Consider the following 113,642-nt stretch of genomic DNA (forward strand, 5'->3'; position numbering starts at 1 on the left):
CGGATCGATACCGATACGGTTTTATCTCCTGATGCGAATCGCTATCTCATGGTGGTGCTGAATACGCAGAGCCAGGGTATGACCTTGACCGGCGTAAACGCGATTAGCGCCCCTGCGCAGATGGCTCCGGAAGCGATCGACCTGGAGGGGGAAGGGGAACAGCTATCGACAAGCGAAGCGCAGTGGCACTGGGCGCACCCGCAGCCATTGAGCGCGGTCAGCTTCTTGCTGAATGGCGACGGCGTTCTGCCCGTGGAGATCGCGTGGCGAAGTACGGAAAAAGACACATGGCACCCCCTGAAAAAAGAGGTTCTTTACCGCCTGGAGGGCAAAACGTCTGCGCCGGTTTCGCTTAACGGAGAGCGGGTCCAGGCGGTAAAAATCACGACGCTGAATGCGCGTCTGCCTGAATACCTTCCGAACGTCATAGGGCATCGCGACCGCGTTGATCTGGTGTTTAACGCGCAGGGGAAAGCACCGTACGTGCTCGCCTGGGGAAACGGGGCGGCAAAACCAGCAAACCTGGAACCTGACATGCTGATCCCCGCCGACCTGCGCAAAACCTATGATATGGCGAATCTGCCGCAGGCCGATATTGTGGATGATGTCGCGTTGGGCGGTGAGGCGCGTTTGACCGCCACTTCTGCGGGCGAGCAGGAGAGCCGGATGAACGCGCTGCTGGTGTGGAGCGTGCTGATTGTGGGCGTGTTCCTGCTGGCGCTCATGGCCTGGCGCATCTGGCGAGAGACGCAGCGTAAAGCATAAAAAAAGGCCCGCATGTGCGGGCCTTCTTCGTAAACCGTGCCGATTACAGGCTGGATACGTTCTCAGACAGGTATTTTGCTACGCCGTCTGGGGAAGCAGCCATACCTTCTTTACCTTTTTCCCACTGAGCCGGGCACACTTCGCCGTGCTCTTCGTGGAACTGCAGCGCGTCAACCATGCGCAGCATTTCGTCGATGTTACGACCCAGCGGCAGATCGTTAACAACCTGGTGACGAACGATGCCGTTTGCGTCGATCAGGAAAGAACCGCGCAGTGCAACGCCAGCGTCCGGATGTTCGATACCGTAAGCCTGCTGGATTTCGCGTTTGATGTCCGCAACCATTGCGTATTTCACCGCACCGATGCCGCCTTTGTCGACAGGGGTGTTACGCCATGCGTTGTGTACAAATTCAGAGTCGAAGGAGACGCCAACCACTTCCACGCCACGCTTCTGGAATTCTTCATAACGTTTGTCGAAGGCGATCAGCTCAGACGGGCAAACGAAGGTGAAGTCCATTGGCCAGAAGAACAGAACGGTCGCTTTACCATTGGTGTGCTGTTTGAAGTTGAAGTTTTCAACGATTTCACCGTTGCCCAGAACTGCTGCAGCTGTAAAATCCGGAGCCGGACGAGTTACCAGAACCATATGATTCTCCTGTAGATACTAAGGTTATTTGGAACGCAACGCGAGCCAGTATAGAGAGTGTTCATGGATAAGACAAAGAGGTGGTGACAATCGTTCCGCCAGCTTTTACCTATCAATGTAAATCTGTCACAGCTGTTTGTTTTTCGCTTGCGCCATCATGCGCGGATAGAACTGCCAGAATTGCGTCTCCAGCGCGTCATAGTGTGCATCCAGGTCATACCAGGAGTCACGCAGCGCATCCAGACGCGGCCGGCGGCTGGCCATGCCATTCAGGACGTTCTGGATAAAAGCCATCTCACCATAGCGCTCCAGCCAGCGTTCTGACCACAAATAGTTGTTCAGATTGACAAAGCGCGGCGGTGAGTCGGGCAAAATGACCGACACCTGTGCATGGGCGTAGCGCACAAACTCTGGCAACGGTAGCGACGGGGAGAGCTGTTCCCAGTGGCGAGACAGGAAATGGTCCCACATCACATCCAGCGTGATCGGCGCAACGCGGCGAGTCTCAGGGCGGAACCACGCTTTGGCTTCCGTGACCTCGGGCAGGTTATCGGTGATGACATCAATGCGGCGGTGCATAAAGATGCCGTCGACAACCTCAGGGGAATAGTCTTCTGCAGGGTTGCCGCGCACGAAATCGGCCAGCAAATTGCCGGAAAGGGAGCTGTCAGCGAGGTGAGCGAGATGCAGGTGAGCGAGAAAATTCATGCGTTTTATTTGTCCGGGGGCGGCTAATTGTTGCAGCAAAAGGGTGTGAGCACTAGACTATGCCGCCTGTTTTTAAGTCACGAGTATACGTCATGCGCGTCGCCGATTTCTCCTTTGAACTACCTGAATCCCTGATTGCTCACTATCCCATGCCTGAGCGCAGCAGCTGTCGCTTACTGTCGCTGGATGGGCCAACGGGCGAGCTGACGCACGGTACTTTCACCGATTTGCTCGACAAGCTCAACCCTGGCGATCTGCTGGTCTTTAACAACACCCGCGTGATCCCGGCGCGTCTGTTTGGCCGTAAGGCCAGCGGCGGCAAGATTGAAGTGCTGGTCGAACGTATGCTCGATGATAAACGTATTCTGGCACATATTCGCGCCTCTAAAGCGCCGAAGCCGGGCGCAGAACTGCTGCTGGGCGATGACGAGAGCATTAAAGCGACCATGACCGCGCGTCACGACGCGCTGTTTGAGGTGGAATTCCAGGACGAGCGCACGGTCCTCGATATCCTTAACGCCATCGGCCATATGCCGCTGCCGCCGTATATTGAACGCCCGGACGAAGAGGCCGATCGCGAGCTGTACCAGACCGTCTACAGCCAGAAACCTGGCGCGGTCGCGGCGCCGACGGCGGGCCTGCACTTTGATGAACCGCTGCTGGAAAAACTGCGCGCGAAGGGCGTTGAGATGGCGTTCGTGACGCTGCACGTCGGCGCGGGTACGTTCCAGCCGGTGCGCGTAGACAGCATTGAAGACCACATCATGCACTCTGAGTATGCCGAAGTGCCTCAGGAGGTGGTGGACGCGGTGCTGGCGGCGAAAGCGCGCGGAAACCGCGTGGTTGCGGTAGGCACGACTTCAGTCCGTTCGCTGGAGAGCGCTGCACAGGCCGCGAAAACGGGTCTCATCGAGCCGTTCTTTGGCGATACGCAGATCTTTATCTACCCGGGCTACCAGTACAAAGTCATTGATGCGCTGGTGACCAACTTCCATCTGCCTGAATCGACGCTGATTATGCTGGTTTCCGCGTTTGCGGGTTATCAGCATACGATGAATGCTTACAAGTCTGCGGTAGAACAAAAATATCGCTTTTTTAGCTACGGGGACGCGATGTTTATCACGTACAATCCGCAGGCTTTGAATGAGCGTGTCGGGGAATAAGTCCGCGGCACCGTATGACAACGTTGGACTGTTTTTCTGACGTCGGAGAAAAAATGAAATTTGAACTCGATACCACCGATGGCCGCGCGCGTCGCGGTCGTCTGGTGTTTGATCGCGGCGTGGTGGAAACCCCCGCGTTTATGCCTGTGGGTACGTACGGCACCGTAAAAGGGATGACGCCGGAAGAAGTTGAAGCCACTGGCGCACAAATTATCCTCGGTAACACCTTCCACCTGTGGCTGCGCCCGGGTCAGGAGATCATGAAGCTGCACGGTGACCTGCACGACTTCATGCAGTGGAAAGGCCCAATCCTGACCGATTCCGGCGGTTTCCAGGTTTTCAGCCTGGGGGATATCCGCAAGATCACCGAGCAGGGCGTTCACTTCCGTAACCCGATCAACGGCGATCCGATTTTCCTCGATCCAGAAAAGTCGATGGAGATTCAGTACGATCTCGGTTCTGACATCGTGATGATCTTCGACGAATGTACGCCATACCCGGCTGACTGGGACTACGCGAAACGCTCTATGGAGATGTCTCTGCGTTGGGCGAAGCGTAGCCGCGACCGTTTTGACTCCCTGCAGAACAAAAATGCGCTGTTCGGCATTATCCAGGGCAGCGTTTACGAAGATTTACGCGATATCTCCGTTAAAGGTCTGGTAGAGATAGGTTTTGATGGCTACGCTGTCGGCGGTTTGGCTGTGGGTGAGCCGAAGGAAGATATGCACCGCATTCTGGAGCATGTCTGCCCGCAAATCCCGGCGGATAAACCACGATACCTGATGGGGGTGGGTAAACCAGAAGATCTGGTGGAAGGCGTACGTCGCGGCATCGATATGTTCGACTGCGTCATGCCAACCCGTAACGCACGTAACGGTCATCTGTTCGTGACTGACGGCGTGGTGAAAATCCGTAACGCGAAGCATAAGAGTGACACCAGCCCGCTCGATTCCGAGTGCGATTGCTATACCTGTCGCAATTATTCCCGCGCGTATCTGCATCATCTCGATCGTTGCAACGAGATTTTGGGCGCGCGTCTCAATACCATTCATAATCTTCGTTATTATCAGCGCTTAATGGCTGGTTTACGTAAGGCTATCGAAGAGGGTAAATTAGAGAGCTTCGTGACCGATTTCTACCAACGTCAGGGGCGGGATGTTCCACCGTTGAACGTTGATTAATTTTAATAATGAGGGAATTTGAATGAGCTTTTTTATTTCTGATGCGGTAGCGGCAACAGGTGCTCCGGCGCAGGGCAGCCCGATGTCTCTGATCCTGATGCTGGTTGTGTTCGGTCTGATCTTCTACTTCATGATCCTCCGCCCACAGCAGAAGCGTACCAAAGAGCACAAAAAGCTGATGGACTCCATCGCGAAAGGCGATGAAGTGCTGACCAACGGTGGTCTGGTCGGTCGCGTAACCAAAGTGGCTGAAAGTGGCTACATTGCAATCGCCCTGAACGACACCACTGAAGTGGTTATCAAACGTGACTTCGTAGCTGCCGTTCTGCCGAAAGGCACCATGAAGGCGCTGTAATCCCAACTTTTCCCAAAGGGAACTGCCGTGTTAAACCGTTATCCTTTGTGGAAGTACATCATGCTGGTCGTCGTGATTCTCGTCGGCCTGCTGTACGCGCTTCCCAACCTGTATGGTGAGGATCCGGCCGTTCAAATCACTGGCGCGCGCGGTGTCGCCGCCAGTGAGCAAACGCTGATCCAGGTCCAGAAAACGTTACAAGAAGAAAAAATTACCGCTAAGTCTGTGGCTCTGGAAGAGGGTGCAATTCTTGCTCGCTTCGACACCACCGACACGCAGCTCCGCGCTCGCGAAGCGCTGATGGGCGTGCTGGGTGACAAATATGTCGTGGCGCTTAACCTTGCTCCTGCAACCCCGCGTTGGCTGGCTGCGCTGAACGCAGAGCCGATGAAACTGGGTCTTGACCTGCGTGGTGGTGTTCACTTCCTGATGGAAGTGGATATGGATACCGCGCTCGGCAAGCTGCAGGAACAGAATATCGACAGCCTGCGCAGCGATCTGCGCGACAAAGGCATCCCTTACACTACCGTGCGTAAAGAAGATAACTACGGTATGAGCATCACGTTCCGCGACAGTGCGGCGCGCGATCAGGCTGTAGATTACCTGACCCAACGTCACCGTGACCTGGTCATCACCTCTCAGGGCAGCAACCAGCTGCGCGCGGTGATGACCGATGCGCGTCTGAAAGAAGCGCGTGAATATGCCGTTCAGCAGAACATCAACATTCTGCGTAACCGTGTAAACCAACTGGGCGTGGCTGAGCCGCTGGTACAGCGTCAGGGTGCTGACCGTATCGTGGTTGAACTGCCGGGTATTCAGGACACTGCGCGTGCGAAAGAGATTCTGGGTGCGACCGCAACGCTGGAATTCCGTCTGGTTAACTCTAACGTCGATCAGTCCGCTGCCGCAGCAGGCCGTATTCCGGGTGACTCCGAAGTGAAACAGACCCGCGAAGGTCAGCCCGTTGTGCTGTACAAACGCGTCATTCTGACTGGTGACCATATTACCGACTCCACTTCCAGCCAGGACGAATACAACCAGCCGCAGGTTAACATCTCGCTGGATAGCGCGGGTGGTAACATCATGTCTAACTTCACCAAGGACAACATCGGTAAACCGATGGCCACCCTGTTCGTGGAGTACAAAGACAGCGGTAAGAAAGATGCGAACGGTCGTGCAGTGCTGGTGAAAGAGGAAGAGGTGATTAACATCGCCAATATCCAGTCTCGTCTGGGTAACAGCTTCCGTATTACCGGTATTAGCAACCCGAACGAAGCGCGTCAGCTCTCTCTGCTGCTGCGTGCCGGTGCGCTGATTGCGCCAATTCAGATTGTTGAAGAACGTACCATTGGTCCAACGCTGGGGATGCAGAACATCCAACAGGGTCTGGAAGCGTGTCTGGCCGGTCTGGTGGTCTCTATCCTCTTCATGATCTTCTTCTATAAGAAGTTTGGTCTGATTGCGACCAGTGCGCTGGTCGCCAACCTGGTGCTGATCATCGGCATTATGTCCCTGCTGCCAGGGGCGACGCTGACCATGCCGGGGATTGCGGGTATCGTTCTGACCCTTGCGGTGGCGGTCGACGCCAACGTACTGATTAACGAACGTATCAAAGAAGAGTTGAGCAACGGTCGCTCTGTTCAGCAGGCGATTGACGAAGGTTATAAAGGCGCGTTCAGCTCTATTTTCGATGCGAACGTAACAACACTGATTAAGGTTCTTATCCTGTATGCAGTGGGTACTGGCGCGATCAAAGGCTTTGCGATTACTACCGGTATCGGTGTCGCAACGTCAATGTTTACCGCTATTGTCGGCACCCGTGCCATCGTGAACCTGCTGTACGGCGGCAAGCGCGTCAAAAAGCTGTCTATCTGAGGAGTGCGTTGTGGCACAGGAATATACTGTTGAACAATTGAACCATGGCCGTAAAGTCTGGGACTTTATGCGCTGGGACTACTGGGCCTTCGGCATTTCAGGTTTACTGCTGATTCTGTCCATCGTCGTTATGGGCGTGAAAGGCTTTAACTGGGGTCTGGATTTCACCGGTGGTACGGTTATCGAGATCTCCCTGGAAAAACCGGTCGATATGGACCAGATGCGTCTGTCTCTGCAGAAAGCCGGCTTTGAAGAGCCGCTGCTGCAGAACTTCGGCAGCAGCCGTGACATCATGGTGCGTATGCCGCCGGTACACGATGCTAACGGCAGCCAGGAGCTAGGCAGCAAGGTTGTTAACGTGATTAACGAAACAACCAGCCAGAACGCGGCGGTCAAGCGTATTGAGTTTGTCGGCCCGAGCGTGGGTGCGGACCTGGCGCAGACCGGTGCAATGGCGCTGCTGGTGGCGCTGATCTCCATCCTGGTGTACGTCGGTTTCCGCTTCGAGTGGCGACTGGCGGCCGGGGTGGTTATCGCCCTGGCGCACGACGTGGTGATCACCATGGGGGTTCTGTCGCTGTTCCACATTGAGGTTGACCTGACCATCGTGGCATCTCTGATGTCCGTTATCGGTTACTCACTGAACGACAGTATCGTGGTATCTGACCGTATCCGTGAAAACTTCCGTAAGATCCGTCGCGGTACGCCGTACGAAATCTTTAACGTGTCGTTGACCCAGACGCTGCACCGTACCCTGATCACCTCCGGTACCACTTTGATGGTGATCCTGATGCTGTTCCTGTTCGGTGGCCCGGTACTGGAAGGCTTCTCGCTGACCATGCTGATTGGTGTCTCCATCGGTACGGCGTCGTCTATCTACGTCGCATCCGCACTGGCATTGAAACTCGGCATGAAGCGCGAGCACCTGCTCCAGCAGAAGGTTGAGAAAGAAGGGGCGGATCAGCCGTCCATTCTGCCGTAAGGCGTCGAATAGCGTGTTATCGAAATCCCGGTCGGTTGACCGGGATTTTTTTTATCTGCTCCTGACAAACACTCCTGACAAACACTCCTGACAGTATGCTGTCAGGAGCCCTGTCGTAGACTCTTTTCGAACCCAAACAACAGTCAGGAGGATGTATGAAAAGTGTGATTAACTGGTTTGAAATTCCCGTGGTAGATATGGATCGCGCCATCAAATTTTATGAGCCAGTCATGCAGGTCCAGCTGAGACGTGAGAAAATGGACATGGCAGAGCTCGCGGTATTCCCGCATGACGATCCGGCCACCGGCGGCGCGCTGGCAAAATTTGAGGGCGTTTCGCCGTCGCAGCAGGGCGCTATTATCTATCTGCATACGGATAACCTGACGGCTACGCTCGATCGCATTGCCTCCGCGGGCGGCGAGTGCGTGTTTGGCCCGCTGGAACTGCCGGATGGTATTGGCACCATTGCTTTGTTTATCGACAGCGAAGGTAACCGCGTCGGCCTCCATCAACCTGCCTGAGAGCGTAATACGATATGACCCGACGCGCTGACCGTTTGTTTCAGATTGTGCAAATCCTGCGGGGCAGGCGTCTGACGACGGCAGCGCATCTGGCGGACAGGCTTGGCGTCTCCGAGCGCACGGTCTACCGCGATATCCGCGATCTGTCGCTCTCCGGCGTGCCGGTGGAAGGCGAAGCGGGAAGCGGATACCGGCTGATGTCGGGTTTTGATCTGCCGCCTCTGATGCTGACAAATAAGGAGTCTGAGGCGCTGATCGTCGCAATTCGCCTGCTCAAGACCTGGGGAGGAGAATCGCTGTCGCGCGAGCTGGAGTCGGCCCAGGAGAAAGTGCTGGCGATCCTGCCTGAGGAGAGTCGTCGAAAGGCGGAGCAGACGCGGATTTATGCCCCGGATTTCTGCATGCAAAGCCACTCCCGCAGCGATTTTGACATGATTCATCAGGCAATTTCCGCCCAGCACGTGCTGGCGTTGCATTACCGTGATGAAGCCGGGCAGCTTTCAAAGCGTGAGGTTCAGCCGCTGGGCTTGTTCTTCTGGGGAGAGCGTTGGCTGCTGGCGGCGTGGTGTGAACGGCGCGATGACTATCGCTGTTTCCGACTCGACAGATGTCTCAATATCGTGCAGACGGAGAGACGGTTTAGCGAAAGTGCGGACAGGTCTCTGGCGGATTTTTTGCGCAAGGTTAAGCAATAAAAAGCCAGCTCTTGAGCTGGCTTTTTTGCCCGGCGGCGAGGTAAAAGCAAAACGGCAACGTATGTTGCCGTTTTTAGTATTTGTTCCCTCTCCCTGTGGGAGAGGGGCAGGGTGAGGGCATCAGCCCGCACAGTCCCGCACGGGTTAGAAGTTGTAACCCACGACCAGGTAGCCACCCCATCCGGTAGAACGAACGCTGAAATCGCCGTTGCCGAAGTTCAGGCTGGCATCGTCGTTCCACTGACCACCGTTGTGCCAGTAACGCGCAACCACGGAATAGTGCCAGTGATCGTAGTTCAGCGCCAGGATGTGGCTGGACGCGATAGAATCATTGGTACGTGCTTTCTTACCGTTCAGATCGCGGAAGTCGTTATCGCCCAGGTCTGAGCCCCAGTCAAAGTTGGTGAAGCCGATATAGCTCAGGTTGCCGCCCCACAGCTGAGTGATTGGCACAAAGTATTTCACTTTGAAACGGTAGCCGTCCCACTCGTTTTCGTTTGCCGCACCGTAGTTCTGCCACTGGTACTTAGCATAAACGTTCAGGGACAGGCTCATTGGCAGGCCAGTATCGATGTCCGTACCCAGACCCATGTACCAGGTGCTCTGACGACCGGACTTGTTGCGGCCCATATCGTAGATGTAGTTGTTTGCGAAGTACCACTCTTTGAACGGACCAAAGCTCAGATCGGTACCGGTCAGCTTGTCGATAGAGAAGCGTGGTTCGATTTCCATAAACAGCGGAGAACCGTGGTTCCAGATACCTTTTGCATCGGTGTTACCGCCGAAGAAGACCGGAGCATCCATGTAGCCGTAGAAATCAAACCAGTCTTTCTTGGCAAATGCTTCGTATTCCAGGTAGGTGTCGTTGCGGATCTGTGGTCCGAAACGGGTGTGATAGCTACCAACCACGTTAACGCTCTGGTGCCACCAGTCGGAGAGATATTGTGGTTTGTCGTTTTCCGCTGCGTTAACAGTGAAAGAGGAGGACAGTGCCAGCACGGCGCCAGCTGCGAGTAATGTTTTTTTCATAATCATGCCACTGATTGAAATTCCCTTCCGGGAGTGAAAAATGCGCGAATTGCGTTTCTAAATATTTCGTGTTTCTGCGGAGCCTATTATAGGAATCCTTGCTCACAAAAATATGTGTTGTTTCACATATCTATCACACGCGTAATCGATTGCGTTCACGTTTGCGTACTTTAAACGGCCGGGATTGTAGCGGCAATCATTTATGTTGCCAATCCATACGAAATGTAAATGTTAGCGGAGTGACATTTCACTCCGCTCAGAAGGAAGGGTTTACTGCGCGGCGGGTTGGATGTCGTGAATGCGGATAAAGCCTAACTGTTCTGGCGTAAGGCCGCTTAACTGCAGCGGAATATCCACATCACTGGGCGCTAAAACGCTGGCCGGGGCGGTGAAGAGCTGGTTCTTCACGTTCACTTCCTGGTAATTCTCCGTCGTGCCCTGGATCTGTCCCCACTCAACGGTGCCGCTAAAAGCGGGCAGCGGATCGTTGGATTCTCCCTGAATGCGCAATGTTGCGCGCGTACCATCTGCATTCGCTGCCACATTGACCAGCGACATTTTCAGCGTGCCAATCTGGCTATTCAGCCGCGCAGGTGTGTTCGCGCCAGGCAGCAGGTATACCCCGCTGCTGGATTTGGCGTTCAGCGCGTTTTGCTGGGTGATCTTCACCGTTTCTTTGTTCAGTTTGTCCATCGCCGTATTAAGTGTATTCACACTCTGTTTCATCTGACGGACTTCGGTTTGCTGTGCACAGGCACTGAGGGTGAAGAGGCTCCCCACCAGTAAAATTCTCAGGTAACGTCTTGTCATAGCGTTTATTTCCTTGAAATAACGGATCTCCCTAATGGTAGCCAGCAACGTGCCGTCAGACATAGATCCTTTGTCTCAAAAAGCTCTTCCTTTGTTGTCAGGCCAGATCAGGGTAAAATGAAACTCAGTTAACCGGATAACAGGGATACCGTATGCATTGCCCATTCTGCTCCGCTGTGGATACCAAAGTCATCGACTCGCGTCTTGTAGGCGAAGGGTCATCCGTACGCCGTCGTCGGCAGTGTCTGGTGTGCAACGAGCGTTTTACGACCTTTGAGGTTGCTGAGCTGGTAATGCCGCGCGTGGTAAAAAGTAACGATGTGCGCGAGCCGTTTAACGAAGAGAAGCTGCGTAGCGGGATGCTGAAGGCCCTGGAAAAACGTCCCGTCAGCGCGGATGACGTCGAAATGGCGTTAAACCACATAAAATCTTATCTTCGTGGTCTGGGCGAGCGCGAGGTGCCAAGCAAGATGATCGGCAACCTGGTGATGGAGCAGCTGAAAAAGCTCGATAAGGTCGCCTATATCCGCTTCGCCTCTGTCTACCGCAGTTTCGAAGATATCAAAGAGTTTGGCGAAGAGATCGCCCGCTTACAGGATTAAGCTCATGCAGGATGAGATTTACATGGCGCGAGCCATGAAGCTGGCGCAGCGCGGGCGTTTTACTACCCATCCCAATCCGAACGTCGGGTGCGTGATCGTTAAAGATGGCGAGATCGTGGGGGAGGGGTTCCACTATCGTGCCGGCGAGCCGCACGCCGAGGTCCATGCGTTGCGGATGGCAGGTGAGAAGGCACGCGGTGCCACCGCCTACGTAACGCTGGAGCCCTGCAGCCACCACGGGCGTACCCCACCGTGCTGCGACGCGCTGATTGCTGCGGGGGTTTCCCGCGTGGTGGCATCGATGCAGGATCCGAATCCGCAGGTTGCCGGACGCGGTCTGTATCGCCTGCAGCAGGAAGGCATTGACGTCAGTCATGGGCTGATGATGCAGGACGCCGAAGCGATCAACAAAGGCTTTCTGAAGCGCATGCGCACCGGGTTCCCGTATATCCAGCTTAAGCTGGGCGCCTCGCTGGACGGTCGTACGGCGATGGCAAACGGTGAAAGCCAGTGGATCACCTCGCCCCAGGCAAGGCGCGATGTGCAACGTCTTCGCGCGCAAAGCCATGCTATCCTCACCAGCAGTGAAACCGTTCTGGCTGACGATCCGGCTATGACCGTGCGCTGGGACGAACTGAATGCCGATACTCAGGCGCTTTACCCGCAGGAGAACCTGCGTCAGCCGCTGCGTATTGTCATTGATAGCCAGAACCGCATAACGCCGGAACATCGCATCGTGCAGCAGCCGGGTGAAACCTGGATTGCCCGTACCAAAGAAGATACGCGCGAATGGCCAGAGGGCGTGCGTAGCATTATGGTACCTGAGCACAACGGTCGCCTCGACTTAGTGGTGCTGATGATGCTGCTCGGCAAGCAGCAGGTGAACAGCATCTGGGTAGAAGCGGGACCCACGCTCGCGGGTGCGCTGTTGCAGGCCGGGCTGGTGGATGAACTGATTGTATACGTTGCGCCTAAACTGTTAGGCCACGACGCGCGCGGCCTGTTTGTGCTGCCTGGCCTTGAAAAACTGGCCGACGCACCGCAACTCACATTCAGCGAGATTCGTCCTGTAGGCCCGGATGTCTGCCTCCATTTAACGACAGCGTAATTGCTCCTGAAATAGGGAAGCAGTGCGCAAAGTATTATGATAAAATCCGCCCCCCTGCGGGGCCAAATGAACCCGTAAAGGAAGAGTATGAACATTATTGAAGCTGCTGTAGCTACCCCGGACGCTCGCGTCGCCATCACCATTGCGCGTTTCAACAACTTCATCAACGACAGCCTGCTGGAAGGTGCGATTGACGCCCTGAAACGTATCGGTCAGGTGAAAGATGAGAACATTACCGTTGTTTGGGTTCCAGGCGCTTACGAGCTGCCACTGGCAGCGGGCGCGCTGGCGAAAACCGGTAAATACGACGCGGTGATCGCGCTGGGTACTGTTATTCGTGGCGGCACTGCGCACTTCGAATACGTTGCGGGCGGTGCAAGCAATGGTCTGGCACACGTTGCGCAGGATGCTGAAATTCCTGTCGCGTTCGGCGTGCTGACCACCGAAAGTATTGAACAAGCCATCGAACGTGCTGGCACCAAAGCCGGTAACAAAGGTGCAGAAGCTGCACTGACCGCGCTTGAAATGATCAATGTATTGAAAGCCATCAAGGCCTGATTTTTTTGTAAGGGGAATTCCGTGAAACCTGCTGCTCGTCGCCGCGCCCGTGAATGTGCCGTTCAGGCACTTTACTCCTGGCAGTTGTCCCACAACGACATCGCCGATGTTGAGTACCAGTTCCTGTCAGAACAGGACGTGAAAGACGTCGATGTTCTGTACTTCCGTGAACTGCTGTCGGGAGTGGCGACTAATAGCGCGTATCTCGATGGTCTGATGAAGCCATACCTGTCCCGTCTGCTCGAAGAGCTGGGTCAGGTGGAAAAAGCAGTGTTGCGTATCGCGCTGTTTGAGCTGTCTAAACGTGATGATGTGCCGTACAAAGTGGCCATCAACGAAGCGATCGAACTGGCAAAAACCTTCGGCGCTGAAGACAGCCACAAATTTGTTAACGGCGTTCTTGATAAAGCTGCACCTGCGATCCGTCCCCACAAAAAGTGATCCGCAAACCGGAGTCCTGCATTGCCTGACAGGCAGTGCGGCTCCGGTTTTTTCTTTTATTTGCTGAGGCATAACGTATGGCATGCGGCGAATTCTCCCTGATTGCCCGTTATTTCGACCGTGTCAGAACCTCTCGTCTTGATGTTGAAACCGGCATTGGCGATGACTGTGCACTTCTCAATATTCCCGAAAAACAGACGCTGGCAATCAGCACCGACACCTTAGTGTGCGGACGTCATTTTTTACCCGATATCGATCCTGCCGATCTGGCGTATAAAGCGCTGGCGGTCAACGTCAGCGATCTGGCCGCGATGGGTGCCGATCCGGCATGGCTAACGCTGGCCCTGACGCTGCCCGAGGTCGATGAAACCTGGCTTGAAGCCTTTAGCGATGCGCTGTTTGAACAGCTGAACTACTACGATATGCAGCTGATTGGCGGTGATACTACTGCAGGGCCGCTGTCGATGACGCTGGCGATCCATGGCTATGTGCCCCTCGGTCGGGCGCTCAAACGCTCGGGCGCAAAACCAGGTGACTGGATCTACGTGACCGGTACACCGGGAGACAGCGCTGCGGGGCTGGCTATTCTTCAGGATCGCTTGACCGTGAAGGATGCTGACGACGCGGCGTATCTGGTGAAACGCCATCTGCGACCCACCCCGCGTATTCTGCATGGGCAGGCGCTACGGGAACGGGCAAGCTCGGCTATCGATCTCTCCGACGGGCTGATCTCCGATCTTGGCCATATTCTGAAGGCCAGCGGCGTGGGCGCGCGCATCGACCTGGATCTGTTCCCGCTATCAGAGCAACTGCTTCGCCACGTGGAGCCTGAGCAGGCCCTGCGCTGGGCGCTTTCCGGTGGTGAGGATTACGAACTGTGCTTCACGGTACCTGAGCTGAACCGTGGCACGCTGGATGTGGCGTTAGCGCATCTCGGCGCGAAATTTACCTGCATCGGGCAGATCATGCCGGAGAGCGAAGGGCTGAAGTTTGTGCAGGACGGTGCCCCGGTCACGCTCGACTGGAAAGGGTACGATCACTTCAGTTAATTTTGTGCGCTCTGTATTGCCGGGTGGCGGCTCCGCCTTACCCGGCCTACGGATTTCGTTCCCTCTCCCATTTTTAAGCAGCAATAAGGTTATTTAAGAACGATGTAAGGCTTTCAGCGATGCTCTGGTCCGGCTGTAAATCGCTGAGGCGTTTCCGTAAGGCCGGGGCGAGGCGCATGGATGCGCCGAGAGGGCGGGCTTTACAGGGACGTTACCTCCGCCCGTACCCGATAAGCCGGAAGGAATAAGCCGAAGGCACCGCGAAGCGGCGATTTACCGCCGGGAGCCCGGGTTGCCAGGGTGGTGGCGATTGAGCCACCCTGGCACGTTCACTGGTCATGTCGTTACAGAGTAGCAAGGAACATAAAGTGAACGGAATGACCACCACAGCCGTATGTTCCCCCTCACCCCAGCCCTTTGGGACAGGGTTAGAATGAGGGCTTATTTAAACCCCACCACCGGATGCTGCTGATACGGCGTTTCGAGCTCGGCAATCTGCTCCGGCGTCAGGGATAAATCCACTGCACTCAGCAGTTCATCCAGCTGTTCTTCCCTGGACGTCCCGATAATCGGTGCCGCGACCCCGCGCTTACTCAGCAGCCACGCCAGCGCCACCTGTGCGCGGGTGGCTCCCGTATCGTCGGCAATCCCGGCTAAGCGTTCGGCAATTAACGCATCGCTGGCTTCTGTACCGTCGTAGAGATTTTTTCCGACTTCATCTGAGACCAGACGAGCCGTGGTTTCTCCCCATGGACGGGTTAAACGTCCGCGCGCCAGCGGGCTCCACGGGATCACCGCCACGCCCTCCTGATAGCACAGTGGCAGCATCTCACGTTCTTCTTCACGATAGATCAGGTTGTAGTGATCCTGCATGGTGACAAAACGCGCCCAGCCGTGCTGCGCCTGGAGATCCAGCGCCTGTGCAAACTGCGACGCATGCATAGACGACGCGCCGATATAGCGAGCTTTACCGGCTTTCACCACCTCGTTGAGCGCTTCAAGCGTCTCCTCGATCGGCGTGTTGTAATCCCAGCGGTGAATTTGCAGCAGGTCGACGTAATCCATGTTCAGGCGTCTAAGGCTGTCATCAATAGAGCGCAGGATCTGCGCGCGAGAAAGGCCCTGAGTCAGGTCACCTGACGGGTAGTACACCTTGGTGGCGACCACAATGTCATCCCGACGCGCAAAGTCACGCAGGGCACGACCGACAATCTCCTCGCTGCTGCCGTCGGAGTAGCTGTTGGCGGTGTCGAAGAAGTTAATGCCGCCCTCGATAGCGCGTTTAATAATCGGACGGCTACTCTCTTCCGGCAACGTCCAGGCGTGGTTCCCTCGTTCGGGCTCGCCAAAAGTCATACAGCCCAGGCAAAGCCGGGAAACCTTAAGGTCGGTTTTTCCTAATGTGGTGTATTGCATGGTTCCGCTCCTGCTGTTTAAACAATACGTTTAAGCATAGCAGGAGCGAAAAAGGGGAGGGATTAGTCCAGCCAGGCGCGGATTTTGGCTTCAATACCGGCGGCGTCCAGGCCAATAGCCGCACGGGCTTCATCCTGGGTACCCTGAGGAATGAAATGATCCGGCAGGCCGAGGTTCAACACCGGCACGACGTTGCGGTTTGCCATCAGCACCTCGTTCACGCCGCTTCCCGCACCGCCCATGATGGCGTTTTCTTCCAGGGTGACCAGCACGTCATGCGTCTCGGCCAAATTCAAAATCAGAGATTCGTCGAGCGGCTTCACGAAGCGCATATCCACCAGGGTAGCGTTTAGCGTTTCAGCGACCTTCGCAGCTTCTGGCATCAGCGTACCGAAGTTCAGGATCGCCACTTTCTCACCGCGACGTTTCACCAGACCTTTACCGATCGTCAGTTTTTCCAGGGGTTTCAGCTCAACGCCCAACGCATTGCCGCGTGGGTAGCGCACCGCACTAGGGCCATCCTGATAGTGATAGCCGGTAAACAGCATCTGACGACATTCGTTTTCGTCGCTTGGCGTCATGATGACCATATCCGGAATACAGCGCAGGAACGACAGATCGAATGCGCCCTGGTGCGTCTGACCGTCAGCGCCGACGATGCCCGCACGGTCGATCGCAAACAGCACCGGCAGCTTCTGGATGGCCACGTCATGAATCACCTGATCGTAGGCGCGCTGCAGGAAGGTAGAATAGATAGCGACCACCGGCTTGTAACCGCCAATGGCCAGGCCCGCTGCGAACGTCACCGCATGCTGCTCGGCAATCGCCACGTCAAAATACTGGTCAGGGTATTTTCTGGAGAACTCCACCATGCCGGAGCCTTCACGCATGGCCGGGGTGATCGCCATCAGCTTGTTGTCTTTCGCGGCGGTTTCACACAGCCAGTCGCCGAAGATTTTGGAATAGCTCGGCATACCGCCGCTGCTTTTTGGCAGACAGCCGCTGGACGGGTCGAATTTTGGTACCGCGTGGAAGGTGATCGGATCTTTTTCCGCCGGTTCGTAGCCACGCCCTTTTTTGGTCATGATATGCAGGAACTGCGGGCCTTTCAGGTCGCGCATGTTCTTGAGGGTGGTGACCAGGCCCAGCACGTCATGGCCGTCAACCGGGCCAATATAGTTAAAGCCCAGCTCTTCAAACAGCGTACCCGGCACGACCATGCCTTTGATGTGTTCTTCGGTGCGCTTGAGCAGCTCTTTAATCGGCGGTACGCCGGAAAAGACTTTTTTACCGCCTTCACGCAGCGAGGAGTAAAGCTTACCGGAAAGCAGCTGCGCCAGATGGTTGTTCAGCGCACCGACGTTCTCGGAAATCGACATTTCGTTATCGTTGAGGATAACCAGCATGTCCGGTTTGATATCACCCGCATGGTTCATGGCCTCAAAGGCCATCCCGGCGGTGATAGCACCGTCACCAATCACGCAGACGGTGCGGCGCTGTTTATTCTCTTTTTCGGCGGCAACGGCAATACCGATGCCCGCAGAAATGGAGGTGGAGGAGTGGCCGACGCTCAGCACGTCATACTCGCTCTCACCGCGCCACGGGAACGGATGCAGGCCACCTTTCTGACGAATGGTGCCAATTTTATCGCGACGTCCGGTCAGAATTTTGTGCGGATAGGCCTGGTGGCCCACGTCCCAGATAAGCTGATCGAACGGCGTGTTATAGACATAGTGCAGCGCCACGGTCAGTTCTACCGTGCCAAGCCCGGAGGCGAAATGGCCGCTTGAGCGGCTTACGCTGTCGAGCAGGTAGCGACGCAGCTCGTCGCACAGCTTCGGCAGGCTCTCTTTCGGCAACAGACGCAACTCCTGGGTGGAGTCAACTAACGCCAGTGTCGGGTATTTGGCAATATCAAAACTCATCAAAGGCTCATCGAGATATATAGTTTATTTATCACGCTGGATTATATAGTCCGCTAGCGCTTCCAGTGCCGAGGTATCCAGCGATTGTGCGGCCAGTACATTTAGCGACTGGCGGGCATCGTCAATCAGATCCCGGGCTTTACGTTGGGCTTGCTCAAGACCCAGCAGGGCGGGGTAGGTACTTTTGCCAAGCTGCTGGTCCGCACCCTGACGTTTACCCAATGTTGCAGTATCGCCCACCACATCCAGAATGTCATCCTGAACCTGGAATGCCAGACCGATACTTTCTGCGTATCTGTCCAGCGTCGGCAAGGCTTTGCGCCCTTGTTCACCCGCGCTCAGCGCGCCCAGGCGAACGGCAGAACGAATCAATGCCCCGGTTTTGTGGCGATGAATACGCTCCAGCTGTTCCAGATTAACCTGACGTCCTTCCGCTTCAAGATCCAGCGCTTGTCCGCCGCACATGCCGGCCACGCCGCTGGCCATCGCCAGTTCGGAAATCATTGCCAGGCGGTCACGGTCAGCCACTTCCGCCATCGGCGCATCGCTCAAAATAGAGAACGCCAGCGTTTGCAGGGCATCGCCCGCCAGAATGGCATTCGCTTCGCCAAACTTGATATGGCAGGTAGGTTGACCGCGACGCAGGTCGTCGTCGTCCATCGCCGGTAAATCATCGTGGATCAGCGAATAGGCATGGATGCACTCAACGGCGGCAGCCGGGGCGTCCAGCGTGTTATCGCTGATACCAAACATATTGCCTGTGGCGTACACCAGGAACGGGCGCAGGCGCTTTCCACCCAAGAGTGCGCCATAGTGCATGGCCTCAACCAGAGGAGTGTTCTGAAAAGGCTGTGGTGCAATAAAACGGCGCAGGGCGTCGTTGGCGCGAACTACACGCGCCTGAAGCTCGTTGGCAAAATCCATTTACTCGGCGTCCGGTGTGAAAGGCGTAGTTTTCGCGTCTTCGCTGTCGGAAAGCAGGATCTGCACGCGCTGCTCGGCCTGCTGCAGTTTGACCTGCCCCTGTCGCGCCAGCTGCACGCCACGTTCGAATTCGTTGAGCGCCTCTTCCAGCGGGAGATCGCCGCTCTCAAGACGGGTAACGATTTGCTCCAGTTCACTCAGCGCAGTTTCGAAACTGGCCGGTGCGTCGTTCTTCTTCGGCATAGTGAATTGACTCTTATATTCTTCGCCCCGACATGGTAACGGACTCGGGCGGATAAGCAAATAACGCGCAATGTGCACAGGAGCGGCGCGATGGTGGTATACTTGCGCGCCTGGATGCAGCCACGGGTGTGGGCTGCTGTACTCTTTTCCATTACAAGCCTTAATACGCTTGCCTAAGAAACATTGCCGCCATGAAGTTTATCATTAAATTGTTCCCTGAAATCACCATCAAAAGCCAATCTGTGCGTTTGCGCTTTATTAAAATTCTCACCGGGAACATTCGTAACGTATTAAAGCACTACGACGAAACGCTCGCCGTGGTGCGCCACTGGGACCACGTTGAAGTCCGTGCGAAAGACGAAAACAAACGTCAGGATATTCGCGACGCGCTGACCCGTATTCCGGGGATCCACCATATTCTGGAAGTGGAAGACGTCCCGTTCAGCGATATGCACGATATCTTCGAGAAAGCGCTGGTTCAGTACCGCGATCAGATCGAAGGCAAAACCTTCTGCGTACGCGTGAAACGTCGCGGCAAGCACGAATTCAGCTCCATTGAAGTGGAACGTTACGTTGGCGGCGGTTTGAACCAGCACGTCGAGTCTGCGCGCGTGCGTCTGACGCACCCGGACGTGACGGTTAACCTGGAGATCGAAAACGATCGCCTGCTGCTGGTGAAAGGTCGTTATGAAGGTATCGGCGGTTTCCCGATCGGCACCCAGGAAGATGTCTTGTCTCTGATCTCCGGCGGCTTCGACTCCGGCGTTTCCAGCTATATGCTGATGCGCCGCGGCTGTCGCGTCCATTACTGCTTCTTTAACCTGGGCGGTGCGGCGCATGAAATCGGCGTTCGCCAGGTCGCGCATTACCTGTGGAACCGCTTCGGCAGCTCCCACCGCGTGCGTTTTGTGGCGATCAACTTCGAGCCGGTAGTGGGCGAAATTCTTGAGAAAGTGGACGACGGCCAGATGGGCGTTATCCTGAAGCGCATGATGGTACGTGCGGCATCCAAAGTGGCTGAGCGCTACGGCGTGCAGGCGCTGGTCACCGGCGAAGCGCTGGGGCAGGTCTCCAGCCAGACGCTGACCAACCTGCGTCTGATCGACAACGTCTCTGATACGCTGATCCTGCGTCCGCTGATCTCCCACGATAAAGAGCACATCATCGATCTGGCACGTGAAATCGGCACCGAAGATTTTGCCCGTACCATGCCGGAATACTGCGGTGTGATCTCAAAAAGCCCGACCGTCAAAGCGGTGAAGGCGAAGATCGAAGCCGAAGAAGAGCACTTCGATTTCAGCATCCTGGATAAAGTGGTGGCGGAAGCGTCCAATATTGATATCCGCGAAATCGCCCAGCAGACCGAGCAGGACGTCGTCGAAGTGGAAACCGTAAGCGGTTTCGGCGCTAACGATGCGATTCTGGATATCCGCTCTATTGATGAGCAGGACGACAAGCCGCTGCAGGTGGAAGGCGTTGAAGTGGTGTCGCTGCCGTTCTACAAGCTGAGCACCAAATTTGGCGATCTCGACCAGAGCAAAACGTATCTGCTGTGGTGTGAGCGTGGGGTGATGAGCCGCCTGCAGGCACTGTATCTGCGCGAGCAGGGCTTTGCGAATGTGAAGGTGTATCGCCCGTAGTTTTTTGCCCGGGAATGCGGCCTGATGCCCTCACCCCGGCCCTCTCCCGCGGGGAGAGGGAGAAAACATAAAAAACGGCAACCTTTGGTTGCCGTTTTGCTTTAACCTGGCGCCACCCGGCTTTTTTACGCACTACTCTTCATAGTAGTTATAAATTCCCGCCGGCATCACCAGCGATGATGCCACCTCGTACGCTTTTTCGCGCCCGACCAGCAGGTCAATAATCTTCAAACCAAAATCAATCGCGGTGCCGGGGCCCTGGCTGGTCAGCAGGTTGACGCGTGGATCCCACACGACGCGTTTGTCCACCCACTGGTCTTCCGGGATGGTCTGCTTCAGACCGGGGTAGCCGGTCATATTGCCGATAGGGAAAATATCGTGCGGAACCAGCACTGTTCCGGCGGCGGCACAGATGGCGGCGACGATACGACCCGATAAGTGGAACTGACGCACGGTCTCGACCAGCAGCGGGCTGTCGCGAAAATATTCCGCACCCTTCAGGCCACCGGGCAGGACGATGATGTCGTAATCCCCGTCGGCCACCTGCACAAGCGGCGCATCCGCAAGCAGTTTCACGCCGCGCGAGCAGGTCACCGCCAGACTGCCATCGCTGGCAACGCTGGCGACCGTCACCTCAATACCGCCGCGCACCATCAAATCAATGGTGGTGACCGCTTCTGTCTCTTCGCTACCAGGGGCGAGGCAGATCAGTGCCGACGCGCTCATATTCACTCTCCTTACGTTTAACCAGGTCATACAAACGGGCGTTTTCCGGCACGGCGATGCCATGTGCTCGGGCACGTTTTAGCAGATAGCCGGTAATGTAGTCGATTTCTGTGTGGCGTAATGCCCGGACATCCTGCAACATTGAGGAGATATTTTCTGCCGTACTCTCAATAACCTGCTCGACATAACCGCGCAAATCCTCTGCCGAGGTATGCAGACCTTCCCGCTCAATGACCGACGCGACTTCAGCACACAGTGATGCAACCTCCTGCGGATGGTTTTTCAGCTCCCCATTCGGGCAGTTCCACAGTGCCGTCAGCGGATTGATCACGCAGTTCACGGCAAGCTTGCGCCAGAGTTGAGGGCGAATAGTGTTATGCCAGGCGACGTCCGGCAACACCTTCTGCAGCACATCGGCAAGATAACTGTAGTCGCCATCCTGTGTTCTGGCCGGTCCCATATGGGTCACGCCGCTGGCGACGTGCACGATGATGTTGCCGTCGCGACGGGCTGCTTGCGTGGTTGTCGCCATCAGCAGGGGCTGCGGGACGCTTTTCAGCTCATCAATGGTCCCCATGCCGTTATGCAGCAGCAGTATAGGGGAAGTGGAGGGGAGTTGCGCAGCCAGCGTCTTCACCGCGTCTGAGACCTGCCACGCTTTAAGCGTCACCAGTAACAGGTCACTTTGCGCCAGGAAATCGGGATCGTTCGCGGTGAGGGATTCGTTAAAGATGCTTCCGTCTTCACCAATCAGGTTTACACTGCAATAGGGCTGGGGCACGCGCAGCCAGCCCTGAACCTCATGTCCGTGCTTGCACAGCGCGGTCAGCCATAGCTGACCAAGCGCTCCGCATCCGAGCACTGTAATTTTCATTGTTCCTCCTCACCTGCAACTGCGCCAGGTGTTACAGCTTAATTATACAGCTAAGCTTCTGTTGAGTTATGCCTCGTAGCGGGTATTATGCAACGCAACAAAAGTGAAGGGAGAAGAAAAGATGCCATCTTTCGATATTGTTTCCGAAGTTGATATCCAGGAAGTTCGCAACGGCGTTGAGAACGCAACCCGCGAAGTTGAGTCACGTTTCGATTTTCGTGGCGTTGAGGCGTCGTTTGAGCTGAACGACGCAAATAAGACCATTAAGGTGCTGAGCGAGTCTGATTTCCAGGTGAATCAGCTGCTCGACATTTTGCGCGCCAAGCTTTTAAAACGCGGCATTGAAGGGGCCTCTCTGGATGTGCCGGAAGAGTTTGTGCACAGCGGTAAAACCTGGTTCGTTGAAGCTAAACTGAAGCAGGGCATTGAAAGCGCGGTGCAGAAGAAGATCGTGAAGCTCATTAAAGACAGCAAGCTGAAGGTGCAGGCGCAGATCCAGGGTGAAGAGATTCGCGTCACCGGCAAGTCCCGCGATGACCTGCAGTCCGTGATGGCGCTGGTGCGTGGCAGCGATCTGGGACAACCGTTCCAGTTTAAAAACTTCCGCGATTAATACCAAAAAGCCCGGTTCAACCGGGCTTTTTTCATGCTTTCAGGGCCTGCTCCACTTCGAAGCGGTTGGTCATTTTGCTGTCTATCTTGACGTAAGCGCTGCGCTCTTCCGGGACAATCAGGACCTCCGTCACACCCTCTTTTGCTTCCAGACGCTGTTTCAGCGCGTCGCTAATCTGAACATCATCCGGGATTTCTACCCGCAGGCTGCTCACGTAGCGCGGCTCTTTCATGGTACTGGCGACCAGCAGCCAGACTGTCGCCAGCAGTGCGCCCGCGAGAAACACGGTTTGAGAGTCAAACAGACCGTCCACCCAGCCGCCAAGCGAGCCGCCAATGGCCACGCCGAGGAACTGGCTGGTGGAGTAGATGCCCATCGCCGTGCCTTTGTAACCGGCAGGGGACTCTTTGCTGATCAGCGACGGCAGCAGGGCTTCCATCAGGTTAAACGCCAGGAAGAACAGCTGCACGCCGGCAATCAGCTCCCAGAAGTGCGGGCCGGCACCCCAGAGCACAATCTCAGCTATCAGCAACAGTGCTACGCAGCCAATAAAGACGCGCTTCATCTTGCGCTTCACTTCAGCATAGATAATGAATGGCACGACGGAGACAAATGAAATCAGCATCGTGACCAGATAGATTTTCCAGTGCTCGGCTGCCGGGAAGCCCGCAGCGGCCAGCTGGCCGGGAAGGGCGACAAAGGTCGACATCAGCAGGATGTGCAGACACATAATGCCGAAGTTAAGCTTCAGCAGGCGTGGCTCAACCAGCACTTTGCTGAAGCAGCCCTTTACCATTCCCGATTCACGGTTGAGGACGTGGTTTTTGCTGTCCGGGACTACCCACAGGGTTAAGGCAATACCGAGGGTTGCCAGCACGGCAATCATCCAGAACAGCGCGTGCAGGCCAAGCGCATGGGTGATTATCGGGCCCAGTACCATCGCAATGGCGAAGGTGACGCCAAAGCTAACGCCGATGAACGCCATCGCTTTAGTCCGGTTCTGTTCGCGGGTGAGATCGGACAACAGCGCCATCACGGCGGCAGCAATCGCGCCGGAGCCCTGAAGGGCGCGGCCAAGAATAATTCCCCAGATGGAGTGGGAGAGGGCGGCAATCACACTGCCCAGAACAAAAATAAGCAGGCCACCGACAATCAGCGGCTTGCGGCCAACCCGGTCAGAGAGCAGGCCAAACGGGATCTGGAAGACCGCCTGGGCCAGACCGTAAATGCCAATGGCCAGGCCAATCAATGCCTCGCTCGCCCCCTGCAGCGCCATGCCGTAGGTGGTCAGAACAGGCAGGACCATAAACATGCCGAGCATCCGTAGCGAGAAGACAGTCCCTAAGCCCCAGGTCGCGCGTAGCTCGCCTGGCGTCATTTTATAATCGTTCATTACCACCTCAGTTCAAAAGCAGGCCATAGTGTAGTGCGGGGAAGGGGCGGGGTAAATAAGGGCTTATTTAACAAATATTACATGCGTTATTAATTGATTTTGTGAATAAAAAAGGGTGCCGAAGCACCCTTTTATTAACCTGTTGTCGCTTACCAGACGTAAGTCAGCAGGTTGTGCGAATCTGGCACCATGAAATCCACGGACATCATCACGGACAGAGAAGTGATGGCGACAATGGAGAACACAAACAGCTTACGTGCCCAGACTTTGTCATCTTCCACTTTGTATCCGCGCAGCGCCATGCCAAGCCACCAGACGCTCACCGCAGCCGCTACCGCCAGATATTTATACCCGGCGTAACCACCCAGAGAGAGCATCAGCGTTGCCACGGCAAAGGCGATGATGTAAAGCGTGATGTGGTTCTTGGCAACAGAAATGCCCTTCACGACCGGCAGAACCGGGATGTTCGCTGCCTGATAATCCTTAAAGCGGAAAATCGCGATGGCATAGGAGTGCGGCATCTGCCACAGGCTAAAGATAGCCAGCAGGATCAGCGCACCGCTGTCGAACTCGTTCGTGACGGCGCAGTAGCCAATCACCGGCGGCGCAGCGCCGGAGAGAGAACCAATCAGCGTGCCGTAGACGGAGTGACGTTTCATATACAGGCTGTAGACGCCCACATAGACCACGAACCCCATCACCCCCAGCCAGCAGGCCAGTGGGTTAGCACCAAACCACAGCAGCATAAAGCCAGCAATACCCAGCAAGGTGGCGTACACCAGCGAGACGGAAGGGGCGATCAGGCCTTTCACCAGCACCCGATTTTTGGTCCTTTCCATCTTCTTGTCGATATCCATGTCGATGTAGTTGTTAAATACACAACCGGACGCAACAACCAGTGACACACCGACCAGCGTGTAAATAAAGAGGGCGTAATCAATGCTGCCTTTAGAGGCCAGCAGGAACCCTCCGATCACGGAGATCAGGTTGCCAAAGATGATGCCTGGTTTCGTTACTTGCAGGTATTGCTTAAACATACTCGCCGCTCTTAGTGAACCATCATGTTGTAGTTGAGGTTCCACATAATCCAGATGGAACCGACTACCAGGATAGCGATGATAATCACGGTAAAGATAAAGGCCGTCATGTTCCAGCCTTCATCGGACTTGGTGTTCATGTGCAGGAAGCAAACCAGATGCACCAGAATCTGAATCACCGCGGTCACCAGGATTGCTCCCAGGATAACCGGTTTAGACGCAGAACCGCTCATCACCATCCAGAACGGGATCACCGTCAGGATGATCGACAGGATGAAACCTGTCATGTAGGTTTTTACGCTGCCATGGGAAGCGCCATGATCGTTAGAATGACTCATTACATCGCCCCCATCAGATAGACAACAGAGAACACACAGATCCACACCACGTCCAGGAAGTGCCAGAACAGGCTCAGGCACAGGATACGGGTACGGTTAGTGCTGGTCAGGCCGCGACGGGAGATCTGGAACATCAGTACTGCCATCCAGATCAGACCCGAGGTCACGTGCAGACCGTGGGTACCGACCAGCGCGAAGAACGCGGACAGGAAGCCACTGCGATCCGGACCAAAGCCTTCCATAATCAGGTGATGGAATTCATAGATTTCCATCCCGATAAATCCAGCACCAAACAGCCAGGTCAACGCCAGCCAGGAGACAACCTGGCTCTTGTTGTTTTTGTACATGGCGATAGCCGCCATGCCGTAGGTGATAGAGCTGAATAACAGCAGTGCGGTTTCAACCAGAACGAACGGCAGTTCAAAGATGTCCTTGCCGGTCGGGCCGCCCGCTGTGCCGTTCACCAGAACGGCATAGGTCGCGAACAGACAGCAGAACAGAATGCAGTCGCTCATCAGGTAGATCCAGAAACCGAAGACTTTGGTCGGTCCTGTATCGTGGTGCGCATGTTCATGCGCGTGGGCAGTTGAGTGCGCCAGAGTATCAGTTGCCATTTTTCAGCCCCGCTTTAGAAATCTCGTCGAAATGCTGATTTTCCAGCTTTTCAACTTCACGGACTGGTACGTAGTAGTCCACGTCCTCGTCAAAGCTCTTCACAATCCAGCTGATTACGATGCCAGCGAAGCCAACAATCGCCATCCACCAGATGTGCCAGATCATTGCGAAACCAAATACCGTAGCGAAGGCGGCAATGACAATGCCCGCACCGCTGTTTTTCGGCATATGGATCTCTTCGTAATGAGCAGGTTGCTTGTACGCTTCACCTTTTTCTTTCATTTCCCAGAATGCGTCGCGTTCATGAACCTGCGGCACGATGGCAAAGTTATAGAAAGGCGGTGGAGAAGAGGTCGCCCACTCCAGCGTACGGCCACCCCATGGGTCACCGGTCAGGTCACGGTTCTGATCGCGGTCGCGAATAGACACGTAGAACTGAATCAGCTGAGACGCGATACCGCAGGCAATCAGCACCGCACCGCCCGCAGCAACCATCAGCATTGGGTGGAACTGCGGATCGATCTGCTGGCTCAGACGACGGGTCATACCCATGAAGCCCAGCACGTACAGCGGCATAAATGCCACGAAGAAGCCGATGATCCAGAACCAGAACGCGCGTTTACCCCATTTCTCGTTCAGCGTGAAGCCGAACGCTTTTGGCCACCAGTAGGTTACGCCAGCGAAGCAGCCGAAGACCACGCCACCGATGATAACGTTATGGAAGTGCGCAATCAGGAACAGACTGTTGTGCAGAACGAAGTCAGCACCCGGTACCGCCAGCAGTACACCGGTCATCCCACCTACGGAGAAGGTCACGATGAAGCCGATGGTCCACAGCATCGCTGAGTGGAACACGATACGGCCCTGGTACATGGTGAACAGCCAGTTGAAGATCTTCACCCCGGTCGGGATGGCGATAATCATAGTAGTGATACCGAAGAAGGCGTTTACGTTCGCGCCCGCACCCATGGTGAAGAAGTGGTGCAGCCAAACGATGAACGACAGAACGGTAATACACACGGTTGCCCACACCAGAGAGGTGTAACCAAACAGACGTTTACGCGAGAAGGTTGCCGCGATTTCGGAGAACACACCGAAGACAGGCAGAACCAGGATGTACACTTCCGGGTGACCCCAGGCCCAAATCAGGTTGATGTACATCATCATGTTGCCACCCATATCATTCGTGAAGAAATGGGTGCCCAGGTAACGGTCCAGGGTCAGCAGCGCGATGGTGACGGTCAGAATTGGGAAAGAGGCAATAATCAGGATGTTGGCGCACAGAGATGCCCAGGTAAATACCGGCATCTTGAACATGGTCATGCCAGGGGCACGCATCTTGATAATGGTCACGAAGAAGTTGATACCGGTCAGGGTGGTACCGACACCGGAGAGCTGAAGCGCCCAGATCCAGTAGTCAACGCCAACGCCCGGACTGTACTCAATTCCTGATAGCGGCGGGTATGCCAGCCAGCCGGTCTGCGCGAATTCGCCCACACCCAGTGACAGGTTAACCAGGATAACGCCGACAACCGTGAACCAGAAGCTCAGGTTGTTCAGGAACGGGAACGCCACGTCGCGCGCGCCGATTTGCAGCGGAACGACCACGTTCATCAGACCGATAACCAGCGGCATCGCTACGAAGAAGATCATGATAACGCCGTGAGCGGTAAAGATCTGATCGTAGTGGTGCGGCGGCAGGAAGCCGGCTTCACCCGCAGAAGCGAGTGCTTGCTGGCTACGCATCATGATCGCATCCGCAAAGCCACGAATTAACATGACGATACCGACGATGCAGTACATGATACCGAGTTTTTTGTGGTCAACCGAAGTCAGCCACTCGTTCCACAGGTAGCTCCACTTACCGAAGTAAGTGATCAGGGCCAGTAAGGCCGCGCCACCAATGATAATTGCAGCCACCGTAACCACGATAATCGGTTCATGGTAGGGCACTGCATCCAGTGTCAATTTTCCGAACATTTTCTTCCTCGGCCCCTTAGTGAGCGGTTTCCGCGTGGCTCATGTCCATGCCTTCCATACCTTCATGCGCGCTGTGCTCGCCTTCAGGCTGGGTCATGTCCATGCTCTTGCCGTGATCCATAAATTTGCCAATGACATCTTTGAACAAATCAGGTTTCACATTAGAGAAGTACTCCACCTTGTTGTATTCGCTAGGTGCAGCCACTTTTTCGAACGCCGCCATGTCAGACATGGTGTTTGGAGACTGCTTCGCTTTTTCAACCCACTGGTCGAAAGCGGCACGGTCTGGCGTTGCAATAGCTTTGAACTTCATACCTGAGAAGCCCGGGCCGCTATAGCTGGCGGAGATACCATCATAGGTGCCTGCTTCATTCGCGATCAGATGCAGGTTAGTCTGCATACCGGCCATCGCGTAGATCTGGCTACCCAGACGTGGGATGAAGAAGGAGTTCATTACGGAGTTGGAGGTCACTTTGAACTGAACCGGAGTGTTCGCCGGGAAGGCGATTTCATTCACGGTAGCAATACCCTGCTCTGGATAGATGAAGAACCATTTCCAGTCCATGGAGACCACTTCAATGGTAATAGGTTTCTCATCGTGAACCAGTGGTTTGCTTGGCTCAAGTGCGTGAGTGGTTTTCCAGGTCAGTACGGCAAGGAACAGGATGATCAGAATAGGTACCGTCCAGACCACAGCTTCCACTTTATTGGAGTGTGACCAGTTAGGGCTATACTTCGCATCTTTATTGCTCGCACGATACTTCCAGGCGAAACCAACAGCCATCAAAATGGCAGGAATAACCACAATCAACATCAGGCCAAAAGCCGTCAGTATCAGTGAACGTTGTTCCAGTCCAATCTGTCCTTTGGGGTCTAGTAGTGCAGAATCGCAGCCACTGAGTAATACAGTGCCCGCGAATAATGACAACCATCCCAAACTTTTATTGTATTTCCCGAGTCTCATTTAACGACCTCAATTCCACGGAGTCTGGTGGCGTTTAAAGTGTGGGGGCATTTTACGGGAAGGTTACATTACTGTAAACATCATTAGGCCTGTGTCAGGAAGGTGTTACCGGGTTCTGCCGCACGTGTCACAAGTGTTGCAAATTATGTCGGTTTTTATGACAGAAGCCGCATGGCGTGGGCTTTATAACGAAAGGACCCCCAAGCATACCCTAAAAGGGACAATTGGTATAACCATTGTTAAAAATAAACAAAAAATTAACAATTAATTATCAATAAAAAGACATCTAAAAAACGAAAAATCAAACTATCGGATGCTGAATCGTTTAATGAAAAATAGCGTTTTGGAACTGGAGCCAATAATTTCCAAATCCTATCCCGCACAAAACAACAAATATTTTTTTGGGGGGGCGCTGGCTATTTCGCCGTTATAATTTCGGTTAGTGATTACAACGGGAAATAACCTTTCGCATTTTTCTTCAGGTCATCTGCGTTTTACGCAACGCCATGAAATCGAGCAGACCCCCGGTCAGGATCCCGGCAATAGCCAGCAGGGCGCCCGCGTCCAGAAGAAGCGCTTCGAACGGGAGTGCCAGTGACGTGCTGGCGTTAATAATCAGCACCACAAGCCAGAGTGCCAGAGCAACGCAGCCCACCATTAACAGACGTAACGCAAAACGGTAGGCGGTATGATATTCGGTGCGCGGCATAAAGTGTTCGGTCCGCTGCGTATATTCCAGCGTCTGACGGCAGACCAGCAGCAATAAAATTCCCGGCACGGCAGCCACGACAGAGAAGAGATAAAACGTTGGCCAGCCGTGGGCTTCCACGAACCAGCCCGCAATCGGTCCAACGTACACGCGACCCACGGCAGAGAGCGCCGAGAGCAACGCAAACTGCGTAGCGGAAAATGATTTATTGCAAAGCGTCATCAACAGGGCAACAAATGCCGCGGTGCCCATGCCGCCGCAGAGGTTCTCGAAGAATACCGCCGCGGCCATGCTGATCATATGTTTATCGGTAATCGACAGCAGCCAGTAGCCCGCGTTAGAGGCTCCCTGAAGGATGCCGAAAATCAGCAGTGCGCGAAACAGGGTCAGGCGCTGCATCAGCACGCCGCCATACAGCGCGCCCACAATCGTCGCAAACAGTCCCAGCGTTTTGTTTACCACACCCACTTCACCGGCATCAAAACCGACACCGCGTATCAGGAAGGTGGTGGTCAGGCTCATGGCGAACGCATCCCCCAGCTTATAAAGGACGATGAGCAGCAGGATCAGCCAGGCATTGTTGCGACCAAAAAAGTCGCGCAGCGGTTCGGCCACGGCCTGCTCCAGCGAGCGGGGGACCGGAATGACATCGCTCGGTTCGGGAGCAAAGATCGTCGCGATAATGCACGGGATAAGCAGGGCGGCCATCAGCCAGTACATACCCTGCCAGCCGAGGTAACGGTCAGCCAGCCACAGTGCCAGTCCCCCGGAGACCAGCATCCCGAGGCGATAGCCCAGCACGCTGATCGCGGCACCGGCGCCGCGCTCTTCCGCAGGCAAAACGTCCGTCTTCCAGGCGTCAAAGACAATATCCTGGGAGGCGGAACAGAAGGCAATCACGACCGCAAGTGCGGCCATCCAGCGAAGCTGTGTGGTCGGCTCAAGAAAACCCATCGCCGCAATGGCCAGCAGCAGCAAGACTTGCGTCATCACTAACCAGCCGCGACGACGTCCCAGGAAAGGTGGCGTGTAGCGATCCATGACCGGAGACCACAGGAACTTAAAGACATAGGCCTGACCGACAAGCGAGAAGAAACCGATGGTTTTGAGATCGATATTTTCGACCGTCATCCACGCCTGAAGCGTGCCGGAGGTGAGCGCGAGAGGTAAACCCGAGGCAAAGCCGAGGATCAGCAGAATCGCTGATTTCGGTTGCTGGAAAATGCGTAAGTAATGGCTGGACATGTTCTTATGAACTGACCCGGTGAAGCACCGGGTCAGTCGGCAGGATTAACGTGCGTTCTGCTTGATGAAGTCGTGGATGCTGGTGTCCTGCGCCATGTCGGAAATGGTATCCGTCAGCACGCTGTTAACCGCATCAGCAATATTTTTATTCGATGCCTGGAACGCGCCTTCGACAGAGTAGCTCGCACGGTAGTTTTTGGTCATCTTATTACCGTTTTTCGCGGTAGCAATGATGGCGATATCCGCTTTGGTCGCGATGTTGTAACGCACGTTGCCCTGAGACACGTCTGCGTACAGGTTGTTAACGATGATCTGCAGATCAACCGCACCGCTTGGGCCAATCATATAGCCGCGAGCGGTCATTTGCTTCTCGAGCACTTCCTGCAGCAGGAAACGCAGGTCGCGGGACGCGGTCAGGGTTACCTGCTGGTTATCGCGGGTCACTTTTGCCAGAGCCTGGTCCTGACGCTGATCGGCACCGTTAATGCTCACGGTGACGCCCATCAGGCTTGGATCCTGCTGAGGCAGCGTAATTTTTGGTGAGACATCAATGGTGGTAGGCGGGGTTGCACAGCCTGCAAGCATAAAAAGGGCTACCAACGGAAAGAAGAGTTTTTTTAACATTTTCGGGTTCTCAACGAATCGTAAGCATATAAAGAGAAAAATTGCCGTCATCATAACATCGCCAACGGCGAGGGGAAGTGGTCAACGCATGTAAATTCATCGCCTTGTCCGAAAACTGACCAGCTTACCCAATTTCCCCTCTCGCGAATGATGAAAGGTATGAGTCTCGCAGTGAACTTCATTCGTTTGAATGAGAAAATCAGACGAAAGCTAAATATTTGTTGTCAAGGTGTAATGGAAACGGTAAAAGCGGCTAACATTTAAAGGGATGGGTGACATCCTGGCGTTGTCGGAGGAGTAATTTCATGATGATACGTGAGCAGATAGAAGATAAATTAAGGGCAGCGTTCAACCCTGTGTTCCTCGAAGTCGTCGACGAGAGCTATCGTCATAACGTGCCGGCAGGTTCTGAAAGCCACTTTAAAGTGGTTCTGGTTAGCGATCGCTTCACGGGAGAACGTTTCCTGAACCGACACCGCTTGATCTACAGCACCTTGACGGAAGAACTCTCCACCACCGTGCATGCGCTGGCACTGCATACCTACACCATTAAGGAATGGGAAGGCTTGCAGGATACGGTTTTCGCATCACCGCCGTGTCGCGGTGCAGGCACCATCGCCTGATAAATCGGATTTGCAACGGCTGGAGCTTTTCCAGTATGTTGCTTACAGATTTCCTCAAAACGGCCTCCGGGCCGTTTTGTTTTGTCTGAGTTTTGAGCGGATGGAGCGATTTTAAGGCTAAAAATAGCCTTAAAGTGTGAAAAAAGCCGCAGCAACATGCCCCAACCGTTCTCGACTCACCTAAGTGATGCCGCTATAATGCCGCGTCTTATTGAATGTCTTCGGGATGATTCTGGCGACAGGGAATGTGAATCTGCACTAAGAGAGCATCCCGGTATAACAGACAGATTCAGAGTTGACCGAGCACTGTGATTTTTTTGAGGTAACAAGATGCAAGTTTCAGTTGAAACCACTCAAGGCCTTGGCCGCCGTGTAACGATTACTATCGCTGCTGACAGCATCGAAACTGCTGTGAAAAGCGAGCTGGTCAACGTAGCAAAAAAAGTACGTATTGACGGCTTCCGTAAGGGCAAAGTTCCAATGAATGTTGTTGCTCAGCGTTATGGCGCCTCTGTGCGTCAGGATGTGCTGGGTGAACTGATGAGCCGCAACTTTATTGATGCGATCATCAAAGAAAAAATCAATCCGGCCGGCGCGCCAAACTACGTTCCAGGCGAATACAAACTGGGCGAAGACTTCACTTACTCCGTAGAGTTCGAAGTGTACCCGGAAGTTGAGCTGAAAGGTCTGGAATCTATCGAAGTTGAAAAACCGATTGTCTCCGTGACTGACGAAGATGTTGACGGCATGCTGGACACCCTGCGCAAGCAGCAGGCGAACTGGAAAGAGAAAGAAGGCGCTGTTGACGCGGAAGACCGTGTGACCATCGACTTCACCGGTTCTGTAGACGGCGAAGAGTTCGAAGGCGGCAAAGCGTCTGACTTCGTACTGGCAATGGGTCAGGGTCGTATGATCCCAGGCTTCGAAGACGGTATCAAAGGCCACAAGGCTGGCGAAGAGTTCACTATCGACGTGACCTTCCCTGAAGAATACCACGCTGAAAACCTGAAAGGTAAAGCAGCGAAGTTCGTGATCAACCTGAAGAAAGTGGAAGAGCGCGAACTGCCAGAACTGACTGAAGAATTCATCAAGCGTTTCGGCGTGGAAGATGGTTCAGTTGCTGGCCTGCGTACCGAAGTGCGTAAAAACATGGAGCGCGAGCTGAACGGTGCTGTGCGTAACCGTGTGAAATCTCAGGCGATTGAAGGTCTGGTGAAAGCGAACGACATCGACGTTCCTGCAGCCCTGATCGACAGCGAAATCGACGTGCTGCGCCGTCAGGCTGCACAGCGTTTCGGTGGCAACCAGCAGCAAGCGATGGAACTGCCACGCGAGCTGTTTGAAGAGCAAGCGAAACGTCGCGTTGTTGTTGGCCTGCTGCTGGGCGAAGTGATTCGTACCCACGAGCTGAAAGCTGACGAAGAGCGCGTGAAAGGCCTGATCGAAGAGATGGCTTCCGCATACGAAGATCCATCAGAAGTGATCGAGTTCTACGGTAAGAACAAAGAGCTGATGGACAACATGCGCAACGTCGCACTGGAAGAGCAGGCTGTTGAAGCGGTTCTGGCGAAAGCGAAAGTGACCGAAAAAGCGACCTCTTTCAACGAACTGATGAACCAGCAGGCGTAATAACGCCCTAACGGTTTAAAGTTTGACCAAAAAACCCGTTGCCCTCCGGCGACGGGTTTTTTTTATCGCAGCTTTAGTCCTGGAAGGGTGCTAAAACGCCCTTTCAGTGTTAGCGTTACAACAAAAGGTTGTTATGCTTGAAATAGGGCGTGGCGAACCCCATAAGTATGTAATCACGATGATTGAGACTGGCTGATAATCCGTCCATAAGGTTACAATCAGTACAGCAGGTGTTTTCAATTTTGAACCAGGAGACGGAAATGTCATACAGTGGCGAACGAGATAACTTTGCACCCCATATGGCGCTGGTGCCAATGGTTATTGAACAGACCTCACGTGGTGAGCGTTCTTTCGATATCTATTCCCGTCTGCTCAAGGAACGCGTTATCTTTCTGACCGGCCAGGTAGAAGACCATATGGCTAACCTGATCGTAGCGCAGATGCTGTTCCTGGAAGCGGAAAACCCGGAAAAAGACATTTACTTGTACATCAACTCGCCAGGCGGTGTGATTACGGCGGGTATGTCCATTTATGACACCATGCAATTCATCAAGCCAGATGTCAGCACGATCTGTATGGGTCAGGCTGCATCCATGGGTGCCTTCCTGTTAACCGCAGGGGCGAAAGGTAAGCGTTTCTGCCTGCCTAACTCCCGTGTGATGATTCACCAGCCGCTGGGTGGTTACCAGGGGCAGGCGACGGATATCGAAATCCACGCCCGCGAAATTCTGAAAGTAAAAGCGCGCATGAATGAACTTATGGCGCAGCATACAGGTCAATCTCTCGAGCAGATCGAGCGCGATACCGAGCGCGATCGCTTCCTCTCTGCTCCAGAGGCAGTTGAGTACGGCTTAGTCGACTCCGTATTGACCCATCGTAATTGATGCCCGCGACGCGAGTGTGCCGCTATACTAAGGTAGGGCGGCACGCTGCTTTAAGCAGTACGCGTCTTAGAATGGCATTTGCGTCGTCATGTGCGGCACAAAGAACTTAAAAAGAGGTTTGGACTCATGACAGATAAACGCAAAGATGGTTCGGGCAAACTGCTGTACTGCTCTTTTTGCGGCAAAAGCCAGCATGAAGTGCGTAAACTGATTGCCGGGCCGTCCGTGTATATCTGCGACGAATGTGTTGATTTATGTAACGACATCATTCGCGAAGAGATTAAAGAAGTTGCGCCGCACCGTGAGCGTAGCGCATTGCCAACGCCGCATGAAATTCGTCATCACCTTGACGACTATGTCATCGGACAAGAGCAGGCGAAGAAAGTGCTGGCGGTAGCGGTATATAACCACTACAAACGTCTGCGTAACGGCGACACCAGTAATGGCGTAGAACTGGGTAAAAGTAACATCCTGCTGATCGGACCGACGGGTTCCGGTAAAACGTTGCTGGCGGAAACCCTGGCGCGCCTGCTGGATGTTCCGTTTACCATGGCCGATGCCACAACCCTGACCGAAGCCGGTTATGTGGGTGAAGACGTTGAGAACATCATTCAGAAACTGCTGCAGAAGTGCGATTACGACGTACAGAAAGCACAGCGCGGCATTGTTTATATTGATGAGATCGATAAGATCTCCCGTAAATCAGACAACCCGTCCATCACCCGCGACGTGTCGGGTGAAGGCGTGCAGCAGGCGCTGCTGAAGCTGATCGAAGGTACGGTTGCCGCCGTTCCACCGCAGGGGGGGCGTAAGCATCCTCAGCAGGAGTTCCTGCAGGTTGATACCTCCAAGATCCTGTTCATCTGTGGCGGTGCGTTTGCCGGTCTGGATAAAGTCATTTCCCACCGTGTTGAAACCGGCTCCGGCATTGGTTTTGGCGCAACGGTAAAAGCCTCGTCCGAAAAACCGAACGAAGGCGAACTGCTTTCGCAGGTTGAACCTGAAGATCTGATCAAATTCGGTCTGATTCCTGAGTTCATTGGCCGTCTGCCCGTTGTGGCAACGCTGAATGAGCTGAGTGAAGAGGCGCTGATTCAGATCCTGAAAGAGCCGAAAAATGCGCTGACCAAGCAGTACCAGGCGCTGTTCAATCTGGAAGGGGTTGACCTTGAATTCCGTGACGAAGCGCTTGATGCGATTGCTAAGAAAGCGATGATCCGTAAAACCGGTGCGCGTGGTCTGCGTTCAATCGTTGAAGCGGCGCTGCTCGATACCATGTACGATCTGCCGTCGATGGAAGATGTTGAGAAAGTGGTTATCGACGAGTCCGTAATCAGCGGCCAAACCAAGCCGCTGCTGATTTACGGTAAACCGGAAGCCCAGCAGGCATCTGGCGAATAATTCACCAAATCATACAAGCAGTTAATTAAAAAGGGGGATTTTATCTCCCCTTTACTTTTTCCGTATTCATAGCGTTGAATGTGTGGGAAACATCCCCATATACTGGATACATGTTAATGGTTATGTGAAGTACAGTGACATGACCAGCTTACCTGGCGGACACTAAACTAAGAGAGAGCTCTATGAATCCTGAGCGTTCTGAACGCATTGAAATCCCCGTATTGCCGTTGCGCGATGTGGTGGTTTATCCGCACATGGTCATACCCTTGTTTGTAGGGCGGGAAAAATCTATCCGTTGCCTCGAAGCCGCCATGGATCATGATAAAAAATCATGCTGGTGGCACAGAAAGAAGCATCGACGGATGAGCCGGGTGTAAACGATCTTTTCACCGTCGGGACCGTGGCCTCTATTTTGCAGATGCTGAAGCTGCCTGACGGCACCGTGAAGGTGCTGGTCGAAGGGCTGCAGCGTGCGCGTATTACCACTCTGTCAGATGACGGCGAACACTTCTCTGCCAAGGCAGAGTACCTTGATTCGCCTGAGCTTGATGAGCGCGAGCAGGAAGTGCTGGTGCGCACCGCAATTAGCCAGTTTGAAGGCTATATCAAGCTGAATAAAAAAATCCCACCAGAAGTGCTGACGTCGCTGAACAGCATCGACGATCCTGCGCGTCTGGCGGACACCATCGCAGCACACATGCCGCTGAAGCTGGCTGACAAACAGTCCGTGCTGGAAATGTCCGACGTTAACGAACGTCTGGAATACCTGATGGCGATGATGGAGTCTGAAATCGATCTGCTGCAGGTTGAGAAACGTATTCGCAACCGCGTCAAAAAGCAGATGGAGAAATCTCAGCGTGAGTACTATCTGAATGAGCAAATGAAAGCGATTCAGAAAGAGCTCGGCGAGATGGACGACGCGCCGGACGAAAACGAAGCGCTGAAGCGTAAAATCGACGCGGCGAAGATGCCGAAAGAGGCGAAAGAGAAAGCCGAAGCAGAATTGCAGAAGCTGAAAATGATGTCTCCAATGTCGGCTGAAGCAACCGTCGTACGCGGCTACATTGAGTGGATGGTGCAGGTTCCGTGGAACGCCCGCAGCAAGGTCAAAAAAGACCTGCGTCAGGCGCAGGAGATCCTGGATACCGACCACTACGGCCTGGAACGCGTGAAAGACCGCATTCTTGAGTACCTCGCGGTACAAAGCCGTGTAAACAAAATCAAAGGCCCAATTCTGTGTCTGGTAGGACCGCCGGGGGTGGGTAAAACCTCTCTGGGACAGTCCATCGCCAAAGCGACCGGACGTAAGTATATCCGTATGGCGCTGGGTGGCGTACGCGATGAAGCGGAAATCCGCGGTCACCGTCGTACCTACATCGGTTCTATGCCGGGTAAACTGATCCAGAAGATGGCGAAAGTGGGCGTTAAAAACCCGCTGTTCCTGCTTGATGAGATCGACAAAATGTCTTCGGACATGCGTGGCGATCCGGCCTCTGCACTGCTGGAAGTGCTTGATCCAGAACAGAACGTGGCGTTCAGCGATCACTACCTGGAAGTGGACTACGACCTGAGCGATGTGATGTTCGTGGCAACCTCCAACTCCATGAACATACCGGCCCCGCTGCTGGACCGTATGGAAGTGATCCGCCTCTCCGGTTACACCGAAGATGAGAAGCTGAATATCGCGAAACAGCACCTGCTGCCGAAACAGATTGAGCGTAACGCACTGAAAGCCAACGAGCTGACCGTCGAGGACAGCGCGATTATCGGCATCATTCGCTATTACACCCGTGAAGCGGGCGTGCGTAGCCTTGAGCGTGAAATCTCTAAACTGTGCCGCAAGGCGGTGAAACAGCTGCTGCTGGATAAGAGCCTGAAACACATTGTGATCAACGGCGACAATCTGCATGCCTACCTGGGCGTTCAGCGCTTCGACTACGGTCGTGCGGATAATGAAAACCGCGTAGGCCAGGTGACCGGTCTGGCATGGACGGAAGTGGGCGGCGATCTGCTGACCATCGAAACCGCCTGTGTACCGGGTAAAGGCAAGCTGACCTACACCGGCTCGCTGGGTGAAGTGATGCAGGAGTCCATTCAGGCGGCGCTGACCGTGGTGCGCGCGCGCGCGGAAAAACTGGGTATTAACCCGGATTTCTACGAAAAACGCGACATCCACGTTCACGTCCCGGAAGGGGCGACGCCGAAAGATGGTCCAAGCGCGGGTATTGCCATGTGTACGGCGCTGGTCTCCTGTCTGACAGGCAACCCGGTACGCGCTGATGTGGCAATGACCGGTGAAATCACCCTGCGTGGTCAGGTTCTGCCTATCGGCGGGTTAAAAGAAAAACTGCTGGCGGCACACCGTGGTGGGATCAAAACCGTATTGATTCCTTACGAGAATAAACGCGATCTGGAAGAGATTCCGGACAACGTAATTGCCGATCTGCAGATTCATCCTGTTAAGCGAATTGAGGAAGTTCTTACTCTCGCATTGCAGAATGAGCCGTCCGGAATGCAGGTTGTAACCGCAAAATAGTGACCTCGCGCAAAGAGCGTCAATAAAAACAAGGCTGGTAAGGCATTTCGCACTTGCCAGCCTTTTTTTGTATAGCTAATTTAGATTGCTGATTAGGTCAGCCATCAACAACGGGTGTTGTAAGGTCATGGCAGGCCTGATATAACTGCTGCGCGGTCGCGTTGTGAAGGACTCAGGCGCGATATAAATTATAAAGAGAGGAAGAGAACAGTGAATAAATCTCAACTGATTGACAAAATTGCTGCTGGTGCTGATATTTCTAAAGCTGCAGCTGGACGTGCGTTAGATGCATTAATTGCTTCTGTTACTGAATCTCTGCAGGCTGGAGACGACGTTGCACTGGTAGGCTTCGGTACTTTTGCTGTTAAAGAGCGTGCTGCCCGTACTGGCCGCAACCCTCAGACCGGTAAAGAGATCACCATTGCTGCTGCTAAAGTGCCGGGTTTCCGTGCAGGTAAAGCGCTGAAAGACGCAGTAAATTGATTGCTTTCCCGTTTCAGGGAAGCCGGAAAGTACAAGGGCGCATCATTTGATGTGCCTTTTTTGTTTGTCCAGACCTGATTTGTGCGAGTTTATGCGAGTTGTGGGCTGACAATCGCCCCGTTTTCTTGTCACAATACGCCTTTACGCGCGACGGGCAGGATTTTCCGTCAGCGTCAGGTAACCAGTCACCTACAGCGGAGTGTTGTTACACCATGATGGACAGCTTACGCACGGCTGCTAACAGTCTCGTGCTCAAGATTATTTTCGGTATCATTATCGTGTCGTTCATATTGACCGGCGTGAGCAGTTACCTTATTGGCGGTGGCGCGAACTATGCCGCAAAAGTGAATGGCCAGGAGATCAGCCGTGGTCAGTTCGAGAATGCTTTTGCCGGTGAACGTAACCGTATGCAGCAACAGCTGGGCGACCAATTCTCTGAACTGGCGGCGAATGAAGGGTATATGAAGACCCTGCGCCAACAGACGCTGAACCGTCTTATCGACGAAGCGTTACTGGATCAGTATGCCAAAAAGCTGGGTCTTGGCATCAGCGATGAGCAGGTGAAAAAAGCGATCTTCGCCACTCAGGCATTCCAGTCAAACGGTAAATTCGACAACGCACGTTACAATAGCATCGTCAACCAGATGGGCATGACGGCTGACCAATACGCTCAGGCGTTGCGTAACCAACTGACCACTCAGCAGCTTATCAATGCCGTTGTGGGCACCGATTTCATGCTCAAAGGTGAGACGGAAGAGCTGGCCGCGCTGGTGGCGCAGCAGCGCGTTGTCCGTGAAGCGACCATAGATGTTAACGACCTGGCGGCCAAACAGCAGGTCAGCGACGCGGAACTGAACGCCTGGTACGAGCAGAACAAAAATACCTTCGTTTCTCCAGAGCAGTTCCGCGTGAGCTACATCAAGCTGGATGCTGCCGGGCTGCAGGAAACGGCGTCTGATACAGAAATTCAGTCTTACTACGATCAGCATCAGGATCAGTTCACTCAGCCGCAGCGTAACCGCTACAGCGTGATTCAGACTAAAACCGAGGCTGACGCCAAAGCGGTACTGGATGAGCTGAATAAAGGGGCTGATTTCGCCACCCTCGCGAAAGCAAAATCCACCGATATTATCTCTGCCAAAAACGGCGGTGATATGGGTTGGCTGGAAGACGCAACCACGCCGGACGAACTGAAAAATGCGGGTCTGAAAGAGAAAGGCCAGCTTTCTGGTGTCATTAAGTCTTCCGTTGGTTTCCTGGTCGCGCGTCTGGACGACATCACCGCGGCGAAAACCAAGCCGCTGGCTGACGTTCGTGATGATATCGCGGCGAAAGTGAAACAGGAAAAAGCGCTGGATGCCTACTACGCACTTCAACAGAAGGTGAGCGATGCCGCCAGCAACGACAACGAATCGCTGGCGGGTGCAGAGCAGGCTGCTGGGGTGAAAGCGGTTGAGACGGGCTGGTTTGGTCGTGATAACCTGCCGGAAGAGCTGAACTTTAAACCGGTTTCAGACGCCATCTTTAACGGTGGTCTGGTGGGCGAGAACGGTACGCCAGGCAGCAACTCTGACATCATTACCGTCGACGGTGACCGTGCGTTCGTGCTGCGCGTCAGCGAGCACAAGCCGGAAGCGGTCAAACCGCTGGCAGAAGTGAAGGATCAGGTTGCCGCTCAGGTTAAGCACAACAAAGCGGAACAGCAGGCGAAACTGGATGCTGAGAAGATTCTGGCTGATCTGAAAGCGGGCAAAGACGATGCGCTGAAAGCGGCAGGCCTGAGCTTCGGTGAAGCGAAAACGCTGAGCCGTACCGGTCAGGACCCCATCAGCCAGGCTGCGTTTGGCCTGACTCTGCCTGCGAAGGACAAACCAAGCTTCGGCACCACCACCGATATGCAGGGTAACGTTGTTCTGCTGGCGCTGGACGAAGTAAAAGCCGGTACCCTGCCAGAAGCGCAGAAGAAGGCGATGGTTCAGGGCATTACCCAGAACAATGCTCAGATTGCTTTCGAAGCCATGATGAGCAACCTGCGTAAAGATGCCAAAATCAAGCTGGGCGATGTGATGACTCAGCAGCAATAATTACGTATCTGCTCGCAGATTTTCGTAACGCTCTGCAAAAACTAAAGGCCGCTTTCGCGGCCTTTTCCATTTCTGCAATCTGCTGTTTGTAGCTGTTTTTCCGGGCGGCTATCGTGACGTGGCTGTCAACAAACAAGGAGAAAACAGCATGAAATGTGGAATCAAAGCACTGTTAATTGCGCTGGCTATTGCCACCACCGGGATGACCACGAGTGCGCTGGCCGCGACGCCCGCAGCCAAAGCACAGACGGTACAGAGCAAATCTGACGCCTCAGCGTCAGTGCAAGGGCAATCCAAAGCGGCTGATGCCGGTAAAACGGCGGATGATGACGGTACGCGGGTCAGTATCAATTCGGCCTCTGCGGAAGATCTCGCCCGCGCAATGAACGGTGTCGGCCTGAAAAAAGCACAGGCCATCGTCAGCTACCGCGAAGAGTATGGTCCTTTCAAAACTGTCGACGACCTCAAACAGGTGCCGGGCATGGGCAGCGCGCTGGTGGAGCGTAACCTCTCACACCTGACGTTGTAATCTCACAATTACTTGCACTGCGGCGATAATTTGCCAGGATAAAGAGGTCATACCAGTTATGACCTCTGATCCTATAACAACAGTAAAGGCTATTGCGCTATGCAGACAAAAATCAAAGTACGCGGTTACCACCTTGATGTTTACCAGCACGTTAACAATGCCCGCTATCTTGAGTTCCTTGAAGAAGCGCGCTGGGACGGGCTGGAAAACAGCGAAAGCTTTCAGTGGTTGAGCGCGCATAACATCGCGTTCGTGGTCGTCAATATCAACATCAACTACCGCCGCCCGGCCGTGCTGGGTGATGTACTCACGGTGACCAGTCAGGTGCAACAGCTCAACGGCAAGAGTGGTGTATTAAGCCAGGTGGTGACGCTCGATCCTGAAGGGCAGGTGGTGGCTGATGCACTGATCACCTTTGTCTGTATCGATCTGAAAACCCAGAAGGCTCTGCCGCTGGAAGGGGCATTGCGGGAGAAGCTGGAGCTGATGATCGTTTAGAAATTTTGTCTTTTATAAAAGACAAAACGTTTTTCCAGGGATAGAATCATGGACAGGGACTACGTTGTTGAACGCTACCGTACCCGTGACGGAAAAGTGCCATTTGAGGAGTGGGTAGCGAAGATGAAGCGAAAGGATCCGGAATTAGTGTTTCGGATTCTTTTGCGAATTGACCGTGCAGAGAAAGGGAACTTCGGCGATTACCGGTATCTCAGAGATGGTATCTGGGAATTGAAAATTGATTGTAGTCCCGGATATCGAATCTATTTTGCAGTACAACATCGGGAGATCCTATTGTTGCTGATTGGGGGTGACAAAAAGAGTCAAAGGACCGATGTGAAACTGGCAATTGATTACTGGAATGACCATCAAAAGGAGAAATCCGATGAGCAAAAGCGAACGAAAATTCTCTAGCTCCGTCAGTCACGATGAAGCCGTCGTAAAAATGCTTCGCGAAAACCCTTCCTACGCTCAGCTATATCTGCAGGTTGCGTTGGATGAGATTTATGAAGACCAGGGAATCCCTGCATACTTAATCGCGCTAAGACGTGTTATCGAATCCCGCGGTGGCATAGGTGAAATTGCTGCCAAATCCGGTCTGTCCCGCCAACAGTTATACCGAACCTTATCTGACAACGGTAACCCAACGCTGACGACGCTAATGAAAGTGACTCGTGCTGCCGGCGTAAAACTGTTCGACAGCACGGTTAAGTAGCGTTATTTAAGCCCGGTCTTTTGCTTCATTGCGGCCATCACGCCAACTTTATCGGCCAGATAGTGGTTCAGCCCGTTAGCGCGAAGATTACAGGCCGCGCACTGGCCGCAACCGTCGCCTTTGATGCCGTTATAGCAGGTGAGGGTTTCACTGCGAACCAGATCCAGCTTGCCCCAGTAGTCCGCCAGGGCCCAGGTTTCGGCTTTATCCAGCCACATCAACGGCGTCTCAAAGCGCGTCTCTTTCGCCATGCCCAGATTGACGGCGTGGTTTAATGCTTTCACGAATTCGTCACGGCAGTCCGGGTAGCCGGAGAAGTCTGTTTCGCATACGCCAGTGATTACCGCTTCGGCTTTCACCTGGTAGGCGTAGATCGCCGTCAGGGTCAGAAACAGAATATTGCGGCCCGGTACGAAGGTATTCGGAATGCCGCTGGCATCGGGTTCATAATCCGGTACAGGAATGCTGTCGCGGGTGAGGCTACTGACAGCCAGTTCATTTAACAGCGTAACGTCCAGCACCTTGTGCGCGCGTGCCCCCAGTTTGAGGGCCAGTTCACGGGCAACGTCGATTTCAGCGCGGTGGCGCTGACCATAATCGAAGGTCACACAGTGAACTTCATCATACTGATGAAGGGCCTGAACCAGGCAAGTAGTAGAGTCTTGTCCTCCGCTGAACACGACGACGGCACGTTTCATAAATCATCTCAACAGTTACGGTAAAAACGTTATGTTACCGCCTGGCTACGGCGGCGACCAGCTTCTTCACGATTTGGGGGCAGGCAGCCAGGCTTCGGTAAAATCAAACCAGCCGCGGGTGTTAAGGCGTATCCCGTTTACGCCTGGCGGCGCGCTGATTTGATACTGATAATTAAAGAGCGGCGTCAACACCGCGTTCTCCATTAAGCGGCTGAAAATGGCTTGCAGCCCCGCGTGCCGGTCCCGGGACTCGGCTTGGGCCTGCACCGCATCCAGCGTGGCTTGCAAATGGGCGTAAGCCGGTGCGCTTAACACATGCGGCCAAAGCGCATCACAGCGGAGCCACTGCTCAAGCGTATACGCTGGCGCTTCGCCAATCAGCTTATCTCCCATCATGATGTCTGCATCGGCAAGCTGCTGGCATCCATCCCACGTCTTCGCGTCGTGAAAGATGACGGTCAATTCACAACCCTGCAGGGCGAGGTACTCCTTCAACTGGCTGGCCATGGTGTGAAGCTCAACGGGCAGATGATAAACCAGCTTCAACGCCTCAGGGAGGGCAATGTCCGTTAAATCAGGCCATTCCGGGATTGTCCAGCCGGGAAGCAGTTCATGAGTTGGCGTGATGAGCCCTTCGTTGAGCGGAAGCGTGTGCAGAAGCCTGGAGAGATGAATGATATTAATCAGCCGCTTTGCCTGGATCTCACTCAGCCGCGCGCTCTGTTTCAGCGTGAGATAACAGAAGCCCAGGCTGGTGCTGCTGCTCACCAGCCGCAGGCTTTCGAGCTCATCGGCCTCGCCAATGGCGATTTGCACCGGGTGGCGACAGCTGGTACCCAGCCTGTAATCAAAAAGTTGGGGAGTGATCCAGTACTCGATGGCCTTAAGCAGCGGATGGCTCAGGTGGTACTGCTCATGGCTTTCCAGGCGTACCAGGTCGGGCTCAAAGAGAGTCAGCCGGAAGGGACCACTGCCGACGACCGGGCGATCGGGATGCGCCAGACGGCTACAGTAGGTTGCCAGCCTGTGCGCCAGCCAGTAGTCCGGTTGATGTAAAACAAACGTCAGACATTGCGGATGTGTGGTTTCGACAGACAAGACGCTCTGAAAAAGCGTGCGCATGATGGGCTGCGCTAACAACGCCGTCAGGCTTCGCTGGAGTTGCGCCGTTTCTATTTTATCGCCGTCATGCCAGTGCAGCGTGGAGCGAATATAGAAATGCCAGCGCAGCCCGTCAGCAGAGACCTCCCAATGATGCGCCAGATCGCCGGTGGGTTCACTGCTGTTACCGTTAAATCGCGTCAAGCCTGAGAACACCTGTCCTGCCAGATGTTGTTCGGCCCGTCCCGGTAAAAATCCCGGCTGAAGCGGCTCCAGCGAGCGATAGTAGGGGATGCGCAGCGTCGGCGTGTCGTTTTGCCATTGCCCACCCAAAAACGGATGCAGTAACGAACGCAGCTCGTCAGGCGCAAGCTGGGCCAGCTCCAGCGCGTTATGCTGCTGTCCGCTCTTCAGCGCTTCTTCCATCATCATATTGCGCAGCGACTCAGGGGTGGCATGGAACGTCAGTTCGCCGCGCTTGCCGCGACCAGACTGCGCGCGCCAGCTCAGCCAGCCCGCCTCCTGAGCCTGACGCAGCAGCGTTCGGACATGCCGCTCGCTACAAAAACAGCGGGCTGCCAGCTCGCTGATAGTGACCTGCTGCGTCGCACCTTCGGACGGCTGCCATAAACGGTGATACTGGTTAAGACGGTTAAGCTGACGCATAGAAACCCGGAACAATAATTATCATCTATTCACTATTACTTCCGTATATCTCACCTGATACTGATGCACAAGCTAATCGCATCACATTTCAGGAGTCATCATGGCCCGCCTCGCTGCATTTGATATGGACGGCACGCTGTTAATGCCGGATCACCGTCTGGGAGAGAAAACGCTGAGTGCCCTGAAGCGCCTGCGCGAGCGAGATGTCACTCTGACATTTGCCACCGGCCGACATGTTCTGGAGATGCGCCATTTACTGGGCGCGTTTTCTCTTGATGCTTTTCTGATCACCGGAAACGGAACGCGCATTCACACCGTCGAAGGGGAGGTACTGCACCGTCAGGATCTTAACCCGGAAGTGGCGGATATCGTCCTGCACAGCACCTGGGACACACAGGCCAGTGTCCACGTTTTTAACGATCAAGGCTGGTTTACCGGAAGCGAAATCCCCGAGTTACTGCATGCGCATGTCTATAGCGGTTTTAAATATCAGCTTATCGATCTGCGCCGGATCCCCGCCCACGCGGTGACCAAGATCTGCTTCTGTGGCGATCACGACGATCTGCGACGCCTGCGCATCCAGTTAAATGAGGCGCTCGGCAACCGGGCGCATCTGACCTTCTCGGCGGTAGATTGTCTGGAAGTATTACCCGTGGGCTGTAACAAAGGTTCCGCCCTGGCGGTACTGAGCGACCATCTGGGCTTAACGCTGCAGGATTGTATGGCATTTGGCGACGCCATGAATGACCGAGAGATGCTGGGCAGCGTGGGGCGCGGCTTGATTATGGGGAATGCGATGCCGCAGCTGATTGCCGAGCTTCCTCATCTGCCCGTTATCGGACACTGCGGTAACGAAGCGGTGTCCCATTTTTTGACTCATTGGCTGGACAACAACAACCTCCCTTATTCCCCCGAATAGCGAGCGCCTTCCAGCAAGCCAGACGTCGGTCTGGCTTTTTTTTATTTCAGCAGCTGTGCAATCTGCACTTTCCACGGCGTGATGTCGCCGATGTTAGCCTGTACCCATTCTGCATTGTAGTAGGTCTCAAGGTAGCGCTCGCCGCTGTCGCACAGCAGCGTGACGATGGAGCCGGTACGCCCTTCCTCACGCATGCGTGCCGCCAGATGCAGTGCGCCCCACATATTGGTGCCTGTCGATGCCCCGACTTTGCGGCCAAGCTGGGTTTCCAGCCAGTGTGCGGTTGCCACGCTGGCGGCATCCGGCACGCGCAGCATTTCATCCACTACATCCGGGATGAATGACGGTTCCACGCGCGGGCGGCCAATTCCTTCAATTTTACTGCCTGACGGGCTGCGAAGATCGGCATCGCGGCTCTGCCAGTAGTCGAGGAACACCGAGTTTTGCGGGTCAACCACCATCAGTTGGGTATCGTAGCCCTGACAGCGAATGTAGCGTCCTATGGTGGCTGAGGTGCCACCGGTACCGGCGCTCATCACAATGTACGACGGCACGGGGTGCGGCTCGTGGGTCATCTGGCGGAAAATACTGTCAGCGATGTTGTTATTGCCGCGCCAGTCCGTTGCGCGTTCGGCGAAGGTAAACTGGTCCATATAGTGGCCGTTGAGCTCACGGGCCAGCATTTCAGAGGCGGCGTAGATTTCGCAGGCACTCTCAACGAAGTGGCAGCGACCGCCGTAAAATTCGATCTGCTCGATTTTGCGTTTTGCAGTGCAGGAGGGCATCACCGCGATAAACGGCAGGCCCAGCAGGCGGGCAAAATAGGCTTCGGACACGGCGGTTGAACCGGACGAGGATTCAATAATGGGAGTGCCTTCTTTGATCCAGCCGTTACATAAACCGTATAAAAACAGTGAGCGCGCCAGGCGATGCTTCAGGCTGCCGGTCGGATGGGTGCTTTCATCCTTCAGATAGAGCTGAATACCGTCAAATCCCGGCAGGGAAAGGCGGATCAGGTGGGTATCCGCCGAACGCTGGTAGTCGGCATTGATTTCGCTGATGGCATGTTTAACCCAAGTGCTATTCATCGTAATTATCCGTTTGTCATTTTGTGCCCAGCATAGCGAAAAGCACAGAAAAAATTGTTGCTATCTGGCCTTTAAAATAGAATGAAGGGAGAAAAATTTTCTCTGTGAGGTGGGTATGCTAGATAAAATTGACCGTAAGCTCCTTTCCTTGCTGCAAAGTGACTGTACCCTCTCTTTGCAGGCGCTGGCAGATGCCGTTAATCTGACCACCACACCGTGCTGGAAGCGCCTTAAGAAGCTCGAAGATGATGGCATTTTGCTGGGGCGCGTCGCGCTGCTCGATCCCGAAAAACTGGGGCTTGGGTTGACGGCATTTGTGCTGATTAAAACCCAGCACCACAGCAGCGAGTGGTATTGCCGCTTTGTTACTCAGGTCTCTGAGATGCCCGAGGTGCTCGGTTTCTGGCGAATGGCCGGCGAGTACGATTACCTGATGCGCGTCCAGGTGGCAGACATGAAGCGCTATGATGACTTCTACAAGCGGCTGGTGAACAGCGTCCCGGGCTTATCAGACGTTACCTCAAGCTTCGCCATGGAACAGATTAAGTACACCACAGCCTTACCCATTGAATAACTTCGTAAAAAACCTTCAGGAACAAACCGCGTGCGATTATTTGCCCAATTAAGCTGGTACTTTCGTCGGGAGTGGCAACGCTACCTCGGTGCAGTGGCCCTGCTTATTATCATTGCCATTCTGCAGCTGATCCCGCCGAAAGTGGTGGGGTACGTCGTGGATGGCGTCACCGAACAGCATTACACCACCGCACGGGTGTTGATGTGGGTCGGCACGCTGGTGCTGACGGCCGTCATTGTTTATCTCCTGCGCTACGTCTGGCGCGTGCTGCTGTTTGGTGCGTCCTATCAGTTGGCCGTTGAGCTGCGTGAAGATTTTTACCGCCAGCTGAGCCGACAGCATCCCGAATTTTATCTGCGCCATCGCACCGGGGACCTCATCGCCCGAGCCACGAACGATGTTGATCGCGTGGTCTTCGCCGCCGGAGAAGGGGTATTAACGCTGGTGGATTCGCTGGTGATGGGCTGTGCGGTATTGATTGTCATGTCCACGCAGATCAGCTGGCAGTTGACCCTTCTGGCGCTGCTGCCGATGCCGCTGATGGCATTGGCGATCAATCGCTACGGCGAACAGCTGCACGAGCGCTTCAAACTGGCGCAGGCGGCATTTTCGTCTCTGAACGATCGCACTCAGGAGAGCATGACCAGCATTCGCATGATCAAAGCCTTTGGTCTGGAGGACCGGCAGTCCGCGCTGTTTGCCGCCGATGCGGCAGACACGGGGGCGAAGAACATGCGCGTCGCGCGCATTGACGCCCGTTTTGACCCGACAATCTATGTTGCGATTGGCATGGCTAACCTGCTGGCTATCGGAGGCGGTAGCTGGATGGTGGTACAGGGGACGTTAACCCTGGGACAATTGACCAGTTTTGCGATGTATCTCGGGCTGATGATCTGGCCGATGCTGGCTTTAGCCTGGATGTTCAACATTGTGGAGCGGGGCAGCGCCGCCTACAGCCGCATTCGCGCCATGCTGGCCGAAGCGCCGGTGGTGACTGACGGCAGCGAAGCGGTCCCGGAAGGGCGTGGCGTAATGAAGGTCGACGTCCGTCAATTTGTCTATCCGCAGACGGCGCATCCGGTACTGGAGAACGTTAGCTTTACGCTTCAGCCCGGCCAGATGTTGGGTATTTGTGGTCCGACGGGGGCCGGAAAAAGTACCGTCCTCTCTCTGCTCCAGCGCCACTTTGACGTCACCGAAGGGGATATTCGTTTCCATGATATCCCCCTGAAGAACCTGCTGCTGGATGAGTGGCGTGGCCGCCTGGCGGTGGTCAGCCAGACGCCGTTTTTATTTTCGGACACCGTGGCGAATAACATCGCCCTCGGATGCCCTGCGGCGACGCAGGAGGAGATCGAGCATGTGGCGCGTTTAGCCAGCGTGCATGATGATATTTTGCGTCTGCCGCAGGGGTACGAAACGGAAGTCGGAGAGCGTGGCGTCATGCTGTCCGGCGGGCAGAAACAGCGTATTTCGATTGCCCGTGCGCTGCTGCTGAATGCCGAAATCCTGATCCTGGATGATGCGCTCTCCGCTGTGGATGGCCGTACCGAGCACCAGATCCTGCATAACCTGCGTCAGTGGGGTGACGGTCGCACGGTGATTATCAGCGCTCACCGTTTGTCGGCGCTGACCGAAGCCAGCGAAATTCTGGTATTGCAGCACGGGCACATTGCCCAGCGCGGGCAGCATGAAAATCTTGTTGAGCAACCGGGCTGGTATCGCGATATGTATCGCTATCAACAGCTTGAAGCGGCGCTGGACGATGCCCCCGAACAGAATGAGGAGGCCGCTAATGCGTAAGCTCGGAACGATGTGGCCGACGCTCAAACGTCTGCTGGCCTACGGCTCGCCGTGGCGTAAACCGCTGTCCGTGGCCGTGCTTTTACTCTGGATAGCGGCGATTGCAGAAGTGAGCGGGCCGCTGCTCATCAGTTACTTTATCGACAATATGGTCGCCAAAAGCTACCTGCCCCTGGGGCTGGTGGCGGGTTTAGGCGTTGCTTACGTTGGGTTACAGCTGACGGCTGCAGGGCTGCACTATGCGCAGTCGCTGCTGTTTAACCGCGCAGCCGTCGGTGTCGTTCAGCAGCTGCGTACGGATGTAATGGACGCCGCGCTTCGCCAGCCGCTCAGCGAGTTTGATATTCAGCCGGTCGGGCAGGTTATCTCCCGGGTAACCAACGATACCGAGGTGATCCGCGATCTGTACGTCACCGTGGTGGCGACGGTGCTCCGCAGCGCGGCGCTGATTGGTGCGATGCTGGTGGCAATGTTCAGTCTCGACTGGCGCATGGCGCTGGTGGCGATCACGATCTTCCCGGCGGTGCTGATCGTCATGGTCATCTACCAGCGCTACAGCACGCCAATCGTGCGTCGGGTACGAGCCTATCTGGCCGACATCAACGATGGCTTCAACGAAGTCATCAACGGCATGAGCGTTATCCAGCAGTTCCGCCAGCAGGCGCGCTTTGGTGAACGGATGGGCGAAGCCAGCCGCTCGCACTATATGGCACGCATGCAGACGCTGCGGCTTGACGGTTTTCTGCTGCGTCCGCTGCTGAGCCTTTTCTCTGCGCTGGTGCTTTGCGGTCTCCTGATGCTGTTTGGGCTGAGCGCTAACGGTACGATTGAAGTGGGGGTGCTGTACGCCTTTATTAGCTATCTGGGGCGCCTTAACGAACCGCTGATCGAACTCACCACCCAGCAGTCTATGCTGCAACAGGCGGTGGTCGCCGGTGAGCGTGTGTTCGAGCTGATGGACCGGCCGCGACAGGCCTACGGCAACGATGAGCGACCTTTGCAAAGCGGTGCCATTGATTTTGATAATGTCTCGTTTGCCTATCGCGAAGACCGGCTGGTGTTGCAGGATATCTCACTTGATGTTCCGTCGCGTGGTTTCGTGGCGCTGGTGGGCCATACGGGAAGCGGTAAGAGCACCCTCGCCAGCCTGTTAATGGGGTACTACCCGGTTACGCACGGTGAAATCCGGATCGACGGACGTCCGCTCGCGTCTCTTAGCCACAACGTGTTGCGTAAAGGCGTCGCGATGGTGCAGCAGGATCCGGTCGTCCTGGCCGATACCTTCTATGCGAACGTGACCCTGGGGCGGGACTACACGCAGGAGCAGGTCTGGGAGGTACTGGAAAAAGTGCAGCTGGCGGATCTGGCGCGCGGGTTTAGTGAGGGGATCAATACGAAGCTGGGCGAGCAGGGGAACAATCTCTCCGTCGGGCAAAAACAGCTCCTCGCCCTGGCGCGGGTGCTGATTGAAACGCCGCAGGTTCTGATTCTGGATGAAGCGACAGCCAGTATTGACTCCGGTACCGAGCAGGCCATCCAGCAGGCGCTGTCGGCCGTGCGTGACCATACGACGCTGGTGGTGATTGCCCACCGTCTTTCCACCATCGTTGATGCTGATACCATTCTGGTGCTACATCGCGGCCAGGCCGTTGAACGGGGTACGCACCGTGAACTGCTGGAAGCCAAAGGACGTTACTGGCAGATGTATCAGCTTCAGCTGGCAGGCGAAGAGCTGGCGGCCAGCGTGCGTGAGGAAGAATCGCTGAGCGCCTGATGCACCAAAATGAGGCGACGCGCTAACAGTCATTCCTGTTGGTGCAAAACGGAAACGCACCCTGCACCGGCATGGTGCGTTTTTTTTCACCGGTTCGTTTATCAAGGCCGTGTAGCGCTCTTTGCACCGCAGTTCCTTCTGGTTTTCATTTCTGGCACACCCCTTGCAATACCTTCTGCGTAAGCTGCGGCCATTACCGAATTCTGACTGGAGGGGATCTATGAAGCTGGTTACGGTTGTAATCAAACCATTCAAACTCGAAGACGTGCGTGAAGCGTTGTCTTCCATGGGTATTCAGGGACTGACTGTCACCGAAGTGAAAGGCTTTGGTCGTCAGAAGGGTCATGCCGAGCTTTACCGCGGGGCGGAATACAGCGTTAACTTTCTGCCAAAAGTAAAAATTGATGTCGCGATTGCTGACGATCAGCTTGATGAAGTCATTGATGTCATTAGCAAAGCGGCCTACACAGGCAAAATTGGCGACGGCAAAATTTTCGTTGCCGAACTGCAGCGCGTCATTCGCATTCGTACCGGCGAATCTGACGAAGCGGCACTGTAAGTAACTCCTGGCACACAGTGATAGGGATCGAGAAAATGAAGATAGCAACACTTAAAACGGGTCTGGGTTCGCTGGCACTGCTGCCGGGCCTCGCGCTGGCTGCCCCTGCGGTGGCAGATAAAGCCGATAACGCCTTTATGATGATCAGCACCGCGCTGGTGCTGTTCATGTCAATTCCGGGGATTGCCCTGTTCTACGGCGGTCTGATCCGTGGCAAAAACGTTCTCTCCATGCTGACCCAGGTAGCCGTGACCTTCGCACTGGTCTGCGTGCTGTGGGTGGTTTACGGTTACTCGCTGGCCTTTGGCACCGGCAACGCCTTCTTCGGTAACTTTGACTGGGTGATGCTGAAAAATATTGAGCTGACCGCGCTGATGGGCAGTTTCTACCAGTATATTCACGTTGCGTTCCAAGGCTCGTTCGCCTGCATCACCGTCGGGCTGATTGTAGGCGCGCTGGCCGAGCGTATTCGTTTCTCTGCCGTTCTGATCTTTGTGGTGGTCTGGCTGACGCTCTCCTATGTGCCGATTGCGCACATGGTCTGGGGCGGCGGTCTGCTGGCAACGCACGGCGCGCTGGACTTCGCGGGCGGTACCGTCGTACATATCAACGCCGCGGTAGCGGGTCTGGTTGGCGCATACCTGATTGGCAAACGCGTGGGCTTCGGTAAAGAAGCGTTCAAACCGCACAACCTGCCGATGGTCTTTACCGGTACCGCGATCCTCTACTTTGGCTGGTTTGGCTTCAACGCCGGGTCTGCAAGCGCAGCAAACGAAATCGCCGCGCTGGCCTTCGTGAACACCGTCGTGGCCACAGCCGGTGCGATCCTCTCCTGGGTCTTCGGTGAGTGGGCGGTGCGCGGTAAACCTTCCCTGTTGGGTGCCTGTTCTGGCGCAATCGCGGGCCTGGTCGGTATCACGCCTGCCTGTGGTTATGTGGGTGTCGGTGGTGCGCTGCTGGTAGGTTTGGTTGCAGGTCTTGCAGGTCTGTGGGGCGTTACGGCACTGAAACGCGTGCTGCGCGTTGATGACCCTTGCGATGTATTTGGTGTGCACGGTGTGTGCGGCATCGTCGGCTGTATCATGACCGGTATCTTCGCCGCGAAATCGCTGGGTGGCGTGGGCTATGCAGAAGGTGTCACTATGGTTCATCAGGTACTGGTGCAGCTGGAAAGTATTGCTATCACTGTGGTGTGGTCTGCCGTTGTCGCTTTTATTGGCTACAAGCTGGCGGACATGACTGTGGGTCTGCGCGTACCGGAAGAGCAGGAGCGCGAAGGTCTGGATGTGAACAGCCACGGCGAGAATGCGTATAACGCATAACCAACAGCAAAACGGCAATCTCGATTGCCGTTTTTAATGTTTATTCCCTCTCCCTGTGGGAGAGGGCCAGGGTGAGGGCATCAGGCCGCACGTTATTAACCGCGATTACGCATTACCCCTTCCTGCACCGTTGAAGCGACCAGCACGCCGTCCTGCGTATAAAACTCTCCACGCACAAACCCGCGAGCGCTCGATGCCGATGTACTCTCCACGCTGTAAAGCAGCCACTCATTCATGTTGAAGGGACGGTGGAACCACATGGAGTGGTCGATGGTCGCGACCTGCATCCCTTTTTCGAGGAACCCGACGCCGTGCGGCTGCAGCGCCACCGGCAGAAAGTTAAAATCTGACGCATACCCGAGCAGATACTGATGCACGCGGAAATCTTCCGGCACGGTACCGTTGGCGCGGATCCAGACCTGACGTTTCGGCTCGGCGGTGTGACCCTTCATCGGGTTATGGAACTCGACGGGGCGGATCTCCAGCGGTTTATCGCACAGAAATTTCTCTTTGACCTGCGGCGGAAGCAGATGCGCCAGCGCACGGGCGATATCGGTCTCTGATTTGAGCGTGTCTGGCGACGGTGCCGGCGGCATCGTTTTCTGATGCTCGTATCCCGGTTCCGGTGCCTGGAACGAGGCGGTCATATAGAAGATGGGCTTACCGTTCTGAATGGCCGCCACGCGGCGGGCACTGAAACTATTACCGTCACGCAGAACTTCAACATCATACACAATGGGTTTTGCGCTATCGCCAGGGCGTAAGAAATAGCTGTGGAACGAATGCACCAGACGGTCTGCCGGGACGGTCTCCTTTGCCGCGTACAGCGCTTGTCCAACGACTTGCCCACCGAAGACCTGGCGCAAGCCTAAATCTTCACTCTGTCCGCGAAAGAGTCCTTCCTCAATTTTTTCCAGATTCAGTAATGTCAGCAGATTGTTCAGTGCCTGACTCATAGTTGTCCTCAATAAACGCCGTAGCGAAAGATAGGCAGAGTATAACGCAGAAATGTAAGTGGTCCGATGGGTAGAATAATCTTAATATCGGCACGTTTTCAGGCATTAATCGGTGATCTGTGCCACACTTGAATATGTTATGTGATTGAAACGACATCGGATGGGATCGATCCCGCTGGTGCATTGATGATAAGGAGACTTCAATGAAACTCGTGCCTATGCTAAGTGGTGTAGCTATTGCGGTGGCGTTGTCCGCCTGTGCCGGTAAGAGCGCCCAGGTGCCGGTACCTGCAGCCGATCCAAACGGGATTAATACCCTTTCACAGCAATCCATTCAGCAGCCTAATGTTTCCGGTACCATCTGGATCAAACAGAGAGTCGCTTTGCCGCCGGATGCGGTATTAACGGTCACGCTGTCTGATGCTTCTCTGGCCGACGCACCGTCGAAAGTCCTGGCTCAGCGTGCGGTTCGTACTGAAGGTAAGCAGGCGCCATTTAGCTTCGTGCTGCCATATAACCCGTCAGACGTACAGCCGAATGCCCGTATCCTGCTGAGTGCCGCGGTAACGATCAACGATAAGCTGGTCTTTATTACCGATACGGTTCAGGAAGCCATTAACCACGGTGGGACTAAAGTCGACCTGAATCTGGTTCCCGTACAGCAAACCGCAGTGCCGGTTGCTCCACAGACCAATCAGCCGTCCCTGCCAACCCCACCGACCCAGATGTAATTGTTGCTATCACCCTCTCCTTCGGGGGAGGGGTTAGTACACCCACCGGTACTTTTGCAAATCAATCTGTCCCGATCCCGATACCTGCACACCCTCTGACAGTAATGCCTGGCGCTGGCGCTGGAGATCCGGTCCGGTCAGCGAGATGGCACCATGACGATTCACCACGCGATGCCAGGGCAGCGTGCTTCCTTCCGGCAGCCGTTTAAGAACGCCGCCTACCTGTCGCGCCGCGCGCGGTGAACCGGCCAGCTGTGCGACATCACCATAGGTTGTGACGTAGCCTTCCGGGATTGAGGCCACAATTTGCCATACGCGTTGGGGAAAGGAGTCGTGTTCGTCCATACCTGCACCTGTGGGGATCATCTGGACAGCCATGGTAAACGAAGATTGCCCTGATTGCTGCGCCTGTTTGCGCAATAAACCAGCATCCGGTTCCGGGTCGCTTGCAATTGGGTCTTCGCACAGGGATAATGCGCCAGCGCGTTGGTTATCAACGCTCTCAATGGGGGCTCTGTTGGTTCTCCCGCAACGCTACTCTGTTCACCAGGTCAGGTCCGGAAGGAAGCAGCCAGGGCAGACGACGTGGGTGCCGGGATGTAGCTGGCAGGGCCCCCACCCATTTACGGCCTCGTACAAACCTTCCTGCGTTACCTCTCTCGGTAGTCATTATTCCACAATACTTTAACGCCTAGACGCTGTAATATATATTTCATCGTGCTGAAATATTATTGTCATAAACCTGTAATAATAGACTGGCATTTTATAATTGGACGTCTATTTAACACCAAAATTCAAAAAAATATAAATCTGGATAACAGTGTTAACTTCGTGTATTACATAAAGTACTTATTCCGAAGGGAAGTGACAAACATGGCTACTGCGGTTTTAAATGTTAAAATTGACGACGCGCTAAAAGAAAGGCTTCGCCACTATGCGGAAGTGAATAACGAGAATTTAAGCGTGACCACAGAGAAACTGCTGCTGCTGGCGTTTGAAGCAGTAGAAGAGGCGGGAGTATCGGAAGAAGATATTGATAATCAGCATACGGAAGAAGAGAGTGTTTCTCCTTTTACTCCTAAAGAAATCAAAGCACTACGTAAACTTCTGAAGAAGAGAAAATGAAACAACAACTGTCAACTGCCAGTGACTACAACGAGGCCTGCGATCTCTTGCGCTCAGGCTATGTGAAGCATGTACGTCTTGGCTGGAATGTTGGAAGCGATGAGTTCTTTCGTATTGCGTCTGACTGGTGTGATACCGGTGCAAAAATAAAGAAAGACGGTGATAACTTCGTTATTTCGCTGAAAGGTTTCCCTATTCCTCCGCAACATTAATTGTTGTCCAGTGAAAACTGCTGACTGCATATATTACAGTCAGCAGTTTTTATTTTATGATCCCCTTCAAACTTTTTATTCTTAAACCAGACTGCGTTTGATGGCCGGCTCATTTGAATGTAATGCACGCCATAAGGGTTTAATCCGCAGTAACGCCGCTTCCATTTCCGCTGGCTCCAGCGAGAAGGGCATGCGCAAAAAGCGGTCAAACGCCCCCGATAAGCCAAACCGTGTGCCCGTTCCCAGGTTAATCCCGATGATTTCTGCCCGCGCGGCAAGCTGTGTCGCCAGCATGCCGGGAAGTTCGATCCAGTAAGACAGTCCGCCTTCCGCCTCATGGAATCGCCACTCGGGAAAATGTTCACGCAGCAGTTCACTGCATCGATCGCGCCGTTCCGCAAGCATCTTGCGGCGAGCGGGCAGAAAACGTTCGCTATTGTTGATAAGCCACAGCGTCGCCAGTTGCTCCAGCAGCGGCGAGCCCAGATCAAGCGTATCCCGCGTCTGGGCGAGGGTGGCGATGGTACGTGAAGAGGCGCGGATCCAGCCGAGACGCAGCCCGCCCCAGAAGCTTTTTCCGGCGGAGCCTAATGTCATGACGGTTGCCTCCCGGTTAAATGATGCCAGCGGTGGCGGTGGGGGCGAGTCAAACCAGAGATCGACCATCGTTTCATCTACAACCAGCGTCGTGCGGGTTTGTGCGGCAATATCGGCGATCGCCTGACGGGTTGCGATATCCATACAACGCCCGGTTGGGTTGTGAAAATCAGGCATCAGGTAAGCCAGGCGCGGTGCGGTCTGGGCAAGCGTGGCGGCAAAACCATCCGTGTCCCAGCCTGTATCCGGCAGCGACACCCCAACGGGCCGGCACTGTGCCCCCTGAATGGCGGCAATCGCCAGCGGATAGGTAGGGTGATCGACCACGACGCGATCTCCCGGCCCGGTTAACATCCGCAATATCAGCGCAAAACCGCTGACGGCACCGTTGACCACCATGACTTCGTCTGCGCGGGTGGGAAGACCCCGTTCGGTATAGCGTGCCGCTATAGCTTCCCGAAGCGCAGGCAGCCCAAGCTGGTCGTAGCCCGTCAGCGAGAGGTGCTGGGTAATAGCCGTCAGCGCGTGGGTATAAGCCTGGTGGATCTCTGGCCCGGCATTGAGGGCGGCAGTGGAGAGATCCAGTGCGGCACTCGCCGCTGAAAGGGTAGGAACGGCGCGCGTATCCGGGAGGATCACGCGCGACCCGCTGCCGTGGCGGCTTTCAAGATATCCCTCCTCGCGCAGATGGGCGAGGGCGCTGCTGACGGTGGTCCGGCTCACGTCCAGCGCCGTAGCCAGCTCACGCTCACCCGGCAGTCGCGTATTTAATGCCAGTCGGCCATCAAGGATTAACAGACGCAACGCGTCAGCCAGCTGGCGCCAGAGCGGGGTGCGGGATGAAGCTTGCTGCCAGTGGCCTAAAAGGCGTACCAGAGACTGACTTCCAAAGCGGCGTGATGACATATGCAGTCCACTATTTGAAAACTGGACATTAATCATAGTGCCATTTTAGGTCAGGATGAAAGCCTGGTTATCGGGAGAAGATAAAAAATGGTACGTCGTCTGCTACAACTTTATGTCGGTTTGGGTCTGTATGGCCTCTCTACCACGATGTTTATTCGCTCGGATCTGGGGGTTGATCCGTGGGATGTATTTCACCTCGGCGTCGGGCTACAGCTGGGGATGAGTATCGGGACGGTGATCATTTTGACCGGCGCTGCGGTGCTGCTGCTGTGGATCCCCCTGCGCCAGATGCCCGGACTCGGCACGATCAGTAACGTGATTTGTATCGGTCTGGCGGCAGACGCCAGCATGGCGCTCATCCCCGAGCTGAGTTCGTTACCTGTGCGAATCGCTTTCCTGGTATCGGGCATTGTGATGAACGCGATTGCCACCAGTATGTACATTGGTGCCGGTTTCGGGCCCGGCCCGCGCGATGGTCTGATGACAGGCATTCACGCCCGGCTGGGCTGGTCCATTCGCAGCGTGCGAACCACAATCGAAGTGTCCGTCCTGCTGATTGGGTGCGTGCTTGGCGGTACGTTTGGCGTAGGAACCGTACTGTATGCCCTGACCATTGGTCCGCTTATTCAGCTCTGTATGCCCTGGTTCCGCCAGAAGTCGCGCAATGAGAACGTTCCTCAGCCGGAACGGGTTGTTTAATTTGCGAAGCGCTCACATGTTTTAACGGCATCGCTGTGGCAGAATAGTCGCTTCGACTATCGCGATGCCAGAAAGCATGAAAGCAATCACTCTCTATGATGTCGCCTCCCTTGCGGGGGTTTCTTATCAGACCGTTTCCCGCGTGATTAACGACGCGGAGCATGTCTCTGCCCGCACGCGGGAAAAGGTGCAGCAGGCAATGGCGGAACTGCACTATGTGCCTAACCTGCGGGCACAACAGCTGGCGGGTAAACGCACCCGTACGCTGGGTCTTATTACGACCGATCTGGCGCTGCACGCGCCTTCACAAATCGTCTCGGCGGTAAAATCCCGGGCAGCGGAACAGGGGGCGAGTGTCCTCATTTCCATGGTAGAGCAACCGCACCAGTGTCAGGCCGCGCTTCAGGCGTTGCTGGCGCAGCGGGTGGAAGCACTGCTGGTCAATGTGCCGCTTGACGATCCTCACGCTGAACAGCTCAGGGCGCTGGCATCGCCCGTTCCGGTGCTGTTTCTGGATGTATCGCTCTCAGCGCAGGTAAACAGCCTCGTGTTTAACGCAGAGGAAGGGGCGCGTCTGGGCGTTGAGCATCTGCTTTCGCTGGGGCATCAGCATATTGCTTTGTTGAGCGGACCGGAAAGCTCGGTCTCTGCGCGTGCGCGTCTGGCCGGATGGCAAGCGACGCTGGCACAGGCCGGCCTTGACGCGGTTGCCGTGGAATACGGTGACTGGAGCGCGGCCAGCGGTTATGAGAAAGGGCATATGCTGCTGTCGGGTACGGTATTACCGGAGGCGATTCTGGTGGCGAACGATCAAATGGCGCTTGGGGTGATGCGCGCCTGCGCGGAAAAAGGGGTAGCGATCCCTGGCCAGCTATCGGTAGTCGGGTTTGACGATACGGCCGACAGTGCCTGGTTTTCGCCGCCGCTGACGACCGTTCGCCAGGCGTTTCGCCAGGCGGGCGAACGCAGCGTGACGTGGCTGCTGGACCCCCTCCAGGGCGATGCGTGCTGGCAGGTTCAGCTGCCGGTTACGCTGGTGATCCGTCACTCCACCGCGCGCCGCCATCTGCAGCAGGCCGAACAAGAGGATCTGGCGGAGCAGCTCAGACGCCTGGCTCTCCTGGCAGAGCAGCTTGCGCGTAAATAAAACTTTGTGATCTGACTCGCTGCTCCGCGATGGAATGCTTTACCCTCGCTCAGTGCCAGGGCATGTTAACCAAAATTGTGAGCGCTTCGCAAAGAGGTTAGTATGCCCAACACTTTATCACCGACGCTCGGTGCCATTCTGGCCCGACGGGACTGGGAAAACCACGGCGTTACCCAGTGGAACCGGCTGTCGGCTCATGCGCCGTTACACAGCTGGCGCCATGAATCCTCGGCCCTGAACGACGAGGAGTCAGTCAGCAGACGTTCTCTTAACGGGGCGTGGCGGTTTAATTATTTTCCTGCACCCGAGCAAGTCCCGGAGGCATGGGTAACGGAAGATTGCGCGGACGCCGTTGCGATGCCCGTGCCGTCTAACTGGCAGATGCAGGGATTTGACACGCCCATCTACACCAACGTCACCTATCCCATTCCCGTCACGCCGCCTTTTGTTCCACAAGAGAACCCAACCGGATGTTACTCGCTCACATTTGAGGTGGATGACGCCTGGCTCCACGGCGGGCAAACCCGCATTATCTTTGACGGCGTGAACTCGGCGTTTCATCTTTGGTGCAACGGACAGTGGATAGGCTATTCCCAGGACAGCCGCTTGCCCGCCGAATTCGATCTCTCGGCGGCGCTGCGCGCCGGGGAGAACCGCCTGGCGGTCATGGTACTGCGCTGGTGCGACGGCAGTTATCTTGAAGACCAGGACATGTGGCGGATGAGCGGCATTTTCCGCGACGTCACTTTGCTGCATAAACCCGAAACGCAGATCGCCGATTACCATGTGTTGACGGACCTGAACGCTGAGCTGGACCGCGCGGTGCTGAAAGTGGCGGTCGCGCTGACAGGCGCTCGCTACGCGGAGTGCGATGTCACGATAACTCTGTGGCGCAACGGTGAACGCTGTGCCAGCGCGACCCAGCGGCCAGGCTCTGCCATTGTGGACGAGCGTGGCGGCTGGGCTGAGCGGTTAACGGTGGCGATCCCCGTCGAGCACCCTGCGCTGTGGAGTGCTGAAACGCCGGAACTGTATCGCCTGACGATTGCGCTTCTCAACCCGCAGGGTGAGGTGGTCGAGGTCGAGGCATGCGACGTTGGCTTCCGCCGCGTTGACGTCAGCAATGGCCTGCTCAAGCTCAACGGTAAACCGCTGCTGATCCGCGGCGTTAACCGACATGAGCACCACCCTGAAAACGGCCAGGTGATGGATGAAGCAACTATGCGTCGCGATATCGAAATCATGAAGCAGCACAACTTCAACGCCGTGCGCTGCTCGCACTATCCTAATCATCCGCTGTGGTACCGGCTTTGCGATCGTTATGGGCTGTACGTCGTTGACGAAGCGAATATCGAAACGCACGGTATGGTGCCGATGAGCCGCCTCGCTGACGATCCGCGCTGGCTACCTGCCATGAGCGAGCGCGTGACCCGCATGGTGCAGCGCGACCGAAATCATCCTTCGATTATTATCTGGTCGCTGGGCAATGAATCCGGCCACGGTGCGAACCACGATGCGCTGTACCGCTGGCTGAAAACCACCGACCCGACTCGCCCGGTGCAGTATGAAGGCGGCGGGGCGAATACGGCAGCGACCGATATTGTCTGCCCGATGTACGCCCGGGTCGATCAGGATCAGCCTTTCCCGGCAGTCCCTAAATGGTCAATCAAGAAATGGATCGGCATGCCGGATGAAACGCGTCCGCTGATCCTCTGCGAATACGCCCACGCGATGGGCAACAGCTTTGGTGGGTTTGCGAAATACTGGCAGGCGTTTCGCAATCATCCTCGCCTGCAGGGCGGGTTTGTCTGGGACTGGGTCGATCAGGCCCTGACGAAGCAAGACGAAAAGGGTAACGCGTTCTGGGCGTATGGCGGAGACTTTGGCGATAAGCCGAACGATCGGCAGTTTTGCCTCAATGGTCTGGTATTCCCCGACCGAACCCCGCATCCGGCGCTGTACGAAGCGCAGCGCGCCCAGCAGTTCTTTACCTTTACGCTGGCGAGCACTGCTCCGCTGGTGATTGAGGTGCAAAGCGGCTACCTGTTCCGCCACACCGATAACGAGGTGCTGAGCTGGACGATTGCACGTGATGGAGAGGTGCTGGCCGCGGGCGAGGTCACGCTCGCGATGGTTCCCGAGGGCACCCAGCGTCTGGAGCTCGATCTGCCGGCGCCGAAGGCCGGGCCGGGAGAGGTTTGGCTGAATGTTGAGGTTCGCCAGCCGCGGGCAACGCCGTGGTCACCGGCTGGCCATCGCTGCGCGTGGGAGCAGTGGCCGCTCCCGGTTCCTCTCTTTATTGCGCCGACAGTGTCTGCGGGCGAACCTCCCGTGTTGACGCAACATGACCTCATGCTGGAGATAACGCATCAGCAGCAGCGCTGGCAGTTCGATTGCACTTCCGGAAACCTGACCCAATGGTGGCGAGATGGCGTGGAACTGTTGATTTCGCCCGTGACGGATAGCTTCAGCCGCGCGCCGTTGGATAATGACATTGGCGTGAGCGAAGCGACGAAAATCGATCCGAACGCGTGGGTTGAACGCTGGAAAGCAGCGGGTATGTACGATCTCACCTCCCGCGTACTGTCCTGTGATGCAGAGCAGCATGCTCGCGAGGTGGTGGTCAATACCCTGCATGTCTGGGAGTACCACGGCAAAGCGCTGTTCCTGAGCCGTAAAACCTGGCGGGTGGACGAGCAGGGCGTTCTGCATGGTGATATTCAGGTCGATATGGCGTCTGATATCCCGGAACCCGCGCGGATTGGCCTGAGCGTTCATCTCGCCGAAGCGCCGGAAAACGTTCACTGGCTGGGGTTGGGGCCGCACGAAAATTACCCGGACAGAAAGCTGGCGGCACAGCAGGGGCGCTGGACATTGCCCCTGGAGGCGATGCACACGCCGTATATCTTCCCGACGGAAAATGGTTTGCGCTGCGATACCCGCGAACTTGTGGCAGGAACGCATCTGCTGAATGGCCGGTTCCACTTCTCAATAAGCCGCTACAGCCAGCAGCAGTTGCGCGAGACAACCCATCATCACCTGTTGCGCGAAGAGCCGGGGTGTTGGCTCAACCTCGACGCGTTCCACATGGGCGTGGGCGGCGATGACTCCTGGAGCCCCAGCGTCTCGCCGGAATTTCTCCTGCAGACGCGCCAGCTTCGTTATCGCTTCAGCTGGCAGCAGAACCTCAGCTGACCCTTGAGATGCGGCCACCTGACGTGGCCGCAGGCTTATGCCAGGATGCCGCTCAGGCCGTGCAGGCTCATGTAAATCCCTACCACGGTAATCAGCGCAGCGGAAATCCACGGTGCTTTGCGGGACAGTTCGCTAAAGCCAGGCCAGCGTTTGGTCGCGTGTTTGAGGCTAAGGGCGGCAATCGCCCCGGACGCGACCAGCGTCAACGCCAAACCGATACTGAAGCTGAATACCAGCGTCGCGCCGAGCGCAAAATGCTTTAACTGAAGGCAGATCAGCAGAACCGTGATGGATGCCGGGCAGGGAATAAGCCCGCCTGTCAGGCCAAACATCACGATCTGTCCCGTGGTCACATGTTGTCCATTAAAACGCCGGTTAATATCCTGCGCATGGGCGCGCTGGTGGGCGTCCTGCCACTCCTCTTTAACAAGCGGGTGGTGGTGATCATGATGATGTTCATGTTCATGTTCATGTTCATGGTCATGATGGTGGTGGTGATGATCGTGCGGCTGGCTCTCTTTCCAGGTTCGCCATGCCATCCACAGGGCGATTAAAACGATCAACACCCCGGAGAACAGCTGGAACCAGGGTTCGGACGTATGAGCATCCCAGCCCCGACCAAACCATAACCCTGCCATGGCAATGATCCAGACCACCGCCGTATGGGATAGCGTTGCCGCCAGACCCAGCAGTACAGCCTGTTTCAGCGTGCCGCGGATGGCCACGATAAAGGCAGCCATCATGGTTTTGGAATGGCCCGGTTCCAGACCATGTAACGCGCCGAGCAGGATAGCGCTGGGAACAAACAGCCAGGCATTACCCTGCTGCAGAAGTGAAGCAAAATCGGTCATTGAATGTTCCAGGGTGGAAAGCGTGTGCAAATACTACTCCCCCCCAGTAGTAATATACTACCCCCCAGTAGAAAAATACTCAGGGGGAGTAGAGCGTGATATGCTTTAAACGCCATAAACTGAGGGAGACAGAGATGTCACATACCGTTCGCGACAAGAAGATGTTATTGACTCGCCTGAAGAAAATTCAGGGGCAGAGCACTGCCCTCGAAAAAATGCTTAACCGCGATCACGAATGCGCCGAGGTGCTACAGCAGCTGGCGGCGATCCGTGGGGCAGTCAATGGCATGATGATGCAGGTGATTGAAGGGCATCTCACCGATCATGTCGTGAAAGAGCCTGAAGAGGCGCAGCGTGAAGCCGATCTTGGCGTAGTGTTGCAGGTGATCAAATCCTACCTCAAGTAACGTGCCTGCCGAGGTTATTTTCAGCCCACAGGATAAATTCCGTCTTTGGCAGCGCCTTACTGTAGAACCACCCCTGCCCATACTGCACCCCATGACGGTGCAGCCACGCGAGCTGCCCTTCGGTCTCGACACCTTCCGCCACCATCGCCAGCTTCAGCGATTTCGCCATTTCAATAATGTGCGGCGTGACGTTTTTGTACTCCAGCGCATCCACGAACGATTTATCAATTTTGAGCGTATCTACGTCGAGATCCTGCAGATAGCTCAGGCTGGAGTAGCCCGTGCCAAAGTCATCAATATAGACAGGGTGACCGGAATGGCGTAGCGCGGCGATAGCCGGGGCGCTGATTTTAGGGTCGGCAAAACCGCGTTCGGTGAGCTCAAGAGCGATTTGTCGCGGATGAATTTGCCATTTATTCATTAACTTACTCAGCAATGGTGGCAGTTTGCCGGAGGTCAAATCGGCAGGGGCGAGATTAATGGAGATATGCTGATCGGGGTGGTGTTGCAACCAGTGGCCCATATCTTCAAACACTTTTTCAATGACTAACTGCGTGAGCTGCGAGATGAGCCCGGTTTGTTCAGCAAGGGGAACAAAAATATCCGGCGAGAGGCTGCTGCCATCTGGCTGAGGCCAGCGCGCCAGCGCCTCTGCCCCCACCACTTTCCCGCTACAGAGCGCCACGATGGGCTGATAGTGAACCACAAAATCCCGGCTGTTAATGGCGTCAAGCAGGCGATTGCGGGGCGACTGGATGCGACGCAGTATCCGCAAGACAAACAGTGCGGCGAGCAAGCTTATCAACATGCCAAACGGTAACCAGAAAAGGAGTTGCCTGTGCCAGGTATCAGCCAAAGGTTTGAGCGGAGCCCAGGTCACGACGGTAAAGCCCAACTCAGGGACAGGCTTCATCACGTACATTGAACCGTTGTACTGGACGCGGTCTCCCTCTCGTTCCTGAATCATCTCGCGGATATGCGGCGCGAGTGGATTAGTGCTGGCAAAAATGCGGTGTGTTGCGGTTCCGACCAGGGCGGCGTCGATGGCTATTTCCCCGAAAGGGATCACATCCACCAGCGAGTCAGGATCGATCATGACAAGGTAGCGGCCTTTGCCCAGCACAACCATGTAGCGGTGAAATCCCAGATCGTTTTGCGCCGTCAGCCATGCGCTGTAACCATCCCGGGTAATGCGCGTTGGTGGGGGGAAGGGGGAGGCATGGCTGGATTGCTCCAGCGAGGAGCAGCGTGGTTTCAGGTTGTCGGTATAGATCGCTTCCTGGACATATCGCCAGGAAAACGCGGCCCGGCGCATCTCTTTCAAATGCGAAGGGCTGCACGGCACGCCGTCATACGTTTGCAGATGATTAAGCGCATCTTTTGCCTGAGCCAGGACCCTGTCGGTTCGTATCAGCACACGAGAAGCATAGTTATCCAGCGCATCGACAAATTTCTCTTCCGCCTGGCGATGCGCCAGCCAGATGCTCAGGCAAATGGGAACCAGCACAGAAAAGATAAGTATGCCAGTCACCAGACTGACCAGATGTCGGGTATTCATGCTGTCGTTTCCTTTCTCATATGTCGAAATCCGGACGCTGAGTTCCCCGCCTGAAGAGAAAGATTTTACCGCGAAATGATACAGTTATAGCACGTGGGCGGCCTGGTTTTTATTTTATCTCAGGTAAACCCGAAAAATATCAGTGGCAAAAGGGGGGTTGTTTTTTCAACAAGGGCTGGATATTATTTTGTTATGTTATAACAAAACATGAGAGATTGATGATGAAACCCGATATCCATCCAGCGTATCGCACTGTGGTATTCCACGACACCAGTGCCAATGAATACTTTAAAGTCGGCTCAACCATTAAAACTGACCGCGAAATTGAACTCGACGGTGAAACGTATCCATACATCACCATCGAGGTTTCTTCGAAATCGCACCCGTTTTATACCGGTAAGCAAAAAACGTTCTCCACGGATGGCAGCGCGGCGCGCTTCCGTAAGCGTTTTGGCGGTTTTCTTAATGCGAAGCGGGGGTAATGATGCAGGTGCTTAACTCATTGCGCAGTGCGAAACAGCGTCACCCGGATTGCCAGATAGTCAAACGCAAGGGACGCTTATACGTGATTTGCAAATCCAATCCGCGCTTTAAGGCGGTTCAGGGGCGTAAGAAAAGACGCTAGGCGCGTATTTCTCGCCAGCTTTCCAGGGATCTTTTCTGTTTGCCATCGGCGGTAAAATTGTCGGCGGCAAGCCAGCTTTCAAAGGCGTTCGCCAGCGCCGGCCACTCTTTGTCGAGAATCGAAAACCAGTCGGTATCCCGGTTACGGCCTTTTATGACCAGCGCCTGGCGAAACCGCCCTTCAAACTGAATACCCAGGCGCAGTGCGGCTTTGCGTGAAGGTGCGTTCAGGCTGTTGCACTTCCATTCGTATCGCCGATAGCCCAGGGTATCAAACACGTACCGCATCAGCAGGTATTGCGCTTCTGTCGACATTGGCGTGCGGCTCAACAGGGGCGAGAAATGAACGTGACCCACCTCCACGACGCCGTTTTTCGGATCGATCCGCATCAGGGCCAGCGTTCCGACCGGAGACTGGGTCTGATTATCAATGACGGCAAAGTGCATCGGGTCAGATAAATCACTCACGCTCGCCACCCATTCGGCATACTCGGCGGCCGTGGCATCAGGTTCGCGCAGCAGCCACGTCCAGCTACGGGTGTCTTCGGCCAGGGAATAGGCGGAGAAGAGCGCCTCGGCATGCGCCACGCGCAGCGGTTCAAGCCGACAAAAACGCCCCTGCAGTACCACCCGGGACGGATGGGGTCGAGGCTGCCAGTCGATAAGGGCGTCGCCCACGGGTTGTCCAAACTCATTGAATGTCTTCATCTTCATTTCCGTGACGTTGAAAAGAGCTTCAGACTAGTGAATTGCTGGTTCCTTAAAAAGCACCACTCGGCTATGTTTTGTTGGTACCACAAGGAGATGATATGAATATACCGGGTGATGAATTTTATACTTTGCTCCATGCTGCACTGAAAAAGCGTGGGGACGAGACACTCCAGCGGGCGCTCTATCTGGCTTTGCGAGAGGCCATCCTCAGCGGGAAACTTCAGTCCGGTAGCCAGCTATCCGGCTCGCGCACGCTGGCGCAGCAGCTCGCGGTTTCCCGGAACACCGTTAACGCGGCGCTGGATCAGCTCACGCTTGAAGGCTATTTGCTGCGTAACCGGCAGGGGACAAAGGTGGCACACTTTGCGCATCGCGCACGCATCCGGACATTGCCGGCGCCTGAGGTTGTGCTGGCAAAACGGGTCACTCATCTGCCTGCGCCGGTGCAGCGTGATACTCCGGTCATGGCATTTACGCCGGGAACGCCCGCCATCAACTATTTCCCGTTGCCGCTGTGGCGGCGATTGTACGATCGCGTCTTGCGCGAGGAGGGGAACGCTCTGCTTGGGTATGGCGATCCGGCCGGAGAGCCGTCGCTTCGTGCGGCGATTGCTCGCCACCTCGCGCTCTCCCGGGGCATTGACTGCGACGCCAGCCAGATAGTGATAACCGAAGGGGCGCTTGAAGGGGTTAATCTGTGCACGATACTGTTGAGCGAACCAGGCGATGTTGCCTGGGTAGAAAACCCCGGCTATGCCGGAGCCAAAAGTGCCTTTGTCAAAACCGGCCTGACAATGACGGGAATGCCGGTGGATGATGAGGGAATGTGCTGGGAAGGGCGGAATGCGCCTTCCCCCACGCTGATTTTCACTTCGCCCTCGCATCAGTTCCCTTACGGAAGCGTGCTCAGCGCTCGGCGGAGGCTGGCGTTGCTGGAGCTGGCCCGACAGCACAACGCATGGATCATTGAAGATGATTACGACAGCGAGTTCCGTTATGCCGGTGAGCCCGTACCGGCCATGCTGGGAATGGTGAATAACGCCCCTGTTGTGTATCTCGGAACCTTCAGCAAAACGTTGTTTCCGTCACTCAGAATGGGGTTTATGGTGCTACCGCCCGCACTGGCGAAGGCGGCACGCCCTGCCATTGGCTCGCTGCTGCGCGGCGGGCATCGTGCGGAGCAGCGCACCCTCGCGCTGTTCATTGAAGAAGGTCACTATGCCCGTCATCTTGCTGCCATGCGTCGGCTTTATCGTAAACGTTACCGCCAGCTGCGCGAGGCGCTGAGCACAGCGCTTCACACCCCACACCGTATTCTTGCCGGAGAGGGCGGGATGCACCTGACGGTGACGATTGACGGTATTGATGACCAGAGGCTTGCGGAGAAGGCGAGGGCATTTCAGCTGGCACCCGCTGCGCTGAGCGGGTACTACCTGGAGGCGAAGCAGGGGCAAACCGGTCTGGTTTTAGGCTATGGCAATACCTCTGCTTCGCAGTTTGTGCCGGGTATCCGACGCCTGCAGGCGTTAATTACGCAGCAGCAGGGCGAGAAAGAGTAAAGACATCATAGAAAGAGAGCTGACCTTTGGTGGAAACCATTTTTTGCAGCTTCTCTTTTTGCACGGTTTCAACGGCCGGAGAGTGCATGATGCTCTCGATAAGCTCCGCAGGCACGAAACGCGTGTTGTACCATTCACCGTTGTAGCAGACCCGGAAATCGAGCACGTCGATATCTTCGTAACGGTAGCGGGGATTCACGTCGAAAAAGAAAAAAGCGTTAAAGACGACAAATAACACAACCAGTAGCCAGACGGAGTCCACCAGCGTTTCGGACTTCAGCATCACAATAAGCGTTGCCAGCCAGGCGGCATACATTGCGACAAACAGTCCGGGATGTTTGCGGATAAAGCTGATGCTAAAGCGCGGGCGATTATCGCGCTTTTCGCGGAGGTTAAGATCGTCGATGGTGGCGGTAAGCAGGCGCTGTATCTCGGTCATTTTTTGCCTTTATGCGTGTAGACAATACAGGGTGTCTGCCAATTTTAGGGGAGCCATCCCGCTGAAAAAAGTAACAGTCAGGCGCTAAAAGACCATAACAGTTGACTCCCCCGGGATCTTACAGCGTTTTGATGATCTTCGCCGGGTTACCCCCAACGACGACATTAGACGGGACGTCTTTCGTCACGACGGCACCGGAAGCGACGACCACGTTGTCACCCAGGGTAACGCCTGGGTTAATGACCGCCCGTCCGCCAATCCAGACATTATTGCCAATAGTGACGGGCTTACCAAACTCGACGCCGCTATTACGTTCCTCCGCATCCAGGGGATGGGTTGCTGTATAAATATGAACACCCGGCGCGAGCATACAGTTATCGCCGATATGAACAGGACACACATCCAGCATCACGCAATCGAAGTTCGCGTAAAAGTTTTTGCCCAGATAAATGTTATATCCATAGTCACAGCGGAAACTCGGCTCAATATAAGCCCCTTCACTTTGCCCCAGCAGTTCCGCCAGAATGGTCTGGCGTTCTGTTTTTTCATCAGGCGCAGTGTGGTTATGGCGATGGATGAGATGGCGTGCCCGCAGTCTGTCGGCGCGTAGTGTCTCATCACCCGGGCGGTAATGTTCACCTGAAATCATCTTCTGTTTTTCAATGCTCATCGTAAACCTCTCTGGATGTGATTCCTGAAGGGTAATCGCAACTGGCCAGGAGGGGAACGTTCCCGAAAAGCCGATGTGAGCAGAGTCACAACATTGTTGCTGATGAGCGCGTTTAACACGGAGACCTGGCTTTCGCACAGGGAGCATAACGGGACAGGTGAATACAGCTTAGAACGTGGCGTAGAACCTCTACAGACACACTTCAAAGATCAACGTACAAATTTCCACACGGATGTGGGAATTTTGTCATATAACTTATTCATCGTTAGCTCAGCGAGGCGATGGTCAGCAGCTGAATAAAATACCGCCAGTTCATTATCAGAAAGCTCGTATTTATTCTTTTCAATGACGCGTTCGAGGGTGTCAATTGACTGACAACGGCGTAAGCGCATCAAATAATCGACCTTTGTGAGTGGTTTTTCAGACATAAATTCACCTTAGTAATTGTAATAATTTTAACAGGAAAGGCTAACGGGGTTAGCTCTGCTCACGTTGACGAAACAGCGGAATAGTCGGTTTCCCGATTTGCGCCATTTTTGCAAATCTTGCGCGTTAATGCCGTAACTACTGAACAACATAAAGGTGTCGTCCAGGTATTCATCAATTTGCTCAATGAGCTTATTATCTTCATTGTACTTAATTTTATAATTAAGTGCGAAGGTAGCGATATGCTCGATAAGCTCGTTCAACTGTAAATTGATGGCAGACGTTGGATCGTTTACCCAGCCATGGTTACTTTCATCAAGATTGGCAAGGCAGTCATGGTACAAGGATTCGCAGAGAAATTTCAACTGCGCGATATCATGCCGTTTTGGCGAGTACTCGTCCATAGCGCATCCCCTTCTGAGTGATTTATTACTCACCGAACATCATTGTCGGGATGGATACAACTGACTTAGCTACATGAGTGCTGTGTTCCTGATAACCTAACTATAAGCCACTCCTGTCTGGATTTCACCGCGCTATTACGAAAAATTACAAATAAAACCGCAGGCTGCGAGACTCTACGCAAATGTTCATCCGGAACGGAACATTTTTATCCAGATTAACGCTTGTTTTGTTAGCTTCCTTACGTTTCATTAGCTTAGGTTTGCGCCTGAAGAAAAAGTTCAAATCCGGAGTTCTGTTTTTCCGAACTTTTAATTAGGAATATTCCTAACCCTCTGACCGAAGAAATGAATTTAAAAAAATCCTGTATTCTCGGATTACGTTATGCGTTATTTATGATATGTCCTGTTACGCTGGCAGAAAATAAATAAAACCACAATAAGCGTATTTTATGATTTTTTCTTAAAATGAAAAAGGCCGCTAATGCGGCCTTTTTATGATGTGAAACCGGTATCAGTGCGGTTCTACCGAATGACTGTGCTCAACATCTTCATTTTTGCGGCTGAAGCGGCGGCGAACCACCACGAAGAACACCGGAACGAAGAAGATAGCCAGCACGGTCGCGGTGATCATACCGCCCATCACGCCAGTACCGACCGCGTTCTGCGCACCGGAGCCCGCGCCAGAGCTGATAACCAGCGGCAGTACGCCGAGGATAAACGCCAGTGACGTCATCAGAATAGGACGCAGACGCATACGTACCGCTTCAAGCGTCGCCTCGATAAGCCCTTTACCTTCTTTCTCCATCAGGTCTTTGGCGAATTCAACGATAAGTATCGCGTTCTTCGCCGACAAGCCAATGGTTGTCAGCAGGCCTACCTGGAAGTACACGTCGTTGGTCAATCCACGGAACGTCGCCGCCAGCAGTGCACCGATAACCCCGAGTGGAACCACCAGCATAACGGAGAACGGAATCGACCAGCTCTCATACAGTGCCGCCAGACACAGGAATACCACAATCAAAGAAATGGCATACAGGGCAGGGGCCTGGTTACCGGACAGACGTTCCTGATAGGACATACCGGTCCAGTCATAGCCGATGCCAGAAGGCAACTTGCTCGCCAGCTCTTCCATCAGGTTCATGGCTTCACCGGTGCTTCGGCCTGGTGCGGCCTGACCCAGGATCTCCATTGATGGCAGACCGTTGTAACGTTCCAGACGTGGTGAACCATATTCCCAGCGTGACGTTGAGAACGCCGCGAACGGAACCATCTGACCATTGCTGCCGCGAACGTACCAGTTGTTAATATCGTTCGGCAACATACGGTACTGCGCCTCTGACATCACGTACACTTTCTTCACACGACCACGGTCGATGAAGTCGTTCACGTAGCTACCGCCCCAGGCCGCGCCCAGTGTGGTATTGATGTCGCTGATGGACACGCCCAGCGCCTGTGCTTTCTCCTGGTCGATATCGATCTTGTACTGCGGCGTATCTTCCAGACCGTTTGGACGCACGCCAACCAACAGGTCAGGGTGTTTCGCCACCTCGCCGAACAGTTGGTTACGTGCCTGCGTCAGTTTTTCGTGACCCAGGCCGCCCTGGTCGATCAGCTGGAAGTCGAAACCGGTCGCGGTACCCAGTTCAACAATCGCTGGCAGGTTAAAGGCGAAGACCATCGCATCCTTAATCTGCGAGAAGGTCCCCATTGCACGGCCAGTGATGGCCTCAACTTTGTTCTCTTCGCCCGGACGATCCGCCCAGTCTTTCAGAGAGACGAAGGCGATACCGGTGTTCTGACCACGACCCGCAAAGCCAAAGCCGTTAACCGCAAACACGGACTCAACGTTCGCTTTCTCTTTAGTAAGGTAGTAGTCCGTCACTTCATCCAGCACTTTCTGGGTACGCTCCTGCGATGCACCCGCCGGAAGCTGCGCCATCGTCAGGAACACGCCCTGGTCTTCATCAGGCAGGAACGAGCTTGGCAGACGAACGAACAGATAGGCCATGCCGACGACAATGATGATATAGAGCAGCAGATAACGACCGGTGCTACGCAGGATGTTGCCCACGCTGTCGGTGTAGTGGTGCGTGCTCTTGTCAAACATGCGGTTAAACCAGCCGAAGAACCCTTTATGCTCGCCATGACCGCCTTTCTGAATGGGCTTCAGCATGGTGGCACACAGCGCAGGCGTCAGGATCAATGCGACCAGCACCGACAGCGCCATCGCGGAAACGATGGTAATCGAGAACTGACGGTAAATCGCACCGGTAGAGCCGCCGAAGAAGGCCATCGGGATAAATACCGCCGACAGTACCATCGCGATACCGACCAGCGCGCCCTGGATCTGGCCCATGGATTTACGGGTTGCTTCCTTCGGCGGTAAACCCTCTTCCGCCATGACACGCTCGACGTTCTCTACCACCACGATGGCGTCATCCACCAACAGGCCGATGGCAAGCACCATCCCGAACATCGTCAGGGTATTTATCGAGAATCCAAAGGCCGCAAGGATGGCAAAGGTCCCCAGCAGAACGACCGGCACGGCGATGGTTGGGATCAGCGTCGCGCGGAAGTTTTGCAGGAACAGATACATCACCAGGAAGACCAGGATAATCGCTTCTACCAGCGTTTTAACCACTTCATGAATCGAAATTTTTACGAACGGCGTCGTGTCGTACGGGTAGACGATTTTCAGACCTGACGGGAAGAACGGTTCCATCTTCTTCAGCTCTGCGCGGATCGCCGTGGCGGTGTCCAGGGCGTTAGCGCCGGTCGCCAGTTTAATACCCAGACCGGAAGCCGGTTTACCGTTAAACTTCGCAATGATGTCGTAGTTTTCGCCACCCAGCTCCACTTTCGCTACGTCGCGCAGGCGAACCTGCGAACCGTCCTGATTCACTTTCAGCAGGATTTTGCTGAACTCATCGGCGGAGGTCAGACGGGTTTGCGCGATAATGGACGCGTTAAGCTGCTGGCCTTTCACAGGTGGTGTACCGCCTAACTGACCGGCTGCCACCTGGGCGTTCTGCGCTTTAATCGCGTTAATCACGTCAACCGGCGTCAGCTGGAAGTTGTTCAGTTTGTTCGGATCCATCCAGATACGCATCGCGTACTGAGAACCGAACAGCTGAACGTCACCCACACCGGAAGTACGGCTGATGGCATCCTTCATGTTGGCGCCCACGTAGTCGGAAATATCCTCCTGCGTCATGGTGCCGTTGGTGTTGATAACGCCAACAACCATCAGGAAGCTACTGGACGATTTCTCGACGCTCACGCCCTGCTGTTGTACTTCCTGCGGCAGCAACGGCATTGCCAGCTGCAGTTTGTTCTGCACCTGAACCTGCGCGATGTCAGCATCGGTACCTGACTCGAAGGTCAGGGTGATCTGTACTGTACCGGTTGAGTCACTGTTTGAGGACATGTACATCAGGTTATCGATACCGTTCATGTTCTGTTCGATAACCTGGGTGACGGTGTCCTGCACCGTTTTCGCATCAGCGCCCGGGTAGGTTGCGGAAATTGTCACCGCCGGTGGCGCAATCGTTGGATATTGCGCGACAGGCAGCTTCAGGATCGCAAGTCCCCCGGCCAACATGATGATAATGGCGATCACCCACGCAAATATGGGGCGATCGATAAAGAAATTAGGCATGTCTTAACGGCTCCTGTTTAAGTTAAGACTTGGTTTGTTCTGACTGGTCAGCGGCCGAAGCAGATTGTTTATCGTCAGATTTCACTTCCTGTGCTTTGACCTGCGCACCAGGACGAACTTTTTGCAAACCAGTAACAATCACGCGATCGCCATCTTTCAGACCTTCCGTCACCAGCCATTTATCGCCAATCGCCTGAGTGGCGGTAATGTTGCGCATTTCGACTTTGTCATCCGCCCCGACAACCAGCGCGCTCGCATCGCCACGTGGCGTACGGGTCACACCCTGCTGTGGAACCAGAAGTGCGGTTGGATTGGTGCCTTCTTCCAGACGCGCGCGAACGAACATACCTGGCAGCAGATTTTTATCAGGGTTCGGGAAAATCGCCCGTAAGGTGATGGAACCGGTAGTCTGGTCGACCGTCACATCGGAGAACTCCAGAGTCCCTTCCTGCGGGAACTTGATACCGTCGTTAGTCACCAGCTCCACTTTGGCTTTGCCGTTTTCCTGTTTCAGGGTGCCGTTAGCCAGCTCCTGTTTCAGGCGCAGGAAATCATTGCTGGACTGGGTCACGTCAACGTAGATCGGATCAAGCTGCTGCACGGTAGCCAGCGCAGTGGTTTGTCCGTTCTGTACCAGCGCCCCTTCCGTGACGGAAGATTTACCAATACGACCGCTGATAGGGGAGGTCACTTTGGTATAGGCCAGATTAATACGTGCGGTTTCGACGGCCGCTTTGGCGGCTACCACGGCGGCGTTAGCCTGCTGGGCATCGGCCAGAGCGGTATCATAATCCTGTTGACTGATGTACTTCGTACCGAGCAGTTTTTGATAACGGTTCAGCGTCAGCTGGGCGATTTTGGCGGCGGCTTGCGCTTTTGCCAGGTCGCCTTTGGCGCTTTCATAAGAGGCCTGATAGGTCGCGGGATCAATCTGATACAGAGACTCACCGGCTTTCACATCACCGCCTTCGGTAAAGTTACGTTTCAGGATAATGCCACTCACCTGAGGGCGAACTTCCGCAATGCGATAGGCATTGGTACGGCCAGGTAATTCGGTGGTGATCTGCAGAGGTTCAGATTTGAGTGTCACTACGCCGACTTCTGGCGCCTGCTGAGCTCCTTGTTGAGCTGGTTTGTCGTCACATCCTGTTAGCGCTAAGCTGCCTGAGAGCATCAGAACGACCGCCAGAGGCGTTAACCCTCTGTTTTTGTTCATATGTAAACCTCGAGTGTCCGATTTCAAATTGATCAATGGTCCTGAGTCCAAAAACCCATTGCTGCGTTTATATTATCGTCATGCTATGGTACATACATTCACAAATGTATGTAAATCTGACTCCTGTAAATTCACTCACCTATGGCACGAAAAACTAAACAACAAGCGCTGGAAACCCGACAACATATCCTTGATGTGGCAATACGTTTGTTCTCTCAGCAGGGTGTTTCATCAACCTCGTTGGCACAAATTGCTCAGGCTGCTGGCGTGACTCGGGGTGCGATTTACTGGCATTTTAAAGATAAGTCAGATCTGTTCAGTGAAATCTGGGAGCTTTCAGAGTCCAGCATTAGCGATCTTGAGAGTGAGTATCGGGCAAAATTCCCTGACGATCCACTCTCAGTATTAAGAGAGATATTAGTATATATCCTTGAAGCTACGGTAGTTGAAGAACGTCGCAGATTAATGATGGAAATAATTTTTCATAAATGCGAGTTCGTGGGCGAGATGGCGGTGGTGCAGCAGGCGCAGCGTAGTTTGTGCCTGGAGAGTTATGACCGCATTGAACAAACGCTCACCCAGTGTATGCAGGCGAAGCTGTTACCGGCTAATTTACTGACTCGTCGGGCGGCTATCCTGATGCGCAGCTATATTTCGGGCCTGATGGAAAACTGGCTTTTTGCGCCGGACTCCTTTGACCTCAAGCAGGAAGCACGCAGCTACGTCGCGATTTTACTGGAAATGTGTCAGTTCTGCCCGACGCTGCGCAGCGATGCCCCTTCGTTACCCGCCTGAGCCATTCCAGGATTTATCTTAGAGGATAACGTTCACGCTATTCTGCTTCAGACGAGCGTGATATTCTTCACGCCGGACTATTATCGGTCATCTGCTGACATCATTCACAACTATGCTGCCCATCAATCGCTCGCAACATCCTGTTTTTGCATTGCTCTTTGCTATGCTGTTTTTCTTCTCCACCGGACCGCTTTCGTGGGCCCGCGCAGATAACAGTACGGATATCCCCTCACGCAGTGATGTTCAGTCGCAACTCGACACCCTGAACAAACAAAAAGAGCTCTCTCCGCAGGAGAAACTCACCCAGCAGGATCTGACAGAGACGCTGGAAAACATTGATAAAATTGAGCGCGTTAAAGCAGAAACCACCCAGCTTCGTCAGAAGGTGGCGCAGGCGCCTGAGAACATGCGCAAGGCCACGGAAGCGCTGAATGCGCTGAGTGACGTCGATAACGACGACGAAACGCGTAAGACGCTCGCCACGCTTTCTTTACGTCAGCTGGAGTCGCGCGTTGCCCAACTGCTCGACGATCTGCAAACCGCGCAGTCCGACCTCGCGACCTACAACAGTCAGCTCGTCTCTCTGCAAACCCAGCCCGAGCGCGTGCAAAATGCGATGTATACCGCGTCTCAGCAGCTGCAGCAGATCCGCAACCGCCTGAACGGTACGACGGTGGGGGAAGGGACGCTTCGCCCAACGCAGCAAACCCTGCTGCTGGTTCAGCAGTCATTACTCAATGCGCAAATTGAACAGCAGCGTAAAAGCCTGGAAGGGAATACGGTGCTGCAGGACACGCTCCAGAAACAGCGTGATTACGTCACGGCGAATATTAATCGTCTGGAACACCAGCTTCAGCTGCTGCAGGAAGCGGTAAACAGTAAGCGTCTGACCCTGACGGAAAAAACGGCCCAGGAGGCGGTGTCGCCGGACGAAACAGCCCGTATTCAGGCCAACCCGCTGGTGAAACAGGAGCTTGAGGCTAACCATCAGCTGAGTCAGCGTCTGATTCTGGCGACGGAAAACGGCAACTTGCTGGTTCAGCAAAACATTAAAGTGAAAAACTGGCTGGATCGGGCGCTGCAGGCGGAACGCAACATCAAAGAACAGATCGCGGTCCTGAAAGGTAGCCTCCTGCTGTCGCGAATTCTCTACCAGCAGCAGCAGACGCTGCCGTCCGCCGACGAGCTGGAAGACATGACTAACCGCATTGCGGATTTGCGTCTGGAACAATTTGACGTGAATCAGCAGCGTGATGCCCTTTTCCAGAGCGATAACTTCGTCGCCAAAATTGAAGAGGGTCATTCCAGCGACGTGAACCCGGAAGTGCATGACGCGCTGCTCCAGGTCGTCGATATGCGCCGTGAGCTATTGGATCAGCTCAACAAACAGCTGGGCAACCAGCTGATGATGGCCATCAACCTGCAGATCAACCAGCAGCAGCTGGTCAGCGTTTCCAAAAGCCTGCAGGAGATTTTGACGCAGCAAATTTTCTGGGTGAACAGCAACAAGCCGATGGACTGGGATTGGGTGAAGTCCTTCCCTGAACAGCTGAAAACGCAGATTAAGAGCATGAAAATCACCGTGAACTGGGAGAAAGCCTGGCCTGCGGTAATGATTGCTTTCCTGGCGGGATTACCCCTGCTGCTGATTGCCGGTCTGATTCGCTGGCGTTTGAAATGGCTTAAACAGTACCAGGCGAAGCTGGCCTCGGAAGTGGGGCAACTGCGCAACGACAGCCAGCTCCATACGCCAAAAGCGATTCTGATCGACCTTATTCGCGCCCTGCCGGTGTGCCTGATTATTCTGGCGGTAGGCCTGATTCTGCTCACCATGCAGCTTAACGTCAGCGATCTGCTGTGGGCATTCAGCAAAAAACTGGCGCTGTTCTGGCTGGTGTTTGGCCTGTGCTGGAAGGTCCTGGAAAAAGACGGCGTTGCGGTCCGTCATTTCAACATGCCTGCCCAACTGACCAGCCACTGGCGTCGACAGATTGTACGTGTCAGCCTGGCGCTTCTGCCGCTTCACTTCTGGTCAGTTGTTTCTGAACTGTCTCCGCTGCATCTGATGGATGATGTGCTGGGTCAGTTGGTCATTATGCTGAACCTGCTGCTGATTGCCATCCTCATGTGGCCGATGTGCCGCGATAGCTGGCGTGATAAAGAGTCCCACAATATTCGTCTGGCCACCGTGACAGTACTGGCGATCATTCCGCTGGCGCTGATGGTGCTCACGGCGACGGGCTACTTCTATACCACGCTGCGTCTGTCCGGGCGCTGGATCGAAACGGTCTATCTGGTGATCGTCTGGAATCTGCTCTATCAAACCGTACTGCGCGGGTTAAGCGTCGCGGCTCGCCGTATTGCTTACCGTCGTGCCATCGCGCGTCGTCAGCATCAGGTGAAAGAGGGCGCCGAAGGGGCGGAGCCACAGGAAGAACCGACCATCGCGCTGGAGCAGGTCAACCAGCAGACGCTGCGTATCACTATGCTGGTGATGATCGCGCTGTTTGCGGTGATGTTCTGGGCTATCTGGTCTGATTTAATTACCGTTTTCGCCTACCTCGACAGCATCACCCTCTGGCAGTACAACGGCACCGAAGCTGGCGCCGCGGTGATGAAAAGCGTCACCATGGGCAGCCTGCTGTTTGCGCTGGTGTCGTCGGTGGTAGCCTGGGCGCTGATTCGCAACCTGCCGGGTCTGCTGGAAGTGCTGGTCCTCTCGCGGCTGAACCTGCGTCAGGGGGCGTCGTACGCTATCACTACGATCCTGAACTACGTCATTATTATTGTCGGGGCGATGACGGTATTTGGCTCGCTGGGCGTCTCGTGGGATAAACTCCAGTGGCTGGCGGCCGCCCTCTCGGTAGGTCTGGGTTTTGGCCTGCAGGAGATCTTCGGTAACTTTGTCTCCGGTCTGATCATCCTGTTCGAACGTCCGGTGCGAATTGGCGATACCGTCACCATCGGGACGTTCTCCGGTACGGTCAGCAAGATCCGCATTCGTGCCACCACGATTACCGATTTCGATCGCAAAGAGGTGATCATCCCGAACAAGGCGTTCGTGACCGAGCGTCTGATCAACTGGTCGCTCTCTGATACGGTGACGCGCGTGGTGATCCGCCTGGGCGTAGCCTATGGATCGGATCTGGAGAAGGTGAAAGAGGTGCTGCTGAAGGCAGCCTCAGAACATCCGAAAGTGATGCACGATCCGGCTCCGGCGGTGTTCTTCACCACCTTCGGGCCAAGCACGCTGGATCATGAACTGCGTTTATACGTGCGTGAACTGCGTGACCGTAGCTACACGGTAGATGAGCTTAACCGGTCTATCGATCGCCTGTGCCGTGAAAACGATATTAATATCGCCTTCAACCAGCTTGAAGTTCACCTGCGTAACGAAAAAGGTGATGAGCATACGGAAGTGAAGCGCGACATGAAAGGTGACGATCCCACTCCGGCTTAATCTATTTTCCCTCTCCCTGTGGGAGAGGGTTAGGGTGAGGGCTACTGGCCTTCACCTTTCCTTCGAAATCCCGCTGCACAATCTCCAGCGCTTTCAGCACCGTTTCGGCGGGAATATCATGATTCTCCAGCAGCATAATTAAATCGACGGCCAGCTTGACCTCATCGGGTGCATTTTCCAGTGACATGGGGGTGGCTCCTGTTAACGGGTCAAACGTTCAATGACGCGTTCAATCTCATCCAGCGCCTGACGGCAGCGCACAATGCGGCCTTCCAGGGCGCTAATCTCGCGCATCAATAATTGTTGTTCTTCCAGCGTTTCGCTGTTATTCAGCCGCACTTCGCGCTCACGTTTCATCTCAAACAGTCGGCGTTCAAACTCCTGATTCTCCAGCCGCTTGCGCTGCCATTTGCCGAGTCCGGGCGAGCCGCTGTCCCAGGCGCGTAGCGGCCAGGCGGCAATTTCGCGATGCAGGGCGGTGATTTGCTCAGTGAGATGCTCTGCAAGCCACGCCACCTGTTCCTGCTGTTCACTTTCAACCGCATGGCAAAGCTCGTCAAGGTGGGTCTGCGCCTCAGCCAGGTAATCCTGAATGACCGTACTGCGGGTACGAAAAAGCTGCCGATCAAAGCGCGGCTTCAGCGTGGCGTGCCCCAGCAGAGGGGTGGCCTCTGCTCGCAGGGTGGTCAACTGTTTTTGCAGCGTCTCCAGAAGCAAGGCTGTTTTCAAAACGCTCTCCAGTGGTAAAGTAGCCGTTCAGTTTGATAACGATTCGCATTATGCAGCGTACTATTTTAATCATCATTGGCTGGCTCGCGGTAGTGCTGGGTACACTGGGTGTGGTTTTACCCTTACTGCCCACCACGCCGTTTATCCTGCTGGCAGCCTGGTGCTTCGCCCGCTCGTCGCCGCGTTTTCACCACTGGCTGCTTTATCGCTCATGGTTTGGTGGCTACCTGCGCCACTGGCAAAAACACCGTGCCATGCCGCCCGGCGCGAAGCCGCGCGCGATCGCGGTGATCCTCATTACCTTTGCTATTTCATTATGGCTGGTGAAAATGATGTGGGTGCGGATCCTGCTGCTGATCATTCTGACCTGCCTGCTTATCTTCATGTGGCGGATCCCCGTGGTTGATGAAAAGCAACAAAAGCACTGAAGCCTCATAATGGCTGTTGCAATTATTGCGTACAGCCAGTAAATTCGACCGTTTTCGAGCACAGGCGCGCCTGGTTAAAGGTTAAACGATTGTTACCTTTACCCACTCCGTTGCGCGTCGTGAGTAACACTGTTTCATTTAGGCACAAACCGATGACCGCAACTGCACAGCAGCTTGAATATCTGAAAAACAGCATCAAAAGCATCCAGGACTATCCAAAACCTGGCATTCTTTTCCGTGATGTCACCAGCTTGCTGGAAGACCCGAAAGCGTACGCGCTCAGCATTGAACTGCTGGTCGAGCGTTATAAAAACGCCGGGATCACCAAAGTAGTAGGTACCGAAGCCCGTGGCTTCCTGTTTGGCGCACCGGTTGCGCTGGCAATGGGCGTGGGTTTTGTGCCGGTGCGTAAACCGCGCAAACTGCCGCGTGAAACCATCGCAGAGAGCTACGAGCTGGAGTACGGCACCGATCAGCTGGAAATCCACGTTGATGCGATCAAGCCTGGCGACAAAGTGCTGGTGGTGGACGATCTGCTGGCGACCGGCGGCACCATCGAAGCGACCGTGAAGCTGATCCGTCGTCTGGGTGGTGAAGTGACCGACGCGGCGTTTATCATTAACCTGTTCGATCTCGGCGGCGAACAGCGCCTGGAAAAACAGGGCATTACCAGCTACAGCCTGGTGCCATTCCCGGGTCATTAATCCCGGTTTTCACAACCTCGCTCAATGGGTGAGGTTGTGATAGCATTCCCCTCCATAAATTCACCTTCCAGCGTTGCAGAGCCTGCCCATGAGTTATCAGGTGTTAGCCCGTAAATGGCGACCACAAACCTTTGCTGACGTTGTCGGTCAGGAGCATGTGCTGACGGCCCTGGCGAACGGCTTGTCGCTAGGTCGCATCCATCACGCCTATCTTTTCTCCGGCACCCGCGGCGTCGGTAAGACCTCAATTGCCCGTTTGCTGGCGAAAGGTCTCAACTGCGAAACCGGGATCACTGCCACGCCGTGCGGCGTGTGTGATAACTGCCGGGAGATCGAGCAGGGGCGTTTTGTCGATCTGATCGAGATCGACGCCGCCTCGCGCACGAAAGTGGAAGATACCCGCGATCTGCTGGACAACGTGCAGTACGCCCCGGCGCGCGGTCGCTTCAAGGTCTACCTGATCGATGAAGTGCACATGCTGTCGCGCCACAGCTTTAACGCCCTGCTGAAAACGCTGGAAGAGCCGCCTGCGCACGTGAAATTCCTGCTGGCGACGACCGATCCGCAAAAGCTGCCGGTCACCATTCTGTCCCGCTGCCTGCAGTTCCACCTGAAGGCCCTCGACGTAGAACAGATCCGCGCCCAGCTCGAACACATTCTCGACGAAGAGAAGATCGTCCACGAGCCGCGCGCCCTGCAACTTCTGGCGCGTGCAGCGGACGGCAGCCTGCGTGATGCGTTAAGCCTGACCGACCAGGCGATTGCCAGCGGTGACGGTAAGCTCTCTACCGAAGCAGTCAGCACCATGCTCGGTACGCTGGATGACGATCAGGCGCTTTCACTCATCGAAGCGATGATTGCCGCCAACGGTGAGCGCGTCATGACGCTGGTCAATGCTGCTGCTGGCCGGGGGATTGAATGGGAAGCGCTGCTGGTTGAGATGCTCAGCCTGCTGCACCGCGTGGCGATGCTGCAGCTTTCTCCGTCGGCAATTGGCGCAGATATGGCCGCCATTGAACAGCGGATGCGTGAACTTGCCCGCACCGTGCCGCCTGCCGATGTACAGCTTTATTACCAAACCCTGCTGATTGGCCGTAAAGAGCTGCCGTACGCGCCGGATCCCCGGATGGGCGTAGAAATGACGCTGCTGCGCGCGCTGGCGTTCCACCCGCGCATGCCGCTGCCGGAGCCGGAAGCGCCGCGGCAGTCTTTTGCCCCGGTCGCCCCAACGGCGGTGATGTCACCTCAGCAGGTGCCACCGCAGCCGACACCGCCGCCGCAAAACGTGCCGCTGTCGGATGCCACCAGTTCGGTGCTTGCCGCTCGCAGTCAGCTGCAGCGTGCGCAGGGAGTAACCAAACCAAAAAAGAGTGAACCGGCAGCGCCAGGAAGAGCGCGGCCGGTGAACAACGCCGCGCTTGAACGACTGGCCTCGGTAACGGAGCGCGTACAGTCGCGTCCGGCACCGTCCGCGCTCGAACAGAAAGCCCCGGCGAAAGAAGAGGCATACCGCTGGAAGGCGACCACCGTTGTCGAAACGGTAAAGGAAGAGGTCGCTACGCCGAAAGCGCTGAAAAAGGCGCTGGAGCATGAGAAAACGCCGGAGCTTTCCGCGAAGCTCGCAGAAGAATCTATTGCCCGCGATGCCTGGGCCGCTGAGGTCAGCAAACTCCAGCTGCCGAAGCTGGTCGAGCAGGTTGCGCTGAACGCCTGGAAAGAGCAGGACGGTAATCAGGTGCGTTTACACCTGCGTCCTGGTCAGCGACACCTGAATTCGCCAGGCGCGCAGAAGGCGCTGGCCGAGGCGCTCGCCACATTACAGGGTGCGCCGGTTGAATTGACTATCATTGAAGATGATAATCCGGCAGTGAAAACGCCGCTTGAGTGGCGCCAGGCCATTTATGAAGAGAAACTCGCGCAGGCGCGCGAGGCGATTATTGCGGATAACAACATTCAGACCCTGCGCCGGTTCTTCGACGCCGATCTGGATGAAGAGAGTATTCGCCCCATTTGATCGTGAGTCTGACTTACGGTTGTAATCCTTAAACGTGAAAGAAGAGAGAAGCCTATGTTTGGTGGAAAAGGCGGTCTGGGTGGCCTGATGAAGCAGGCTCAGCAGATGCAGGAAAAAATGCAGAAGATGCAGGAAGAGATCGCTCAGATGGAAGTCACGGGTGAATCCGGTGCCGGTCTGGTCAAGGTGACCATCAACGGTGCGCATAACTGCCGTCGCGTTGAAATCGACCCAAGCCTGCTCGAAGACGACAAAGAGATGCTGGAAGATCTGGTTGCTGCCGCGTTTAACGATGCTGCGCGCCGTATCGACGAAACCCAGAAAGAGAAAATGGCCTCTGTTTCCAGCGGTATGCAGCTGCCGCCGGGCTTTAAGATGCCATTCTGATGCAAACCAGTCCGCTGCTCACGCAGTTAATGGAAGCTCTGCGCTGCCTGCCGGGCGTTGGCCCGAAGTCGGCGCAGCGCATGGCGTTCACGCTTTTGCAGCGCGATCGCAGCGGCGGGATGCGCCTGGCGCAGGCTCTGACCCGCGCGATGTCAGAAATTGGTCACTGTGCGGATTGCCGCACCTTTACCGAGCAGGATGTGTGTAACATCTGCTCGAATCCGCGTCGTCAGGAGAACGGTCAGATTTGCGTGGTGGAGAGTCCGGCGGACATCTATGCCATCGAACAAACCGGGCAGTTTTCCGGCCGCTATTTCGTGCTGATGGGGCATCTCTCCCCGCTGGACGGTATCGGCCCGGACGATATCGGTCTTGACCGCCTTGAACAGCGTCTTGAGTCCGAAACGATTAAAGAGGTGATCCTCGCCACCAACCCAACGGTGGAAGGGGAAGCAACCGCCAACTACATCGCCGAGCTGTGCTCACAGTACGGCGTTGACGCCAGCCGCATCGCCCACGGCGTGCCGGTGGGTGGTGAGCTGGAGATGGTGGACGGCACCACGCTGTCGCACTCTCTGGCCGGGCGTCACAAGATTATTTTCTGACCAAACGGAGGCTGCGTTCGCGGCCTCCGCTTGAAATTTCTCTCCCTTATCCCCATCTCTCACTCAACGTTTTACAACCCCATTAAATGGCATTGTTGAGGTCGACTTAGATGAAAGGACAAGAAACCCGTGGTTTCCAGTCAGAAGTAAAACAGCTTCTGCACCTGATGATCCATTCCCTGTATTCCAACAAAGAAATCTTCCTGCGTGAGCTGATTTCCAACGCCTCCGATGCGGCGGACAAGCTGCGCTTCCGCGCGCTGTCTAACTCGGATCTGTACGAAGGCGACGGCGAGCTGCGCGTGCGCGTCTCTTTCAATAAAGAGAACCGTACCCTGACCATCGCTGATAACGGCATTGGGATGAACCGCGACGAGGTGATCGACCACCTCGGCACCATCGCCAAATCCGGCACTAAAGCGTTCCTTGAGTCAATGGGCTCTGACCAGGCGAAAGACAGCCAGCTGATCGGTCAGTTCGGCGTGGGCTTCTACTCAGCGTTCATCGTGGCGGACAAAGTCACCGTGCGTACCCGTGCGGCGGGCGACAGCGCGGAGAACGGCGTGCTCTGGGAATCCAAAGGCGAAGGTGAGTACACCGTTGACGACATCACCAAAGCAGACCGCGGGACTGAAATCACCCTGCACCTGCGTGAAGGGGAAGATGATTTCCTGAACGACTGGCGCGTACGCTCCATCATCAGCAAATATTCCGATCACATCGCTCTGCCGGTTGAGATTGAAAAACAGGAAGAGAAAGACGGCGAAACCGTGGTTTCCTGGGAGAAAATCAACAAGGCGCAGGCGCTGTGGACGCGCAACAAGTCTGAAATTAAAGACGACGAATATAACGAGTTCTACAAGCACATCGCCCACGACTTTACCGACCCGCTGACCTGGAGCCACAACCGCGTGGAAGGGAAGCAGGAGTACACCAGCCTGCTGTACATCCCGGCGCAGGCCCCATGGGATATGTGGAACCGCGATCACAAGCACGGCCTGAAGCTGTACGTGCAGCGCGTCTTCATCATGGACGACGCCGAGCAGTTCATGCCGAACTACCTGCGCTTCGTGCGCGGTCTGATCGATTCCAACGATCTGCCGCTCAACGTCTCCCGCGAGATCCTGCAGGACAGCACCGTTACCCGTAACTTGCGCAACGCCCTGACCAAACGTGCGCTACAGATGCTGGAAAAACTGGCGAAAGACGATGCGGAAAAATACCAGACCTTCTGGAAACAGTTTGGCCTGGTGCTGAAGGAAGGCCCGGCAGAAGACACCGCAAACGTTGAAACCATTGCTAAGCTGCTGCGCTTCGCCTCCACGCACACCGACTCCTCCGCGCAGACCGTGTCGCTGGAAGAGTATGTCTCCCGCATGAAAGAAGGGCAGGAGAAGATCTACTACATCACCGCCGACAGCTACGCGGCGGCGAAGAGCAGCCCGCACCTGGAGCTGTTGCGCAAGAAAGGCATCGAAGTGCTGCTGCTGTCTGACCGCATCGACGAGTGGATGATGAACTACCTGACCGAGTTCGACGGTAAAGCGTTCCAGTCGGTTGCAAAAGCCGATGAGTCCATCGACAAGCTGGCGGATGAGGTAGATGAAAGCGCGAAAGAAGCCGAGAAGGCGCTGGAGCCGTTCGTTGAGCGCGTGAAAACCCTGCTGGGTGACCGTGTGAAAGAGGTACGTTTCACTCACCGTCTGACCGATACCCCGGCCATTGTCACGACCGATGCCGACGAAATGAGCACTCAGATGGCGAAGCTGTTCGCTGCGGCGGGCCAGGCGGTGCCGGAAGTGAAATATATCTTTGAGCTTAATCCGGATCATCCGCTGGTGAAACGCGCGGCGGATACCCAGGACGAAGCACGCTTTGCCGAGTGGGTTGAGCTGCTGCTGGATCAGTCCCTGCTGGCCGAGCGCGGCACGCTGGAAGACCCTAACCTGTTCATTAAACGTGTGAATGCGCTGCTTCTGGCGTAACTGACCACGCCTCCCCTGGTCTTCTCCCTCTCCCCGTGGGAGAGGGCCGGGGTGAGGGCCCAGACCGCACTCACCCAAATTATCTCCCCCCGTTAACCGTTTCAGCCTTCCCGCCTTCCTTGAGCGATGTCCGTTCTGGTGGTATTGTTTAGCGCTTTTGAAAAATTGAAACGACATTTGAGGGGATTTTCGCAATGCGTATTATTCTGCTTGGCGCTCCGGGCGCGGGTAAAGGAACTCAGGCTCAGTTCATCATGGAGAAATACGGTATTCCGCAAATCTCCACCGGTGACATGCTGCGCGCCGCTGTAAAATCTGGCTCCGAGCTGGGTAAACAAGCGAAAGACATCATGGACGCAGGCAAGCTGGTAACCGACGAGCTGGTTATTGCGCTGGTCAAAGAGCGCATTGCTCAGGAAGATTGCCGTAACGGTTTCCTGCTGGACGGCTTCCCACGCACCATTCCTCAGGCTGACGCCATGAAAGAAGCGGGCATCAACGTGGACTACGTTCTCGAGTTCGACGTACCGGACGAGCTGATCGTTGACCGTATCGTTGGCCGTCGCGTACACGCTGCTTCTGGCCGCGTTTACCACATCAAATTCAACCCGCCTAAGGTTGAAGGTAAAGACGACGTGACCGGCGAAGAGCTGACCACCCGTAAAGACGATCAGGAAGAGACCGTGCGTAAACGCCTGGTGGAATACCATCAGATGACCGCGCCGCTGATCGGCTACTACACCAAAGAAGCGCAGGCGGGTAACACCAAATACGCCAAAGTCGACGGCACCAAAGCCGTGGCTGACGTACGTGCAGAGCTGGAAAAAATCCTCGGCTAATCGCGCGTCTCTCACCCGGGTCCCCGGGTGAGAAATATTCTCACCTTACCTATTACAGCAATGGGTTTCGTTTAAACGCATTTCCGCTACAATTGACAACCTATCAAATGGTTAAGAGGCGTGAATGAGTCAGGCGAAAACCGGCATCCTGCTTGCCAATCTGGGCACTCCAGAAGCACCTACATCAGACGCGGTAAAACGCTACCTGCGACAATTTTTAAGCGACACGCGCGTTGTGGATTTCCCGAGACTGCTTTGGTGGCCGCTGCTGCGTGGCGTGATTCTGCCGATTCGTTCTCCGCGCGTCGCCAAACTCTATCAGTCCGTCTGGATGGAGGAGGGCTCGCCGCTGATGGTTTACAGCCGTCGTCAGGAAAAAGCGTTGGCCGCCCGCCTGCCGGATATGCCCGTCGCGCTCGGCATGAGCTACGGAAAACCGTCCCTGGAAAGCGCGGTGGAATCACTGCTGGCGCAGGGTGTAGACCATATCGTGGTGCTGGCGCTCTACCCGCAATACTCCTGCTCGACGGTGGCCGCCGTCTGGGACGAGCTGGCGCGCATTCTGGCGACCCGTCGCCGCATTCCTGGCGTGACCTTTATTCGCGATTACGCCGATAACGATCTCTACATCAAGGCGCTTGCCAACAGCGCGCGCGCGTCGTTTGAAAAGCACGGCGAGCCGGATCTGCTGCTGCTCTCCTATCATGGGATCCCACAGCGTTTCGCCAACGAAGGGGATGATTATCCGCAGCGCTGCCGCGATACCACCCGTGAGCTGGTTTCTGCCCTCGGCCTGCCGCCGGAAAAAGTGATGATGACCTTCCAGTCGCGCTTCGGTCGCGAGCCGTGGCTGACACCGTACACCGATGAAACCCTCAAAATGCTTGGCGAGAAGGGGGTTAAGCACATTCAGGTGATGTCGCCAGGCTTCTCGGCGGACTGCCTGGAAACCCTGGAGGAGATCGCGGTGCAAAACCGGGAATTTTTCCTTGAGGCTGGCGGCGAAAAGTACGAGTACATTCCGGCGCTTAACGACTCGCCTGAACATATTGACATGATGGTCTCGCTGGTGACGAACAGCCGCTGATCGCACTCCAGGCCGGGTTTGTGCTACCATTCCCGGCCCATATTCTTCATACAGTTCAGACCATGAAATTTCCCGGTAAACGTAAATCCAAACACTACTTTCCCGTTGATGCGCGCGATCCGCTCCTGCAGCAAATCCAGCCTGAAAATGAAACCAGCGCCGCCTGGGTCGTTGGTATCGACCAGACGCTGGTGGACATTGAAGCGAAAGTGGATGATGAGTTTGTCGCCCGTTATGGTCTGAGCGCCGGTCATTCCCTGGTGATCGAAGACGACGTTGCCGAAGCGCTGTACCAGGAGCTGGTGCGTGAAAATCTCATTACCCATCAGTTTGCCGGGGGGACCATCGGTAACACTATGCACAACTACTCCGTGCTGGCCGATGACCGCTCGGTACTGCTCGGCGTGATGTGCAGTAACATTGAAATCGGTGGTTATGCCTACCGCTATTTGTGCAACACCTCCAGCCGTACCGATCTGAACTATCTTCAGGGCGTTAACGGGCCGATTGGCCGCTGCTTCACGCTGATCGGCGAATCCGGGGAGCGTACGTTTGCCATCAGCCCTGGCCATATGAATAAGCTGCGCGCCGAGAGTATTCCTGAAGAGGTGATTGCGGGTGCCTCTGCGCTGGTATTGACCTCCTATCTGGTACGCTGCAAGCCGGGCGAGCCGATGCCGGAAGCGACCATGAAAGCGATCGAGTACGCGAAAAAGTACGACGTGCCGGTGGTTCTCACGCTGGGCACCAAATTCGTGATTGCCGATAACCCCGAGTGGTGGCAGGCGTTCCTGAAAGAGCACGTCTCAATTCTGGCGATGAACGAAGAAGAGGCCGAAGCGCTCACCGGTGAGAGCGATCCGCTGCTGGCCTCTGACAAAGCGCTGGACTGGGTGGATCTGGTGCTTTGCACTGCCGGCCCCGTCGGGCTCTATATGGCGGGCTTTACGGAGGAAGAGAGCAAACGCAAAACCCAGCACCCGTTGCTCCCTGGCGCGATTGCCGAGTTCAACCAGTACGAGTTCAGCCGCGGTATGCGCCATAAAGATTGCCTCAACCCGCTGCGTATCTACTCCCACATTGCGCCTTATATGGGCGGACCGGAGAAGATCATGAACACCAACGGGGCGGGTGACGGCGCGCTGGCAGCACTGCTGCACGATATTACCGCCAATGCCTACCACAAAACCAACGTACCCAACTCCAGCAAACACAAGTTCAACTGGCTGACCTATTCGTCGCTGGCGCAGGTGTGTAAGTACGCGAACCGCGTGAGCTATCAGGTGCTGAACCAGCATTCACCGCGCTTAACGCGTGGCCTGCCGGAACGGGAAGACAGCCTCGAAGAGGCTTATTGGGAAAGGTAAAAGCAAAACGGCAACGCCCGTTGCCGTTTTTAGTGTTTGTTCCCTCTCCCCGTGGGAGAGGGTCAGGGTGAGGGCATCAGACCGCAAAAATCTTACCCCGTAGCAGCCTCTTCAACCGGCGGTTTCGCCAGCAGCGTCAGCATCGTGTTCGCAATCTCACGTTCGCCCATCACTACCTTATCCGCACCGCGCTCGGTGATGTACTCCACCTCATCGTCATAATGCGCCCGGGCGATAATCTCAATATTGGGGCATTTCTCACGCGCGGTGGCTACAATCTCGCCCGCTTCATAGCCATTCGGAATAGTCAGCAGCAGCCAGCGCGCGCAGTCCAGATGCGCCAGCGCCATAATCTCCTCGTTGGCCGCATTGCCCAGCACCGCACGAATACCACGCTCGCGCAGTTCATCAACGCGGGTGCGTGAGGTTTCAATCACCACCAGCGGAATGCCCTGCGCCATCAGCTTCTCACCGAGCAGGCTGCCCACGCGACCAAAGCCGACCAGCAGCGCATGGTTGCAGATATCCACCGGGATCTGCTTCTCCTCTTCGATGGCTTCTTCCAGCGTCTGCTCTTCCAGCGTTTCGGTTTTATCGAGGTATTTTTCCAGCAGGGCAAACAGGACCGGGTTCAGCATAATCGACAGAATTGCCCCCGCCAGCACCAGATTCTGCCCGGCCTGGGGCAGCAGGTTCAGAGCCATACCCAGACCCGCGAGGATAAAGGCGAACTCACCAATCTGCGCCAGGCTGGCGGCAATCGTCAGCGCCGTACGCGGGGAGTGGCCGAACATCCGCACCAGGAAGAAGGCGGCGAGCGACTTACCGAAGATAATGATCGCCAGCGTGCCCAGCACGGCCAGCGGCTGCTGAACCAGAATCATCGGATCAAACAGCATGCCGACGGAGACAAAGAACAGCACGGCGAAGGCATCACGCAGGGGCAGGGTGTCATGCGCGGCGCGGTGGCTCAGCTCAGACTCGTTCAGCACCATTCCGGCGAAGAACGCGCCCAGGGCAAAGGAGACGTCGAACAGTTCAACAGCGCCAAAAGCGATCCCCAGCGCCAGCGCCAGCACGGAAAGCGTAAACAGCTCGCGGGAGCCGGTCGCCGCGCTGCGGGACAGGATCCACGGCACCAGACGACGGCCCACCAGCATCATGATGGCGATAAACGCCACCACTTTACCGATGGTGATACTCATATCCAGCGCCAGCGAGGCGAAGCCGATGTTGTCTTTTTCCATCATTCCGGCGACGGCAGGCAACAGCACCAGCGTCAGCACCATCACCAGATCTTCCACAATCAGCCAGCCTATCGCGATTTGCCCGCGCTGGCTGTCTATCAGCTGTCTCTCTTCAAGCGCGCGCAGCAGCACCACGGTACTGGCGGTTGAGAGACACAGCCCAAATACGATACCGGTCATCAACGACCAGCCCAGCACGGCCGAAAGCGCCATCCCCAGCAGCGTCGCCACCCCTATCTGGGCGATCGCGCCAGGTATGGCGATCGACTTTACCGCCATCAGGTCCTTCAGGGAAAAGTGCAGGCCAACACCAAACATCAGCAGAATCACGCCTAATTCCGCCAGCTCAGGCGCCAGCTTGGTATCCGCGACAAAACCTGGCGTAAACGGTCCCGCCAGAACCCCCGCTAATAAATAGCCGACAAGAGGAGAAATACGCAGTTTATTGGCAATCATGCCAAGGATAAAAGCGAGCACAAGTCCACCAACAATGGTGGTGATAAGCGGTGTGGCGTGGTGCATTCCGTCTCCTTTCGCGGTGAGTGTTCCATTTTTGGCGTGAATACCAAAAGACCAGGTAATAGTTTATGACAATTTTTGCCCTTATGTTTATGAATAATTGTTGAAGTTTGAATAAAACGGCAATATGCGCGTAAAAAAGCGCATATTGATAAATTCAGGTCAGGGATGGAGAGGAAACCCTTATGGCACAAGGGGGGGCAGGTAGCCAAAGTTTTACTTTGGCTACCTGTAATTCACGCTTTGTGACGGTTATCAGGCAGGAATATGGTCAACATCCCCAGAAGTGGCAGGAAAGCGCAGATTTTGTAAACCAGGAAGATGCTGGTGTGATCCGCGACCATCCCCAACACCGCTGCACCAAGCCCACCCATACCGAAGGCGAAACCGAAAAAGAGTCCGGAAACCATACCGATACGGCCCGGTAACAGCTCCTGGGCATAGACCAGAATGGCGGAAAATGCCGAGGCGAGGATAAAACCAATGATCACGGTTAAAATGCCCGTCCACTCGAGGCTGGCATACGGCAAAATAAGGGTAAACGGCGCGACACCGAGGATAGAGCCCCAAATAACATATTTTCGGCCAATCTTATCACCCACTGGCCCGCCAATAACCGTTCCGGCAGCAACCGCGAACAGGAAGGCGAACAGGTGGATTTGCGCATTTTGTACCGATAATCCGAATTTTTGCATCAGATAAAAGGTGTAATAGCTGCTGATGCTTGCCATGTAGAAGTATTTCGAGAAAATCAGCACCAGCAGTACGGAAACCGCCAGAATGACCTTATTTCGGGGCAGGGGATTGATAACCTTCGCTTTAGGTTTCCCCTTATTTACGCGATGCTGAGCGGCATACCAGCGGCTGATCTGCGCCAGCACGATAATCGCCAGCAGTGCGGCCAGCACAAACCACGCCACGTTCCCTTTGCCATACGGGGCGATAATCACCGCCGCCAGCAAGGGGCCGAGGGAGCTGCCAAAGTTACCGCCGACCTGGAAAAGTGACTGCGCCAGCCCGTGACGGCCGCCGGAGGCCATGCGCGCCACGCGTGAGGACTCAGGGTGGAAGACGGACGACCCGGTACCCACCAGCGCGGCAGCAATCAACACCGCCTCAAAGCTGCCAGCCATCGCCAGCAATACCAGACCGCTCAGGGTAAAGCACATGCCAATCGGCAGCGACCACGGCATCGGGTATTTGTCCGTCCAGTAGCCCACCACCGGTTGCAGCAGCGAGGAAGCCAGCTGGAAGGTGAGGGTGATCATCCCGATCTGCACGAAAGTTAACGAAAACTCGGACTGCAGCAGCGGATAAATTGCCAGAATCAACGACTGGATCATGTCGTTGAGCAGGTGCGAAAGACTGATTGCGCCTAATACCTTAAAAGAGGTGCGCGATTTTGGCGGCGACGCCGGGGTTGATTCGCTGATTGCCATAAATACCACGTTGTTTTGTTATTAGAGATGCAGGGTGTAATTATTATCCGACTAACATACCCGCCCGGGACATTTGAAGAAAGTCGCAATTCTGAAAACTTATTTGTCTATTATTGTGAGTCACTGTAATTTTTGCCTTTGTCTATTGGTCAGGGAGAGAGAAGATGAAGTTAATGAAGCGGGGCGTCGCGCTGGCGCTCATCGCCGCATGGGGTCTGGTAAGCCTGCCCGCGCAGGCGTATGAAAAAGATAAAACCTATAAAATCACCATTCTGCATACCAACGATCATCATGGTCATTTCTGGCGCAGTGAATATGGCGAATATGGTCTGTCGGCGCAAAAAACGCTGGTGGACGGCATTCGCAAAGAGGTGGCAGCCCAGGGCGGCAGCGTGCTGTTGCTCTCAGGCGGTGATATTAATACCGGCGTGCCGGAATCTGATTTACAGGATGCCGAGCCGGATTTCCGTGGCATGAATCTGATTGGCTACGACGCGATGGCCGTCGGTAACCATGAGTTTGATAACCCGCTGACGGTGCTGCGTCAGCAGGAAAAATGGGCCAAATTCCCCTTCCTCTCCGCCAACATTTACCAGAAAAGCACCGGCGAACGGCTGTTCAAACCCTGGGCGCTGTTTAAGCGTCAGGATTTGAAGATCGCAGTCATTGGCTTAACTACCGACGATACGGCAAAAATCGGCAATCCCGAGTTCTTTACGGATATTGAATTCCGCAAACCGGCAGACGAAGCGAAGCTGGTGATTCAGGAACTGCAGCAGAACGAAAATCCGGACGTGATTATCGCCACCACGCACATGGGGCACTACGACAACGGTGAGCACGGCTCCAATGCACCCGGCGACGTGGAGATGGCGCGCAGCCTGCCTGCAGGGTCACTGGCCATGATTGTGGGTGGTCACTCACAGGATCCGGTGTGCATGGCATCGGAGAATAAAAAACAGGTGGATTACGTGCCGGGCACGCCGTGTGCGCCGGACCGTCAGAACGGTATCTGGATTGTGCAGGCCCACGAATGGGGTAAATACGTGGGCCGGGCGGACTTTGAGTTCCGTAACGGCGAGATGAAACTGGTGCACTACCAGCTCATTCCGGTCAACCTGAAGAAGAAAGTGACTTACCCGGACGGGAAAAGTGAGCGCGTACTTTACACGCCAGAGATCGCTGAGAACCCGCAGATGCTCTCCCTGCTGACACCGTTCCAGAATAAAGGCAAAGCGCAGCTGGATGTGAAAATCGGCACGCTGAATGGTCGTCTGGAGGGGGACCGCAGTAAAGTCCGCTTCGTGCAGACCAACATGGGACACCTGGTGCTGGCGGCGCAAATGGCGCGCACCGGTGCTGATTTTGGCGTGATGAGCGGGGGCGGCATTCGTGACTCTATTGAAGGCGGAAATATCACCTACAAGGATGTCCTGAAGGTGCAGCCGTTTGGTAACGTAGTGGTCTATGCCGACATGACCGGCAAAGAGGCGATTGACTACCTGACCGCCGTCGCGCAGATGAAGCCGGATTCCGGGGCCTATCCGCAGTTTGCCAACGTCAGCTTTGTGGCAAAAGACGGCAAGCTGAATGATCTGAAGATCAAAGGCGAACCGGTCGACCCGGCAAAAACCTACCGTCTGGCGACGTTGAGCTTTAACGCCACCGGCGGCGACGGTTATCCGCATATTGATAATAAACCGGGCTATGTGAATACCGGCTTTATTGATGCGGAAGTGCTGAAGCAGTACATCGAGCAGAATTCACCGATTGACGTGAACGCGTATGAGCCGAAGGGTGAGGTGAGCTGGCAGTAGTGTTGTGCGGCCTGATGCCCTCACCCCAACCCTCTCCCACCGGGAGAGGGCGCAAACACAAAAAACGGTAACGCATGTTACCGTTTTGCTTTTACCTCGTAGCCGCCACCCGGCTTTTTCTTTCACTCCCGGCGCGCAATATCCGCAAACTTCGCGTCCAGCATTTTCGCCAGATCGCCCGCCGCCAGCTCGATATCCAGCCCGCGTTTGCCGCCTGAAATATAGATCGTGTCAAATTCCTGCGAAGGGGCATCAATCAGCGTCGGCAGGCGTTTTTTCTGCCCCAGCGGGCTAATCCCGCCCACCAGGTAGCCGGTGGTGCGTTGCGCAACCATCGGATCTGCCATATCCACCTTTTTCGCCCCCAGCGCCTTCGCCACTTTCTTGAGATCGAGCTGTCCGGCGACGGGCGTGACCGCCACGGCGAGATGTTTCATATCGCCGTTCACCGCAACCAGCAGCGTTTTATAGACCTGGTCAGCGTTCAGCCCCAGTTTGCGCACCACTTCGTCGCCAAAGTTGGTTTCATTCGGATCGTGATCGTAAGTGTGGATCCGGAAAGAAATGTTGTTTTTTTCGAGTAATTTAACGGCGGGAGTCATAGCTATCCTTCTTACGACAGACAAATCATGCCAACAGCATACGCCTGACGTTTGTCTAAAAAATAGCACCATCTTGCGCAATAGTATTGGCAGTGATGGTCACTTTGAGCGACAATCGGCTCAACCGAAGGTCTCCTTCGGCATAATAAAAACGATGAAATTCCTCTTTGACGGGCCAATAGAGATATTGGCCATTTTTTTATTTCAGCAGCGACGGCAAATTCCCTTCTCCGTACAAATGTAACGCCCCGACCGCAACCACGTATTCCCCGGCAGGTAATGCATGCAGCGTCTCTCGCCAGGCATTGTTGCGCGCATTCATCAGCACATCATACAGCGATTCGCTGAACGTTGACGGCAGCGCCAGCTTTCCGTCTGCTGGCGGCGCATCCAGCCACCAGCCAATCATGGTTTGCAGCAGACGTGCGTTGGTGTGCCAGTGGGTCAGCGTATCATCCAGCAGCATGCGGCCGTCGTCCGGAAGCTGACGCAGGAGCGCAATCTGGCTGTCCGTTCCTTCCAGTTCAATGATGGGCAGATTGCGCGCTCTTGCCAGATTGAGCAGCTGGTAATCAATACCGTAGTCACCGCGCAGACCCAGTCGCTGCGCCTGCGTGGCCTGTAGCACCATCGCAATTTGCCACAGCGGCAGGGCGTCAATCATAGAGAGCGACACGCCGGTTTCATCGGCGACGCGCGTCAGTTCCGCCAGTTGGGCTTCGTCCAGACGTTCCGCCAGGGTCAGATCGCTTTCAAGCCCGGCAAACGGTGACTCCTGGCCCGAAATATCCGCCTCGACGACCAGCGCGTCGGCGCGCTTCAGCCGTTTTATCAGACCGGGGGGCAGAGGCGACATATCCTGCGTACCCATATGGATGCTGCCGACCAGATGCAGGTGCTGACCGCCGGGCAGGGAGATATCCAGGCCGGGCCACGCATAACGGCGGGGAAAGAGGGCGCGAAACGAGGTTTTTATACGATTAAACAGGCTCATACGCGCTCCATAAACGGAAAGGTTCATGCTAGCGCGTACGAGAACAAGGTTCAATCTTTCGGTTTAAAGCGCAACAGGCGGTTGGCATTACTCACCACGGTGATGGAGGAGAGCGCCATTGCCGCACCTGCAACCACCGGGTTAAGCAGCGTGCCGGTCAGCGGCCACAAAATGCCGGCGGCAATTGGAATACCGAGCGAGTTATAGATAAATGCCCCCAGCAGGTTCTGCTTCATGTTGCGCAACGTGGCTTTCGAAATGGCCAGCGCATCGGCAACGCCCATCAGGCTGTGGCGCATCAACGTGATGGCGGCGGTTTCAATGGCAACATCGCTCCCGCCCCCCATGGCGATACCGACGTCTGCCTGGGCCAGCGCCGGGGCATCGTTGATGCCGTCGCCCACCATCGCCACCTGACGTCCCTGGCGTTGCAGGTTCTTAATCGCATCCGCTTTGCCATCCGGCAGAACGCCTGCAATGACTTCATCAATACCGGCTTCTTTCGCAATAGCGTTTGCCGTCGTCGGGTTGTCCCCGGTCAGCATCACCAGGCGATAGCCCGCGCGGTGCAGACGCGCCAGGGCATCCACGCTGTCCTGACGAAGTGGATCGCGCACGGCCAGCAGGGCAGCGGCTTTGCCATCCACCGCCAGCAGAACCGGGGTTGCCCCCTGAGATGCCTGCGCTTTCAGTTCGCTTTCCAGCGCCGCGGTATCAATACCATTATCATTGAGTAAGGCCTGGTTACCCAGCAGCAGCGTATGCCCCTCGGCTTCACCGCTGACACCGAGCCCGCGCAGCGTGCGGAAGTTACTGACCTGCGGCAGGGCCGCAGCATTCGCTTTCTCGAGAATGGCGCGCGCCAGCGGGTGGCTGGAGCCTTGCTCCAGCGCGGCGGCGAGACGCAGCGCGTCCTCCTGCGCGATGCCTGCGGTGTTCACGGCCACAACCTGCGGTTTCCCCTCGGTCAGCGTGCCGGTTTTATCAAACACCAGCGTATCCAGCGTACTGGCCCGCTGCAGTGCGTCCGCATCCCTGACCAGCACGCCAAATTCGGCGGCACGGCCTACGCCGGAGATAATGGACATCGGCGTGGCCAGGCCAAGCGCGCATGGGCAGGCAATAATCAGCACCGTGGTGGCAATCACCAGGGTGTAGACAATCTGTGGCGCAGGGCCGAAGAAATACCAGATCGCCGCGCTCAGCAGGGCAATACCGACCACCACCGGCACAAAAATGGCCGAGATTCGGTCAGCAAGCTGGCCAATCTCCGGCTTGCTGCTCTGGGCCTGGCGCACCATTCGGATAATACGCGACAGCGTAGTATGGCTACCAACCGCACTGGCGGTGAACAGCACGCTGCCGTCCTGAACGACCGTGCCGGCATGGACGGCATCGCCGTCGGATTTCTGCTGAGGGATGGGTTCCCCGGTCAGCATCGCTTCATCCAGCCAGGCTTCACCCTGGGTTATCGTGCCGTCAACGGGCACGCGATCGCCGGTGGTCAAACGCAGCGTCATGCCGGGCTGCACTTCCGCCAGCGGGACGCTTTTTTCCCCCTCGTCCGTGACCACGCGGGCCGTCGGTGGGGTTAAATCGAGTAATCGTTCCAGCGCTTTGGAGGAGCGCTGACGGGCGCGGGCTTCCAGCATATGGCCTAAGTTAATCAGGCCGATAATCATCGCGCTCGCTTCATAATAGAGATGACGCGCTTCCATCGGGAACCACTGCGGCCAGACGTTAACGCTCATTGAATAGAGCCACGCCGCGCCGGTACCGAGTGCGACCAGCGTATCCATCGTCGCGGTGCGGTTTTTCAGGCTCTTCCAGGCGCTGGTATAGAAATGGCCGCCTGCAAACACCATGACCGCAAGGGTAATCAGACCAATCACCAGCCACAGCGTGCGGTTGTCGGCGGTGACCATCATGTTGTCACCCATCATGCCCCACACCATCACCGGGATCCCCACCAGCAGGGCGACAATCGCCTGCCAGCGGAAGCGCTTCATGGTGGCGATAGCCGTTTCCTGCTGGCGCTCGCGGCGTTCGACATCATCTTCGATGGCCTCTGCGCCGTAGCCCGCTTTCTCCACGGCCTGCACTAACTCTGCGGCGGAGGCACTGCCCATCACCAGCGCAGTACGCTCCGCAAGGTTTACCCGTGCCTGTGCGACGCCCGGTACCGCCTGTAAGGCATTCTGTACCCGGGAGACGCAGCTGGCGCAGCTCATACCGTTGATCAGCAGCTGTTGGCTGTCATCAATATCATCCGCTGCCGGAAGCTCAGGAGTGGCCGCTGTCAGTGCTTCCGACGGGGATGATGACTCTGCCAGCGGTTTAGCCTTTGGGTGGCTCAGCTCCGCCCCATAACCCGCTTGTTTAATGGTATCGATCAGCGCATCCGCGCTGGCGCTGCCGGTCACGGCGGCATGGTCGATAGTCACCTCAGCGCTTTCAACATCAGGACGCTGTTCCAGGCTTTCTTTAACGCGTTTGACACAGTGGCCGCAGGAGAGGCCGTCCAGCGTCAGGTCAATAGTGTGAGACATAACAAAACTCCCGTATAATGAACTGGTCAGTTGTTGACCGGAGTAACGCTTTTCGCTAACTGTTATGAAGGTTAAACCTTCCATCAAGGGGAAGGTCAAGGGGGAAATGTGAATATCAGTGACGTGGCAAAAAAAACCGGCTTAACCAGCAAAGCCATTCGCTTTTATGAAGAGAAAGGGCTGGTAACGCCGCCGTTGCGCAGTGAAAACGGCTACCGCAGCTACACGCAACGACATCTTGATGAACTGACGTTACTGCGCCAGGCAAGGCAGGTGGGGTTTAACCTGGAAGAGTGCGGCGAGCTGGTAAACCTGTTTAACGATCCGAAGCGCCACAGTGCCGACGTGAAAAAACGCACGCTGGAAAAAGTGGCGGAGATCGAACGCCATATCATCGAATTACAGTCGATGCGTGAACAGCTGTTACAGCTGGCGGATTCCTGTCCGGGTGATGACAGCGCCGACTGCCCGATTATCGACAATCTTGCCGGCTGCTGCCACCGCAAAACCCACGCTTAACAGGCTTTTACCCGCAGGGTAATGCCTTCTACCGCAATGACCTCAACCCGTGTTCCGGCGCTGAGGTCGTCGTCGGCCACCACCGGCCACGAGCTGTCACCTACGCGCATATGCCCGCGCCCGTTCACCAGCGGGGTGTCGAGCGTAAAACGCTTGCCGACGATCTGCTGTCCGCGCTGGTTAAGGTGGGCATCCAGCGGTTTCTGTTCGCTTACCTGTCGGTTCAGCCAGCGCCACCACAGCCAGGCGGCCACCAGCGTCAGCACGGCAAACAGCGCCCCCTGCCATGCCCAGTCAAGCGGCAGAAGCCAGACGACCAGGCCGGTAATGACCGCGGCAACACCGCTCCACAGCAGGTAACCGTTGCCGCCCAGCATCTCGGCGGCCAGCAGTAAGCCACCGAGGCTTAGCCAGAACGCATGAGGATGTGCGACGATCAGTTCAATCATTTTTTACGCTCGTTTCCGCTGTCTTTAATCAGTTCGGCAATCCCTGCGATAGAGCCCATCAGGCTGCTGGCATCCAGCGGCATCATCACCACTTTGCTGTTGTTCGCGGAGCCGATCTCTTTCAGTGCATCGGTATATTTTTGCGCGACGAAGTAGTTCACGGCCTGGATATCACCGGCGGCAATCGCCTCGGATACCATCTGGGTCGCGCGGGCTTCCGCCTCTGCAGAACGTTCACGCGCTTCTGCCTGTAAGAATGCGGACTGACGATCGCCTTCCGCTTTCAGGATCTGCGACTGCTTTTCCCCTTCCGCTTTGAGGATTTCGGCCTGACGCACCCCCTCGGCTTCCAGAATATAGGCACGCTTGGTTCGCTCAGCCTTCATCTGGGCGTTCATGGAGGCGATCAGTTCTGCCGGCGGGCGCACGTCGCGGATCTCGATACGGGTGACTTTGATCCCCCACGGGTTCGTGGCCTCATCGACAATGTGCAGCAGGCGGGTATTGATGCTGTCGCGCTGGGAGAGCATCTCGTCCAGCTCCATCGAGCCAAGCACGGTACGGATGTTGGTCATCGTCAGGTTAACGATCGCCAGCTCCAGGTTGCTCACCTCATAGGCCGCTTTCGGCGCATCAATCACCTGAATAAAGCAGACGGCATCAATGGTAACGTTGGCGTTATCCTTGGAGATCACTTCCTGAGAAGGGATATCCAGCACCTGTTCCATCATGTTGATCTTGCGACCGATGCGATCCATGAACGGGACAATCAGGCTCAAGCCAGGCTGTAGCGTGTTGGTATAGCGGCCGAAGCGCTCGACGGTCCACTGATAACCCTGAGGGACAATTTTGACGCCTGCGCCGACGATAACCAGCGCAACGAAGATAAGGACAGGAACAACGATGAGCATAAAAACCTCCTGTTTTGCATGCTATGGCAGAAATGAAATCACTTTTTGTTGATCCTAAGTATACGAGGAAAGTCGCTTTATTATCACTCATCGCCGTAAACTACTGCTCATTATTGGGATAAAGGCAGAAGATCACATGAAGGATAACAGCGCGGTATTAACCATCGAGGACATGGGCTACCGCACAGGCGGTACCACCATTCTGAATAATGTCAGTTTTAGCCTCTTGCCGGGCGAGTTTCGACTGATTACCGGCCCCTCAGGCTGCGGGAAAAGTACGCTGCTTAAAATCATTGCGTCGCTGCTCACGCCAACGTCGGGAAAGATCTTCTTTGAGGGGAAGGATATTTCAACGCTTTCACCCGAGGCTTACCGCCAGCAGGTCTCTTATTCGGTGCAAACCCCGAGCCTGTTCGACAGCACGGTGTACGATAACCTGCTTTTCCCCTGGCAGATCCGACATAAGACGCCCGATCCTGAACGGTTTTCCGCCGACCTGGCACGCTTCAATCTGCCGCCGGACACGCTGACAAAGTCCGTTTCCGAACTGTCGGGCGGCGAAAAGCAGCGCGTCTCGCTGATCCGTAATCTGCAGTTCTTACCGAAGGTGTTACTGCTCGATGAGATCACCAGCGCGCTCGATGATGCCAACAAGCGCAACGTCAATGAAATCATTCATCGTTACGTCCGCGAGCAGAATATTGCCGTGCTGTGGGTGACGCATGACGCTAACGAAATTACCCATGCGGATGACGTACTGACGCTCCAGCCGCATGGCGGAAAAATGCAGGAGGCAAACCGTGGGTGAGCACAATATTACGAACGAATCTCTGGCGTTTTCGATGGTGCTGGTGCTGATCGCGATTGTCGTCAGCTACCGTGAAAAGCTGGGGCTGGAAAAGGACATTGTGTGGAGTATCTGCCGCGCGGTGATTCAGCTCATTATTGTCGGCTATGTGCTGAAGTATATTTTCAACGTCAACCACGCGGTGCTGACGCTGCTGATGGTGTTGTTTATCTGCTTCAATGCGGCGTGGAACGCGCAAAAGCGCAGTAAATACATCGATAAGGCGTTTGTCTCGTCGTTTATCGCCATTACCACCGGAACCGCATTAACGCTGGCGGTACTGGTGCTTTCCGGCTCAATTGAGTTTACGCCGATGCAGGTTATCCCTATCTCAGGGATGATTGCCGGGAACGCCATGGTGGCCGTTGGGCTGTGTTATAACAATCTCGGCCAGCGCTTCAGCAGTGAACAGCAGCAGCTACAGGAGAAATTAAGCCTGGGAGCGACGCCTAAAGTGGCCTCCGCGCGGCTGATTCGTGAGAGCATTCGCTCATCGCTGATCCCCACGGTAGATTCAGCCAAAACGGTCGGGCTGGTGAGCCTGCCGGGCATGATGTCGGGGCTGATTTTTGCCGGTATCGATCCGGTAAAAGCGATTAAGTATCAGATTATGGTGACGTTTATGCTGCTCTCAACGGCAAGCCTGTCCACCATCATTGCCTGTTACCTGACCTATCGGAAGTTTTACAACGCGAGCCATCAGCTGGTGGTGACGCAGTTGAAAAACGTGCGGTGATTATGCCGGGCGGCACTGCGTTTGCCCGGCCTACGATCCGCACTTTTCCAGGCCCGGTAAGCGAAGCGCCACCGGGCATTTTTTTGTTAGTAGAGCAACGCGTACAGCTGACGACGATACTTCGACGCCAGCGCATCGCCGGTGCCCAGCGCGGCCAGGATCTCCTGGAACATTTTGCGCGCCTGACCGTCTGCGGCAGCGAGGTCTTTTTGCAGATGGCTAAACAGCAGCTCAAGCGCTTCTTCGTTACGCCCCACCTGATGCAGCTGCAGCGCCAGCTGGCTTGCCAGAGCCGCATCGGCCGGGTTGTCAGCGACCTGCTGCTGCAGTTGCTGAATTTCCGGCGTATCTGCCGCCTGTTTCAGCAGTTCAATCTGCGCGACCAGCCCCTGATAGCGGGTGTCCTGATCCTGCAGGGGAACCGTTTTGAGCACGGCTTCGGCGTCTTCTGAACGGTGCAGAGCAATCTGCGTTTCCGCCAGCAGCAGGCCAATCTGACTGTTCTGATTCGAGAGCTGCCACGCGTCTTTAAGCAGCGGCAGCGCCTCGTCGTATTTGCCTTCCTGCATCAGCGCCATGGCTTCCTGCGCTTTCAGCTCTTCTTCGCGCGGGAGGACTTTATCCAGCAGGGCGCGAATGGCCTCTTCCGGCTGTGGCCCCTGGAAGCCATCAACAGGCTGACCGTTCTGGAACAGGTAGACGGTAGGGATGGCGCGCAAACCAAACTGAGACGCCACCATCGGCTCTGCGTCACAGTCCAGTTTGGCAAGAATGAACTGACCGTTGTACTGCGCGGCAAGGCTTTCCAGCACCGGCGTCAGCTGTAAACAGTGCTGGCTGCGTTCAGACCAGAAGTAGAACAGCACGGGTTTTGCCATCGACTGTTCGAGGATCTGTTGCAGGTTTGCTTCAGTAATATTGACGATATTCTGTACGGACATGCGGCCTTCTCTTTTATCGGTTTGTTATTTACATGGGGGTGAGCGCTGTCGCTTCAACTCAACCGTGTAAAATTTTGTCCATCATCCGGCCCGGTAGCAGACGTTTTAACCAGCCAACGGCATGGGTGACCAGCGTTACCGGGTAGCGCATTTTGGGATGTTCACTCTCAAAAGCATGGCGCACTTTGGCAACCACCGCTTCGGGCCCGAGCGTAAATCGTGCGGCAATGCCGGGGTTTTCGACCGGTTTATCCGCCTGCGTCTGGTTAACGTTTTCGGTAAAGCGGGTGCGGATCGGGCCGGGTTCAATCAGGCTGACCTTAATGCCGCTGTGACGTAACTCCATGCGCAGGGCGTCGGACCAGGCCTCCAGCGCATATTTGCTGGCGGCGTAGGCGCCGCGGCCGGGCGTTGATATCAGACCCATAACTGACGATGTCATCACGATGCGCCCCTCGCCGTGCGGCAGCATGGCGGGGAGCAGACGCATGGTGAGCTGGTGGACACCAAAGAAGTTGGTTGAAAACTGCTTTTCCAGCGTTTCGCGCGAGAGCGTATCCAGCGGGCCATACACGCCGTAACCGGCATTATTAAAAAGCCCGTACAGACGATTGTCGGTCAGGGCTATCACCTCATCGGCGGCGCGTTCGACGCTTTCCGGGGAGTCCATATCCAGCAGCACGCCGGTAAAGCCCAGCCCGTTCATGCGTTCGACATCGTCGGGTTTGCGGCAGGCCGCCAGCACCCGAAATCCCTGACGCTTTAATTCGAGCGCGCTTTCAAGACCGATTCCGCTGGAACATCCTGTAATTAAGACCGATTTTTGCATAACTTTACCTGTCAGGATCTCCGCTTAATCAGGAGTCATGTTTAACTAAAGGAGCCAGCCGCGTTGCCATCCAGTCGGCAATAAACGGCTGCGCATCGCGATTGGGGTGGATCCCGTCGTCTTGCATCCACTGGGGTTTGAGATAGACCTCTTCCATGAAAAATGGCAGCAGCGGAATATCAAACTCTTTGGCAAGCTTAGGGTAGATCGCGCTAAAGGCTTCATTATACCGACGACCGTAGTTAGCGGGCAGGCGAATTTGCATCAGCAGCGGCTGGGCGTTTGCCGCATTGATGTCCTGCAAAATGGTGCGCAGCGTCTGTTCCGTCTGCTGAGGCTGGAAACCGCGCAATCCATCGTTGCCGCCAAGCTCAACCAGCACCCAGCGCGGCTGATGCTGTTTGAGTAGCGCTGGCAGGCGCGACAGGCCCTGCTGCGAGGTATCGCCGCTGATGCTGCCGTTGATAACCGTCGTCTTGCTCTGCCATTTATCGTTGAGCAGAGCGGGCCAGGCTGCGCTGGCCGCCATGCGATAGCCCGCGCTCAGGCTGTCGCCGAGAATCAGTAACGTGTCCGCTGCCGCCGCGCGGAAGGTCATCAGAATCAAGAACAGGAAGGGCAAATGCCAGCGGAAAACAGTGTTGAAGTTCATCGTCTTAAGAAGTCCGTCGGTCAGGGGGAACACGAGCTTTCCATCCTTACTGGAGTTGAACTCGTTGTCAAACGCGCTGAAACCATCGCGCTGATTGGCGAATCCGGTTCCGGCAAGTCCACGCTGCTGGCGATTCTGGCCGGTCTGGACGACGGGAGCAGCGGCGAGGTCCATCTTGTCGGGCAGCCGCTGCACCAGCTTGATGAAGAGGCGCGTGCTGCGCTGCGTGCGCGCCACATCGGGTTTGTCTTTCAGTCTTTTATGCTGATCCCCACGCTGAACGCGCTGGAGAACGTCGAACTCCCGGCGCTGTTGCGCGGTGAAAAGAGTCGCGAAGGCCGCGCCCATGCGAAGGCGTTGCTGGAACAGCTCGGTCTGGGCAAGCGCCTCAGCCATCTTCCCGCACAGCTTTCCGGCGGGGAGCAACAGCGTGTGGCGCTGGCGCGCGCCTTTAATGGCCGCCCGGAAGTGCTGTTTGCTGATGAACCCACCGGCAACCTTGACCGTAAAACCGGCGACAAAATCGCGGATCTGTTGTTCTCGCTTAACCGTGAACACGGTACCACGCTGATCCTCGTGACCCACGATCCGCAGCTGGCCGCCCGCTGCGACCGACGTCTGCGGCTGGTCAACGGTACGCTTCAGGAGGAAGCATGATTGCCCGCTGGTTCTGGCGCGAGTGGCGCTCGCCCTCGCTGCTGATTGTCTGGCTGGCGTTAAGCCTGGCGGTGGCCTGCGTGCTGGCGCTCGGCAGCGTCAGCGACCGTATGGAAAAAGGGCTCAGCCAGCAGAGCCGGGAGTTTATGGCCGGGGACCGGGCGCTGCAAAGCTCGCGTCCTGTTCCGCCGGGCTGGATTGAGGAAGCGCACAAAGCAGGGCTGAAGGTGGGGGAGCAAATCACCTTCCAGACCATGACCTTTGCGGGGGACACGCCGCAGCTCGCCAGCGTGAAAGCCGTGGATGATGTCTACCCGATGTACGGTGACTTACAAACCAGTCCGCCGGGGTTAAAACCAACGCCCGGCACGGTGCTGCTGGCATCGCGTTTAATGGCGCTTCTGAACCTGAAAGCCGGTGACAGTATTGACGTGGGCGATGCCACGCTGAAAATTGCCGGGGAGGTGGTGCAGGAGCCCGACTCCGGCTTTAACCCCTTCCAGCTTGCGCCACGCCTGCTGATGAACACGGCGGATGTTCCGGCAACCCATGCTGTCCAGCCGGGCAGCCGCGTCACCTGGCGCTACAAGTTTGGCGGCACGCCAGCCCAGCTTGATGGGTATGAAAAATGGCTGCTCCCGCAGCTTAAACCGGAGCACCGCTGGTACGGGCTAGAGCAGGACGAGGGGGCGCTCGGTAAATCTCTGGAGCGCTCTCAGCAGTTCCTGCTGCTTTCGGCGCTCTTAACCCTGCTGCTGGCGGTAGCGGCAGTGGCGGTGGCGATGGGGCATTACTGCCGCAGCCGCTACGATCGGGTGGCGATCCTTAAAACCCTCGGCGCGGGACGGGCGCAGCTACGCAAGCTGATCGTCGGCCAGTGGCTAATGCTGCTGGTTTTGTCAGTGTTCACTGGCGGAATCATAGGGCTGCTGTTTGAAAAACTGCTGATGGTGATGTTAAAACCGGTGCTTCCGTCCGCATTGCCACCGGCCAGCTTCTGGCCGTGGCTGTGGGCGATTGGCGCGATGGTCGTGATCTCGGTGCTGGTGGGGCTGCGGCCCTACCGGCTGCTGCTCGCGACGCAGCCGCTGCGCGTGCTGCGTAATGATGTGGTGGCGAACGTCTGGCCGCTGAAGTTCTACCTTCCGGTGATTATTGCGGTCGCGGTGGGGCTGCTGGCCTGGCTGATGGGCGGCAGCACGCTGCTGTGGGCGGTGCTGGCCGGTGCGGTTGTGCTGGCGCTGCTGTGCGGCGTACTGGGCTGGATACTGCTCAACGTTCTGAAGAGGCTGACGGTGAAATCGCTACCCGTGCGCCTGGCCGTTAATCGTCTGCTGCATCAGCCCTGGTCTACGCTCAGCCAGCTGTCGGCGTTTTCACTGTCGTTTATGCTGCTGGCCCTGTTGCTGGTGCTGCGGGGCGATCTGCTGGATCGCTGGCAGCAGCAGCTTCCCCCGGAAAGTCCGAACTATTTTCTGATCAATATCGCGCCTGAGCAGGTTACGCCGCTGAAGGGTTTCCTCTCTGAGCATCATATTGTCCCGGAGTCGTTTTATCCGATTGTTCGCGCCCGTCTGACGCAAATCAACGGGCGGTCGACGGAGGGGAACAAGGACGAGTCGCTGAACCGCGAGCTTAACCTGACCTGGCAGGAGAAACGGCCCGACCATAACCCGATCACGGCAGGCACCTGGCCGCCGAAAGTGGGGGAGGTATCAATGGAGGAAGGGCTGGCGGTGCGCCTGAACGTGAAGCTCGGGGACAGCGTGACCTTCACCGGCGATACCCAGGACTTTACCGCCAAAGTCACCAGCCTGCGAAAGGTGGACTGGGAAAGCCTGCGGCCCAACTTCTTCTTTATCTTCCCGCCGGGGGCGCTGGATGGACAGCCGCAAAGCTGGCTGACCAGCTTCCGCTGGGAAAATGGCAACGGCATGCTGACGCAGCTTAACCGGGAATTCCCGACGGTCAGCCTGCTGGATATTGGGGCGATCCTGAAGCAGGTGGGACAGGTACTGGAGCAGGTGAGCCGCGCGCTGGAGGTCATGGTGGTGCTGGTGACCATCTGCGGCGTGCTGTTGCTGCTGGCCCAGGTGCAGGTGGGCATGCGTCAGCGCCATCAGGAGCTGGTGGTCTACCGCACGCTGGGGGCCGGGAAGCGGTTGCTGCGGATGACGCTCTGGAGCGAGTTTGCGCTGCTGGGGCTGGTGGCCGGTCTGGTGGCCGCGATTGGCGCCGAGACGGCGCTGGCGGTGTTGCAGACACGTGTCTTCGACTTCCCGTGGGAGCCTGACTGGCGTCTCTGGCTGATTCTGCCTCTCTGCGGCGCGGTGCTGCTCTCCCTCTGCGGGGGCTGGCTCGGAACGCGCCTGTTAAGGGGCAAAGCACTGTTCCGGCAGTTTATGGGGTAATCCAGCTCCGTGATAATTGCACGCCGGTTTTTATGCCGGTGTGCAATATTTTAAAAGCACAAAGTGATAATACCCACGTATTTAGTAGCACAAAACATTAAAAACCCGTCCACACAGCCCGATTATTTCCAGTTAATATTCACCCGCTAAATATTTAGCAGCGTGTCTATTAAGGAAAAATAATGACTATAAAAAAATCAGCGCTGGCGGTAACGATTGGCGCGGCAGTGGCATTAACGACCTTCGCTTCTCAGGCGGAAATCACCGTTCTTAAACAGGATCCGCAGGCGGGTAACCCGCTGAGCCGTCTGAACTTTACCGTTGGCGGCAGCATTCGTCCTCAGTTCCAGAACATGACCGGCGACGACGGTAAAAACAGCTACAAACGTAACGGCTTTGACGGTGGTACCCGTTTCCGTTTCGCGGCTGATTACTACCTGTTTGATGATATTAGCTGGATAAGCTACTACGAACTGGGTGTGAACATCCCTGCCCAGTTTAACTGGGATCATCACTATGCAGACGGCGCACACGATACCACTCGCCGTATGCTCTACACCGGCCTGAAGAGCGATACCTGGGGTACGCTGACCTTCGGTCAACAGAACAGCGTTTACTATGATGTGGTGGGCGCGAAAACCGATATCTGGGACTACGACATGATTGCTCAGGCACCAGGTAACGGGATCAACGGCGACTACGACGGTTCTTACCGTTCACGCCAGATGCTGAAATACAAGAAAACCGTGGGTGATGCCGACATCTATGCATCTTACCTGTTTGAAGACAGCGAATACCTGCCGGGTAACGGCCTGCGCTATAAGCGTAAAGGCGGCGGTTCACTGGGCCTGGATTACCACCTGACCACCGACCTGACCTGGGGCGCAGCGTGGAACTACACCCGTGCGGACATGCGTAACCCGGACAACGGCGACAGCAAAACCTACGACCAGAACATCCTCGGTACCGCGCTGAGCTGGACGCCGGACAACTGGACCTTCTCCGCAGGCGGTGGCTGGTATCAGAACTTCCTGACCACCAAAAAAGTGTCTGTTAACGACTACTTTGCGGGCGACGCGTGGGGTATTGAATACTTCGCAGGGTATAAATTCCCGATCGGCCAGTATGCGGTGAAATCCATCCAGCCTTACTTCATGGGCGACCGCATTGAATATGTGAATGGCCGTAACTACCAGCGCATCGACAATGGCGTGGGTATCAGCTTCCAGCTGGATTACGGTTTCCGCGTGGATTACGAACACGTGTTCACCTCCAGCACCGACAACCTGGGTGACATGAACCTGGTGCGTCTGCGTTACGACTTCTAAGTCGTCTGTTCCCCGGTGGCGCCGCGCTTACCGGGGCTACAAAAGCACGCGTAGGCCGGGTAAGGCGTAGCCGCCACCCGGCTTTTTTCAGCGATTCAACCAGTCCGCAACCTCTGCGAACGTGCCGCGATAAATAATCTTCTCCGCTTTCTTCTCAAGCTGATAGCTGTACATCGGGTCGTAATAGTCGTTAAGCAGGGGCGCAAGCCAGCTAAAGTGAACCTCGGTGCAGCCCGTCCGTTGCTGTTCAAGCAACGCGGAATCGAGTAGGGCAGTCAGTTCCGCAAAACGCTGTAGCCCCAGGCGGCGGCGAATGGCGAACAGTCCGTGGTGCAGATACGCGCTGTACTCTTTCCAGCCGGCCTCTTCACCATAAGCGGCAGAAAAATCCGCCCACATGTGATCGAAGTACTCTTCGCGCAGACGCTCAAGACGAATATCAAACGGATCCTCGACAACCGCGATGGGCGCTTCATTCATGCGGTCGCGCAGGCACTCCGGCAGGTGGTTGGAGCCAATCATTCGACCTTCATCTTCCAGCACCCAGCGTGCGGCATCTTTTTTTAACAGCTCGACGGCAAGATGATTTTCAAAGCTGGCCTGGGACAGTTGCGGAGTGAGCGTGCGGCCAAAGGACGAACCGCGGTGGTGCGCCAGCCCTTCCAGATCGATACCCTGCGCATGCTGCTTCACCAGCAGGGTTTTCCCGTTTCCGGTACAGCCGCCGATAAGCACCATCGGCTTTTGCGACTGCTCAATCGTCACCTGAATCGCCGTCTGGCGCAGGGCTTTATAGCCGCCGCGGATCAGCGGGTAATCGACACCGGCCTCTTTCAGCCAGGCCTGTGAGATATGTGAACGCTGGCCCCCGCGCGCGCAGCAGAGATAACCTTCAGGGTGAGCAAGGCTGGCTTCACGCCAGGCGTTAATGCGCGCCTCACGCGTCTCGCCGTTGACCAGACTGTGGCCGAGCGCCAGTGCGGCCTCGGGGCCCTGACGTTTATAGCAGGTGCCCACGGCGGCGCGTTCGTCGTCGTTCATCAGCGGCAGGTTAAGGGCGGCGGGCATCGCGCCCTGGGCAAATTCTATCGGCGCGCGAACGTCGATTAAAGGGGTATCAGACGCGAGGATCGCGCGATAGTCCGTTCCATCGTTCATGGGTATTCCAGAAATAAAACCAGCAATGGCGGGGATTTTACGCGCGAGAGGAGAGGCCGGGGAAGGGGAAGATCAACTCCCCGGCACTTATCGCTTATTTAAGCTTTGACTGAGCCCAGACAATGCCGCTCGCGTATTCCGGCGGCAGGAGAGGGATCATGGCTTCCAGGGTGGCGCTCAGACGGCCCGTGTCGCTATCGTTCAGGTTCAGGTGACCCACTTTACGACCCTGGCGGACCTCTTTGTCATACCAGTGCAGATGCACCAGCGGCAGCTTGAGCCAGTCGTAGTTCAGATCGGTCCCGATCAGGTTGATCATTACCGACGGGCTGTTCACGACCGGCTGCGGTAGCGGCAGATCGGTGATGGCACGCAGGTGGAGCTCGAACTGGCTGATGGAGGCGCCGTTTTGCGTCCAGTGGCCGCTGTTATGCACGCGCGGCGCCAGCTCGTTGATCAGCAGGCCGGATGGGGTAACAAAACACTCCATCGCCATCACGCCCACGTAACCCAGCTCGTGCATTATGGCTGAGAGCATGTCTTCCGCCTGCGCCTGCTGGTCGGCATTTGCCTGAGGGAAGGCGACGCTGGTGCGCAGAATGCCGTCCTGATGCAGGTTATGCGTCAGCGGATAAAAGACGGTGTGTCCGTCATGCCCGCGTGCGCCAACCAGGGACACTTCGCCGCTAAAGTTGATGCCCTGCTCAACGATACACTCGCCGTAGCAGTCGTCCGGCAGCTCCGCGGTTTCGTGCGCACGCAGACGCCACTGGCCGCGGCCGTCGTAGCCGCCGACGCGGCGCTTCACGATCGCCAGCTCGCCCAGCATCGCGAACACGTCATTCCACTCGCCTTTATCGGACAACAGCTGCCACGGCGCGGTCGCCAGACCGAGCTTGTCGAACAGCTGCTTTTGCGTCAGACGGTCGGCAATGATCGGAAACACGTCGCGGTTAACGAAGGCGTTATGGCGAGCCAGCTCGCGGGTCAGCGCGGTTTCCGGCCAGCGTTCGATCTCGGCGGTGATCACGCTCTGGTGGAACGGTACCGCTTCCGGTTCGGCATCCAGCCCGACAGGCCAGACGGCAATACCCAGCGGTTCACCGGCCTGGCGCAGCATGCGGCCTAACTGGCCGTTACCGAGGACGCAAACCTGCTTCATGCCGCACCCCGCGGGTCTGGATTATCCAGCACCTCATCGGTCTGGGCTTTACGCCACTCCGCCAGACGCTGGTGTAATGCTTTATCGCGCGTCGCAAGAATTTGCGCCGCCAGCAGGGCTGCATTAGCCGCACCCGCTTTACCAATCGCCAGCGTGCCGACAGGGATTCCGCGCGGCATCTGGACGATGGAGTAGAGGCTATCCACACCGCTTAACGCGGCGCTTTGGACCGGGACACCGAGAACCGGTACCAGGGTTTTAGCGGCAATCATGCCGGGCAGATGTGCTGCGCCGCCCGCACCGGCAATGATCACCTCATAGCCATTCTCTTCGGCGCTTTCGGCGAAGCTGAATAGTTTGTCCGGTGTACGGTGCGCGGAGACCACTTCAACGTGGTGCGGAACATTCAGGATTTCAAAGATTTCGGCGGCGAACTGCATGGTAGCCCAGTCGCTTTTGGACCCCATCACGATGGCGACACGCGCCGGATTATTGCGGGAAGACATGCGTCTTAAAACTCCTGTGGTGCGAAACACACTGCTTTCGAGGGCACAGAGAATAGCATGTTATACGGGCAAGGAAAACGGTTGCGCGGTTAAATCTTGAGCCGTTGTAGGCCGTAAGGCATAACAAAACAGACCGCATCTGGCGGTCTGTTTTCGTCGATGGGCAATCATTATTTAGTCAGTTCTGCCGTCATGTGTACGCGGTTGTTGAACTGGGCGCTCGTGATTTTGTAAGACGCGCCTTGTTCAGCAGCCTGCGCGGCAATTTTCGCTTCTGCACGGTCAAGGGTTGAGGCGGTTGCGCTCACGCTTTGAGCGAAAGAACCGAAAGATACCAGGGAAAGAGCGGCAACTGCAACGAAAGTTTTGATGGATTTCATGGTCGTATTCCTAAAGTATTTTATCTGTGATAGGGCGTGTTGCCCTGATGTGATAAATAATAGGCCGACCACGGGCTGATTAAAATCGAAACAATTTGCTGATATTGTTCAAAAAAATAGAATGATGGTGTGAGGGGTTAAAACGGAAACGCAATCAGCTCAACACCCTCAGGCGTCACTTTGACCATGGAACCTTCGCTGTGCCAGGCACCCAGTACAACGCGATGGGCCGATTCGCCGTTGGCAAGAAGGGAATGAACGTCAGGGCGGTGGGTATGACCGTGGATTAACCACTGAACCCCATGTTTTTCCATTACGCTCACTACGGCCTGCGGATTGACGTCCATGATGGTCATGGATTTACTGCTGTTAGCGGCTTTACTGCCCGCACGCATTCTGGCTGCGATGCGTTTACGGATAAAGAGCGGCAGGGCAAGAAACAGCGTCTGGATCCAGGGGGTGTGAACTTTGGCGCGAAACGCCTGATAGCCGGTATCGTCCGTGCAGAGCGTATCGCCGTGCATAATCAGCAGCCTGCGGCCATAGAGGTCGAGCACCTGTTCTTCCGGCAGCAGCGTCATGCCGCTTTCGCGGGCGTAGCGCTTGCCGAGCAGAAAATCACGGTTGCCGTGAATGAAATAGCAGGGGACACCGGAATCAACCAGCGCCTTAATGGCGGAGGCGATTTCACGATGCAGCGGGTCAGGATCATCGTCGCCAATCCAGGCTTCAAACAGGTCGCCCAGGATGTACAGCGCATCGGCGCTTTTCGCTTCACCGCGTAAAAAACGCAGAAAACCGGCGGTGATCGCCGGTTCTTCTGTTTGCAGATGCAGATCCGCAATAAAGAGTGTCGCC

The 113,642-nt window shown here is 55.6% G+C and carries 109 protein-coding genes, 1 other RNA gene, 1 pseudogene and 1 other annotated feature (2 of these 112 cut by a window edge); of the genes and pseudogenes, 61 read left to right on the plus strand and 50 right to left on the minus strand.

The window, feature by feature from the left end:
* Positions 1-765 carry the 3' portion of a DUF3999 family protein gene (locus A4308_RS08750; protein WP_045134712.1) on the plus strand. 621 nt of this gene lie to the left of the window's left edge, so only the last 765 of its 1,386 coding nucleotides appear in the window; its start codon lies beyond the left edge, outside the window; the stop codon is at positions 763-765.
* Positions 766-808: 43 nt separating this feature from the next.
* Here A4308_RS08750 and A4308_RS08755 read toward each other — a convergent pair whose 3' ends face one another.
* Positions 809-1,411: a peroxiredoxin gene (locus A4308_RS08755; protein WP_008503347.1), complete on the minus strand. Its 603-nt coding sequence runs from the start codon at positions 1,409-1,411 to the stop codon at positions 809-811.
* A 126-nt stretch (positions 1,412-1,537) separates the two neighbouring features.
* Entirely contained in the window at positions 1,538-2,119 is a 582-nt protein-coding gene (gene acpH, locus A4308_RS08760; RefSeq protein WP_014882749.1) for an ACP phosphodiesterase, read from the minus strand.
* A gap of 92 nt (positions 2,120-2,211) precedes the next feature.
* Between acpH and queA the strand changes: the two genes are divergently transcribed.
* The 7 genes from queA (at position 2,212) to A4308_RS08795 (ending at position 8,891) form a co-directional block, all read left to right on the plus strand.
* Entirely contained in the window at positions 2,212-3,282 is a 1,071-nt protein-coding gene (queA, locus tag A4308_RS08765) for a tRNA preQ1(34) S-adenosylmethionine ribosyltransferase-isomerase QueA (RefSeq protein ID WP_014882750.1), read from the plus strand.
* Positions 3,283-3,335: 53 nt separating this feature from the next.
* Positions 3,336-4,463: a tRNA guanosine(34) transglycosylase Tgt gene (gene tgt, locus A4308_RS08770; RefSeq protein ID WP_003859110.1), complete on the plus strand. Its 1,128-nt coding sequence runs from the start codon at positions 3,336-3,338 to the stop codon at positions 4,461-4,463.
* Between the two features lie 22 nt (positions 4,464-4,485).
* Positions 4,486-4,818 (plus strand): preprotein translocase subunit YajC, encoded by a 333-nt coding sequence (yajC, locus tag A4308_RS08775; RefSeq protein ID WP_000007630.1) that lies wholly within the window; start codon positions 4,486-4,488, stop codon positions 4,816-4,818.
* 27 nt (positions 4,819-4,845) lie between these two features.
* Entirely contained in the window at positions 4,846-6,693 is a 1,848-nt protein-coding gene (gene secD / locus A4308_RS08780) for a protein translocase subunit SecD (RefSeq protein ID WP_071890803.1), read from the plus strand.
* A 10-nt stretch (positions 6,694-6,703) separates the two neighbouring features.
* Positions 6,704-7,675, plus strand: a complete 972-nt coding sequence (gene secF / locus A4308_RS08785; RefSeq protein WP_014882752.1) for a protein translocase subunit SecF — start codon at positions 6,704-6,706, stop codon at positions 7,673-7,675.
* A gap of 155 nt (positions 7,676-7,830) precedes the next feature.
* A complete protein-coding gene (locus tag A4308_RS08790) occupies positions 7,831-8,196 on the plus strand; it encodes a VOC family protein (protein ID WP_014882753.1) in 366 nt (121 codons plus the stop codon).
* 14 nt (positions 8,197-8,210) lie between these two features.
* Complete coding sequence (locus A4308_RS08795) at positions 8,211-8,891, plus strand: helix-turn-helix transcriptional regulator (RefSeq protein WP_014882754.1); 681 nt, start codon at positions 8,211-8,213, stop codon at positions 8,889-8,891.
* 144 nt (positions 8,892-9,035) lie between these two features.
* On the opposite strand, the gene A4308_RS08800 is transcribed toward A4308_RS08795, so the two are convergent.
* A complete protein-coding gene (locus A4308_RS08800; RefSeq protein ID WP_014882755.1) occupies positions 9,036-9,920 on the minus strand; it encodes a nucleoside-specific channel-forming protein Tsx in 885 nt (294 codons plus the stop codon).
* A 270-nt stretch (positions 9,921-10,190) separates the two neighbouring features.
* Positions 10,191-10,730, minus strand: a complete 540-nt coding sequence (locus tag A4308_RS08805; protein WP_014882756.1) for a DUF3251 domain-containing protein — start codon at positions 10,728-10,730, stop codon at positions 10,191-10,193.
* 152 nt (positions 10,731-10,882) lie between these two features.
* On the opposite strand from A4308_RS08805, the gene nrdR reads away from it, so the two are divergent.
* The 5 genes from nrdR (at position 10,883) to thiL (ending at position 14,488) form a co-directional block, all read left to right on the plus strand.
* A complete protein-coding gene (gene nrdR / locus A4308_RS08810; protein WP_008503337.1) occupies positions 10,883-11,332 on the plus strand; it encodes a transcriptional regulator NrdR in 450 nt (149 codons plus the stop codon).
* A 4-nt stretch (positions 11,333-11,336) separates the two neighbouring features.
* Positions 11,337-12,440 carry a bifunctional diaminohydroxyphosphoribosylaminopyrimidine deaminase/5-amino-6-(5-phosphoribosylamino)uracil reductase RibD gene (ribD, locus tag A4308_RS08815; protein ID WP_032637351.1) on the plus strand — a complete coding sequence of 368 codons (1,104 nt, stop codon included), beginning with the start codon at positions 11,337-11,339 and terminating at the stop codon, positions 12,438-12,440.
* Between the two features lie 87 nt (positions 12,441-12,527).
* Positions 12,528-12,998 (plus strand): 6,7-dimethyl-8-ribityllumazine synthase, encoded by a 471-nt coding sequence (gene ribH, locus A4308_RS08820; RefSeq protein ID WP_014882758.1) that lies wholly within the window; start codon positions 12,528-12,530, stop codon positions 12,996-12,998.
* A gap of 21 nt (positions 12,999-13,019) precedes the next feature.
* Positions 13,020-13,439, plus strand: coding sequence for a transcription antitermination factor NusB (gene nusB, locus A4308_RS08825; protein ID WP_014882759.1), 420 nt, complete (start codon positions 13,020-13,022; stop codon positions 13,437-13,439).
* A 77-nt stretch (positions 13,440-13,516) separates the two neighbouring features.
* On the plus strand, positions 13,517-14,488 hold the full coding sequence (gene thiL, locus A4308_RS08830) for a thiamine-phosphate kinase (RefSeq protein WP_045134716.1): 972 nt from the start codon (positions 13,517-13,519) through the stop codon (positions 14,486-14,488).
* Positions 14,489-14,929: 441 nt separating this feature from the next.
* Here thiL and A4308_RS08835 read toward each other — a convergent pair whose 3' ends face one another.
* The 4 genes from A4308_RS08835 to xseB all read right to left on the minus strand — a co-directional run bounded on the left by A4308_RS08835 (position 14,930) and on the right by xseB (position 18,996).
* On the minus strand, positions 14,930-15,904 hold the full coding sequence (locus tag A4308_RS08835) for an aldo/keto reductase (protein ID WP_014882761.1): 975 nt from the start codon (positions 15,902-15,904) through the stop codon (positions 14,930-14,932).
* 62 nt (positions 15,905-15,966) lie between these two features.
* Complete coding sequence (gene dxs / locus A4308_RS08840) at positions 15,967-17,829, minus strand: 1-deoxy-D-xylulose-5-phosphate synthase (RefSeq protein ID WP_023332229.1); 1,863 nt, start codon at positions 17,827-17,829, stop codon at positions 15,967-15,969.
* Positions 17,830-17,853: 24 nt separating this feature from the next.
* A complete protein-coding gene (ispA, locus tag A4308_RS08845; RefSeq protein WP_014882763.1) occupies positions 17,854-18,753 on the minus strand; it encodes a (2E,6E)-farnesyl diphosphate synthase in 900 nt (299 codons plus the stop codon).
* Entirely contained in the window at positions 18,754-18,996 is a 243-nt protein-coding gene (gene xseB, locus A4308_RS08850) for an exodeoxyribonuclease VII small subunit (RefSeq protein ID WP_008503331.1), read from the minus strand.
* A gap of 191 nt (positions 18,997-19,187) precedes the next feature.
* On the opposite strand from xseB, the gene thiI reads away from it, so the two are divergent.
* Positions 19,188-20,636 carry a tRNA uracil 4-sulfurtransferase ThiI gene (thiI, locus tag A4308_RS08855; protein WP_014882764.1) on the plus strand — a complete coding sequence of 483 codons (1,449 nt, stop codon included), beginning with the start codon at positions 19,188-19,190 and terminating at the stop codon, positions 20,634-20,636.
* A 132-nt stretch (positions 20,637-20,768) separates the two neighbouring features.
* Here thiI and yajL read toward each other — a convergent pair whose 3' ends face one another.
* Positions 20,769-21,362, minus strand: coding sequence for a protein deglycase YajL (gene yajL / locus A4308_RS08860; RefSeq protein ID WP_014882765.1), 594 nt, complete (start codon positions 21,360-21,362; stop codon positions 20,769-20,771).
* Complete coding sequence (gene panE, locus A4308_RS08865) at positions 21,325-22,236, minus strand: 2-dehydropantoate 2-reductase (RefSeq protein ID WP_023332230.1); 912 nt, start codon at positions 22,234-22,236, stop codon at positions 21,325-21,327. Before panE ends, yajL begins: the two co-directional genes overlap by 38 nt.
* Positions 22,237-22,357: 121 nt before the next feature.
* On the opposite strand from panE, the gene A4308_RS08870 reads away from it, so the two are divergent.
* Positions 22,358-22,849, plus strand: a complete 492-nt coding sequence (locus tag A4308_RS08870; RefSeq protein WP_023332231.1) for a YajQ family cyclic di-GMP-binding protein — start codon at positions 22,358-22,360, stop codon at positions 22,847-22,849.
* Between the two features lie 31 nt (positions 22,850-22,880).
* On the opposite strand, the gene A4308_RS08875 is transcribed toward A4308_RS08870, so the two are convergent.
* From A4308_RS08875 to A4308_RS08915, 8 genes are all read right to left on the minus strand, one after another.
* On the minus strand, positions 22,881-24,242 hold the full coding sequence (locus A4308_RS08875; protein WP_023332232.1) for an MFS transporter: 1,362 nt from the start codon (positions 24,240-24,242) through the stop codon (positions 22,881-22,883).
* A gap of 149 nt (positions 24,243-24,391) precedes the next feature.
* The gene (cyoE, locus tag A4308_RS08880; protein WP_014882769.1) at positions 24,392-25,279 is read right to left on the minus strand and encodes a heme o synthase; all 888 of its coding nucleotides are present in this window, start codon (positions 25,277-25,279) and stop codon (positions 24,392-24,394) included.
* 11 nt (positions 25,280-25,290) lie between these two features.
* Positions 25,291-25,617, minus strand: a complete 327-nt coding sequence (locus A4308_RS08885) for a cytochrome o ubiquinol oxidase subunit IV (RefSeq protein WP_006176899.1) — start codon at positions 25,615-25,617, stop codon at positions 25,291-25,293.
* The gene (locus A4308_RS08890; protein ID WP_008503324.1) at positions 25,617-26,231 is read right to left on the minus strand and encodes a cytochrome o ubiquinol oxidase subunit III; all 615 of its coding nucleotides are present in this window, start codon (positions 26,229-26,231) and stop codon (positions 25,617-25,619) included. The genes A4308_RS08885 and A4308_RS08890 overlap by 1 nt, the downstream gene beginning before the upstream one ends.
* Positions 26,221-28,212 (minus strand): cytochrome o ubiquinol oxidase subunit I, encoded by a 1,992-nt coding sequence (cyoB, locus tag A4308_RS08895; RefSeq protein ID WP_014168864.1) that lies wholly within the window; start codon positions 28,210-28,212, stop codon positions 26,221-26,223. Before cyoB ends, A4308_RS08890 begins: the two co-directional genes overlap by 11 nt.
* A gap of 16 nt (positions 28,213-28,228) precedes the next feature.
* The gene (gene cyoA / locus A4308_RS08900; protein WP_014882770.1) at positions 28,229-29,176 is read right to left on the minus strand and encodes a cytochrome o ubiquinol oxidase subunit II; all 948 of its coding nucleotides are present in this window, start codon (positions 29,174-29,176) and stop codon (positions 28,229-28,231) included.
* Between the two features lie 478 nt (positions 29,177-29,654).
* A complete protein-coding gene (ampG, locus tag A4308_RS08910) occupies positions 29,655-31,130 on the minus strand; it encodes a muropeptide MFS transporter AmpG (RefSeq protein WP_023332233.1) in 1,476 nt (491 codons plus the stop codon).
* A gap of 45 nt (positions 31,131-31,175) precedes the next feature.
* Complete coding sequence (locus tag A4308_RS08915; RefSeq protein ID WP_014882772.1) at positions 31,176-31,754, minus strand: lipoprotein; 579 nt, start codon at positions 31,752-31,754, stop codon at positions 31,176-31,178.
* Positions 31,755-32,059: 305 nt separating this feature from the next.
* On the opposite strand from A4308_RS08915, the gene bolA reads away from it, so the two are divergent.
* The 11 genes and pseudogenes from bolA (at position 32,060) to A4308_RS08970 (ending at position 43,136) form a co-directional block, all read left to right on the plus strand.
* Entirely contained in the window at positions 32,060-32,377 is a 318-nt protein-coding gene (gene bolA, locus A4308_RS08920; RefSeq protein ID WP_013095855.1) for a transcriptional regulator BolA, read from the plus strand.
* Between the two features lie 330 nt (positions 32,378-32,707).
* Positions 32,708-34,006, plus strand: coding sequence for a trigger factor (gene tig, locus A4308_RS08925; RefSeq protein WP_014882773.1), 1,299 nt, complete (start codon positions 32,708-32,710; stop codon positions 34,004-34,006).
* A 260-nt stretch (positions 34,007-34,266) separates the two neighbouring features.
* Positions 34,267-34,890, plus strand: a complete 624-nt coding sequence (gene clpP, locus A4308_RS08930) for an ATP-dependent Clp endopeptidase proteolytic subunit ClpP (protein ID WP_014069126.1) — start codon at positions 34,267-34,269, stop codon at positions 34,888-34,890.
* Positions 34,891-35,016: 126 nt separating this feature from the next.
* Positions 35,017-36,291: an ATP-dependent protease ATP-binding subunit ClpX gene (gene clpX / locus A4308_RS08935; protein WP_014882774.1), complete on the plus strand. Its 1,275-nt coding sequence runs from the start codon at positions 35,017-35,019 to the stop codon at positions 36,289-36,291.
* A 182-nt stretch (positions 36,292-36,473) separates the two neighbouring features.
* Positions 36,474-38,827: pseudogene (lon, locus tag A4308_RS08940) on the plus strand (endopeptidase La).
* A gap of 210 nt (positions 38,828-39,037) precedes the next feature.
* Positions 39,038-39,310: a nucleoid-associated protein HU-beta gene (gene hupB / locus A4308_RS08945; protein ID WP_002444653.1), complete on the plus strand. Its 273-nt coding sequence runs from the start codon at positions 39,038-39,040 to the stop codon at positions 39,308-39,310.
* Between the two features lie 212 nt (positions 39,311-39,522).
* Complete coding sequence (gene ppiD, locus A4308_RS08950) at positions 39,523-41,394, plus strand: peptidylprolyl isomerase (RefSeq protein WP_045281690.1); 1,872 nt, start codon at positions 39,523-39,525, stop codon at positions 41,392-41,394.
* A 148-nt stretch (positions 41,395-41,542) separates the two neighbouring features.
* Positions 41,543-41,923, plus strand: coding sequence for a helix-hairpin-helix domain-containing protein (locus A4308_RS08955; protein WP_014882777.1), 381 nt, complete (start codon positions 41,543-41,545; stop codon positions 41,921-41,923).
* 99 nt (positions 41,924-42,022) lie between these two features.
* Positions 42,023-42,421, plus strand: coding sequence for a YbgC/FadM family acyl-CoA thioesterase (locus tag A4308_RS08960; RefSeq protein ID WP_023336819.1), 399 nt, complete (start codon positions 42,023-42,025; stop codon positions 42,419-42,421).
* Between the two features lie 48 nt (positions 42,422-42,469).
* Positions 42,470-42,835 (plus strand): type II toxin-antitoxin system RelE/ParE family toxin, encoded by a 366-nt coding sequence (locus A4308_RS08965; RefSeq protein ID WP_045281689.1) that lies wholly within the window; start codon positions 42,470-42,472, stop codon positions 42,833-42,835.
* A complete protein-coding gene (locus tag A4308_RS08970; RefSeq protein ID WP_014882780.1) occupies positions 42,807-43,136 on the plus strand; it encodes an addiction module antidote protein in 330 nt (109 codons plus the stop codon). The genes A4308_RS08965 and A4308_RS08970 overlap by 29 nt, the downstream gene beginning before the upstream one ends.
* Before the next feature lie 2 nt (positions 43,137-43,138).
* Here the strand turns inward: A4308_RS08970 and queC are convergent, their stop codons facing one another.
* Positions 43,139-43,834, minus strand: a complete 696-nt coding sequence (gene queC, locus A4308_RS08975) for a 7-cyano-7-deazaguanine synthase QueC (RefSeq protein ID WP_023332238.1) — start codon at positions 43,832-43,834, stop codon at positions 43,139-43,141.
* Between the two features lie 66 nt (positions 43,835-43,900).
* Positions 43,901-45,601 (minus strand): SgrR family transcriptional regulator, encoded by a 1,701-nt coding sequence (locus A4308_RS08980; RefSeq protein WP_045281688.1) that lies wholly within the window; start codon positions 45,599-45,601, stop codon positions 43,901-43,903.
* Between the two features lie 100 nt (positions 45,602-45,701).
* On the opposite strand from A4308_RS08980, the gene cof reads away from it, so the two are divergent.
* Positions 45,702-46,520, plus strand: coding sequence for an HMP-PP phosphatase (gene cof / locus A4308_RS08985; RefSeq protein ID WP_014882783.1), 819 nt, complete (start codon positions 45,702-45,704; stop codon positions 46,518-46,520).
* Positions 46,521-46,561: 41 nt separating this feature from the next.
* Here the strand turns inward: cof and A4308_RS08990 are convergent, their stop codons facing one another.
* Positions 46,562-47,608 (minus strand): PLP-dependent cysteine synthase family protein, encoded by a 1,047-nt coding sequence (locus A4308_RS08990; RefSeq protein WP_045281687.1) that lies wholly within the window; start codon positions 47,606-47,608, stop codon positions 46,562-46,564.
* A 115-nt stretch (positions 47,609-47,723) separates the two neighbouring features.
* Between A4308_RS08990 and A4308_RS08995 the strand changes: the two genes are divergently transcribed.
* From A4308_RS08995 to amtB, 5 genes are all read left to right on the plus strand, one after another.
* Complete coding sequence (locus tag A4308_RS08995) at positions 47,724-48,182, plus strand: Lrp/AsnC family transcriptional regulator (RefSeq protein WP_008503307.1); 459 nt, start codon at positions 47,724-47,726, stop codon at positions 48,180-48,182.
* Positions 48,183-48,212: 30 nt separating this feature from the next.
* A complete protein-coding gene (locus tag A4308_RS09000; RefSeq protein WP_045134720.1) occupies positions 48,213-49,985 on the plus strand; it encodes a SmdA family multidrug ABC transporter permease/ATP-binding protein in 1,773 nt (590 codons plus the stop codon).
* Positions 49,978-51,759 (plus strand): SmdB family multidrug efflux ABC transporter permease/ATP-binding protein, encoded by a 1,782-nt coding sequence (locus A4308_RS09005; protein ID WP_014882786.1) that lies wholly within the window; start codon positions 49,978-49,980, stop codon positions 51,757-51,759. The genes A4308_RS09000 and A4308_RS09005 overlap by 8 nt, the downstream gene beginning before the upstream one ends.
* 220 nt (positions 51,760-51,979) lie before the next feature.
* Positions 51,980-52,318 (plus strand): P-II family nitrogen regulator, encoded by a 339-nt coding sequence (gene glnK / locus A4308_RS09010; RefSeq protein ID WP_008503304.1) that lies wholly within the window; start codon positions 51,980-51,982, stop codon positions 52,316-52,318.
* Between the two features lie 35 nt (positions 52,319-52,353).
* Positions 52,354-53,640, plus strand: coding sequence for an ammonium transporter AmtB (amtB, locus tag A4308_RS09015; protein WP_014882787.1), 1,287 nt, complete (start codon positions 52,354-52,356; stop codon positions 53,638-53,640).
* A 95-nt stretch (positions 53,641-53,735) separates the two neighbouring features.
* Here amtB and tesB read toward each other — a convergent pair whose 3' ends face one another.
* Positions 53,736-54,596 (minus strand): acyl-CoA thioesterase II, encoded by an 861-nt coding sequence (gene tesB / locus A4308_RS09020; RefSeq protein WP_014882788.1) that lies wholly within the window; start codon positions 54,594-54,596, stop codon positions 53,736-53,738.
* 203 nt (positions 54,597-54,799) lie between these two features.
* Here tesB and A4308_RS09025 point away from each other — a divergent pair, with 203 nt between their 5' ends.
* A complete protein-coding gene (locus A4308_RS09025; protein WP_045281686.1) occupies positions 54,800-55,327 on the plus strand; it encodes a YbaY family lipoprotein in 528 nt (175 codons plus the stop codon).
* A 33-nt stretch (positions 55,328-55,360) separates the two neighbouring features.
* Here the strand turns inward: A4308_RS09025 and A4308_RS09030 are convergent, their stop codons facing one another.
* Positions 55,361-55,672 carry an MGMT family protein gene (locus A4308_RS09030; protein ID WP_014882790.1) on the minus strand — a complete coding sequence of 104 codons (312 nt, stop codon included), beginning with the start codon at positions 55,670-55,672 and terminating at the stop codon, positions 55,361-55,363.
* A gap of 170 nt (positions 55,673-55,842) precedes the next feature.
* Here A4308_RS09030 and ffs point away from each other — a divergent pair.
* From ffs to A4308_RS09045, 3 genes are all read left to right on the plus strand, one after another.
* Positions 55,843-55,939, plus strand: an RNA gene (gene ffs / locus A4308_RS09035) — signal recognition particle sRNA small type.
* A gap of 261 nt (positions 55,940-56,200) precedes the next feature.
* Positions 56,201-56,452, plus strand: coding sequence for a hypothetical protein (locus A4308_RS09040; protein WP_023310587.1), 252 nt, complete (start codon positions 56,201-56,203; stop codon positions 56,450-56,452).
* Complete coding sequence (locus tag A4308_RS09045) at positions 56,449-56,664, plus strand: hypothetical protein (protein ID WP_023310588.1); 216 nt, start codon at positions 56,449-56,451, stop codon at positions 56,662-56,664. Before A4308_RS09040 ends, A4308_RS09045 begins: the two co-directional genes overlap by 4 nt.
* An 81-nt stretch (positions 56,665-56,745) precedes the next feature.
* On the opposite strand, the gene yczR is transcribed toward A4308_RS09045, so the two are convergent.
* Positions 56,746-58,167 (minus strand): MocR-like transcription factor YczR, encoded by a 1,422-nt coding sequence (gene yczR / locus A4308_RS09050; protein ID WP_014882792.1) that lies wholly within the window; start codon positions 58,165-58,167, stop codon positions 56,746-56,748.
* 87 nt (positions 58,168-58,254) lie between these two features.
* On the opposite strand from yczR, the gene yczE reads away from it, so the two are divergent.
* The 3 genes from yczE (at position 58,255) to A4308_RS09065 (ending at position 63,208) form a co-directional block, all read left to right on the plus strand.
* On the plus strand, positions 58,255-58,866 hold the full coding sequence (gene yczE, locus A4308_RS09055) for a membrane protein YczE (protein ID WP_014882793.1): 612 nt from the start codon (positions 58,255-58,257) through the stop codon (positions 58,864-58,866).
* Between the two features lie 76 nt (positions 58,867-58,942).
* Positions 58,943-60,013 (plus strand): LacI family DNA-binding transcriptional regulator, encoded by a 1,071-nt coding sequence (locus A4308_RS09060; RefSeq protein ID WP_063308494.1) that lies wholly within the window; start codon positions 58,943-58,945, stop codon positions 60,011-60,013.
* A 102-nt stretch (positions 60,014-60,115) separates the two neighbouring features.
* Positions 60,116-63,208 (plus strand): beta-galactosidase, encoded by a 3,093-nt coding sequence (locus tag A4308_RS09065; RefSeq protein WP_045281684.1) that lies wholly within the window; start codon positions 60,116-60,118, stop codon positions 63,206-63,208.
* 35 nt (positions 63,209-63,243) lie between these two features.
* On the opposite strand, the gene A4308_RS09070 is transcribed toward A4308_RS09065, so the two are convergent.
* Positions 63,244-64,059, minus strand: coding sequence for a nickel/cobalt efflux protein RcnA (locus A4308_RS09070; RefSeq protein ID WP_063308495.1), 816 nt, complete (start codon positions 64,057-64,059; stop codon positions 63,244-63,246).
* 134 nt (positions 64,060-64,193) lie between these two features.
* Between A4308_RS09070 and A4308_RS09075 the strand changes: the two genes are divergently transcribed.
* A complete protein-coding gene (locus A4308_RS09075; protein WP_032637313.1) occupies positions 64,194-64,466 on the plus strand; it encodes a metal-sensing transcriptional repressor in 273 nt (90 codons plus the stop codon).
* Here the strand turns inward: A4308_RS09075 and A4308_RS09080 are convergent.
* Positions 64,459-66,024, minus strand: coding sequence for an EAL domain-containing protein (locus tag A4308_RS09080; RefSeq protein WP_045281682.1), 1,566 nt, complete (start codon positions 66,022-66,024; stop codon positions 64,459-64,461). The two genes, A4308_RS09075 and A4308_RS09080, sit on opposite strands and share 8 nt — an antisense overlap.
* A gap of 221 nt (positions 66,025-66,245) precedes the next feature.
* Between A4308_RS09080 and A4308_RS09085 the strand changes: the two genes are divergently transcribed.
* Entirely contained in the window at positions 66,246-66,506 is a 261-nt protein-coding gene (locus A4308_RS09085; protein ID WP_010428154.1) for a type B 50S ribosomal protein L31, read from the plus strand.
* 2 nt (positions 66,507-66,508) lie between these two features.
* On the plus strand, positions 66,509-66,649 hold the full coding sequence (gene ykgO, locus A4308_RS09090; protein ID WP_003859006.1) for a type B 50S ribosomal protein L36: 141 nt from the start codon (positions 66,509-66,511) through the stop codon (positions 66,647-66,649).
* On the opposite strand, the gene A4308_RS09095 is transcribed toward ykgO, so the two are convergent.
* Positions 66,646-67,356 carry a GNAT family N-acetyltransferase gene (locus tag A4308_RS09095; protein ID WP_063308496.1) on the minus strand — a complete coding sequence of 237 codons (711 nt, stop codon included), beginning with the start codon at positions 67,354-67,356 and terminating at the stop codon, positions 66,646-66,648. The two genes, ykgO and A4308_RS09095, sit on opposite strands and share 4 nt — an antisense overlap.
* Positions 67,357-67,457: 101 nt before the next feature.
* Between A4308_RS09095 and pdxR the strand changes: the two genes are divergently transcribed.
* The gene (pdxR, locus tag A4308_RS09100; RefSeq protein ID WP_014882799.1) at positions 67,458-68,918 is read left to right on the plus strand and encodes a MocR-like pyridoxine biosynthesis transcription factor PdxR; all 1,461 of its coding nucleotides are present in this window, start codon (positions 67,458-67,460) and stop codon (positions 68,916-68,918) included.
* On the opposite strand, the gene A4308_RS09105 is transcribed toward pdxR, so the two are convergent.
* The 6 genes from A4308_RS09105 to acrA form a co-directional block, all read right to left on the minus strand.
* Entirely contained in the window at positions 68,890-69,357 is a 468-nt protein-coding gene (locus A4308_RS09105; RefSeq protein WP_014882800.1) for a YlaC family protein, read from the minus strand. The genes pdxR and A4308_RS09105 overlap by 29 nt on opposite strands.
* 118 nt (positions 69,358-69,475) lie before the next feature.
* Positions 69,476-70,027 carry a maltose O-acetyltransferase gene (gene maa, locus A4308_RS09110; protein ID WP_063308497.1) on the minus strand — a complete coding sequence of 184 codons (552 nt, stop codon included), beginning with the start codon at positions 70,025-70,027 and terminating at the stop codon, positions 69,476-69,478.
* 209 nt (positions 70,028-70,236) lie between these two features.
* Complete coding sequence (locus A4308_RS09115) at positions 70,237-70,455, minus strand: HHA domain-containing protein (RefSeq protein ID WP_014882802.1); 219 nt, start codon at positions 70,453-70,455, stop codon at positions 70,237-70,239.
* A 27-nt stretch (positions 70,456-70,482) separates the two neighbouring features.
* A complete protein-coding gene (gene tomB / locus A4308_RS09120; RefSeq protein ID WP_008499288.1) occupies positions 70,483-70,857 on the minus strand; it encodes an Hha toxicity modulator TomB in 375 nt (124 codons plus the stop codon).
* 511 nt (positions 70,858-71,368) lie between these two features.
* Complete coding sequence (gene acrB / locus A4308_RS09125) at positions 71,369-74,515, minus strand: multidrug efflux RND transporter permease subunit AcrB (RefSeq protein ID WP_014882803.1); 3,147 nt, start codon at positions 74,513-74,515, stop codon at positions 71,369-71,371.
* A 22-nt stretch (positions 74,516-74,537) separates the two neighbouring features.
* Positions 74,538-75,731, minus strand: a complete 1,194-nt coding sequence (gene acrA, locus A4308_RS09130; RefSeq protein WP_014882804.1) for a multidrug efflux RND transporter periplasmic adaptor subunit AcrA — start codon at positions 75,729-75,731, stop codon at positions 74,538-74,540.
* Between the two features lie 141 nt (positions 75,732-75,872).
* On the opposite strand from acrA, the gene acrR reads away from it, so the two are divergent.
* Positions 75,873-76,526, plus strand: a complete 654-nt coding sequence (acrR, locus tag A4308_RS09135) for a multidrug efflux transporter transcriptional repressor AcrR (protein WP_014882805.1) — start codon at positions 75,873-75,875, stop codon at positions 76,524-76,526.
* A 163-nt stretch (positions 76,527-76,689) separates the two neighbouring features.
* Positions 76,690-79,986 carry a mechanosensitive channel MscK gene (gene mscK / locus A4308_RS09140; protein WP_373467681.1) on the plus strand — a complete coding sequence of 1,099 codons (3,297 nt, stop codon included), beginning with the start codon at positions 76,690-76,692 and terminating at the stop codon, positions 79,984-79,986.
* Position 79,987: 1 nt separating this feature from the next.
* Here mscK and rsmS read toward each other — a convergent pair whose 3' ends face one another.
* Together rsmS and priC are read right to left on the minus strand one after the other, a co-directional pair.
* The gene (gene rsmS / locus A4308_RS09145; RefSeq protein WP_023336826.1) at positions 79,988-80,173 is read right to left on the minus strand and encodes a pleiotropic regulatory protein RsmS; all 186 of its coding nucleotides are present in this window, start codon (positions 80,171-80,173) and stop codon (positions 79,988-79,990) included.
* A gap of 14 nt (positions 80,174-80,187) precedes the next feature.
* A complete protein-coding gene (gene priC, locus A4308_RS09150; RefSeq protein ID WP_014882808.1) occupies positions 80,188-80,715 on the minus strand; it encodes a primosomal replication protein N'' in 528 nt (175 codons plus the stop codon).
* 50 nt (positions 80,716-80,765) lie between these two features.
* Here priC and A4308_RS09155 point away from each other — a divergent pair, with 50 nt between their 5' ends.
* From A4308_RS09155 to A4308_RS09195, 9 genes are all read left to right on the plus strand, one after another.
* The gene (locus A4308_RS09155; RefSeq protein WP_023332251.1) at positions 80,766-81,143 is read left to right on the plus strand and encodes a DUF454 family protein; all 378 of its coding nucleotides are present in this window, start codon (positions 80,766-80,768) and stop codon (positions 81,141-81,143) included.
* A 152-nt stretch (positions 81,144-81,295) separates the two neighbouring features.
* The gene (apt, locus tag A4308_RS09160; RefSeq protein WP_000127359.1) at positions 81,296-81,847 is read left to right on the plus strand and encodes an adenine phosphoribosyltransferase; all 552 of its coding nucleotides are present in this window, start codon (positions 81,296-81,298) and stop codon (positions 81,845-81,847) included.
* A gap of 88 nt (positions 81,848-81,935) precedes the next feature.
* Positions 81,936-83,861, plus strand: a complete 1,926-nt coding sequence (dnaX, locus tag A4308_RS09165) for a DNA polymerase III subunit gamma/tau (RefSeq protein WP_014882810.1) — start codon at positions 81,936-81,938, stop codon at positions 83,859-83,861.
* Positions 83,191-83,255, plus strand: a sequence feature (DnaX frameshifting element). It overlaps the preceding gene by 65 nt.
* A gap of 54 nt (positions 83,862-83,915) precedes the next feature.
* Positions 83,916-84,248 carry a YbaB/EbfC family nucleoid-associated protein gene (locus A4308_RS09170; RefSeq protein ID WP_014882811.1) on the plus strand — a complete coding sequence of 111 codons (333 nt, stop codon included), beginning with the start codon at positions 83,916-83,918 and terminating at the stop codon, positions 84,246-84,248.
* Entirely contained in the window at positions 84,248-84,853 is a 606-nt protein-coding gene (gene recR, locus A4308_RS09175) for a recombination mediator RecR (protein WP_014882812.1), read from the plus strand. The genes A4308_RS09170 and recR overlap by 1 nt, the downstream gene beginning before the upstream one ends.
* A 110-nt stretch (positions 84,854-84,963) precedes the next feature.
* Positions 84,964-86,838 (plus strand): molecular chaperone HtpG, encoded by a 1,875-nt coding sequence (htpG, locus tag A4308_RS09180; protein WP_063308498.1) that lies wholly within the window; start codon positions 84,964-84,966, stop codon positions 86,836-86,838.
* Positions 86,839-87,032: 194 nt separating this feature from the next.
* Positions 87,033-87,677 carry an adenylate kinase gene (gene adk / locus A4308_RS09185; RefSeq protein WP_006809841.1) on the plus strand — a complete coding sequence of 215 codons (645 nt, stop codon included), beginning with the start codon at positions 87,033-87,035 and terminating at the stop codon, positions 87,675-87,677.
* A gap of 124 nt (positions 87,678-87,801) precedes the next feature.
* The gene (gene hemH, locus A4308_RS09190; RefSeq protein WP_014882814.1) at positions 87,802-88,764 is read left to right on the plus strand and encodes a ferrochelatase; all 963 of its coding nucleotides are present in this window, start codon (positions 87,802-87,804) and stop codon (positions 88,762-88,764) included.
* 62 nt (positions 88,765-88,826) lie between these two features.
* The gene (locus A4308_RS09195) at positions 88,827-90,131 is read left to right on the plus strand and encodes an inosine/guanosine kinase (RefSeq protein ID WP_023332255.1); all 1,305 of its coding nucleotides are present in this window, start codon (positions 88,827-88,829) and stop codon (positions 90,129-90,131) included.
* 92 nt (positions 90,132-90,223) lie between these two features.
* On the opposite strand, the gene ybaL is transcribed toward A4308_RS09195, so the two are convergent.
* Positions 90,224-91,900: a YbaL family putative K(+) efflux transporter gene (gene ybaL, locus A4308_RS09200; RefSeq protein WP_023336830.1), complete on the minus strand. Its 1,677-nt coding sequence runs from the start codon at positions 91,898-91,900 to the stop codon at positions 90,224-90,226.
* Positions 91,901-92,133: 233 nt separating this feature from the next.
* Positions 92,134-93,336, minus strand: a complete 1,203-nt coding sequence (locus A4308_RS09205) for an MFS transporter (protein WP_023332256.1) — start codon at positions 93,334-93,336, stop codon at positions 92,134-92,136.
* 164 nt (positions 93,337-93,500) lie between these two features.
* On the opposite strand from A4308_RS09205, the gene ushA reads away from it, so the two are divergent.
* A complete protein-coding gene (gene ushA / locus A4308_RS09210) occupies positions 93,501-95,153 on the plus strand; it encodes a bifunctional UDP-sugar hydrolase/5'-nucleotidase UshA (RefSeq protein ID WP_045281679.1) in 1,653 nt (550 codons plus the stop codon).
* Positions 95,154-95,275: 122 nt separating this feature from the next.
* Here ushA and ybaK read toward each other — a convergent pair whose 3' ends face one another.
* The 3 genes from ybaK to copA form a co-directional block, all read right to left on the minus strand.
* The gene (gene ybaK, locus A4308_RS09215; protein WP_023332257.1) at positions 95,276-95,755 is read right to left on the minus strand and encodes a Cys-tRNA(Pro)/Cys-tRNA(Cys) deacylase YbaK; all 480 of its coding nucleotides are present in this window, start codon (positions 95,753-95,755) and stop codon (positions 95,276-95,278) included.
* A gap of 199 nt (positions 95,756-95,954) precedes the next feature.
* Positions 95,955-96,749: a TraB/GumN family protein gene (locus tag A4308_RS09220; protein WP_014882820.1), complete on the minus strand. Its 795-nt coding sequence runs from the start codon at positions 96,747-96,749 to the stop codon at positions 95,955-95,957.
* 50 nt (positions 96,750-96,799) lie between these two features.
* Positions 96,800-99,298 carry a copper-exporting P-type ATPase CopA gene (gene copA / locus A4308_RS09225; protein WP_045281678.1) on the minus strand — a complete coding sequence of 833 codons (2,499 nt, stop codon included), beginning with the start codon at positions 99,296-99,298 and terminating at the stop codon, positions 96,800-96,802.
* A 108-nt stretch (positions 99,299-99,406) separates the two neighbouring features.
* Here copA and cueR point away from each other — a divergent pair, with 108 nt between their 5' ends.
* On the plus strand, positions 99,407-99,817 hold the full coding sequence (gene cueR, locus A4308_RS09230; RefSeq protein WP_014882822.1) for a Cu(I)-responsive transcriptional regulator: 411 nt from the start codon (positions 99,407-99,409) through the stop codon (positions 99,815-99,817).
* Here cueR and A4308_RS09235 read toward each other — a convergent pair.
* Both A4308_RS09235 and A4308_RS09240 read right to left on the minus strand, forming a co-directional pair.
* The gene (locus tag A4308_RS09235; protein ID WP_023332259.1) at positions 99,814-100,266 is read right to left on the minus strand and encodes an NfeD family protein; all 453 of its coding nucleotides are present in this window, start codon (positions 100,264-100,266) and stop codon (positions 99,814-99,816) included. The genes cueR and A4308_RS09235 overlap by 4 nt on opposite strands.
* Positions 100,263-101,177 (minus strand): SPFH domain-containing protein, encoded by a 915-nt coding sequence (locus tag A4308_RS09240; RefSeq protein WP_008499312.1) that lies wholly within the window; start codon positions 101,175-101,177, stop codon positions 100,263-100,265. Before A4308_RS09240 ends, A4308_RS09235 begins: the two co-directional genes overlap by 4 nt.
* Before the next feature lie 136 nt (positions 101,178-101,313).
* Between A4308_RS09240 and fetA the strand changes: the two genes are divergently transcribed.
* Together fetA and fetB are read left to right on the plus strand one after the other, a co-directional pair.
* Positions 101,314-101,985, plus strand: coding sequence for an iron efflux ABC transporter ATP-binding subunit FetA (gene fetA / locus A4308_RS09245; RefSeq protein ID WP_045281677.1), 672 nt, complete (start codon positions 101,314-101,316; stop codon positions 101,983-101,985).
* Positions 101,978-102,760: an iron efflux ABC transporter permease subunit FetB gene (fetB, locus tag A4308_RS09250; protein WP_063308499.1), complete on the plus strand. Its 783-nt coding sequence runs from the start codon at positions 101,978-101,980 to the stop codon at positions 102,758-102,760. Before fetA ends, fetB begins: the two co-directional genes overlap by 8 nt.
* Before the next feature lie 86 nt (positions 102,761-102,846).
* Here fetB and A4308_RS09255 read toward each other — a convergent pair whose 3' ends face one another.
* The 3 genes from A4308_RS09255 to tesA are packed head-to-tail and all read right to left on the minus strand — an operon-like array spanning position 102,847 to position 105,182.
* Entirely contained in the window at positions 102,847-103,701 is an 855-nt protein-coding gene (locus A4308_RS09255) for a co-chaperone YbbN (RefSeq protein WP_014882826.1), read from the minus strand.
* Positions 103,702-103,759: 58 nt separating this feature from the next.
* Complete coding sequence (locus A4308_RS09260) at positions 103,760-104,530, minus strand: SDR family oxidoreductase (protein ID WP_014882827.1); 771 nt, start codon at positions 104,528-104,530, stop codon at positions 103,760-103,762.
* A 28-nt stretch (positions 104,531-104,558) separates the two neighbouring features.
* Positions 104,559-105,182, minus strand: a complete 624-nt coding sequence (tesA, locus tag A4308_RS09265) for a multifunctional acyl-CoA thioesterase I/protease I/lysophospholipase L1 (protein WP_045281711.1) — start codon at positions 105,180-105,182, stop codon at positions 104,559-104,561.
* Between tesA and ybbA the strand changes: the two genes are divergently transcribed.
* The 3 genes from ybbA (at position 105,153) to A4308_RS09280 (ending at position 109,578) form a co-directional block, all read left to right on the plus strand.
* Entirely contained in the window at positions 105,153-105,839 is a 687-nt protein-coding gene (gene ybbA / locus A4308_RS09270) for a putative ABC transporter ATP-binding protein YbbA (RefSeq protein WP_045281710.1), read from the plus strand. The two genes, tesA and ybbA, sit on opposite strands and share 30 nt — an antisense overlap.
* Positions 105,836-108,250 carry a putative ABC transporter permease subunit YbbP gene (ybbP, locus tag A4308_RS09275; RefSeq protein ID WP_045281676.1) on the plus strand — a complete coding sequence of 805 codons (2,415 nt, stop codon included), beginning with the start codon at positions 105,836-105,838 and terminating at the stop codon, positions 108,248-108,250. Before ybbA ends, ybbP begins: the two co-directional genes overlap by 4 nt.
* A 182-nt stretch (positions 108,251-108,432) precedes the next feature.
* On the plus strand, positions 108,433-109,578 hold the full coding sequence (locus A4308_RS09280; RefSeq protein ID WP_014882831.1) for a porin: 1,146 nt from the start codon (positions 108,433-108,435) through the stop codon (positions 109,576-109,578).
* A gap of 87 nt (positions 109,579-109,665) precedes the next feature.
* Here the strand turns inward: A4308_RS09280 and mnmH are convergent, their stop codons facing one another.
* The 5 genes from mnmH to lpxH form a co-directional block, all read right to left on the minus strand.
* Positions 109,666-110,736: a tRNA 2-selenouridine(34) synthase MnmH gene (gene mnmH / locus A4308_RS09285; RefSeq protein ID WP_045281675.1), complete on the minus strand. Its 1,071-nt coding sequence runs from the start codon at positions 110,734-110,736 to the stop codon at positions 109,666-109,668.
* A gap of 94 nt (positions 110,737-110,830) precedes the next feature.
* The gene (purK, locus tag A4308_RS09290) at positions 110,831-111,898 is read right to left on the minus strand and encodes a 5-(carboxyamino)imidazole ribonucleotide synthase (RefSeq protein ID WP_014882833.1); all 1,068 of its coding nucleotides are present in this window, start codon (positions 111,896-111,898) and stop codon (positions 110,831-110,833) included.
* Positions 111,895-112,404, minus strand: a complete 510-nt coding sequence (purE, locus tag A4308_RS09295; RefSeq protein WP_045281674.1) for a 5-(carboxyamino)imidazole ribonucleotide mutase — start codon at positions 112,402-112,404, stop codon at positions 111,895-111,897. Before purE ends, purK begins: the two co-directional genes overlap by 4 nt.
* A gap of 170 nt (positions 112,405-112,574) precedes the next feature.
* On the minus strand, positions 112,575-112,784 hold the full coding sequence (locus A4308_RS09300) for a YdgH/BhsA/McbA-like domain containing protein (RefSeq protein WP_023336837.1): 210 nt from the start codon (positions 112,782-112,784) through the stop codon (positions 112,575-112,577).
* Between the two features lie 137 nt (positions 112,785-112,921).
* A protein-coding gene (gene lpxH / locus A4308_RS09305) for a UDP-2,3-diacylglucosamine diphosphatase (RefSeq protein ID WP_045281673.1) crosses the window boundary here: on the minus strand, positions 112,922-113,642 show its 3' portion. 2 nt of this gene lie beyond the right edge of the window; the window shows 721 of its 723 coding nt (coding positions 3-723); only part of the start codon is in view: it crosses the right edge, with 1 base visible at position 113,642; it ends in the stop codon at positions 112,922-112,924.

Origin of the sequence: Enterobacter sp. ODB01 (assembly GCF_001623605.1) — a bacterium.
In the GTDB taxonomy this organism is placed as follows: Bacteria; Pseudomonadota; Gammaproteobacteria; order Enterobacterales; family Enterobacteriaceae; genus Enterobacter; species Enterobacter kobei.

Coding starts and splice junctions, on each gene's coding strand:
- A4308_RS08990 (WP_045281687.1), bottom strand. CDS start 47,608: ATGAATAGCACTTGGGTTAAACATGCCATCAGCGAAATCAATGCCGAC.
- yajL (WP_014882765.1), bottom strand. CDS start 21,362: ATGAGCGCGTCGGCACTGATCTGCCTCGCCCCTGGTAGCGAAGAGACA.
- acrA (WP_014882804.1), bottom strand. CDS start 75,731: ATGAACAAAAACAGAGGGTTAACGCCTCTGGCGGTCGTTCTGATGCTC.
- A4308_RS09235 (WP_023332259.1), bottom strand. CDS start 100,266: ATGATTGAACTGATCGTCGCACATCCTCATGCGTTCTGGCTAAGCCTC.
- xseB (WP_008503331.1), bottom strand. CDS start 18,996: ATGCCGAAGAAGAACGACGCACCGGCCAGTTTCGAAACTGCGCTGAGT.
- A4308_RS09095 (WP_063308496.1), bottom strand. CDS start 67,356: ATGAAGACATTCAATGAGTTTGGACAACCCGTGGGCGACGCCCTTATC.
- A4308_RS09300 (WP_023336837.1), bottom strand. CDS start 112,784: ATGAAATCCATCAAAACTTTCGTTGCAGTTGCCGCTCTTTCCCTGGTA.
- A4308_RS08875 (WP_023332232.1), bottom strand. CDS start 24,242: ATGAACGATTATAAAATGACGCCAGGCGAGCTACGCGCGACCTGGGGC.
- cof (WP_014882783.1), top strand. CDS start 45,702: ATGGCCCGCCTCGCTGCATTTGATATGGACGGCACGCTGTTAATGCCG.
- A4308_RS09115 (WP_014882802.1), bottom strand. CDS start 70,455: ATGTCTGAAAAACCACTCACAAAGGTCGATTATTTGATGCGCTTACGC.
- hemH (WP_014882814.1), top strand. CDS start 87,802: ATGAGTCAGGCGAAAACCGGCATCCTGCTTGCCAATCTGGGCACTCCA.
- tomB (WP_008499288.1), bottom strand. CDS start 70,857: ATGGACGAGTACTCGCCAAAACGGCATGATATCGCGCAGTTGAAATTT.
- A4308_RS08805 (WP_014882756.1), bottom strand. CDS start 10,730: ATGACAAGACGTTACCTGAGAATTTTACTGGTGGGGAGCCTCTTCACC.
- cyoB (WP_014168864.1), bottom strand. CDS start 28,212: ATGTTCGGAAAATTGACACTGGATGCAGTGCCCTACCATGAACCGATT.
- ybbP (WP_045281676.1), top strand. CDS start 105,836: ATGATTGCCCGCTGGTTCTGGCGCGAGTGGCGCTCGCCCTCGCTGCTG.
- A4308_RS09025 (WP_045281686.1), top strand. CDS start 54,800: ATGAAACTCGTGCCTATGCTAAGTGGTGTAGCTATTGCGGTGGCGTTG.
- A4308_RS08795 (WP_014882754.1), top strand. CDS start 8,211: ATGACCCGACGCGCTGACCGTTTGTTTCAGATTGTGCAAATCCTGCGG.
- A4308_RS08995 (WP_008503307.1), top strand. CDS start 47,724: ATGCTAGATAAAATTGACCGTAAGCTCCTTTCCTTGCTGCAAAGTGAC.
- purE (WP_045281674.1), bottom strand. CDS start 112,404: ATGTCTTCCCGCAATAATCCGGCGCGTGTCGCCATCGTGATGGGGTCC.
- acrR (WP_014882805.1), top strand. CDS start 75,873: ATGGCACGAAAAACTAAACAACAAGCGCTGGAAACCCGACAACATATC.
- A4308_RS08790 (WP_014882753.1), top strand. CDS start 7,831: ATGAAAAGTGTGATTAACTGGTTTGAAATTCCCGTGGTAGATATGGAT.
- A4308_RS08980 (WP_045281688.1), bottom strand. CDS start 45,601: ATGCGTCAGCTTAACCGTCTTAACCAGTATCACCGTTTATGGCAGCCG.
- clpP (WP_014069126.1), top strand. CDS start 34,267: ATGTCATACAGTGGCGAACGAGATAACTTTGCACCCCATATGGCGCTG.
- queA (WP_014882750.1), top strand. CDS start 2,212: ATGCGCGTCGCCGATTTCTCCTTTGAACTACCTGAATCCCTGATTGCT.
- A4308_RS09045 (WP_023310588.1), top strand. CDS start 56,449: ATGAAACAACAACTGTCAACTGCCAGTGACTACAACGAGGCCTGCGAT.
- dxs (WP_023332229.1), bottom strand. CDS start 17,829: ATGAGTTTTGATATTGCCAAATACCCGACACTGGCGTTAGTTGACTCC.
- A4308_RS08870 (WP_023332231.1), top strand. CDS start 22,358: ATGCCATCTTTCGATATTGTTTCCGAAGTTGATATCCAGGAAGTTCGC.
- A4308_RS08890 (WP_008503324.1), bottom strand. CDS start 26,231: ATGGCAACTGATACTCTGGCGCACTCAACTGCCCACGCGCATGAACAT.
- queC (WP_023332238.1), bottom strand. CDS start 43,834: ATGAAACGTGCCGTCGTCGTGTTCAGCGGAGGACAAGACTCTACTACT.
- acrB (WP_014882803.1), bottom strand. CDS start 74,515: ATGCCTAATTTCTTTATCGATCGCCCCATATTTGCGTGGGTGATCGCC.
- A4308_RS08915 (WP_014882772.1), bottom strand. CDS start 31,754: ATGTTAAAAAAACTCTTCTTTCCGTTGGTAGCCCTTTTTATGCTTGCA.
- ushA (WP_045281679.1), top strand. CDS start 93,501: ATGAAGTTAATGAAGCGGGGCGTCGCGCTGGCGCTCATCGCCGCATGG.
- fetA (WP_045281677.1), top strand. CDS start 101,314: ATGAAGGATAACAGCGCGGTATTAACCATCGAGGACATGGGCTACCGC.
- ppiD (WP_045281690.1), top strand. CDS start 39,523: ATGATGGACAGCTTACGCACGGCTGCTAACAGTCTCGTGCTCAAGATT.
- maa (WP_063308497.1), bottom strand. CDS start 70,027: ATGAGCATTGAAAAACAGAAGATGATTTCAGGTGAACATTACCGCCCG.
- A4308_RS08970 (WP_014882780.1), top strand. CDS start 42,807: ATGAGCAAAAGCGAACGAAAATTCTCTAGCTCCGTCAGTCACGATGAA.
- nrdR (WP_008503337.1), top strand. CDS start 10,883: ATGCATTGCCCATTCTGCTCCGCTGTGGATACCAAAGTCATCGACTCG.
- A4308_RS09065 (WP_045281684.1), top strand. CDS start 60,116: ATGCCCAACACTTTATCACCGACGCTCGGTGCCATTCTGGCCCGACGG.
- A4308_RS09170 (WP_014882811.1), top strand. CDS start 83,916: ATGTTTGGTGGAAAAGGCGGTCTGGGTGGCCTGATGAAGCAGGCTCAG.
- tesB (WP_014882788.1), bottom strand. CDS start 54,596: ATGAGTCAGGCACTGAACAATCTGCTGACATTACTGAATCTGGAAAAA.
- A4308_RS09080 (WP_045281682.1), bottom strand. CDS start 66,024: ATGAATACCCGACATCTGGTCAGTCTGGTGACTGGCATACTTATCTTT.
- A4308_RS09075 (WP_032637313.1), top strand. CDS start 64,194: ATGTCACATACCGTTCGCGACAAGAAGATGTTATTGACTCGCCTGAAG.
- tig (WP_014882773.1), top strand. CDS start 32,708: ATGCAAGTTTCAGTTGAAACCACTCAAGGCCTTGGCCGCCGTGTAACG.
- pdxR (WP_014882799.1), top strand. CDS start 67,458: ATGAATATACCGGGTGATGAATTTTATACTTTGCTCCATGCTGCACTG.
- A4308_RS09030 (WP_014882790.1), bottom strand. CDS start 55,672: ATGGACGAACACGACTCCTTTCCCCAACGCGTATGGCAAATTGTGGCC.
- amtB (WP_014882787.1), top strand. CDS start 52,354: ATGAAGATAGCAACACTTAAAACGGGTCTGGGTTCGCTGGCACTGCTG.
- A4308_RS08755 (WP_008503347.1), bottom strand. CDS start 1,411: ATGGTTCTGGTAACTCGTCCGGCTCCGGATTTTACAGCTGCAGCAGTT.
- thiL (WP_045134716.1), top strand. CDS start 13,517: ATGGCATGCGGCGAATTCTCCCTGATTGCCCGTTATTTCGACCGTGTC.
- A4308_RS09240 (WP_008499312.1), bottom strand. CDS start 101,177: ATGCTCATCGTTGTTCCTGTCCTTATCTTCGTTGCGCTGGTTATCGTC.
- A4308_RS09060 (WP_063308494.1), top strand. CDS start 58,943: ATGAAAGCAATCACTCTCTATGATGTCGCCTCCCTTGCGGGGGTTTCT.
- A4308_RS09220 (WP_014882820.1), bottom strand. CDS start 96,749: ATGAGCCTGTTTAATCGTATAAAAACCTCGTTTCGCGCCCTCTTTCCC.
- yczE (WP_014882793.1), top strand. CDS start 58,255: ATGGTACGTCGTCTGCTACAACTTTATGTCGGTTTGGGTCTGTATGGC.
- ykgO (WP_003859006.1), top strand. CDS start 66,509: ATGCAGGTGCTTAACTCATTGCGCAGTGCGAAACAGCGTCACCCGGAT.
- yczR (WP_014882792.1), bottom strand. CDS start 58,167: ATGTCATCACGCCGCTTTGGAAGTCAGTCTCTGGTACGCCTTTTAGGC.
- clpX (WP_014882774.1), top strand. CDS start 35,017: ATGACAGATAAACGCAAAGATGGTTCGGGCAAACTGCTGTACTGCTCT.
- A4308_RS09070 (WP_063308495.1), bottom strand. CDS start 64,059: ATGACCGATTTTGCTTCACTTCTGCAGCAGGGTAATGCCTGGCTGTTT.
- bolA (WP_013095855.1), top strand. CDS start 32,060: ATGATGATACGTGAGCAGATAGAAGATAAATTAAGGGCAGCGTTCAAC.
- A4308_RS09040 (WP_023310587.1), top strand. CDS start 56,201: ATGGCTACTGCGGTTTTAAATGTTAAAATTGACGACGCGCTAAAAGAA.
- cyoE (WP_014882769.1), bottom strand. CDS start 25,279: ATGTTTAAGCAATACCTGCAAGTAACGAAACCAGGCATCATCTTTGGC.
- A4308_RS08960 (WP_023336819.1), top strand. CDS start 42,023: ATGCAGACAAAAATCAAAGTACGCGGTTACCACCTTGATGTTTACCAG.
- A4308_RS09005 (WP_014882786.1), top strand. CDS start 49,978: ATGCGTAAGCTCGGAACGATGTGGCCGACGCTCAAACGTCTGCTGGCC.
- acpH (WP_014882749.1), bottom strand. CDS start 2,119: ATGAATTTTCTCGCTCACCTGCATCTCGCTCACCTCGCTGACAGCTCC.
- mscK (WP_373467681.1), top strand. CDS start 76,690: ATGCTGTTTTTCTTCTCCACCGGACCGCTTTCGTGGGCCCGCGCAGAT.
- ribH (WP_014882758.1), top strand. CDS start 12,528: ATGAACATTATTGAAGCTGCTGTAGCTACCCCGGACGCTCGCGTCGCC.
- purK (WP_014882833.1), bottom strand. CDS start 111,898: ATGAAGCAGGTTTGCGTCCTCGGTAACGGCCAGTTAGGCCGCATGCTG.
- ybaK (WP_023332257.1), bottom strand. CDS start 95,755: ATGACTCCCGCCGTTAAATTACTCGAAAAAAACAACATTTCTTTCCGG.
- glnK (WP_008503304.1), top strand. CDS start 51,980: ATGAAGCTGGTTACGGTTGTAATCAAACCATTCAAACTCGAAGACGTG.
- A4308_RS09280 (WP_014882831.1), top strand. CDS start 108,433: ATGACTATAAAAAAATCAGCGCTGGCGGTAACGATTGGCGCGGCAGTG.
- A4308_RS09085 (WP_010428154.1), top strand. CDS start 66,246: ATGAAACCCGATATCCATCCAGCGTATCGCACTGTGGTATTCCACGAC.
- A4308_RS09260 (WP_014882827.1), bottom strand. CDS start 104,530: ATGCAAAAATCGGTCTTAATTACAGGATGTTCCAGCGGAATCGGTCTT.
- panE (WP_023332230.1), bottom strand. CDS start 22,236: ATGAAAATTACAGTGCTCGGATGCGGAGCGCTTGGTCAGCTATGGCTG.
- A4308_RS08885 (WP_006176899.1), bottom strand. CDS start 25,617: ATGAGTCATTCTAACGATCATGGCGCTTCCCATGGCAGCGTAAAAACC.
- A4308_RS08955 (WP_014882777.1), top strand. CDS start 41,543: ATGAAATGTGGAATCAAAGCACTGTTAATTGCGCTGGCTATTGCCACC.
- thiI (WP_014882764.1), top strand. CDS start 19,188: ATGAAGTTTATCATTAAATTGTTCCCTGAAATCACCATCAAAAGCCAA.
- ispA (WP_014882763.1), bottom strand. CDS start 18,753: ATGGATTTTGCCAACGAGCTTCAGGCGCGTGTAGTTCGCGCCAACGAC.
- tgt (WP_003859110.1), top strand. CDS start 3,336: ATGAAATTTGAACTCGATACCACCGATGGCCGCGCGCGTCGCGGTCGT.
- ribD (WP_032637351.1), top strand. CDS start 11,337: ATGCAGGATGAGATTTACATGGCGCGAGCCATGAAGCTGGCGCAGCGC.
- A4308_RS09105 (WP_014882800.1), bottom strand. CDS start 69,357: ATGACCGAGATACAGCGCCTGCTTACCGCCACCATCGACGATCTTAAC.
- apt (WP_000127359.1), top strand. CDS start 81,296: ATGACCGCAACTGCACAGCAGCTTGAATATCTGAAAAACAGCATCAAA.
- ybaL (WP_023336830.1), bottom strand. CDS start 91,900: ATGCACCACGCCACACCGCTTATCACCACCATTGTTGGTGGACTTGTG.
- yajC (WP_000007630.1), top strand. CDS start 4,486: ATGAGCTTTTTTATTTCTGATGCGGTAGCGGCAACAGGTGCTCCGGCG.
- A4308_RS09255 (WP_014882826.1), bottom strand. CDS start 103,701: ATGTCCGTACAGAATATCGTCAATATTACTGAAGCAAACCTGCAACAG.
- mnmH (WP_045281675.1), bottom strand. CDS start 110,736: ATGAACGATGGAACGGACTATCGCGCGATCCTCGCGTCTGATACCCCT.
- htpG (WP_063308498.1), top strand. CDS start 84,964: ATGAAAGGACAAGAAACCCGTGGTTTCCAGTCAGAAGTAAAACAGCTT.
- ybbA (WP_045281710.1), top strand. CDS start 105,153: ATGCCAGCGGAAAACAGTGTTGAAGTTCATCGTCTTAAGAAGTCCGTC.
- cyoA (WP_014882770.1), bottom strand. CDS start 29,176: ATGAGACTCGGGAAATACAATAAAAGTTTGGGATGGTTGTCATTATTC.
- ampG (WP_023332233.1), bottom strand. CDS start 31,130: ATGTCCAGCCATTACTTACGCATTTTCCAGCAACCGAAATCAGCGATT.
- A4308_RS09155 (WP_023332251.1), top strand. CDS start 80,766: ATGCAGCGTACTATTTTAATCATCATTGGCTGGCTCGCGGTAGTGCTG.
- dnaX (WP_014882810.1), top strand. CDS start 81,936: ATGAGTTATCAGGTGTTAGCCCGTAAATGGCGACCACAAACCTTTGCT.
- tesA (WP_045281711.1), bottom strand. CDS start 105,182: ATGAACTTCAACACTGTTTTCCGCTGGCATTTGCCCTTCCTGTTCTTG.
- A4308_RS08800 (WP_014882755.1), bottom strand. CDS start 9,920: ATGAAAAAAACATTACTCGCAGCTGGCGCCGTGCTGGCACTGTCCTCC.
- adk (WP_006809841.1), top strand. CDS start 87,033: ATGCGTATTATTCTGCTTGGCGCTCCGGGCGCGGGTAAAGGAACTCAG.
- recR (WP_014882812.1), top strand. CDS start 84,248: ATGCAAACCAGTCCGCTGCTCACGCAGTTAATGGAAGCTCTGCGCTGC.
- copA (WP_045281678.1), bottom strand. CDS start 99,298: ATGTCTCACACTATTGACCTGACGCTGGACGGCCTCTCCTGCGGCCAC.
- A4308_RS09195 (WP_023332255.1), top strand. CDS start 88,827: ATGAAATTTCCCGGTAAACGTAAATCCAAACACTACTTTCCCGTTGAT.
- A4308_RS08965 (WP_045281689.1), top strand. CDS start 42,470: ATGGACAGGGACTACGTTGTTGAACGCTACCGTACCCGTGACGGAAAA.
- rsmS (WP_023336826.1), bottom strand. CDS start 80,173: ATGTCACTGGAAAATGCACCCGATGAGGTCAAGCTGGCCGTCGATTTA.
- A4308_RS09205 (WP_023332256.1), bottom strand. CDS start 93,336: ATGGCAATCAGCGAATCAACCCCGGCGTCGCCGCCAAAATCGCGCACC.
- A4308_RS08835 (WP_014882761.1), bottom strand. CDS start 15,904: ATGCAATACACCACATTAGGAAAAACCGACCTTAAGGTTTCCCGGCTT.